We start from the raw sequence: 115343 nt of genomic DNA on the forward strand, positions 1-115343 counted from the left end.
AACACAGGCGTGGGGGGCTGGTGACCATGGTCACCAGCCCCCCACGCCTGTGTTTTGCTACCTTTGAAGGACCCGACGAGACGCGCCGTACCGGGACCCGCAAAGACGACGCACCCCCGATTCCCCTGGATCACGGAGGTGCCTCATGGCCTGGGTCCTGCTCGTCGTCGCCGGACTGCTGGAAGTCGGCTGGTCGGTCGGGATGAAGTACACCGACGGTTTCACCCGGCCCCTGCCCAGCGTCCTCACCGGCGCGGGCATCGTCGCCAGCATGCTGCTGCTCTCCCACGCCGCCAGGACGCTGCCCATCGGTACCGCGTACGGCGTGTGGGTGGGGATCGGCGCGGCCGGGGCGGCGGTGTTCGGCATGGTGTGGCTGGGGGAGCCGGCCACCGCCGCCCGGATCTTCTTCGTGTGTCTGCTGCTCGTGGCCGTGGTGGGCCTGAAGGCCACCTCCGGCCACTGAGCAGCCTCGGTCATCTCCGCCGCGGCCTCGGTCAGCCGAACGGCCCCACCGAGGTGTCGCCTCCCGTGGTCCCTCCGCCGTCCGTCGTACCGCCGTCGCTGGTGGCGCCCCCCGAGGAGGCCGCGCCTCCGTCGCTCGTGGCGCCGCCGCCCGTCGACGCGGCGCCGCCGTCCGTCGAGGTGCCGCCGGTGGACGTGGTACCTCCGTCCGTGGCCGTGCCGCCCGTCGACGTCGTACCGCCGTCCGTGGTGGGCGTGCCGCCGGTGGAGGTGTCGTCGCCGGTGTCGTCGTCGGTCGGTCCGCCGGTCTCCTCGTCGCCCGTGGCGCCGCCGGTCTCCTCGTCACCGGTGGCACCCGGCTCGTCGGCGGGGGTGCTGGGCGGGGTGTAGACGACATCGGCACCGACCTGGAGGTCGAGGTCGAAGTCCTTCACCTTCTTGCCCTTGAGCGCGGCCTTGGTGAACTGCGCCCAGATCTCCGTGGGCGCCCCGCCGCCGTTGACGCGCGGCAGGCCCATCGCGCCGTACAGCGGCTTGTGGGCGCCGGTCTTGGGGTCCTGGCCCATGACGGAGACGACGGTGGCGAGGTCGGGGGTGTAGCCGGCGAACCAGGCGGCCTTGTCCTCCTCGGCGGTACCGGTCTTGCCGGCGACCGGGTGGCCGGAGGCCTGCGCGGCGGTGGCGGTGCCGCTCTGGACCACGCTCCGCAGGACGGAGGTGGTGGTGTCGGCGGCCTTGCGGCTGACGGCCTGCGTGACCTCCGTGGACGGCAGGTCGACCGCCTGGCCGTCCTTGCTGATCTTCTCGATCATCGTGTACGTGCCGTGCTTGCCGTGGTTGGCGAGCGTGGCGTACGCCTCCGTCATGTCGAGGACGCTCGCGGTGGCGGTGCCCAGGGCGATGGACGGGTACGGGTTCATGTCCGGGGTGTTCTTGGGGACACCGAGGTCGATCGCGGTCTTCTCGACCTTCTCGGGGCCGATGTCGACGGCCATCTGCGCGTACACCGAGTTCACGGAATCCTCGGTGGCCTGGCGGACGGTGATGTTGCCGTAGTTGTGGTAGTCCTCGTTCTCGGGGGCGTACGCGGGGCCCGGCCAGCCGGTCACGGGGCGCTTGTTGGTGCCGTCGTAGACCGTGTTCGGGGTGATCGCCTGGCCGTTCTGGTTGTTGGAGGCGTTCTCCACGGCGGCGGTGAACACGATCGGCTTGAAGATGGAGCCGACCTGGAAGTCGCGGCGGGTCGCGTTGTTCACGTACTGCTTGGTGTAGTCGATGCCGCCGTACATCGCGATGACCTTGCCGGTCTTCGGGTCGATGGAGACGCCGCCGGCGCGGACGTAGTTGTCGACCTTGCGGTTCTTCTTGTCGAGCTTGTCCATCAGCTGGTCGTCGACGGCCTTGATGAAGGCGTCCTGCATCTTGGGCTGGATGGTGGTGGTGATGCGGTAGCCACCGCCGTTCTCCAGCGCCTTCTCATCGATGATCTTGTGCTCGATGAGGTACGACTTGATGGCCTCGACGAGGTAGCCGCGCTGTCCGGAGAAGGCCGAGGAGGTGGTGGCCTGCTTCGGCATCGGGAACTTCGCGCCGGTCCGCTCGGACTGCTTGAGCCAGCCTTCCTTGACCATGCCGTCGAGGACGTAGTTCCAGCGGGCGACCGCCGCGTCCTTGTTCTCGGGGTGGGCGACGACGTCGTACATGCTCGGCGCGTTGACCAGGGCGGCGAGGTACGCGCCCTGCTCGGCGGTGAGTTCGTCGGCGTCCACGCCGTAGTACGCCTGGGCGGCGGCCTGGATGCCGTAGGCGTTGCGGCCGAAGAAGCTGGTGTTGAGGTAGCCCTCCAGGATCTCGTCCTTGGTCACCTCACGGTCCAGCTTGATCGAGATGAAGAACTCCTTCGCCTTGCGGGTGACGGTCTGGTCCTGGGCCAGGTAGTAGTTCTTCACGTACTGCTGGGTGATCGTCGAGCCGGACTGCTTGCCCTTGCCGCTCGCGGTGTTCCAGGCGGCGCGGAGCATGGCCTTGAGGTCGATGGCCGGCTCGGAGTAGAAGTCGCGGTCCTCGGCGGCCAGTACGGCGCGCTGGGCGGCCTTGGAGACCTTCGACAGCGGGACGTTCTCGCGGTTGACCTCGCCGTCGCGGGCGATCTGGGAGCCGTCCGCGTAGAGGTAGACGTTGCTCTGCTTGGTCGCGAACGCGTTCGCCTTGGGGATGTGGACCATGTTGTAGCCCAGCACCAGGGCGCCGACGATCAGCATGAGGCCGATGACGAAGGTGCCGAACACCATGCGCCAGGTGGGGAACAGCCGTCTCCAGCCGGTGCGCTTGCGCCGCTTGGGCTTCTTGGCCTTGCCGCCCCCGGCCGTGGTGGCGGGCGAGGTCTCGGGCACGGCCGCGGGCGCGGGCGCCGGGGCGGCGGCCTTCGCGGCGGTGATGACGCCGAGGGCCTGGGTCGGTGTGTCGCCCCCGGTCCGCGCGGCGGCCGGGGCGGGCGTGGGCTTGCGGCCCGGTGTGATGGCCAGGGTGGTGGTGGGGGTGTCTTCCCCGGTCGGGCCGGACGCGGCGCCGGCGGCGTTGCCGCCCGCCTTCGCGCCGGCGGCCCTGGCGGCCCGAGCGGCTCGGGCCGCCCTGGCGTCCGGGACTCCGGCGGGGCTGCCGCCTCCGGCGCCGGGACCGGCGGAGTCACGGCCCTGGGCGCCGGCGGACCCGCCGTCACGGTGGCCGGTGGACGGCGCCGCCTTGCCCTCGGGGGCACGTCCGGCCCCGCCACCGGGCTTCCCGCCGGCCGCCGTACCGGTCTGTGCGCCGGGCACGGCACCGGACCGCGCACCGGGCTTCCCACCGGCCACGGCGCTCGACTCACCACCGGCCGTCTTACCGGCCTGTGTACCGGAAACGGCGCCGGACCGTACGCCGCCGGCTCGTGCGCCGGCCTGCCGACCGGATGCCGGTCCGGACTGCCCGCCGGTCTTCCGGTCGCTCACGGCGCCGGAGTCTCCGCCGGAGGCCGAGCCGGCCTTGCCGCCGTGCGCCGAGCCGGACTGCCCGCCGGGCGCGCCCGACTGCCTGTCGGACGGCCCCGACTGCCCGCCACTTGCCGCGCCGGACTGCCCGCCGAACGCCGAACCGGTCTGCCCGCCGGGCTTCCCGCCACTTGCCGCGCCGGACTGCCCGCCGGATGCCGAGCCGGGCCGCCCGTCGGACGAATCCGACCGCTTCCCGGCCCCCGCACCGGACCGCTCCCCGGCTACGCCTCCGGGCTGCCCGTCCTGCCTTCCGGCGGGAGGCGTGCCCGGGCGGTCGGCGGACGCCGTGTCAGGGCGTCGCGGGGCGGCCGTGGCGGGCGTCCCGCCCGGCGTCGGGTTCGGGCCGTGGCCCGGTGTCGGGCCGGATCGGCCGTCGGCGTTCCCCTTGGCGGCGGTGTCGCCGGACCCCGAAGTCGTGCCCGGAGTGCGTCGCTCCGGGTCTCGCGGTGTCCAGCCCGGGCCGTTCCGCTTCGGCTGCGGCTCGTCGCTCATCGTGCTGCCGTGCTCCTGTTTTCGCGTCGTACGTTCATTTCCGTACGGACTCGTACGCCTTGCGCCCGCTCCGGGCCGGTTGTGCGCCCTTGAGTAAGACTCTCGTTCCGTTCGATCCGTTCCCGGATCCCGGCACGTGCCCCGCACACCACACGAGCACCACCGTCCGCCCCCGAAAACGCGTGGCAGGCCCCTCCTGCCGCGGACTAGGCTTCTTCGCTTCGGCCCGAATCGGTCCAGGCCTCGGCCTTTCGCCTAACTCTTCGCAGCGGATGGGGGTTTCCTCGTGGGCACAGGGCGGTTGTACGCCGCCGTCGCCGCCGGTGGTTTCAGGCGGTACGCGACATATCGGGTGGCCACCGCCGCGGGGGTGTTCACCAACACCGTCTTCGGCTTCATCCTCGCATACACCTACCTGGCCCTCTGGCACGAGAAGCCCCACCTCGGCGGCTACGACCAGGCCCAGGCCCTCACCTATGTCTGGGTCGGCCAGGCCATGTTCGCGGTGATGGTACTGGGCAGCGTCGGCTTCGAGGAGGAGCTGATCGAGCGGATCCGGACCGGGGACATCGCGGTCGACCTGTACCGGCCCGTCGACCTCCAGCTGTGGTGGCTCGCCGCCGACCTGGGCCGGGCCCTGTTCCAGCTGCTCGGACGCGGTGTCGTCCCCATGCTGTGCGGCGCCCTCTTCTTCGACCTCGCCCTGCCCGACGGCCCGCTGCCCTGGCTCGCCTGTCTCGTGGCGGTCGCCCTGGGGGCCGTCGTCAGCTTCGCGATCCGGTACATCGTCGCGCTGTGGGCGTTCTGGCTCCTCGACGGCGCCGGAGCGATGCAGATCACCTGGCTCACCGGAGTCTTCTTCTCCGGGATGCTCCTCCCGCTCAACGTCTTCCCCGGCGCGCTCGGCGACCTGGCCCGCGCCCTGCCCTGGTCGGCCCTGCTCCAGGCCCCGGCGGACGTCCTGCTGGGCGAGGCCGACCCCTGGCGGACGTACGGCTTCCAGCTGGCCTGGGCCGTGGTCCTGCTCGCGGTCGGACGGCTGATCCAGTCGGCGGCGACCCGGAAGGTGGTGGTCCAGGGTGGCTGACGTGGACGAGCGCCCCGTCACCGGCGCCGGGCGGGAGAACCCGTTCGCCGAGTACGGCACGTACAGCCGTGTCCGCGACGGGCTGCGCGCCTACCGCATGATCGCCGCCATGTGGATCCGCTCCACGATGGCCTACCGCGCGTCCTTCGCGATGACGACGTTCGGGAACTTCGCGGCGACCTCCTTCGACTTCGTCGCGATCCTGCTGATGTTCTCGCAGGTCGACGAGCTGGGCGGGTTCACCCTGCCCGAGATCGCCCTGCTCTACGGCACCTCCGCCGTCGCCTTCGGCCTCGCGGATCTGATGATCGGCTCGATGGACCGGCTCGGCCGCCGGGTCCGTGACGGCACGCTGGACACCCTGCTCGTCCGCCCCGTGCCGGTGCTCGCCCAGGTCGCCGCCGACAAGTTCGCGCTGCGCCGCCTCGGCCGGGTCACCCAGGGCCTGTTCGTCCTCGGCTACGCCCTGGCCACGCTCGACATCGCCTGGACCCCGGCCAAGGTGCTGATGATCCCGCTGATGGTGGGCAGCGGCGGGATGATCTTCGCGGCGGTGTTCGTCGGGGGCGCGGCCTTCCAGTTCGTCGCCCAGGACGCCTCCGAGGTGCAGAACGCCTTCACGTACGGCGGCGCGACCCTGCTGCAGTACCCCCCGGCCCTCTTCGCCAAGGACCTGCTGCGCGGGGTGACCTTCGTCCTGCCGCTCGCCTTCGTCAACTGGGTGCCCGGACTGTACGTCCTGGGCCGCCCCTACCCGCTCGACCTGCCGTCCTGGTCGGCCTTCGCGCCCCCGCTGGTCGGCGTGGCCTGCTGCGCGCTGGCGGGACTCGCGTGGCGGGCGGGGCTGCGTTCGTATCGGAGTACGGGGAGTTAGGGAGTTCAGGCGTGGAGCCGGATGTGACAGACAGCGCGTTCATCGAACTGGACCGGGTGGAGAAGGTCTTCGACGTCCGGAAGAAGACCGGGTTCCTGCGGCGGGAGCGGCGTGAGGTGCGGGCGGTCGACTCGATCTCCTTCACGGTCGCGCGTGGGAGATGGTCGGCTACATCGGGCCGAACGGCGCGGGGAAGTCGACGACGATCAAGATGCTGACCGGCATCCTGACCCCGAGCGGGGGCCGGCTGCGCGTCGCCGGCATCGACCCGTCCCGCGAGCGGACGCGGCTGGCCCGGCGTATCGGCGTGGTGTTCGGGCAGCGGACGACCCTGTGGTGGGACCTTCCCCTCATCGACTCCTACCGGCTGATGCACCGTATGTACCGCATCCCGGACGCGCGGTACCGCGAGAACCTCGACCGCTGTGTCGAACTCCTCGAACTGGGCGACCTGCTGGACGTCCCCGTACGGCAGCTCTCGCTCGGCCAGCGCATGCGCGGGGACATCGCGGCGGCCCTGCTGCACGACCCCGAGGTGCTGTACCTGGACGAGCCGACCATCGGGCTCGACGTCATCAGCAAGGCCAAGGTCCGGGAGTTCCTGCGGGAACTCAACACCGAGCGCGGCACGACCGTGCTGCTGACCACGCACGACCTCCAGGACATCGAACAGTTGTGCCGCCGGGTGATGGTCATCGACCACGGCCGCCTGATGTACGACGGGCCGCTGACCGGGCTGCACGAGGTGGGCGAGAGCGAGCGCACCCTCGTCGTCGACCTGGAGCGCGAGCTGCCCCCGATCGAGGCCGGGCCCGCCCGGGTCGTCCGGGTGGAGGGGCCCCGGCAGTGGCTCGCCTTCCCGGCGTCGGAGTCGGCGGCCCCGCTGGTGGCGCGGATCGCCTCGGAGTATCCGCTGGTGGACCTGTCGGTGCGGGAGCCGGACATCGAGGCCGTGATCGCCCAGATGTACGCGCAGCAGGCGGAGCGGGTGGGGGAGTCGGGGCGGGCCGTGTCATAGCCCGGCGCGGGGGTTCCTCGTAGGCTGATCCGTATGACGGACGACCTGCCGGATGTTCCGGCCGCCGCGGACCTTCGTGCCTCCGACGCCGATCGTGAACGAGTCTCCGAGCAGTTGCGGGACGCCCTCGCGGAAGGGCGCCTCGACATGGAGGAGTTCGAGGAGCGGCTGGACGCCACCTACAAGGCGCGGACGTACGGCGAGTTGGCGCCGATCACCCGTGATCTGCCCGGCGCGGGCGCCGTGGCGCCGCCGGCGCTCGTGTCCCAGCCGTCCGTGTCCTTGGTCAAGGGGCCTGAGGGGGAGGCGAGTTGGCCCGAGCGGATCGTCGGCGGCGAAGGGACGTCCACGTGGGGTGTGGCGGTGCTGTCCGGGTTCGAGCGCAAGGGGCGGTGGACCGTGCCCGAGCGGTTCGACTGCTTCGCGTTCTGGGGCGGCGGTGAACTGGACCTGCGGGACGCGAACTTCGTGAGCCGCGAGGTCACCATCAACTGCGTGGCCATCATGGGCGGGATCAACGTGGTCGTGCCGCCCGGGGTCGAGGTCGTCGTCCGGGGCGTCGGGATCATGGGCGGCTTCGACCACGGCCAGGAGGGCGTGCCCGGGGAGCCGGGCGCGCCGCGAGTGATCATCACCGGGTTCGCGTTCTGGGGCGGGGTCGGGGTGGAGCGGAAGATCCCGAAGGCCGAGAGGCAGCGGCTGAAGGAGGCGCGGCGGCAGGAGCGGCTGGACCGCAGACGGGCACGCCGCGAACTGCACGCGTCACACCGCGACCACTCGCACGGGATGCACGAGGCGCACCGCGAGGCCATGGACGAGATCAGGGACGCGGTGCGCTCACGGCGCGAGGAGGAGCGGGAGCGGCGGCGGAGACGGGAGCGGTAGGCCGATGCCGGCCGCGGGTGCGCCGCGGCCGATCGCCCGCTCCCATCGTTCCCCGTGCGCCCGGCGCCGGCTCCCTCACCGGCCGGGGCCCGTCTACAGCTCGGCCGGTGCCGCGCCCTTCAGTTTCGCCAGGTCGAAGACGTCCGCCATCCGCTCGTAGCCCTCGTCGCTCGGGTGGAGGTGGTCGCCCGAGTCGTAGTCGGGGCGCAGGCGGCGAGGGGCGTAGGGGTCGCGCAGGGCCTTGTCGAAGTCGACGTAGGTGTCGAAGACGCTGCCGGAGCGGATCGTGGCGTTGATGGCCTGGCGGACGGATTCGCGTTGGTCGGAGTAGCCGCGGTGGCCCTGGAAGGGCATCAGGGTGGCACCGACGACCCGGAGGCCGCGGGCGTGGGCCCGGTCGACGAGCCGGCGGAGTCCGGCGGTGACGGCTTCGGGGTCGGCCTGGCCGGGGTTCTTGAGGATGTCGTTGATGCCGAGGTCGATGACGACGGCCTTGACGCCCGTCCGGCCGAGGACGTCGCGCTGGAAACGGGAGAGGCCGCTGGGGTTCTCGGCGGGGCGGCCGTAGCCGTCGGCGAGGACCTGGTTGCCGCTGATGCCCTCGTTGACGACGCTGTAGCGGGGCACGGCGGAGGAACCGGTGGCGGCGCGCAGGCGGCCGGCGAGGACATCGGTCCAGCGCCGGTTCTCGCCGACCGTGGAGGTGACACCGTCGGTGAGCGAGTCGCCGAGGACCACGACCGTGCCGTCGGACTCGTTGCTCAGCACGTCCAGGGCGGTGACGTAACGCCAGTACGGGGACTGCTCGGTGTACGGCTCCCCGGTGATGTCCTCGGTCAGGTCGCCCTCGGCGGTGTAGGAGATCTGCCGGGCGTGCGCGTGGTAGGTCGCGGGGCCGGACGGCGTGGGGGAGTAGGTGGTGATCAGTACGTCGCTGTCGTGCGGGATCGGTACCCGTACGGCGTCGCTCACCACCTGCCGGCCCGCCGGGACGACGACGGTCGGGTTGCCGCCGAAGGTGAGGCGGCGCATGGTGTCAGCCGCCGCGGCCGGGGTGTTCACCGCCGCGGCCACGGCGAGCGAGGCGTGGGTGATGGTCAGCGGCTGCTGGCCGTAGAGATTGGACAGGGTGACGCGGGCACTCGTCCCGGCGGCGGCCGTGTGCACCACGTTGCGCACCGAACGGCCGGCGAGGCCGTCCCGCTCGGTGCCCGGCTCCGAACCGCTCGGCGACGCGGCCCAGGCACCGACCCAGACGCCGGTGGAGGCGGGGGCGGCGCTGTTGTGAGGCGCGCGGGCGAAGGTCTCCTGTCGGGGGGTGCCGTCGTCGGTGCCGACGCCGATGTATATCGCGGCGGAGATCGCCACGACCAGGGCGGCGATGGCCGCCAGAACTGCATAACCGTAATGCCTGGTCATGCGGTGGGTTACTCCTCGGGCTATGGAGCCCCGAGGCTCCGATGTGATCACCCCATGATGCGGCATGGGATGGGGGTTGCATGCGAGAACCCCCATCGGTTCCCCCGCCCGGACAGACGCGGGGAACTCCTGTTCCGTTCCAGGAGTAGGTCTCGGTAGAGCTATGGAGTACGTCACCAAGAGTCGTAGCGCCGGGGAAGGCGTCGAAGAACGGACAATGTGTACGGGGGACAGGAACGGGTGGAGTGAATGGACCGTACGAAAGCGGAACAGGACGGACCGGAGCGGGAGCCGGCCGAGGAGGCCCGGAACGCGGCGGCCCCGGCGGCCGGCGCCCAGCCGCGTGTGTCGCACCGCACGATGACCACCTTCAGCGCCGCCGACGAGGAGAAACAGCGCGGCGTACGGCAGATGAAGCTCATCGCCGCCGGACTGCTGCTGTTCGTGGCCGTGGTGTACGTGCTGGCCAAGTGGGCCTCGCACGAGGGCGCGGGCGCCTGGGCCGGTTATGTCGCCGCGGCGGCCGAGGCGGGCATGGTGGGTGCGATGGCGGACTGGTTCGCCGTGACCGCGCTGTTCCGGCACCCGCTCGGGCTGCCCATCCCGCACACCGCGATCATCCCCACCAAGAAGGACCAACTGGGCGTCTCGCTCGGTGAGTTCGTCGGCGAGAACTTCCTCTCCCAGGATGTCGTACGGCAGCGGCTGCGGGCCGTCGGCATCGGCAGCCGGCTCGGCTCCTGGCTCGCCGAACCGCAGAACGCCGACCGGGTGACGGCCGAACTGGCGACCGCGCTGCGGGGTGCGCTGACCGTGCTGCGCGACTCGGACGTACAGGCCGTGGTCGGGGAGGCGATCACCCGGCGGGCGAACGCCCAGGAGATCGCGCCCGGTATCGGCAAGATGCTGGAGAAGATCGTCACGGACGGCGGCCACCGGCGGATCGTGGATCTGGTCTGTGCCCGCGCCCAGAACTGGCTGATACTGCACGACGAGCAGGTCATGGACGCGGTCGAGGGCGGCGCCCCCGGCTGGACCCCCCGGTTCGTCGACCGGCGCATCGGCGAGCGGGTCTACAAGGAGCTGCTGCGCTTCACGACCGAGATGCGCGACTCGCCCACCCACCCGGCGCGCGGCGCCCTGGACCGCTTCCTCACCGACTTCGCCACCGACCTCCAGTCCGACACCGAGACCCGTGCGCGGGTGGAGCGGCTGAAGGGCGAGGTGCTCGGCCGGGGCGAGGTCCAGGACCTCATCGCCTCCGCCTGGACGGCCGTACGGTCGATGATCGTGTCCGCGGCGGAGGACGAGCGCAGCGAACTGCGGCTGAGGGTCCGCGCGTCCCTGCTGTCGCTGGGCACCCGGATGGCCACCGAGCCGAGCGCGCAGGACAAACTCGACAAGTGGATCGAGGGGGCGGCGGTGCACGTCGTGACCACCTACCGCACGGAGATCACCTCCCTGATCACCGAGACCGTCGCGAGCTGGGACGCCGAGCACACCACGAAGAAGATCGAGGCCAACATCGGCCGCGACCTGCAGTTCATCCGGATCAACGGCACGGTCGTGGGGTCCCTGGTGGGTCTGCTCATCTATACGGTGTCGCGGGCGCTGGGGGCTTAGGGCGCGGGCGCCGGGGGCGTGGACCGGGAGTGATCCCTGCGCGCGCGGGCACCCGGTCCGGGTTCGCTCGAGGTGGAGGGAGCCCCAGCCCATGTCCGTCACTGACTCGAAGTCACCGGGTGCGCCAGGATCACCTGGCTCACCGGGTGTGATCACCACCGCCGTACCGGCGCGCCTGGACCGCCTTCCCTGGTCGCGCTGGCACTGGACGATCGTGATCGGTCTCGGCACCGTGTGGATCCTCGACGGTCTGGAAGTGACCGTCGTCGGCAACATCGCGGGGCGGCTCTCCGAGGAGGGCAGCGGGCTGCCGATCAGCTCCGCGCAGGTCACCGGAACCGCGGCCGCGCTGTATGTGGCGGGCGCCTGCCTGGGCGCCCTCTTCTTCGGCCGGATGACCGACAGGTTCGGCCGCAAGAAGCTGTTCATGGTGACCCTGATGGTCTATCTGGGGGCGACCGCGCTGACGGCCGTCTCCTTCTCCACCTGGTGGTTCTTCCTCTTCCGCTTCCTCACCGGCTTCGGCATCGGCGGCGAGTACGCGGCCATCAACTCCGCCATCGACGAACTGATCCCGTCCAAGTACCGGGGCCGCGTCGACATCGTCATCAACGGCAGCTTCTGGCTCGGCGCGATCGGCGGCTCACTGCTGTCGATCGTCGCCCTGAACACCGACATCTTCCCGGCCGACGTCGGCTGGCGGCTCACCTTCGCCCTCGGGGTGGTGCTCGGCCTGGTGATCCTGCTGGTCCGCCGGAACGTCCCCGAGAGCCCGCGCTGGCTGTTGATCCACGGCAGGGAACAGGAGGCCGAACGGCTGGTGCGGGACGCGGAGGTGCGGATCGAGGCCGAGAAAGGACGCCCGCTGGAGGCGGCCGAACGGGAGATGACCGTCCATCAGCGCGAGAGCATCGGCTTCGGCACGATCGCCCGTACGGTCTTCTCCCAGTACCGCCGCCGTGCCGTCCTCGGCTTCTCCCTCTTCATCGGCCAGGCGTTCCTCTACAACGCGATCACCTTCGGCTTCGGCGCGATCCTCACCACGTTCTACGACGTCCCGACCTCCGACACCGGCTACTACTTCGCCGTCATCGCCGCCGGCAACCTGCTCGGCCCCCTGCTGCTCGGCAAGCTGTTCGACACGGTCGGCCGCAAGGTCATGATCTCGTCGACGTATCTGCTCTCCGGCCTGCTGCTGTTCGGCACCGCCTGGCTGTTCGGCCGGGGTTCGCTCGACGAGGTGACCCTGACGGCCTGCTGGTGCGTGGTCCTCTTCTTCGCGTCGGCCGGAGCCTCCAGCGCCTACCTGACGGTCTCGGAGGTCTTCCCCATGGAGACCCGCGCGATGGCGATCGCCTTCTTCTACGCCCTCGGCACGGCCGCCGGCGGTATCAGCGGCCCGCTGATCTTCGCCGAGCTGACCGAGTCCGGCGTTGTCGGCGACACCGTCCTCGCCTTCCAGATCGGCGCGAGCCTGATGTGCGCGGCGGGCCTGGTGGCCGCCTTCCTCGCGGTGCGCGCGGAACGGCGCTCGCTGGAGGACATCGCGGAGCCGCTGTCGGCGCGGGGCTCCGCCTAGCGGAGTGGCGGCGGGGCCGGATCGGGGCCGCTGCTGGGTACGGGTGAGCAGGCCAGGCCGGATCGGGGCGGCTTCTGGGTACGGGTGAGCAGGCCGGTCTGAGTATCCGTACTCTGTCGGCCCGCCGCCCGCCCCGGAACCCTCGTACGCATGACCGAGAAGCTGCTCCGCCCCCTGCGCACGCGCCCCTGGCCGGAACGCTGGCTGACCCGCCTGCTCGGCGCCGCCCTCGCCGCGGCCGCGTACCGCCTCTGCCTTCCGTGGGACCTGCGCGACCGGCCCGAGCTGGAGGGCTCCCTGACGCGGACGAACCCCGTGACCGTCACGGGCCTCCTCGTCCTCGCCCTCGTCCTGCTGCTCCTCGCGGCCTACTTCGGCCACCGGGACGCCCTGGCCTGGCCGCTGCTCCTGGTCGCCGTCCCGCCGTCCGCCCTGATGTACGTGTCCTTCCACGCCCACACCGAGCCCCCGGACGCGGCCGTATGGCCCCTGTCCTGGGCCTTCTTCACGCTGGTGCTGGGCGCGTGGGTGCTGGTGGCGTCGTCGGTGGCGCGGCGGTTCCGGACGGAGCCGGTGGACGAGAGATGGCTGATCAGGGCCCAGCGGTGAGCGGTCGTGCGGGCGGGCGGCACGACCGCCGCGTCACCTGCCGTCGAGGTAGAGCCCGCCCTTCTTGAGCATGTGCGACGCGTACGCCCTGCCCACGAAACCCTTGCGCCGGCAGAGCCCCACGTACTGGCGTGCGCTGTCGACCACGACGGGCCGTGCCGTGATGCCCCACTCGTGGCGTGCCTGACCCTCCGCCCACTGCACGGCGGCCGGGTCCACCCGGTCGCTGACCAGCACGGGGAAAAGACATATCCCCGTCTGCAGGCCGGCCGGCAGCCCGCCCTTGACGCGCTTGGCGTACTCCATCGCCTGGAAGGTGAACGTGCCGATCGTCGGCATCGTGATCTCCGGGACGGCGACCACCACCGTGAACAGATGCATCTTCGCCATCCACCGCAGCCGGAAGTCGGCCCGCCGCCCCACGAGCACGGGTACCCCACCCCAGTCTTCCCACCAGGTCTGGCATTCGTCGGCGGCGAGGCGGGCGGCCACGGAGGTGACGTAGGCCTGGGTTGCCTGGGAGGGCGACTGCTGTGGATGCATGGCCGGATCATGCACCCACCGGCGCACCGCTGGGAAGGCGGGGTCGCGTCACGCTCCCGTGGTCGAACCGGGCCGCACGATCATCAGGACCGTGACCGCCGCCCACAGCAGGTTGAACACCCCTGTGAACATGGCGAGTCGGGCGGTGGCCCGGGCGTCGACGGTGATGGTCCCGGCGTCGAGGGTGGTGCCCCCGGTGCCCCCGGTGCCTCCGCTGTCGGTGGCGGTGCCCCCGATCCCTGCCAGGATCTCCTCCTGCCGGGGCAGCACCAGCGCCAGCAGGACCATCGCCGCGAGGGCGGTCAGCAGCATCGACACGATCAGCCAGGCGTCGTTCAGCACCCCCATGCTCATCGCGGTGGCGAACCCGAGCACAGGCACCGCGATGCCCACGCCGCCGTACACCCGGCAGATCCGGTGCAGCAGCCGTACGGCCGCCACCGCCCGTTCACTGCCGGGTTCGGCGAGCGCCTTGCGCGCGCTCGGCGGAAACATGCTGGCGGCGACGGTGACGGGCCCGACGGCGATGATCGCGGCGAGGACGTGGAGGGAGAGCAGGAACTTGGTCACGGGGGGACGGTAGGTCGCGTCGAGATCCGGTGGAAGTGGCGGGATTGCCAGGGGGCAACGGATTCTCGCCAGCCACGGAATCAGGGGTCACAGTGGACTGGGGATGAGGGGCGCGGGCTGAGCAGGCTTGGCGGAAAACCGGTGCAGACATACGCTCCCGCCATGCACACCGTGGCCGTACTGGCGCTCGACGACGTGATCCCCTTCGACATGTCGGTCCCCGTCGACACCTTCGGCTGGGCCCGGCTGCCGGACGGCCGGGAGGCGTACCGGGTGCGGGTCTGCTCGGTGGAGGAGGGCCGGGAGGTGACAGCGGGGCCGTTCGCCGTGCGGGCGCCGTACGGGCTTCAGGCGCTGGCCGAGGCCGACACGATCATCCTGCCGGGGACGGCGGACCCGACCGTACCGCTGCCGCCGGAAGTGACGCGGGCGCTCCACGCGGCGGCGGCGAGCGGCACGAGGATCGCCTCGATCTGCGTCGGTGCGTTCCTCTTCGCGGCGACGGGCCTGTTGGACGGGCTGCGCGCCACGACCCACTGGATCGCGGCCCCCGACCTGGCGGCCCGCCACCCGGACGTCACCGTCGACCCGAACGTCCTCTACGTCGACAACGGCCAGTTCCTCACCTCGGCGGGCGCCGCCGCGGCGATGGACATGTGCCTGCACATGATCCGCAGGGACCACGGCTCGGCGGTCGCCGCCTTCACCGCCCGCATGTGCGTCATGCCGCTCGAACGGGAGGGCGGCCAGGCCCAGTTCATCGTCCAGGACCAGCCCTCGGCCCCCGCCGGCGCGACGATGGAGCCCCTGCTGCGCTGGCTGGAGGAGAACGTGGAGCGGGATCTGACCCTGGACGACATCGCCCTGCACGCCGGCACCAGCGCCCGCACCCTGAACCGCCGTTTCCGCGAACAGACCGGTACGACGCCCCTGCAGTGGCTGCACCGGGCACGCGTCCGCCGCGCCCAGTACCTCCTGGAGTCCACCGACCACACGGTCGAACGCGTCGCGGCCCAGGCGGGCTTCGGCTCCCCGACGGCGTTCCGGGACCGCTTCAAGAGGGTCGTGGGGACGAGCCCGTACGCGTACCGGCGGGCGTTCCGGGGGGAGTGAAGCGGCCGGCCGTGCCCCGCCAGGGGCGCGGGGAACTGCGCGAGCGACCACTGACGACTCGCCACGCGCGGCCGCGACCCTCGTCCGGACGGAAGCCCTCACCCCTTCCGGCCGGTGACCACCCATTCCGCGGCCCGGGCGTAGAAGGAACCCCCTACCCCTTGCGGTCGGCCACCGCCCACGAGGCCAGCGCCATCACCCCGGCCACCCCGAACACCGCCGGCCAGGCACCCACCTTCTTCGCCAGCGGATGCGACCCGGCGAACGCGGCCACGTATCCCGCGGTCAGCGCCCCCGCCGCCCCGCCCCCGGCCGCCTGCTGCCACTGTCGGGCCGCCGCGGCCCCGGCGACGGCCAGGACCGCCCCGCCGAGCGGCCGCTTCTTCGTCCAGCGCGCCACCCCGTACCCGCCGATGAGCCCGCTCGCGGCCACCGCCGCCGTGGGGATCCTCGCCATCACCGTCTCCTGTCGCAAGTCGTTGCCGACCTCGCGCGCGATGCCGTCATCGCCGCCGTCGACCGGCGTGATCGAGGCTAGCTCCGGGGCGCCCTCGGCACGCGAACCTGAGTCGAGGGTTGTCAAGTTTCTTCCTCCGAGCTATATAAGAAGCCGTAGGAATTCAGAGGGCATCGCACCCAACGTCAGAAGAGAGGAGTGCCGTGATGCTCATGCGCACCGACCCCTTCCGCGAATTCGACCGACTCGCGCAGCAGGTGTTCGGTTCCGACAAGCGGCCCGCCGTCATGCCGATGGACGCCTACCGGTCCGGTGACGACTTCGTCGTCCACTTCGACCTCCCGGGCATCGACCCGGAGACCATCGACCTGGACATCGAGCGCAACGTCCTGAACGTCCACGCCGAGCGCCGCTCCCCGGCCCCCGAGAGCGCCGAGATGGTCGCCGCCGAGCGCCCGACGGGTGTCTTCAGCCGCCAGCTGTTCCTCGGCGACACCCTCGACGCCGACCGCGTCGACGCCTCGTACGACGCCGGCGTCCTGACGCTGCGCATCCCGGTCGCCGAGAAGGCCAAGCCGCGCAAGATCCAGGTCAGCGGCGGCGCCGACCGCCGCCAGCTCAACCGCTGACCCGGTACCACGCCCACGGTGGAGGGGCGGGAGGGTGAGACGCACAGGCACCTGTGCCTCTCACTCCTCCCGCCCCTCCCGCGCGTCCGCCCCCGGCTGCCCGTTCCCGGGGGCCGGACCCCGACCCACCCGCTCCCGCAACTCCCTTCCCCGGCCGCGCAGTTGAGCCCCGCCGAAATGTGATCCACGCCACTGCGAAGGTGTGGGGGAAGTGGTTCGCATCACCCTGGCGGCCTGGCATGCTCATGCTGGCTACTGGGAGGTAACCACCGCGTGCGCACGGTCATGAGGACCGCTGTGCCGCCCGGCCCACCCCTCACCGCCAGACGCCACCTCACGACTCGCGCCTGCTCTCCGGCCTGCCGTCATGGCGTCTACGCCATGCCGCTCAGCCGTCCCTCCTGCCCATCTGCCCATCTGCCCTTCCTGTCCCTCCTTCCCTCCTGTCCCTCCTTCCCTCCTGAAGCGCACCCCCCTGTCACCGCTCCCGAGGACTCACGCGTGCACAAGCTCAGAAGACATGCCCTGGTCACGGCACTGTCGGCGATCACCGTCGCGACCCTGCTGGCCACCGGCTGCGCCACCGAATCCCCCACCACCACCGGCCGGGCGGCCGCCACCACGGCCGAGACCCCCGGGCCCGGCGCCGCCGGGGAACAGCTCGCCGTCGTCTCCGCCCCGACCGACGGCGCCGCCCCCACCGCCGTGGCCGACGCCGACGCGGACGCCCGCGGCGAGGCCGAGAAGTCCGCGCTCAAGGTCGCCTCGTACGACCGCAAGAGCGGCCGGGCCGTCATCGCGGCACCCCCGTCCCGCCCGGACGCCGAGCCGTCGGCGACCCCGTCGCGGAGCGACACCCCGGGCACCTCCACTCCGGACGCCTCCGACACGCCCCCGGACTCGGGCACGGGCTCGGATTCGGACTCGGACGCCGTGAAGCCCGAGGCCGCCGTGGCCGTCGGCGACGTCATAGCCAGCGCTCCCGCCCCCGGCGCCCCCGACGGCGTACTGGCCGAGGTGACGGAGATCGTCGACACCGCGGCGGACGGCGGTACGACGGTCGAGACGGAGCCGGCCACGCTCGACGCGGTCCTCGGCGAGCGCGAGGCGAAGGGCACGGTCCCCGTCGACCCGTCCACCCTGGAGGTCGACCCGCTCGTCCAGGGCGTGAAGGTCTCCTGGGCCAAGACCGGCGACCTGACCTTCGGCCCCGAGGGCGCGAAACTCCCGCTGGGCAGCCTGCGCATCGACGTCGGCGCCGCCGTGGAGACCGCCCCGGGCGCCCCCGCCTCGGCCGCCGCGTCGGTCGAGGGCTTCGTCCAGCTCGCCCCCGAGGTCGCCTTCTCGTACGACGGCTCCGGCTCCGGCACGGGCTCCTCGCCCGGCGGCGCGTTCCTGGGCCTGACCGGCGACTGGGCCTCCCAGTGGTCGCTGAAGGGCCGCGCGGCCGGCTCGACCGACGGCAAGCCGATCCGTATCCCCTTCGCCGAACTGCACGCCGACCCCGTGATCCAGGCGGGCCCGGTCCCGATCGTCGTCAACCTCGACCTCGTCTGCTACTTCGAGGTGACCGCCGACGGCCGCGTCACGGTCGACGTCGAGCAGGACCTCAAGGGCGACTTCAAGGTCGGCGGCAACTTCACCTGGTCCAAGGGCTGGCAGGGCGTCAGTGAGTCCCACATGACCGGTGAGCCCCTGAAGACGACGGTCACCGCCGTCGGTGACGTCAAGGCCGCGATGGGCGCCGAGGCGACGGTCGGCCTCTACGGCACGGTGGGCGTCACCGCCGACGTGGCCCCCTACCTCCGCGCCGAGGCCGACGCGACCGCCGAGGGCTCGGCCGACGGCACGGGCTCCGCCTCCGGCTCTTGGGCCCTGTACGGCGGCATCGACCTCACCGGCACGCTCAACATCCAGCTCTCCATCTTCGGCACACCGATCTTCCAGACGAAGATCCCGCTGGGCGCGCTGCACGAGGAGTGGCTGCTGACGAAGGGCGAGGCGAAGACGTAGCAAGCCGCTCGGACTTGCGTGGCGCGGGCCCTGTCCCCCACGGGGGGCAGGGCCCGCAGGGCGGAGAACCCCGACCGAAGCGGGGGAGAGAGAATCGCGCCATGGGGACCCCGAAGCTCACCGCCCGCGCGCTCAACCGTGCCACGCTCGCCCGTCAACTCCTCCTCGCCCGGGAGCCGTTGACCGTGACGGAGGCGGTGCGGCGCATCGTGGCCGTCCAGGCCCAGCAGCCGGCCTCCCCGTACATCGCCCTGTGGAACCGCCTGTCGCCCTTCGACCCCACCACCCTGGACGCGGCACTCGCCGACCACCGCCTGGTCAGGGCGACCCTGATGCGGGTCACGGTCCACATGGTGCGCGCCGACGACTACACCCCGTTCCGCGAGGCCGTGGAACCCACCCTCCGGGGCTCCCGCCTGGGCGATCCCCGCTACCGGGCCTCCGGCCTGACGGCCTCCGACACCGACGCCTTCCTCCCGCCCCTCCTGACCTACGCCGACGCCTCCCCGCGCACGGCCGCCGAACTCAGAACCTGGCTGGACGACCACCTCGGCACCGCCGTGGCCCTGGACTCCAGCGCCCACCGCATGCTCCGCCACTACGCGCCCCTGTGGCACGCCCCGACAGGCGGCCCCTGGTCCTTCGACACCCGCCAGTCGTACGTGGCGGCCTCCCCGCGCCCCGCACTCACCGACCTCGAAGCGCCCCCTGCGGCCCTGCGCACCCTGATCCGCCGCTACCTCCAGGGCTTCGGCCCGGCATCGGTGGCGGACATGGCCCAGTTCGCCCTGGTCCAGCAGCACCGCATCAAGGAGGCGCTGTCCTCCATGCCGGACGAACTCGAAACACTCCAAGCCCCCGACACCAGGACAACCCTCTACGACATCCCGGGCGCCCCCCGCCCCCCGGAGGACACCCCCGCCCCACCCCGCCTGATGGCCATGTGGGACAGCACGCTCCTGGCCTACGCCGACCGGGGCCGCCTCCTGCCCGCCGAGTACCGCAGACACGTGACCCGCGTGAACGGCGACGTCCTGCCGACGCTGCTGGTGGACGGGTATGTGGCGGGGGTGTGGCGCCCGGTCGGCGAATCGATCGAGGCCACGGCTTTCCATCCGCTCCCGGACGGGGTCTGGGAGGCCCTGGCGACGGAGGCCGCCACCCTGCACGCCTTCCTCACCACTCGCGGAGACATGACCCCGTACGGCCGCTACGACCACTGGTGGGCCAAGCCGTTCCCGGAAGCGGCGGAGACTCGGCTGCTCTCTTTCGGGTGAGGGCGCCCCGGAGTGTGGTGCCCTCTCTAAGTTTCGAAGTACTTTCAAAGTCATGAGTGCCGGGAGAGCGGCCGTGAACTTCTCCGAGCTGGTGAACAAGAACAAGCAGACACTGGCCCGGCTCCAGGAATCGCCGAGACTGCTTCTGCACCGCAGGGACGGCGAGGACCTGGTGCTCACCACCGCGGCGCGAGCCGAGCAGGACCAGACCGTCGTGTCGGCGGCCACCCGGATGCTGGCCGCGATGGCCCGCCGCGAGCCCGGCAGCATGGAACTGCTCCTCGACATACTGCCGGACGCGTTCCCCTGGGTGCGCTTCCTCTCGGAGGCCGACGTCCACGCCTTCGCCGTCGAACTGGTCGACACCATGCGCGCCGCGGACTCCGTCGGCAACAGCGCGTCCGTCGCCCAACTCCTCATCGCCTGGCAGCACACGGCCGAGATCCACTCCGACCCCGGACTCCTGGCCGCACTGACCCGAGACCACTCCGAGGACTACGGCTCGGTCCCCGATCCTCGGGACGTCCCATGACGCCGGGCCGCGGAGACCCCACCGCACCACCGGCACCGGACGGCCACTGCGAGAAGTCCGCTTCGCGGACGCGGCCTCCGTCGGCCGGCCGCACGAGGCCTGGCGACGGGGTGCCGCCACCGTCCGACCCGGGCGGGCAGACGGCGAAGCGGTCGGCCCAACACGAGGAGAGCCTGCCCGCGTACCTCCTCGACGGCCCCGCGGCGCTCTCGAACGGCCCGGTCCGACGCGGCGTCCTCAGCGCGCATCCCCTTCCGTCGGGCCTCGGCCGCACCCTGACCCGTATGGGCAGGGCCCTGGACCGCGACTCCGACCTCGACACCGACTCCACCCCGGACTGGGGCGGGGGCTTCAGCTGCGGGGGCGGGGCGGGGATGGGGGTGGTGGCGACTGAGGCTCCGCTTATGGGGGTGTAAACGTCCGGATGCTCGTGCGGGATCACGCGAAGAGGAGCGTCGGCTCGGCGAGGATGTCCCGCCCCAGTTCGCTCTTGTAGATCAAGTCGATGCTGCCGAAGCGGGCGTGGGCGTAGTCCAAGCCCAGAGCCGTCACGGCATCCCGCACGGCCGCCCGGAAGAACTCTCGATCTCCAGGAAGGTGTCCAGCTCCGGCCAGGTGTCGAAGTCGTAAGTGACGCCGTCCAGTTGCCATTCTTCGCGGTAGTTCTGCTGGTAGCGGACCTGCCGCAGACCGAGCGCCGTGAGCAGCTCTGTGGTCTTGGCCAAGTCATCGACTTCGATTCCGCTCTCGGTGGTTCCGTTGATGTGAGTGGCGTCGGTGACCTGCTTCAAGGTGAGCGTGGTCCTGCCGCCCTCGTCCCGCAGGCGTAGCCACTGCCCCCTGCACCGCGTCGTTCTCGAAGATCAGACGGGTGAACATGGTCCTGGGGAAGACCTGTTCGGCCCCGGCGGCCCGCAGTGCGCCGACGGTGCTCTGTACGTCGATCTTCAGGAACTTCGCCTCGTACTCGTGTTGCGCCACAGCTCTCCTTCACAAGTGACAGCTACTGCGCGTCAGGTCGCGGAACTCCTGCTCGCGCACTTCAGTGATCTCGCTGCAGACAGCACTGTCCAGGAACTGGCCCAAGGGCAGACACAGGTCCATACGCTGAATACAGACACCTACGTGGAAGGTCCCCTTGGGGTCTCGGTAGAGACGGACCCCGTAGTAGCCCTCCTGGCAGTCGGTCGGGCTGTTGAAGCGGCATCTCGCACACGTCTCCGGCAGACGTACCTGACGAATGTGCTTGGCCTTGATCAACCTCCCACTGGGCAGCCGGTACGAGACGCGGAACCCTGACGCTCCGGCGATGAGGTGGATCTCCTCCGGCACGGCTCGTAGTTCGAGTAGTCGGTCGATGGCGTCCAAGGACACGTCGCCGTATGCGAGCGAGGACAGGACCCGTGACGAACCGCAGTCAATCGACGAAGAGTGTCTCGACCTTGTCTCGCTCCGGATGGCAAGGGCCTTCCTTTTACGAGTGTGCTGGCTTCCTGCGCTTCAGAGCGTCGATGAAGAGGCGCCAAGCATCGCTGCCAACGGCCACGACGTGGCCGTTCGGATTTTTGGAGTCACGTATGAGTGCGAGGTCGTCGGATATTGCGCACTCCACGCACTCGCCCCCCGCGCCGTTGCTGTACGAGGACGTGAACCACGTCGGACGGTCGTCGTCGCAGGTCCCTGCGATGTTCATCTGGCGCATTCCTTCAAGACGGACTTGATCAACTGGGCGGATCGCTGAGGGCTCAGAGCTGCTGCGCGCAGGCCGTCGAACGCCCTCGTGTACTCACGAACATGGTGCTCGCCTTCCAGGTAGACGGCATCGGTGATGCCGTCCCGGTAGACCAGATCCGGGTCTTCCGGGGCGGGGAAGCCGAGCATCGTGAACGAGCCTGTCGCCGGGCAGGTCCCCGAGTCGAAGGGGAGAACCTGCAAAGTGACGGACGGCAACTCGGCGGACTCCACGACGCGCCCCAATTGTTCCCGCATCAGCGCCCTGTCCCCGACGACGTTGCGCACGGCCCCCTCGTTCACGACGAACCAGGCATCGGGCGCGTCGGGACGAGCGAGCATGGCCTGGCGCTCCATGCGAACGCGTACGGCTCGGTCGATGTCCTGGACGGACATGTGCGCGCCCGTCGTGTGGAGTTCGCGGGCGTACCCCTCGGTCTGCATGAGGCCCGGCAACAACTCGCACTGATACTGACGGAGCACCGAGGCGTCCTGCTCCAACCCGATGTAGATGTTGAACCATTCGGGGACGCCCGCACCGTGCACCTGCCACCAGCCGCGGGTCTTGGCCTGCCGAGCCAGCGACTTGAGAAACTCGCGCAGCTCGTCGCTCGTGCCATGGAACCGGCACAGGGCATCGATGTCGGACGGTTGTACCCGTCCGCTGCCCGTCTCCATCCGGTTGACCTTGGAGCCGCTCCAGTCCAGCGCCGCTCCGACCTGGGCGCACGTGAGCCCGCTCTTCTCGCGAAGCTTCTTCAGCTCGATCGAGAGACGGCGACGTCGCGCCGTCGGTGAACCGGCCATTTCAACCCCTTCAACCATCTGTCGGATAGCGGGCGTTCAGTCTTGCGCCAAGGGGTGTGCCTGCCAATCACTCGGAAGTGGGAATCCCGCCGTGCACATTGCATAAAGAGATGGGCCGGCTGCATTCTTGCTGCGGGCACTACTCACTGTGAGTAGGCATGACACTCCGTCGAGCATGGGTCGTCGGGGTGGAGTCGGCATCCGACGAAAGAGGTTCGAGTGATCCAGAAACCGTGGGTGTCTCGGCAACCGTGGGACTTGACCTTCACAGCCGATCCCGAGGAGGTCGCCGCCCTGAGGCGCCTGCTGCGTCTTCACCTGGGACTCTGGGACCTGGGAGAGATCGTTGACGAGGCCCAACTCTGTGTCAGCGCACTCGTGTCGAACGTCATCACGCATGTCGGTCCCGGCACCCCGGCCACCCTCACGGTCTCGATGAGCGGCGCCCGCCTGCGCATCGAAGTGCATGATCCCGACACCCGGGCCCAGCCCACACTCATAGTCGCGGATGCCGATGCGGAGTGCGGACGCGGCATGGCCCTCGTCGATGCCGTCGCCGACCGCTGGGGTGTTCAGCTTCATGACGGCCGGAAGGTCACTTGGTGCGAGTTGGACACGGGGGGCCTGCCGCCGATCGGTCGCTTCGACGACCCTGGTGTGTCGAGAGCCGAGACGTTGCTCGGCGTGTACGCCACGACGAAGTCGCCGCCCGCTTCGAGCGTCGACAACAGGCTGAGCACGGTCATGGCCGAAGAGGCGGTGATCGGTGTGATCACCGACCTCCTGCACTGGCTCCGGGCAAGTGGCAAAGACCCGGACCAGGTTCTGGACCATGCTCAGACCAGGTTCGAGGCGCAGATCCACGCAACCGAGAAGACGCGGTGCTCAGGCCAGAACCGTCCTGTGAAGACGCGGAGTTGACGGGCGCGTGCGGAGCGTTGTGCCGCGGGGTCGGCAGCAGGCTCAGCCTTCTCCTTCTGCCGGCCCGCACGGTACCGACGTCACTGGTCCAACAGACTTACGAAGAAGCCCAGACGGGGATCCTCCGGCGTCCCGACGAGCAGTGCGCGATCGAGCAAGATGTTGTTCTGCTCGCAGCTCGTCTCGGGGAGCATCACGCACGCGTGGCACGCGGCGAGATTGGTGCCGCCCGCGCCGGACGCCTCGGACTCCACACAGAGCGGGTCGGAGGAGCACCACGCGGCACGGTGGACGGCCGAGCGGATCGCCTGGTCGAGACGCTTCGGCTCGCCCTGTGCGACGAGCCCGCCGAGGCTGCCCGCCGAGTCGCTCGTCGCGGTGTAGATGAGCACTCCCGCCATGTCGTCAGCGGTGTACAGGCGCTCGCGCAGGGAAGCGGCCGGATAGCCCGCGTCCAGGCTCCACTCGTTGATGAGGACGTGGGCCAGGGTGTGCAGCAGCACCATGCGAGGGGTGGCCGGGGAGGGAACGACGCTGCTCGGGTCGCCGGCCCGTTGCTCCAGGACCCGCTGGTGAGCGGTCCGCATCCGCTCGACCCGCGAGGCCACCGCCGTGGCCCTCTCCCAGGTGCCTAGCCGGTCCTCGTCCAGGCGGAGGAAGACCCCTTCGCCGCGCACCTCCATGGCCGGGAGCCAGCGCAAGGGAGAGCTGGAGAGCGGCATCTCCTTTGCCTCGGTCGTGGAGTCGGGATCGGCGAGTCGGGTGAACGCTTTCAGAGCGCGTACCTCGCGGAGCTTCTTCACCAGCATCGGCCCCGTGACGCCGAGCGGGCCGAGAATGCTCTGGTCGCCCAGCGGGCTCTCACAGACGAACTGCTCCTCGTGGGAGTCCTCACCCTCGTCGTTGCCCGAGCGGAGACGCTCGTACTCCTTGTTGCGGAGGGCGAGATAGCGATGGTCGAAAGTGGGGCCCGCCTCGCCGTCGGAGTCCTCCTCGCGCTCCGCGTCGAGCAACTCCATCACTTCGTCCAGCGGTACGGGGCAGTTGCCTTTGAAGACACCCTTCAGATAGATCTCGACGTGCTCGCGGCTGTCGTACACGCGGAGCGCGTCCCAGTGCTCGGCCAGCGGATCCGCGCGACCGTTGCTCCACGGAGGGATGGAGAGCGCCGACTTCAGCACCGGCTGCCACACCGTTGAGGAACCGCGCTGAAGTGTGCGCAGCGGGAGCCCGCACTCCTGGGCCGGAGCGCCTGTGCCGAGCCACGGGCGGGGTCCGAAGCACTTGAGGCCCAGATCTTTCAGAGCGTTCCTGCGGAAGGAGCCCTCCATCGAGACCTCGGGAGCCTTTCCGCAGGTGCAGGAGACGAGGATCGAACGCAGTGAGGACGTACGCCCGGACGTACGCAGCTTGAGCTTCCCCCCGCACTGCCCGGTCGTCGAGGCACCCCGGTCCTTGGAACGGTGCACCCACTGCCAGTACGGGAACTCCCCGAGGTGCCCGGCCTCGCACGCGACGACGAAACGGGAGGGGACGAGGTCGGCGCCGCACGTGCCGCAGACGCTACGACCGGCCGGCGGGTTGAAGTCACGGTGCCGCTGCAGGTCGTCGCACTCGGGGCAGGAGTGCATCAAGGGGAAGCGCCGGACCCTGAGACCGTCCTTGCTGCTGTCCCCGGACGCGGGCGGCAGCCGGAAGTAGTCGACGCTGAGCAGGCGGGCCAGTCGTCGTTCGTGGATCCGAGGCGATTCGTCGATGCTCCAGCTGTGATCGGCTTCGTCCAGGCCGGAGACGACGAAGGACTCGGCGTCGACGGCGATGAGCGATCCGATGCCGTACGTGGTGATCGCCTGGGCGCGGCGGACCGCACCGCGTCGCGGGAGATTGTGGGCGGGGACGGAGCCGTTCGCGCCGGTCCGACGGCGGCGGGCGGGGGGCGGGGTCATCGGGTTCCCTCCATGAACAGGGCGGACTCGGCGTCGACGTCGCGGAGGCTCCACAGCGTGGCCCAAGCCTCGGCGTCCTCGGACTCGTCGTCGTACGCCTTCAGGAGCGAGGGAGCACGGCTGCCCCGTTTCGGCTCGAACAGCAACTCACTGTGATTGCTCGCCTCCTTGCACCACCACTCGACGAATTCGTCGAAGGCATGGGACGTGGCTTCGACCTCCTCGGGGCTCACCGCTTCCACGCGCTTCAGGAGCACGGACTTGATGCGACCTCGGAGGATGGGTTCGTAGGACTCGACCTTGCCCGCGCCAGGGTTGGGGCGGGCGTCCTCGATCAGGATGCGGGCCAGGGCGACGATCACCGCGTGCAGGCCCCGGTCGCGGGCGCGCGCGGAGAACGGTGTCACCGAGGTGGACTCGACCTCACGGTAGAGCGCCGAGTGGAAGTGCTGGAAGCTCTCGTAGTGGGAACGGTCTCGGGACCGGGTCGAGTTGAGCATGACTGTCACCAGGCCGGGGTGCGCGCGGCCGACACGGCTGGTCGCCTGGATGTACTCGGCAGTCGTCTGCGGCTGGCCCATCACGGCCATGAGACCGAGGCGGTCCACGTCCACGCCCACCGCGATCATGTTGGTGGCCAGGAGGACGTCCACCGCGTCGTCGTCGGGGAACCTCTTCTCAATGCCTTTGAGACGGGTCGGAATCTCGCTGGCGTCGACTCGGCTGGTCAGCTCCGAATAGTTGGTGACCGGGCGGACCTCTACCCCCTCGCGCGCGCCGAGCAGTTCCAGATAGGCCACCACGTCGTCGTGGACCTGGAGCTCGGCCGCGGAGAGCAGCCTGAGGCTGTTGAAGTAGCCGACGAGACTCCAGTACGCGTCGCGAACCTCGTCGGTGGTCTCTGCGTTCTTGGCCCGGTGCAGCAGAGTGGCGTACGTGCGGATCAGCAGGGTGGACTGACTGGTGCCGGGCGCCAGGAGGCCGACATAGCGGCGGCTCGCCTTCTCCTCGCGGGGTGTCTCCACGGCGAACCACGAGTCGCGCGCGTCCAGGCCGGCGGGCGGGAACTGGCGCACGCCGCGTGCGAAGAGGTGGCGTCCTTGGTCGGCGGCGCGACGGATCGTCGCCGTGGAGGCGATCACCTTGGGACGGCCCGCCAGCGCGTCCACGGCGGTCTCGTACAGGCCGGTGAGGGTGCCCAACGGGCCCGAGATCAGGTGGAGTTCGTCCTGAATGATCAGTTCCGGGGGCGGAGTGTCACCGTTCAGGTCGTCGAGGTTGAAGAGTGCCGCTGTCTCCGGGCGCCACGGCATCGACGCGAACTTGTCGACGGTGGCGATCACCAGTGTCGGCCGTGCGTCGTACACCGCCTCGTCGATCAGGTGGACGGGGAGGCCGTGGGCGAACTCGCAGTCAGTGTTGGGACAGCGGACGTGCATCCGCTTGGCGTCCACGTCGGCCTCGTAGTTCCGGGCGTCCAGGCGGGTTCCGCACCAAGGGCAGGCGTGCAACTGGACGGGATTCTCGGTGGCGAGGCGCTTGTCGAGGTTCCTGCGCAGCTCGTCGAGCTTCTGGTCCGCCACGGCCAACTTGTTGGGGGTGGCCGAGCGACCCACCCACATGCCGATGGAGAACTCTTCATGCCCCAACCCGGGTGTGTGGCGCCGCATTTTCTCCATGGCGCAGAGAAGGATCGCCGCACGCTCGAACTGCTGGAGGGTGAGCAGCCGCAGCGTGTAGCGCATGAGGACGGTGACGCCACCGCCATCCGCTCCCTTGCGGATACGACGCAGGAACGACGTGAGGGCGATGAGACCGAGATAGGCCTCGGTCTTGCCACCGCCGGTGGGGAACCACAGCAGGTCGGATACGTCGCGGTCTCGGTGCCCGGGGTCGTGGATGCCTGCCAGGCAGAGCAGCACGAACGCGATCTGGAAGGGGCGCCAGCGACCGGCGGCCGGGTCGGGGGCTCCGACCCGGCCGCTTTTCACCCAGGCACTGCGGGCGCGCTGGTCGGCCATGGCTTTGTTGGCGAGCCGGAACGCCCTCATCAGGTCGGGCTCGGTCCGCAGCAGCTCGATGCCCTCGCGGATCCGGTCGAGCGCCTCACGACAGGCTTCCACCTGTTCCAGCGCGGGCTGCTCGTGGGCGTCGCCCGTCAACGCGTCCGCTTCCGCCGCCTTCCGGTCGATCCAGGCCTCATATCCGGTGGCGAGATCCTCCAGAGCGGTCAGGACGTCGCTCTCGGGCTTCTCGGCCAGCCCTAGCATGGACAGCGCCGAGCTGTCGATCTCCGGATTGGAGTCGGTGAGCAGTACTTCCACGGAAGGCACGAACTCGCTCCGCACCTCCGCGACCGCGGCCCTTCGGGTGTCGGTCATGCCGACCGGTGGTGGTGTCCAGTCCCATGCGGCGGCGCAGCCGTGGCCGACGGCGAAGGTCGGAGCGTGGCGGTGCAGCAGCCTGCTGGTGGCGACCTCCGGGTCATGGGCGAACGTTGGCGCGGGGCGCTCGACGAATGCTGTGGAGCCGTTGATCGCTCGGACGGTCAGGCCGCACTGGAACAGGGAGAACGCGTCCTGGAGTTCGCGTTCGCCGACCTGGTGGGTGTTGACGAGTGTGACGGTGACCGTGACCGTGCCGGTGATCGGGTGAGGGCGTCGGACGTTGACCCGCAATCGGACCCCCGCGCCGAGTTCGAACTTCCTGTCGGGGGCGGGAGCGGTCACGTCGACCTCGGTGTCCGGCAGCTCCAGCTCCCTGCGCCGCCACTGCTCCCGCTGGTCGGACGTGGTCCGAGCCTCGGCACGCCGAGCCTCGATCGACTTTCCCTCCGGATCGGTGGGTTCGTAGAGGGCGGCTCGCGCCGAGACGACGATCGCGTCGCTTATGGCCGGGTCGACCGCGAAGGTCAATCCCATCGACGACGGACGGCGGGAGCTCGCGGCGCCCACCTCCTGCGCGGTACCGGACTCCTCGACGTTGTCACCCGTGCGCAGCGGAGCGATGTCCAGGCCGTCCTGCTCGGCATCGTCCTCACGGATCCGCTGCTCCGAGGTCGGGTCGGCCGGTCGTGGGTAGAGGACCCCGGTCAGGTACCGATCGATCGGCGCGTCCTGGGTGAGGATCTCGTCTCGGTCCTCAGCCGTGGCGTCCACAGTGGGGCCGAGAAGCTCGCGGCGGAGCCCCACCAGCAGATCCTGGTCCCTGACCCGGTAGTGCTCGGAGTGTCGGCCTGCCACCTGCGTCATGTGCGCTGCTCCTCGTTCTCGTCAGCCCGTCGATACCTGCCGATGCCGGTGATCCGAGGGGCGATCCATGCCCCACGGTCACCGAGCCCGGCGTTGGCGCCGGCCGCGGCGCTGCCCGTCACCGTCTCCAGGGTGTCGATCCGGGTGCCGTGGATCTCGTCGGGCCACCAGGGTTCCCATGTCCGGTTCACCTTCTGCACCTGGAACAGTTCCTCGCGGAACCGCTCCGACGCCTCACCGATCTCCCGACCGTCGTGCAGCAAGGCGTACGGCGGGCTCTGGTACTCACCCATCGGTACATCGTGCCGCTTGCGCAGTACGACTTCCTGTCCGGGGCTCACCTGCGCCAGTAGGTACGCCTGGGTCGCGACCGCGTCGGTCTCGTGGCCGGGTGGGTTGTCCCGGCTGACGTCCCCCGCCTCGACCACGAGGCCGAACCTGTCGTACGACCGCCATCCGCCGACATAGCGTCGACCGTTCTTGCGCCCGCCGGCCCTTTTGAAGATCGGCAGCTCGGGTGCCCCTGCGTGATACAGGTCCTCGCGGGCGCGAGTCATCGCCACGTACAGGGCTCGGGCCTCGGCGGGGAGATCCAAGTCGTCCTTGTACTGCTTGCGCAGCTCGGCGATGGTCGGTGGGGTCAGAACGATCACCCGGTCGAATTCGAGCCCCTTGGCCCGATGCACGGTGGAGACGACGAGGCGCGCGGTCTCCGGGTCGGCAGCGTCGTCGGGGAACCTGCCGTCTGCAACTGCACGACGCAGCCGCTCCAGATCGAGCACACCGCGTCCGGCCGCGTGGGCGACCCGGCGCAGGACCGTCCACAGGACGGTCACGTCGGGCTCGTACGGAAAGGGGATCTCCGTGAGCACCGAGCGGAACCGGTCCTCGGTGAGGCCGGTCGCTTCGGTGCGGCGCAGCAGCTCGGCAACCCAGTAGGGCACTGGCCGCTCTTCGAGGGGGCGCCGCAACCGGTGCTCGACGCCGTTCTCGTGCAGCAGCTCGGAGATCACCAAGGCCTGCCGGTTGTCGCGGGTGAGGATCGCGCAGGTGTCGGGGAAGGTCCGCAACCCTTCCAAGGCGAAGGGGTCGGTGAGGTCGCCCAGGTCGTTTGCCGGATCAAGGAGTAGTTCGCGCAGTTCCTCGTACGCGGTCGCCGCCTCGTCCGCGTCGATGACCTGTTGGAGCCGGGGACCGTGCGTCAACGCGATCCGGGCCTCGGCGGTGACGGCGCGGAAGTTGCGTGTGAGGCGCATCTCCACGAGTTCGTCGGGGTACGAGCCGCGCAGCCAGTCGAAAAATCGACCGGTCTCGTCGGCACGCTCGGCCAAGTCCTCGATCTGGAAGCCGTACACGGACTGGGCGGCGTCGCCGACGACGGTGAAGCCGCAGCTGTCTTGGTACCGGTCGAGTAGGGTCTCCACCAGCTCTCGTCGCCCGCCCACCAGGTCCTGTACCTCGTCGATCACGACATGGGCGGGCGGGACGGCGTCGCCGGTCTCCAGCGCGCCCTCCTCGACCGCCTGAGTGGCGGCACCGATCCGCTCGTCGAAGCCGACCGCACCCCACTCGCCGTACGGCTGCCACTGAAGGAGCACCCCGTATGCCCAGGCGTCGAATGTCTGCGCCCGCACCCGCCCGGCCCGCTCCCCGTGCCGGGCGATGCGCTCGCGCAACTCGCGGGCGGCGGCCCGAGAGAAGGTGAGCACCAGGATCTCGGCGGCCTCCAACGCCTCTTCGGGGTCCTCATGACCGCACAGCGCGTCGAGCCGGCGCACCAGAGTGTGCGTCTTGCCTGCCCCGGCGCCCGCGGTGACGAGAACACGGGCGTCCCAGGGCTGCTCGACCACGGCCCGCTGCTCGTCGGTGAGCGGTGGGCTGTCGAGGTAGGCGTCGGTCACGTTCTGCTCCACAGGTGCTCGAACTCGGTGAAAGCGAGTCGGGTGTCGAAGTTCGCGATGTTGTCGCTGACGTTGAGGATCAGACAGGTGGGCTTACCGCCGTTGCGCGGACCACGCAGGCCGCGTCCGATCATCTGCTGATAGACGTTGGTGCTGTAGACGGGGCGGGCCACCACCACGGTACGGGTGGCCGGGGCATCGAATCCCTGGGCGAGCACGCCGTAGTTGGTGAGCACCTGGATGCGTCCCTCGCGGAACTGCTCGACGCGTGTGCGGCGGTCCTGGTCGCTGGTCGTCGCGTCCACGGCCGCGGACCGGATGCCCCGGTCGTTGAGCATGGCCGACAGGTACTTGGCATGGTCGACGGAGGTGGCGAAGATCAGCGTCGGCCCGTCGTCGACCACATCGACCACTGAGTCGACGATGCGCCTGCTGCGCGCGTGGTCGTCGGCGAGCCGCTGCTCGGCGGCACGGGACAGCATCGCCATCCGTTCGGCCTGAGCCTTTTCGTCACGGGTCAGTTCGATCCGACCACCTTCCAGCGTGCGGTGTTCCACCTGCGCGAGCATCCCCCACTCCTGGAGGTCCCGGTACGGATCACCGGACGGGAAGACACCTTCGTCGAGCCGACGGTTCCCGAAGCGACCGACCAGACGGCGCGTCTCCTCCTCGTTGGTGTTGCGGAAGGGCGTGGCCGTCAGACCGAGCAGGTGTCGACCGGTCTCGTACTGGGTGAGCCCCAACTGCCGCAGAATCGCGGTGTACCGCGGGGAGACGGCGGTGTGGGCCTCGTCCACGATCACCAGTGAGGCCTGACGCAGCCACGTGTACGGTTCGGTGTCCAGGCAGCGGTCCAGTTTGGCGTCGGTGGCGACCACCAGATGCGGGTGGTCGAGGACGTTCCCGACCTCGTTGCCGCCCCAGAGCCGGCTGATGGTGAGCGGACGCTCCGCACCAACCTTGCTCCAGACGAACTTCCAGCTCTGCACGGCCTGTTCGCACAGTTCATCGCTCTGCGCGATCCACAGCAGCGGTCCGCTCAGGTCGTTGACGCGCTTGACCCAGCGGATCACGGCCTCGGCGGTGACCCGGGTCTTGCCCGCGCCGGTCGGCAGCGACAGCATCCCGCGCTGGGGAGCGAGACGGTCGAGCATGGTGGTGATGTTGCGGACCAGATCCTCCTGGTACGCGTGGAGGCTCGGGAAGTCCCGAGGCCCCTCGATGATCTCGAACGCCGCTCGGGACGGGGTGCGGGAGCCCGCGAAGGACCCCGGAAGCTTCAGGTCCGACACGAAGGAGACGGCGGACGAGGAGCCGGTGTAGGCGACGGGGGCGTCGGGGAACCTTGCCTGGATGTCGCGGGCGTGCTGATGGAGGACACCGTCGCCGTGCGCGTTGAAAGCCATCTGCGCGATCCGCCGTCCCGAGGGTTGTACGCCGTCGGTCGCCTGCAGCTCCGCCTCCATCAACCCTTCGGGGAGCCCGATCCGGAGCGCCTCCGCCCCGACCAGCAGCTCGATCTTGGTGACCACGTCGTCGGTGTCACGCACGGCCTTCCGGGCCGCCTGCATCGCGCCGTCCCGGGCCATCCGGTCCTGATGTTCGAGCACGGCCCGGCAGCCGGACGCGCCCAGGCCCAGACCCAGTTCGCGGTCGATCAGCCGGAGCATCGGTTCGGGATCCAGCGGGACACGGACCTTGACGGTGCCGTCCTGGCGTACGGCGTCCAAAGGGGTGCCCTGGGTCCCGTTGGGCGTGCGGGTGACCTCTTCCAGCTCGATGCACCGCTGCACCAGACTGTTCCTGTTGGAGCTGTTGAGGTGCCTGCGCAGGCCGGGATACAGCTCGACCAAGGGGACCGGATCGCCCTCGACCACCTCACGGGTCTCCCGGCTGATCATGTCGGCGTAGCGGAGCATGCCCCACTTCTCGACCATCAGTTCGGCATCCCCGGCGGTCGGCACGAGCAGCGCGGGGAGCTGCTCGGCGCGGAGAACCCCGTACTCGGCAGGACCGACGGCGATCGTGATCTCGTCGTCGGGACGGGTTCCCCAGGTGTCCCCGATACGGCATCGGGTGAGGGCGTCCTCGGGGAAGTCCGCGCCGAACCGGGTCAGCATCACGTAGGTGGCGCCCACGAAGGAGTCGTCCTCGCTTCGGGACACCTCGTCGAGGAGCGTGGCCCAGCGATCTGCCGGAACTTCGTCGACCGTCGACGGAAGCCGCAACTTGCGGGCCTTTTCGGCAGACAGGTCGGCGACCGGCAACACATCACGGTAGGCAGCGAGTTGGGGGCCCACGGCCTCCTTCAGTGGCTTGACGCCCTGGGAAGTGGCGGCGGTGCCGTAGTTCCACAGCATCCAGCGGATCGGGGATTCCACGGCTTGCCGGGTGCTGCTCTGCGCACCGATCTGACGGGTCCAGTTGTCCACCACGGCGTCGTCGGGAAGCGCCTTGAGGAACGCGGCACGGGACTCTTCGGAGAGCAGGCGGAACAGGTGAAGCGGGCCGCCGATGGCGGCTCCCTCGACCTTCACGCGGCTGAGCGCGGGGCGCTGCGCGCGCTCGTCCAAAGTATGCAGATAGGCAGAGTGCATGGCTTCCCGATACTCCTCGAACCAGGCCTCGCCCTCCTTCGGGCGCACTCCTGTGGTGGGCCGGTCCCGTAGACCGACTTGGGCGAAGAAGGCCACGTCGTCGGAATGGAACGCCATGTCGACGGCGACGCTCGGGTCACGTCGCGCGTCGACCACCCTGCCCGGAAGCATGCAGTCCTGGATCGGCCGGAACCTTCCATCGGCGGTCCGCACACGCAGAGTGGAGGTGGGCGTTGCAACCCGCTCCAACACCTTGTGCGTCAACTGGCGGGTCCCGGCCTTGCGGAACAGCTCCCAGAATCGCTGCCACTCGGCGTCCCGGTATCCGTCGAAGCCCTGGTCGAGGACGCTGACGAAACGCCCTTCGATGTCTGCCTCGCGGATGCCGAGCACGTTGAGAGCGTGGGCCAGCGACGGGTCCTGGGCGAGTGCGTCGTCCACATAGACAAGGGATTCACGCAGCCCACCCTGGTCCGCGCGGCGGAACACCCGGCCCGGCACGGGGGAGACGAGTCCGTGCTCCTCGGTGAGCACGATGCGTGCCTTGCGGGCCTCGTCCGCGAAGGGGGAGCCGACCTCGATCATGTCTGCGAGGATCCGGACGGCCACGGCCGAAGCCTCGGCGGTACCGCTCCCGACCAAGGCCTCCAGCCAGGCGCGGACATCCGTTCGCTCGTGCCGGGCCGCGTCGAGGATGTGCTCGACCTTTCCGGAACGCAGGAAGTCGGTTTCGACGCTCGGGTGCAGCCAGTTCGAGGGGCGCCCGGGGCACTCGTGCCACATCCGCAGCCACCCGGCCAACCGCTTCAGATCCTTCTTGTCGAACCGGGGGTGGATGCGCAGTTCGGCGGGGGCGCGCAGCACACCGTCCTGGTCGGGCAGCGACGGACGGGTTGCGGCCCGGGCCCAGATCTCCCGAGTCAGGAACTCGTCCGCCCAGCTGATCGACTCCTTGACACGTCCGGGAAGCAAGGGGAGGTAGGCGGCTGGGTCCTCGGCGGGCGACAGCGCGGGAAGCGAGTCGACGACCAACGCCGCCGACACCCTGATCATCTCCTGGTTGAAAGGTGAGGAGTCGAGCAGGTTCTGCCGGTCCTCGTTGGTTTTCCACGCTCCGTTGAGGATGCCGCTCAAGGACATTTCGTACTTGGTGGGGAAGAAGGACCAGAAGCGGCCGCGGCCACGGATCCGCGAGTTGACGTACAGGCCGGAGGACGGGTCCTTCTCCAGGGCGGGAACGCCCCAGGAGAGGTCGAGGGAGACACGGTCATGGAGTTCGCCGGCGTCCGCGCGGGCCGCAGGGCCGGGCGTGTGCGAGGTGGTGAACACGCGCCAGCGGATGGTGGTTGCGGTCTTTCCGCTGCGCTCCTCGATCACGGTGTGCAGGTCCCCGGCCTGCTTCGTGGTCAGAACGCGGAGTGCCGCAGGCCGGGGACGACGGTCCTCCAGAACGACCTTGGCGACGTGCGGCGAGAAAAGCTGGAAGCCCACAGGGAACTCGTCGCGGGGCTCGCCGTGTTCCCTGGCTCGCCCACCGTGCATGTCCAGGCCCAGCCGGCGGTCCGCCTTCGGCAACAGGGGCAGGCGTACGACGGTGGTCGCCCAGGTCAGCAACTCGTCCAGGACGGGGTCGGTGGCGCGCTTCGCCTGCGCGTCGAGAGGGCGGGCCATCCGCAGCACGGGGGCGTCGAATTCCTGACCGTATCGAGTCGCCACGCCGGGCACGTTCTTGATTTGCTCGTACGACCAGGCGCGGTCGAATCCGAAACTTCCGGTGCTGCTGAAGAATTCCGGCGCATCGGTCACGACGAGGACCGATTTCACGCCCACACCGAACCTGCCGATCTGCCCTCCACGCTTCTTCGACATGCTCATTCGCAGGATGGTCTCGGCGCCCTCGGGGGTGACGGGATTACCCTCGTTCGCGCAGTACAGATGGGTCCCTGTGAGGACGACATGGACCCGTCCACCGGGCTGGTCGGCGATTTCGTCGGCCGCGTTCTGGACGAGTTCGAAAAGCTGACGGTCGCCGTAACCGCCCTGGGTGATACGACGCTCACCATTGGCGTGCTCGGCCACGAGACCGGGGTCTACGGCATAGGTTTTGAGGACACGGGAAGACTGCTCGATAACGGTTTCAATTACCGGAGAGAACGAAGACGACACTGGTCCTGCACTCCTGAGTCAGAGGGTTCGAGTGAGAGTGTGCGTGAGGGCCGACTGCGCAGCACGTTTGAGCTGGTGGAGGGGAAGTAAGGTAAGGAGTCTTCTCTGTGCGGGCCATGCAACCCGCAGTATGTGGTGGAAGAGGCGTCAGACGTCGTCCCTCAATTGAGGGCAATGGGACCAGAACTCGTCTTCACGCGGATGTCCCTTAAGCAGGTATGCCACCTCCTTGGGCGTGATGATTCCCCTGTGCATGTCCAGGAGAAGCAAATTCATGCCGCGTCCCGAATCGAGGTCGTAAGTGTCGTGTGCATGTCCAGGAGAAGCAAATTCATGCCGCGTCCCGAATCGAGGTCGTAAGTGTCGTGTGCATCCATTTCAGGTCCCCCTGTCAAAAACGGCCGCAGGGGTGCATAAAGACACGGTTGACCCCTCGTGGAAAACGGTATGAGAATTTCAGGTGAACGTTTCGCCTGAAAATCAGCCTAGCAGGTGACTCGGTCGTCTGACTAGTCGTTAGTTCGGAACGAAGAGTGCCGGTGTGGAATTGGTCTACACCGGCACCAGTGGGCCCTTGCTGGTGATTTTGGGCATGGAGGAAGAAGGCCGCCCGATTTCTGGTCTGCAAGCGGGGCGAAAGTTTCGCCACTCCTAATATTATCGGAGGTTGATCGAGTCGGTCAACCCAACTGCCCCCCGTCACAAGGGAATTGGGCCCTCCGCATGGGAAGACTTGTCCAAGTGGGGTCAAAATCGGGCAATCCACCCCATGGATCTCGACATCCCTGACCCCCTCGGTCGATCAACTTTTGGTTGACAGTGTTCATTGTGTCAAATTAGCCTCCTGGTAAACCTGCGGGCCGCAGGCGACGTCTAGCGAAGAGCAGGTGGCACGGTTGGACACAGGCGAAGAGTTCGGGCCTTGGCTGGCCCGTCAGCTCAAGCTCGCAGGGAAGACGCAGGCCGAACTGGCCCAGGAGCTCAGCCTGACCCGGGCAGCCATCTCCGCCTGGATCACGGGGAGGTCGACGCCCCGCCCGACCGTCATGGTGGAGATCGCCAAGGCGCTCGGCACGGACGTCGGCACCGTGCACACCCGTACCACCGACACCCAGGCCGGTCTGCCGGTCACCTGGTACCACCGCCCCGGATACCCCGACGGCGGTCGTGAGCTGGGTAACGCCGCGGCCTTCGCCTTCGACGCCGACGTGCAGGTGCTCGCCCGGGAGACCTGTCAGAACAGCCTCGACGAACGGCTCACCGAGAACGGCCGCCCTGTCAGGGTCCGCTACACCTTGCACGAGCTGACCGGTGAGACGCTCGACGCCTTCCGTGAGGCGATCCTCTGGAACGACCTCTTCCCGCACTACTCCGCGGTCTCGGAGGGCGCCGGAAGCCAGAAGGTCGGCCGGGTCGTGGACGCCGGAGTGCGCGACATGTACGAGAAGGGCCGCCTGGTCCTGCTGCGCGTCGACGACTACAACGCTTCGGGGCTCACCGGTGACGACTACGAGGACGGCAAGTTCGCCGCCGTGGTGCGACGGCAGCTGGAGAGTCTCAAGTCGGGTCACAGTGCGGGTGGTTCGTACGGCCTGGGCAAGGCGACCCTGTGGGCGACGAGCGCCTTGGGGCTCGTACTCATCAACTCCACGCTGTCCGAGGCCCATGAGGGGCGTACGGAACGACGGGTCATCGGGCGTCTCGAACTGCCCTGGCGCAAGGTGGACGGAGAGTCGTACGCGGGTCCCGCCTGGTTCGGGCGCCCCGATCCCGACTCTCCCGGTGCTCGGGTCGCCCGTTCCTGGTGGGCGGACGAGGAGACCGTCGCTCGTCTGCATCTCGCCCGGGAGAGCGACGAACCCGGCACGTCCTTCCTCATCGTGGGCGCGCACGACGTGGCCAGTCTGGAGGAGAACCATGCTGCCGACGACGAGGCCGTGGACGAGGAGAGCACCGACGACACGCGCGACATCCGCAGGATGCATCGACGCCTGGTCGAGGCGCTGGGCCGCGACTTCTGGGCCGCGATGACCGCGGGAGGCAACCGGCTCCCCCTCTTGGAGGTCTCCGTCCGAGCCCTTCGCAACGGCGAAGTGGTCGTCCCGGAGAAGCAGGTCGATCCGTCCGTCGAGCAGCCCGCCCGGACCCGTGCCCTGCGGGCGCACTACGAGGGCACCACCGTGGACCGGCTCGTCGAGGCCGGCCAGGTGGCGGCGCGAAACGTGCCGCTGAGGCTACCGCTGTCCGGAGGTGCCCGAGGCACTCTCGGGACACACCAAGCGGTGCTCCTGGTCACCGACCTGGCCAACGACGCCGAGAGCGAAGACGGAGCGAAGAACCAGGTGCATTCGCTACGAGGCAACCGCATGACCGTCAAGACGGCAGGGGTCCCCAACCTGCCGCTCGGCACAAACCCGTTCCAAGCCGTACTGCTCGTGGGCGAGGCCGCCGGCGAAGCCGCCCCCTTCGCGAAGGAGGCCGAGGAATTCCTGCGCGCTGCGGAACCGCCCGAGCACGACCGATGGGGGCAGACCGAGGAGTTGACCCTGCGTTGGTCGCCCTCCGCGTACCGACGGATCAACACACTGACCGCCGAGGCCAACAGCGCAGTGAGAGAACTCGTTGCGCGGCCGAAGCGCGGCTACCGTGACGGCGGTGAGGCCCTGCGCAAGGCGTTGACCGTGAAGCCCAAGCCCAAGGCCAAGGCACCCTCCGGGCCGGTGGTTCCGGTCCTGGACGGTCTTGAGGCGACGGTCGGTGAAAAGGGTGAGTGGCGAATCACCGCGGAGGTGAGTATCCCTCGCGGCGACGAGATCGTGCCGATGGCGCCGGTCGCCCAACTCGACGTGCGTTCGGGCGGACGTCCGAAGTTGGACTGGGCCGAGCTGATCGCTGTCGAGGGCTGTGAGGTGGAGGACGGGATGTTGCGCTTCACGCCCGGTACCCGTCGCGCGAAGTTCCGAGGATCCACCGACGTCACCAGTCACCCGGTCAGGACCACGCTCACCCGCCTGGTCCTCGAACTCCGTGCCGGCAAGGGGGAGTGAGCGTGAAGATCTACCCCTACAAGCGGCTCAACCGGCCGGTCGTTCTCAGAGTGATCTCGGTTTCGCTCAAACTCTCCGACGGCACCCGCGACCAACTGGAGACCACCGCCTACTCCACCCAGCAGCAGACCGTCGCGCTCGGCATCGCGGGCCACACCGACTGGGTGAGCGCCACGATCGGCCTCTCGGCGACGCTGCCACCCGGGGCCAACGCGCCGGACGCGGCATGGTCCGACCTGAAGGTCATCGCCGTTCTGACGGACGGTGAGACCAATGTCCGCACCTCTGTGCCTCTCGCACAGGACGCGGAGGACGGTCGTGACTGGTCGGGTTCCCTCGAAGTGTTCCGGGACGACCACATGGGTCGGGCCTCCCTCGCCGTGTACGCCGTCGGGACGGTGGACGAGGTGCCCGGTCGCTCGATTGCGGAGACCGACCGGAGCTGGATCATCGACACGGTCTCCGAAGAGCCGGTCCGCGGCCTCCAACTCGACGTCCAGAAAGCTCCGTTCAGGAAGAGTGCCCGGGAGTGGCTGCAGGCGTACGCGGACGCTCCCTGGATCGTGGACACCTCGACCAGAGTTCCCACCGTCTTCGTGAACACGGACGTCGAGGGAGTCATAGGGCTGCTGGACAGCAACGGCTCCGGAGTGGACAGCAAGGTGCGTGACCTCTTGGTCGCCCAGATGGCCACCGACGTCTGGACCGCCGTGTTCCACGGAGCCATCGGTGATCTGGAGGTGGAACCCGGTGGCGGTCCGGTCTTCCCGACCGACTGGCAGGGCGAGGTGTTGCGGGAGATGCTCCCGGACGTGATTCCCGGTGTGCACGTCGAGGAGGCCCTACGGCAGGTGCATCGACGACGCACCGGCGAATCGGGCTGGGTGGAGCTTCAGACCCGTATCCACTACGCGGCGGTGCGCCGTGCCGACGCCTCCAAGGCGCTCGCCTACGCCATCCGTAGTCTGGAACAGATGAACCGGGAGAGCGAGAAGTGATCACCGCACCGAGCCATGTACCGGAGCGCCTGGCGCTGCTCGCCACGTCGGCCGTCGACCCGTTCCTCACCGAGGAGCTGCTGACAGGCGAACAGGTGCACGGCGGCATCGATCTCGCCAAGGTCGTCGAGCCGCTCCCGGAGGACGACGCCAGGTGGTCGGTCGAGCCGATCCGAAGCCTGGTGGAGGACGCCATGTACGAGTTCCGGGCGGATCGCACCCGCGCTGACGCGTGGCTCGCGCCGCGCCTCCATGCCACCCTGCGTCTGACACGGCGGGAGGCGGCGGACAAGCGTCTCTGGAACCACCTCGCCTTGGCGGTTGCCCCCGATTACGTCGCATGGCGCCACCTGTCGGAGCCGACGACGAAGCGGCCGGAGAGGCGTATCGCCGCAGAGCGGTTCCGGGGCCCGGCCGACCGCCAGTGCTTCTCCCGGTTGTGGTGGGCGGCAGAACTCTTCCGGAACGGGCCGGACTACGAGCCGGTTGTAGCGGCCTGTGGGAACCAGGACCTCATCCACACGGTTCTCCGGATGGAGTTGATCGATCATCGCCCCACTGCCCAGGCTCTCGTCCGCCTTCTGAAAGGCGGGAAGATCACCACCGGGCGAGAGATCTTCGGCCTCAGTGTCGCGATCAATGCGGCCGGAGCGACGCTGGTGTATGACGTCCTCGCACGGGACGAGCCGAGGGACCCTGCTCGTCTGCGGGACTGGATCGCGGAGGCCGCATCGGCACCACCGGTTGATCGACGTCATCTCCCGGACGGACCCGACGAGGATCCTGTCCCGGCGAAGTCCGTGGCCTCACTCACCGAGTACTTCGCCGAGCTGTTCGAGACCGCGCCGGTCCGGGGCAGGAAGAGCGTGGACTGACCGGTCGTGGCAGCCGGCCCAGGAACTGGCGTACCCGCGAACGGTGTTGCTAGTTCTTCTTCCGGCGCGGCCGCTCGGATGAGGGTGCCGGCGCCTGGTCCTCCGGGCGCGGGCACCTGGCGGTGCAGTCGTCCGCCGTCCCGCAGCCGTGGCTCCGCAGCTTGGCCCGCTGCTCTTCCGTGGCCGCCGGCCACGGCTTGCTCAGCGCATCAGCGTCCGGTGCCGGGAGCCCGAGCGCGGCGCTCAGCAGGTGCGCCCCGAACAGGGGCGGTACGGCATTGCCCACTTGCTGCGCCTGTGCCTTCCCGGACCAGGGGTAGTCCGGTGGGAAGCTCTGCAGCATTCCCGCCTCGTTCATGCTGAACCGCGCACCCTCGTAGACGAAGTCTGCGTCGAGGTGCTGGAAGACCACGAAGCGGGAGATGCGACCGGTGACGGTGAACGCGGGTTGTCGATCGCTCCGAACTCCACGCCTTCCGGGGATTCCGGAGCTGCCGTAGTTCGAGCGGACCAGGAACGGAGTGTCGCGTCCCGGATGTGTGCCCACCGGCTCGGCAAGCACGTCACCCATCGACCTCCAGGGCTGCAGATCTTCGTCATCGGTTGCATCGTGTTCTTCCGCCAGGGCCGCCGAGTCCTCGTCGAAGGTCGGCTGATGAACCCGGCTGGCTGCGGCCTGGTCATCTTCGTTCCTACGGTTCCACGCCTTGGCCTCGTAGGAATGGTGGGTCGGCTTGGGAAGCGACGGCGTATCAAGTCCTTCACGACGAGCGATCAGCACCGCCCGTGATCGCTTCTGAGGGACGCCGTAGGTCTCGGTGTTGAGGAGGCCGACGACGGCCTTGTACTTGGTGCCGTCGGGAAGACCCGTTTCCTGCAGCACCTTGGCGTAGTGGTGCCAGAGTTCCTCGACCGCCGGGACCTGCTCCAGGACGATCACGTCGTACGGGCGCCTGCCGCGGTTCGGACTTCTGGTCGCCTGGAGGGCGTATCGGAGTGGTTCGAGGACCAGCGCGGTGCGCGGATCGCTGAGAGTCTTCAGGTCCTCGTCGATCGCCTCGTCGGATTCGCCTGCCGTCAGTCGCTCGATGTACTCCTTGACCTTGTTCAGGTTCTTACGGCCGGCGCCGTGCCCGGCAACGGAGTAGGTCTGGCAGGGAGGTCCACCGGCCAGCACATTGATCTCCGGGGGCAGCGACTCGAAGGAGTCTCTGCGGACCGCGCTCACATCGGCGTGCAGCGTCTCCAGCCCGGCCGCGTATCGAGTGAGACAGGCGTTCCTGTCCCACTCGATGCCGAGGCTGGGGATGTCGAGAGTGTGACCCGCGACATCCAGCCCTCCGGGTCCCGCGAAGAGATCCAGGACAAAAGGCTTGTCGAGGATGGACTGGTGTGGCGCCGTGCTGGTCATGTGGCGGAAGTCTAGCCGGCCGGGGAGGCTGCCGGATCCCGGTTCAACGCCTCGGCGACGGCTCGCCCCAGAGCCTCTCCGACGGGCGGCGGTGTCGCGTGTCCGACCTGGCGATATCGTGCGGTCTTGAGTCCGGCGATCTGCCATGATTCGGGAAAACCCTGCAACAGCGCGGCCTGCTCAGTCGTGATCTTCACCATGTTGTCCCTGCCGAGCTCGGGATCCCAGACAAAGTCCGGACCCGGAATTCGGTCACCCACCGTGTGTGCGTTGACCCCCATGGTCGCCCACTTCCGCTTGGCCCCGGTCGGTCCCAGATCCGCGCCTCCTCGGTTCTTCGAACCGCCGACCAGTGTCGGAGCCGGTTGATCGGCCTGGGCGGCCCAGCGTGCAGCATCCTGCCACCCGTGTGCGGCCATGGACGGCCCCAGAACGACGCCGACCGTAGCCGGTTCGCTCACGGTGGGCGCCGGCTGTCGGAACGCTTCGGCCAGCGATTGTTCGACTGCTACGAGGACTCCCTGCTTCCGGTTCTGCGGTACACCGAAGTCGACGGCATTGACGACGAACCAACTGAACTCGTATCCCAGATGGGCGAGTTCAGCCCGGGCGAAGTCACGAAAGGGCTGGTACCTGTCCGCATCGGCGAGCCCTGGGACGTTCTCGATGAGGATGGCCCGAGGCTTGATCGAATGGGCGAGCAGGACAGTCGCCCTCAGCAGTTCTTCCTCTTTGCCCGAATCCGCTCGCTCGATGGTCGCGCTCGACTTCACCCGTGGTAGGCCTGCCGCGAGGAGATCCACGTCGTAGCTCACGGGGTGCTCGGCCGGGTCGAAGTCCAGCAGATCGGCGCAGAGTACGTTCCACTGCGGCCGGTTGGCCTTCAAGGTCCTGACGGCCACCTCGTCCTCGTCCAGAAGCAAACGCGGTTCGAATCCCGCCCGCTCCAGGCCAAGGGCTAGGCCACCAGCTCCGGAGCACACATCCACGAAGGTCAGTCCCCCCACGCTTCACGTCCCTTCGTTCCCTCTGCCAGACGTCGTTCCACTGTTGCGCTCACCCGCACGGCCACTTCCTCAGGGGCTTCATGCTCCCAGAACCGCAGCACCGTCCACCCCGCCGCGGTCAAATGCTCCGTAGTCTCCCGATCGCGGGCCATGTTCCGGTCCAGCTTGGTGCGCCACCACTCTGCGTTCGACTTCGGCTGCGTAGCGTGCTCAGGGCAACCGTGCCAGAAGCACCCATCGATCAGCACCGCCACTTTGGCTCGGGTGAAGGCCACATCGATGCGGCGCCGGGCCATGCCCGGGACCGGGAACTCCACGCGGTAGCGCAACCCGGCAGCGTGGAGCAGGCGACGAACGGCCAGTTCGGCGGCCGTGTCTTTGCTGACCTGTCTGCTCATGCGTGCGGAGACGGCGGGCGACAACGGCTTCATCGTGCTCAAGGCGGCAGTGCCTCACGATCGCGGCTCGATCCGGTCGGTTGCAGTTCGATTCCACCACAGCCGAGGGGACAGCCGCTCCGGATCTTGGTGATCGAGATGGCGGTGCGAGTGGGGACGGTGTTGTCGAGGTGCCGTTGGGCCACTCGCTTCAGGGCAGTGTCGCGCCTCCGCCGCCCGCCTCAAGGGCGCTTCGCGTCGCCTGCTGCGATGGCCCTGCGGGCCACCCTTGACCCGGGCCGCTCCAGCGCGGGGGAGAAGCCAGCGAGCGGCCCGGAAGGGTGGGTGGTCCAGGTCGGGTGAGGTGAGGTCGGCTGGGTTGTGGGGCGGGGTGTCTGGCTCGTTCGCGTCTCGCAAGCACGCCGGGATTGCTCGGCGGCTTGCGGGGAGTGGGGGATCGGCGCCTTGGCTTGAGTCGGGTGGGCCTACGCTCCGTGGCAGCTCTCGTACGGCTGTTCCGAGCCGCACCAGCACGCGCTGCCCCTCTGCGGCGGCCACGAGACCGCCAGCCCCCGCGCCGCCAACGTCGTCGCGTACTGCGGCAGCAGCGTCACGTCGTCCGGGGACGAGCCCTCCGAGGCCGCGAACGCCTCGTACGACGGGACCGTGCCCGTCACGATGCCCAGGTTCGGGGTGCCGGAGGACGCCAGCTCCCGCAGCGAGGCTTCTATCGTCGCCAGGTGTTCCTCGTGGGACGGGTATTCCGCGGTCAGGCCCGGGTACGCCGAGACCAGCTCCGAGAGTTCGGCGGCCGGCCAGTGCAGGACCGCCACCGGGAACGGGCGGGACAGGGCCTCCCGGTAGGCGCCCAGCTCCGCGCGCAGGCGGGAGATCTCGGCCTGGAGTTCCGCCGGGTTGTCCGAGCCCAGGGACCAGACGCGCTTGGGGTCGTGGAGTTCGTCCAGGGAGATCGACGAGGAGTGGAGGGTGTCCGCCACGGCGTCCCAGTCGTCGTGCGTCGCGCCCAGCATGCGGCGGACCCGGTGGCGGCCGAACAGCAGCGCGCGGGTCGAGTAGGGGGGCTCTGCCACGTCCGTCAACAGCAGGGTCACGGCCGCCGTGAACGTGTCCTGGGCCGCCTCCAGCTCGTCGTGGGCCTCCAGGGCCTCGGCGACGATCACCCAGGGGGCCGGGTCGCGGGGGGCCGCCGCGCGGACGCCGTCGATGATCGCGCGGGCCTCCGCCTCGTGGCCGTACTCCCAGAGGTTGGACGCTTTCAGCGCTCGTACGAGGTGGGGGTTGTCCAGGGGCGTGGAGGAGGACAGGAGGCGGTCGTAGAGGGCTGTCGCCGTGGGGCGGTCGCCGGAGAGTTCGCGGTGGGCGGCGGCCTGGAGGAGGAGGTGCTCGGCGTCCTCGGGGTAGAGGTCGGCGGTCCGCTCCAGGCGTGCCGCTTCGGCGTTGTGGTCGACGTTCTCGGCAGGCGTGTCGGGGCGCATGGACGACACCGTACTGCCCGTGGGGGGTGTAGGGGGATGGAGGTGAGGCAGCGGCGGAGGCGGGAGCGAGCAGGCCACGGGCGCGCTCCCTCCCACCTGGGTTTTTCGCTCTCGTCCTGAGGTGTTCGGGAGGACTCCCGGAGGTGTCCGGGGGCGGGCCGGGGCGCGCGGGCCGGGGAGGGCCTCCGGTCCGCGCGCCGGTGCGTCAGATCGTGACGCCGTCGATCTGCAGCGTCTGCACCGCGCCCGCCGCGAACGGCACCGCCACCGTCTTGCCGCTCAGGCGGGTGTCCGAGTAGGCGCGGTAGCGGTCGGTGCCGCCCGAGGTGTGGGTGTTCCAGCGGGGGACCAGGCCGTTCGCGCCGCCCGTCACCGTCGTGAAGTTCGCGAGGTTGAAGGTGAAGGTCTGGGCGGAGGACGCGGTGTTGATCGCCACGATCACCAGGCGCCTCGCCGCCGCGTCGTAGGCCGCCGCCGTGTAGCTGGAGCCCGTGTCCAGGATCGTCATCCCCGGGCGGATGTGGCGGCTGAACTGGGCCATCACGTAGTACTTGGTCTGGACCGTCGTCGGCTGGAGGGTGTTCGCGTCGTAGGCGATCATCGCCCAGCCCGCCGTCGGGTCCATCACCTGCCAGTAGACCCAGGCGGTGGGGTGCAGCCAGCGGAAGTCGTAACAGAGGTTCCGCGCGAGGGTCCAGCCCGAGCCGTCGCTGTCGCCCGTCTCCGAGTTCCAGAGCTTCTTGCCGGCGGTGGTGACCACGTCCGTGTAGAGGAGGTCGCGGCGGCCGTTCGCGCCCTGGTAGCCGTGCACGTTCACCTGGCTGACCAGGGCCTTCGTGGCGGAGTTGAAGGAGTTCCAGGTCGAGCGGGCCGTGTCGTAGTTGGTCTCGTCGGAGGCCGAGATACGGACCGAGTTCAGGCCGCGCGCGTTCAACTCGCTGCGCATGTACGGGAGTACGGCGGCCTGGACCGCCGGGTCCATGTGGCAGCCCTCCTGGGTGCCGGTCGCCGTCCACCAGGAGGACGCCGGTTCGTTGAAGGGGTCGACCGTCGCGAAGTTCACGCCCCAGTTGTTCTTGGCGTACAGCGCCACCGCCGCGAGGTGGGAGGCGTGCTGGCGGTAGTTCCAGGTCTGGAGGTTGTTGCCGCCGCCCGAAGCGCCCGAGGGGTTGTGGTTCGAACACATCCACCACATGGGGGAGTTGGCGAAGAGTTCGGTCGTCGCCCCGCGTGCCACCGCCTTCGTCAGGGCCGCGCGCTGGTTCGGGTCCGCCGTCCACTTCCAGGCCGAGGAGGCCGGGTTCTCGTTGGTGTAGTCCTGCCAGAAGCCCTCGATCTGCTTGAAGGCCGGGATGTTGGGGGACTTCACCATCGACTCGCCGTTGATGGAGTTCGAACTGCACGCGCCGAGGTTGTAGCGGGCGATGTTCATGCCCAGGCCGGGCAGTGCCGTGCCGTTGTACGTCGTCGTCTTCGTGGTGAACCACAGGTCGGCGAAGTCGTCCCGGGCGCCGAAGACGTTGGCCCACCAGGCCAGGGAGGTGCCCCAGCCCTCCCAGGTCCCGTACTTGGTGCCCGGGTTGACGGTGATGGTCGCGTCCGCGTGGGCCGTGCCCGCGCCGAGGGCGGTGCCGACGACCGCGCCGCCGGCCGCGGCCAGGAGGGCTCTGCGGCCGAAGGCCGTCGCGGGCCGGTCGGTGGCGGGGGGCTCGGCGGCCGGACTCGCCTGGATGTCCTTGGGGTCGGGGGATGCAGTCATGTCAGCTCCGGGGGATGCGGGTGCCGAAGGGAGGGAAAGGTGGGGTTGGGGGAACCGGCCACCTTCCGAACTGCTGAGTGGGACATCGGAAGAGTCAGGGGTGAAAGGTGAGGTTGTCGAGAGGTGTGACAGCGCTTTCTCCTCTTTCTTTCAAGGGTTATGAGAAGGGGAGATGAAAGTCGCCCGCCCCGGCGCGCTCCAGGCAGCCGCCGAGAGCGCCGTCACTCTCGGACTCGTCCTCCTCCTCTTCCTCGCCCATCAGCTGTGGTGGACCAACCGCCAGGCCCAGGAGGGGGCGGCGCGTGAGGTGGCCGCGCTGGAGAGGGAGTGGGGGCGGCAGGGGGAGAGCAACGGAGGCAGTGAGGAGGAGAGCAACGGGGTCGGTGAGGAGGAGAGCTACGGGGTCGGTGAAGGGGTGGATGAGGGAGAGGCGGTCCGGGAGGGGCGAGGGACGCCTGAGCGTTCGGCCGAGGCCTACGCCATCCTCGACATTCCCCGCCTCCGCCTTCGCGCGCCCGTCGCCGAGGGGGTCGGCCGGGCGGACGTCCTCGACAAGGGATACGTCGGTCACTACCCGGGGACCGCGCGGCCGGGCCGGCCCGGGAACCTCGCGCTCGCCGGGCACCGCAACACCCACGGCGAGCCCTTCCGGCACCTCGACCGGCTCGTGCCCGGCGACGAGGTCCGCGTCGAGACCCGGGACGCCGTCCACACGTACGTCGTCGACCGGACGCTCCCGCAGACCACGCCCGGCGACGGCGGGGTCCTGCGGCCCGTCCCGCGCAGCGACGTGCGACCGTCGTACGGGTACGCCGAGAGCGGCCACTACCTCACGCTCACCACCTGCACGCCCGCGTACACCTCCACGTACCGCCTCGTAGTCTGGGGAAAGCTGCGCTCGGTGCGGCTCAGATGAGAGCATGTGTGCGACGGAGCTCGGTGCGGCGACCGAAGCACGGAGCAGGACACGGAACAGGGACACGGAGCAGGGAAGGGGTGCGCATGATCACGAGCTGGATCAACCCGCGTCACGCCACCGTGCTGCTGCTGTTCCTGTTCGAGGTCGCCCTCCTCGACTCCGGCACGCTCTCCGCGGCCGTCGCCTTCGCCGCGACCGCCGCCGCCGGCTCCGCGTTCGCCGCCTGCGCGGTGATCGCCTCGCGCTGCGCCCCCGTCGTGCCTCGTACGCGCGTACGGACAGCCATGCGGGACCGTGAGCGCCGTACGGCGTTCCTGTCCCAGCGCGATCCCGACGCCCGCGGCCGTACGCGGCCCCGGGCGCCCGGACACGCCCTCCTGACGGCCACCGCGTAGGGCACCTCCGCCTCTGTTCCCGGGCACGTGCTCCTCGCGCGGGCCGTCGCGCCAGTCCTTGATCACGGTCCCTCGCCGGACCGGTCCCTGGTACGACGAGACCCCTGGAGGGCTCACACCCATGTCCGTTTTCGCCGACCTTGTCGGGCACCTCGCCGATCTGCTCCAGCCGCTGTTCCACGCCTCCGCGACGGCCTTCGCGATCGTCCTCTTCACGGCGCTCGTACGGCTGCTCGTACACCCCCTGTCCCGGGCCGCGGCGCGGGGGCAGCGGGCGCGGGTCGCCCTGCAGCCGCAGATCGCGGAGCTGCGGAAGAAGCACGCGAAGAACCCGGAGAAGCTGCAGAAGGCCATGCTGGAGCTGCACGCCAAGGAGAAGGTGTCGCCGCTGTCCGGCTGCCTGCCCAGCCTCTGCCAGCTGCCCGCCTTCTTCCTCCTCTACCACCTCTTCTCCAACGCGACGATCGGCGGCGAGGCCAACGCCCTGCTCACCCACAAGCTTTTCGCGGCCCCGCTCGGCGACCGCTGGCACGACGCGCTCGGCGAGGGCGGCGCCTTCGGGCCGCAGGGGCTCGTCTACGGGGCACTCTTCGTGATCGTCGCGGGGGTCGCGACCTTCAACTTCCGTCGTACGAAGCGGATGATGGCGGCGGGTACGGCCGGGATGCCGGCCGTGTCGGACGAGCAGGTGCCCGGGATGGCGGCGAGCATGGGGGCCGTCAGCAAGTTCATGCCGTTCATGTCCTTCTTCACGCTGCTCAGCGTGGCGGTGGTGCCGCTGGCGGCCGCGCTGTACGTGGTGACCAGTACGACGTGGAGCGCGGTGGAGCGGGCGCTGCTCTACCCGCTGCCCTCGGCGGCCGGAGCCGCGACGGGTACGGGCGCCGGTGCCGGCAAGGGGAGTGCGGGCGCCTCGTCCGCCGCGGCGGCGCGGTAGGCGGCGGAAGGGGACACGGGGCGGGGTCTCGTGGGCGGTCCACTCCCTGAACCGGGTATTGCGGAGTGGACCCCGACCTTGGACGATCGACCAGTCCTCCGATGGCTGCACCCATCGGCCGGGCGGCGGACGACCGAGGGAGATGACCGTCATGAAGCTGCTGCGAGTCGGTACGGCGGGTGCGGAGCGGCCCGCGCTGCTCGACGCCGAGGGGGTCCTGCGGGACCTGTCGGGCGTCGTCCCGGACATCGACGGTGCGCTGCTCGCGGACGAGGAGGCGCTCGGCCGGGTCCGGGCCGCCGCCGAGAGCGGTGAGCTGCCCGTCCTGGACGCGGCGGGGCTGCGCGTCGGGCCGCCGGTCGCCCGGATCGGGAAGATCGTCTGCATCGGGCTCAACTACCACGACCACGCGCGCGAGACGGGGGCCGAGCCGCCCGCCGAGCCGGTGATCTTCTTCAAGGCGGCGGACACGGTGGTCGGGCCCCACGACTCGGTGCTGGTGCCTCGCGGCTCGGCCAAGACCGACTGGGAGGTCGAACTGGCGGTCGTGATCGGGCGTACGGCCCGGTACGTCGAGTCGCGCGAGGCGGCGCTCGCGCATGTCGCCGGGTACGCGGTGTCGCACGACGTGTCCGAGCGGGAGTTCCAGCTGGAGCGCGGGGGCACGTGGGACAAGGGCAAGAACTGCGAGACGTTCAATCCGCTGGGGCCGTGGCTGGTGACCGCGGACGAGGTGACCGATCCGCAGAAGCTGGGGCTACGGCTGTGGGTCAACGGGGAGCTGAAGCAGGACGGGACGACCGGGGAGCAGATCTTCGCGGTGAGCGAGGTCGTGCGGTACGTCAGTCAGTTCATGACGCTGTATCCCGGGGACGTCATCAACACGGGGACGCCGGCGGGGGTGGCGCTGGGGGAGCCCGATCCCAAGCCGTTCTTGCGGGCGGGGGACGTGGTCGAGCTGGAGATCGACGGGCTCGGGCGGCAGAGGCAGACGTTCCTGGATGCGTGAGGGGTGAGGCTGCGGTCGGGGCGCGCGTGAGGGCTGGTGGGCTGCGTTTCGTTGGCGGCCGCGGGTTCGTCGTGGCTGGTCGCGCAGTTCCCCGCGCCCCTAGAAGCCTGCGGGCCCCTGCGTTTGCGGGGAACCCTCCAGCTCCTCGCGCCCCTGAAAGCCCGCAGTTCTCGGGGTCCTGAGCGCGCCGGTGTCACGCACCCCCACTGCGCGGTTCCCCGCGCCCCTGGCGGGGCGCGGGGCTCGGTCGGTGGTCACAGGGTGCTCAGGAACCGTTCCAACGCCTTGACCACCATCTTGTGGTCCTCCAGTTGGGGGAGGCCGGAGACCGTGACCGTGCCGATCACCCCTGCTCCCTCCACCGACAGGGGGAAGGAGCCGCCGTGGGCGGCGTAGTGGTCGGGGTCCAGGCGGGACGAGGCTTCGAACGTGGTGCCCTGGGCCCGGAAGCGGGCTCCGACCAGGTACGAGGAGTGCGCGTAGCGCTCCACCACGCGGCGTTTGCGGTCGATCCAGGCGTCGTTGTCCGGGGTCGAGCCGGGCAGGGCGGCGTGAAAGAGCTGCTGGGGGCCGCGGCGGATGTCGACGGCGACGGGAGCGCCCTGCTCGCGGGCCAGGTCCACCAGCAGGGAGCCCAGCGCCCAGGCGTCGTCGTGCGTGAACCGGGGGAGCACCAGCCGGCGTTCCTGGGCTTCGAGTTTCTCGATGCTCGGGACGGCGGGGGTGGTGGTGTCGTCGGTCGTCACAGTCGCACCGCCACGCCCTCGCGCGCCGACCTGCGCGCCGCCTCCAGTACGTCCAGCGCGGCGGCCGCCTCGTGCGCCGTCACCGGGTTCTCGCCGGTGCCGTGCAGGGCGGCGGCCACGGCCGCGTAGTACGCGGGGTAGTCGCCGGGGAGGGTCGGGACGGGGCTGCCGCCGCCGGTCAGGGGGGAGTCGTCGGCGCCGACGCGGCCCCAGAGGTCCTCGGGCTCCCGGCCCCAGTCGGCGCCGGGGGTGGGACGCTCGCCCTCGCGGAGGGCCGCTTCCTGGGGGTCGAGGCCGTACTTGACGTAGCCCGCCTCGGAGCCCAGCACCCGGAAGCGCGGGCCGAGTTGGGGCGTGACGGCGGAGGCGTGGAAGTGGGAGCGGACGCCGTTCGCGTGGGTGACCGCGATGAACGTGTCGTCGTCCACCTCGGCGCCGGGGCGGCGGACATCGGACTCGGCGTACACGAGGGTGGCGGGGCCGAAGAGGGTGAGGGCCTGGTCGACGACGTGGCTGCCCAGGTCGTAGAGCAGACCTCCGATCTCTGCGGGGTCGCCGGACTCGCGCCAGCCGCCCTTGAGCTGGGGGCGCCAGCGCTCGAAGCGGGACTCGAAGCGGCGGACCTCGCCCAGTTCGCCGTCGGCGAGGAGCTTGCGCAGGGTCAGGAAGTCGTTGTCCCAGCGGCGGTTCTGGAAGACGGAGAGCAGCAGGCCGCGGGAGTCGGCGAGAGCGGCCAGCTCGCGTGCCTCCGCCGCCGTGCCGGCGACGGGCTTGTCGACGACGACCGCGAGGCCCGCCTCCAGGGCGGCGGTGGCCACGGGGACGTGCGTCTTGTTCGGGGAGGCGACGACGACCAGGTCCAGCTCGTCCGCCCGGTCCCAGAGCTCGTCGGCCGTGGCCGCGAAGCGGACGTCCGGGAACTCGGCGCGGGCCTGTGCCTGTCGCTCCGCGTTCGACGTGACGACCGTGTCGAGGACCAGGCCGTCCGTCGCGGCGATCAGCGGGGCGTGGAAGACGGAGCCTGCGAGGCCGTAGCCGACGAGCGCGACGCGAGGGGTTCTGCCTGTGCTGGTGCCTGTCATGGGGCCCACTTAAGCAACGCTGTTGCCAAAGTGCAAGCGCGAGGGACAATGGGAGGGTGAACGGCAACGGGACCGGCAAGGGGATCGGCAACGGCGTTGGTACGAACGGTGGCCTGGGAGGTGGGGGGCGCCCTCCGGGGGTGACCGGAGTGAACCTGCTCGCCCTGCGCAGCCACAACGGCGCGCTGGTGCTCGACCTGCTGCGCGGCGCCGGGACGGCCGGGATAAGCCGGCTGGAGCTGGCCGAACGGACGGGGCTCACCCCGCAGGCCGTCAGTAAGATCACCGCCCGGCTGCGGGCGGACGGGCTCCTGACGGAGGCGGGGTACCGGGCCTCCACCGGCGGCAAGCCGCGTACCGTGCTGCGGCTCGTGCCCGACGCCGGACACGCGGTCGGTCTCCATCTCGACCGGGACGAACTGACGGCCGTCCTCTGTGATCTGACCGGCTCGGTGGTCGCTCGGCGGCGGGCGCCGCTGGACCTCGGGGCCGGGGCCGACGCCGTGGTCGAGGGCGCGGCGGCCGAGGTGGAGGCGCTGCTGGCGGCGGCAGGCGAGGAGCGTTCCGTCGCACCGGCCGGCCCCGAGGACGATTCCCCCGGCTCCCCCCTCCTGCCCGTCCTCGGCGTCGGCGTCGCCCTGCCCGGCCCCCTCGACCATCTGCACGGCGTCCTGCACCGGGTCACCGGCTTCCCGGAGTGGGACGGGTTCCCGCTGCGGGCGGCGATGGTGCGACGGCTGGGGCTGCCGGTGGTGGTGGACAAGGACACCAACGCGGCGGCCCTGGGGCTCGCGGCCGACGCCGGGGCGCACGGATCCTTCGCCTACCTCCACCTCGGTACGGGGCTGGGGGCGGGGCTCGTGATCGACGGGACCGTGCACCGGGGGGCCCGCACCCGGGCCGGTGAGTTCGGGCACCAGGTCGTCCAGCTGGACGGGCCGCCGTGCGAGTGCGGGAACCGCGGGTGCATCGAGGCGCTGTGCCTCGCGGCGGTCGGGCGGGGAGACGTGGACGAGGCCGCTCGGGTGCTCGGCACGGGCGTCGCGAACCTGGTGGGGCTGCTCGATATCGAGCTGGTGCTGCTGGGCGGGCGCACGGTCGAGGCGTGGCCCGACGCGTTCGTGCGGGGCGTGGGGTTCGTGCTCGACGCGTGGGCGCGGCGGCAGGGGGAGGATCCGGCGGTGCCGGTCCGGGTGGTGGGGGGCGGGGCGGCCTCCGCGGTCGCCGAGGGGGCGGCCCAGTTGTTGCTGGCGCCGCTGTTCGGGCGTGAGGACGGGTGAGGGGTGAGGGGTGAGGGGTGAGAGGTGAGGGTGCGCCTCGCCGTGGGGGTGCGGTCGGCGGGTGGGTGCGGGGTGTGTGGGGTTCGCGCGGTTCCCCGCGCCCCTGAAAAGCAGGTGTGCGGCCGTGAGCGGTGTCCAGGGGGCGCCGCTCGTCCCTGCCGGCCGGCTTGCTCCAGACCCTCCTCGCTCCGCTGATCGAGCGGACTTCCCCCGGTGCCGCCGCCCCCTAGGGCGTGGCGGCCCACCCCCGCGCAGGTGGATGGCATGGTCATGTGTTCATGCGACCGTCTACCTGTCTGACCCTCGTCCTTGCCGGCGCGGCCACTGCCGCTGTCGCCCTCGTCGTCAGTGGTCCCGCGGTGGCGCTCGACAGTGCCCCCGTTCCCGGCGGGCCGCGCGCGGTGTGGGCCGACCAGCGGCCCACCTGCGCCGGAACCGAGAGGGGCGCCTTTCCCCTGCGGACCCGCATCCGCGGGGGGCCCGACACCTATGTCGCCGGCGGCGGGTTCCACACCTGGGCGCTGGAGCTGACCAACACCACCACCCGGACCTGCGGGAACATCCACCCGGTGGTCGTGCTGACCGACGGCGCGCGCACGCTGGAGCGGACGCAGCCGCAGCTGGAGTACTACGACGCCGATGTCGCGGACGCGGAGGGGACGACCCCCCGGCCGGTGACCTTCGAACGGACCGACTCCGACGAACTGGTCGGAGTCCTCGGCGGACACGGGCCAGGCTTCACCGTGCCCCCCGGCCGCACCCTCACGGTCAGGGTCCGCCTCTCCCTCACCTCGGACGCGACCGTGCCGAACGACGTCGTGGCGAACGCGGCCGTGGTCGAGCGGCGCGGCGACGACAGCGAGTGGGTGGGGGAGTCGAACGACTACCGCTTCCGGATCACCGACGGCGAGGAGGACGAGGAGCCCGGAGCGGGCAAGGAGGGCACCGGCCGGGACGGCGGCGGGCCCGCGAAGGAGGGCGGAGGCGCCGTACGGGGCGAGCCGCGGCCGTACCCCGAGGAGCGGCCCGGCGAGCTGGCCGCCTCGGGTATGCGCGAGGCACTGCCGTACGTGAGCGGCCTGCTGCTCCTGTCTGCCGGCGGGCTGCTGATCGCGACGGTCCGCAGACGAACCGGCTGACGTCCGGGTCCAGCGGAGTTCTCGGTCCGGGAGAAGTCTCGACGCCCGGCTGGCCTCCCGGCCCGGTTGACGTTCCGGTCCGGCAGGTGTCCCGGTCCGGCGGAGTTCGCGGTCCGGCAGGCGTTCCGGCGCCCGACTGGCATCCCGGCGCCCGACTGGCATCCCGGCGCCCGGCTGGCGTCCTGGCCCGGCTGACGTTCCGGTCCGCCAGGCGTCCCGCCGTCTATTGGCGTCCCGGCCCGGCGGACTTCTCGGGCCGGCAGGCTCCCGGCGTCCGGCTGACGTCCCGGCCTGGCGGACCTCCCGCCCCGGCCGACTTCCGGGGTCGGCCGATTTCAAGGCTGTCGGCGGGCCTTCCGGTCCAGCGGCGGTCCTGGGGCCCGGCCGGCCTCCCCGTGCCGGTCCGGTGCCCCGCCCCCACCGGCCACGCGCACCCCGCTGACCTGATGAGCGCGGTCTCAGCGGCCAAGATCGGCCTCCTCTTTTCAGCCAGGTCTCACTAGGGTTGGGGCGGGCCCGGACGTACGGACGTACGCACGCGGGAATCAGCACAGGTCGGCAGGAGATCGCACATGGCAGAGCGCAAGCCCATCGAGTCGTGGCTCACCGACATGGACGGTGTGCTCATCCACGAGGGCGTGCCGATCCCCGGCGCCGATGCCTTCATAAAGAAGCTCCGCGAGTCCGGGCGCCCCTTCCTGGTGCTCACCAACAACTCGATCTACACCCCGCGTGACCTGCACGCCCGTCTCTCCCGCATGGGCCTGGACGTGCCCGTGGAGAACATCTGGACCTCCGCCCTCGCGACCGCCCAGTTCCTCGACGACCAGCGGCCCGGCGGTACGGCGTACGTCATCGGCGAGGCGGGGCTGACGACCGCGCTGCACGACATCGGGTACGTCCTCACCGACCACGAGCCCGACTACGTGGTCCTCGGCGAAACCCGCACGTACTCCTTCGAGGCCATGACGAAGGCGGTGCGGCTGATCAACGACGGTGCCCGGTTCATCGCCACCAACCCCGACGAGACCGGTCCCTCCGCCGAGGGCGCGCTGCCCGCGACCGGAGCCGTGGCCGCACTGATCACCAAGGCGACCGGGAAGAACCCGTACTTCGCGGGCAAGCCCAACCCCCTGATGATGCGCACCGGCCTGAACACGATCGGCGCGCACTCCGAGACCAGCGCGATGATCGGCGACCGCATGGACACCGACGTCCTCGCGGGCATCGAGGCCGGGATGCAGACCTACCTGGTCCTCACCGGTCTGACGACCCCGGACCAGATCGAGAAGTTCCCGTACCGCCCGTCGAAGGTCGTGAACTCCATCGCGGACCTGGTCGACCGCATCTGAACCCACCGCCGCCGGGCCACGCGCCGGGTGACGCACCGGGCCACCGGGCGAACCCACCTGACAGGACCGCCGGACAAACCCACCGGATAAACCCCAGGACACCCGTACGGAGCAGCAGCTGCCCCTCCCCGGATGCGGCCCGCTGCCCGGCGGGGGAGTCTCAGGTGTCTGGAGGTTCACCATGGGCTCATCGCGAGTCACTCTTTGCGCCGGTGCGGTGGTCGCCGCCGCACTGACCGCGTCGGCGTCCCCCGCCCTCGCCGCCGACCCGGGACGCGTCTCGGTGGTGCCGGCCTCACCGCCGCCCGGCAGCGACATCCGGGTACGGGCCGCGGGGTGCGCGGGAAAGTCCGGAACGGCCGTCTCGGAGGCGTTCGTCGCGGACGCGCTGCTCACCCGGACCAGTGGCGGGAGCTTCGGCACCCTCACCGGGGACACCCGCGTACGGTCCTCCCTCGAACCCGGCACCTACCCGGTGCGCCTCACCTGCGCCGGTGCCGAGGACGGGATCAAGGGCACCATCAGGGTCGGAGACCGGAGGCCCGAAGCCGCCGGCCCCTCGGCCCCCAGGCCACCGGACGCCGAGTCCGGGCCCGCCCCGCGGACCGCACCCCCCGCCTCCCCGGTCGCCCCCGTACGCGCCGGCGGCGGAGGAGCGGCCACCCGGGACTCGGCCGACCCGGCCAGCTCCATGGACGACGCCCGGCACGCCGGCCCCGGCGCCCGCCACGCGGTGGTCGGCCTGGTCCTCGCCGGGGTAGCGGCGGCGGTCGTCGTGGCGCGGGGCGCGCGCCGGAGCCGCGGCCGCGGTACGGAGTGAGGTCGCCGTGTCGAAGCGGAACTACGACTACGCCGACAACGAGAGCACCATCGGGGCGGGCGCCGGGGGCAGGTCCGGCGGCGGAACCGGCCGGGTCGTCGCCGGTGTCGCCTGGGCCGTACTGCTGCTCGGTCTGTGGCTGTGGGGGAGTGAGATCACCGACGTCCGTGCGGGTGAGTCCGCGCCCATGACCGGTGACGTCGCGGCGGTCGGGCGCCCTGCGCAGACCGAACTCCCGCCGGCGGCCGCGCCGTTGAGGGACGCGCGGCCCCAGCGGTTGGACATCCCCGCGATGGGCGTGCAGGCGCCGGTCGTGGCGCGCGGCCTCGACCGCGACGGGGCGATCGAACCGCCCTCCTACGGTCAGCCGGGCGTCGTCGGCTGGTACGCGGGCGGTGTCCGGCCGGGGGCGCCGGGAGCCGCGCTGTTCGTGGGACACGTCGACACCGAGACCCGACCCGCCGTCTTCTACGAGCTGAGCGCGCTGGGCATCGGCGAGAAGATCCGGGTCACCCGCAGCGACGGCAGGATCGCCGAGTTCACCGTGGACGACGTCCAGGTCATCGGCCGCGACGACTTCGACGCCGAACGGGCCTACGGCGTACGGCAGTCGGGGCGGGCCGAACTCCGGCTCGTCACCTGCGGCGGCACCTTCGACAAGGCGACCCGCACCTACACGGCGAACGTCGTCGTCTCCGCGTACCTGAGCGGGACGGGTCCCTGAGCGGGACGGGTCCCTGAGCGGGACGGGTCCCTGAGCGGGACGGGTCCCTGAGCGGGACGGGTCCCTGAGCGGGACGGGGTCCCTGAGCGGGACCCGGGTTCCTGAGCGGGACGGTCCCTGGGCGGGGTCCGGTCCCGTGCTGCGCGTGACTACGCGTCAGGAACACGTCCGCGCATGCAAGTTGGGGCGTGGCCGTCCGACGCGCCGCCCCCGCTCCGACCGCCGTTCCAGCGGGCCGTACGAGCGGTTTCCGTCCCTGTCCGGACGTGTCGTCCCACCATCGTGATCAGGAGTCGACAGCACCTGGACAAGGCTGTGACGACCCCCTTGGCGAGGCGGTACTTATGTCAGGATTGGGGCTTACGACACGGTGCACCCAAGGGGGAGTTGGATGTACGGCAGTAGGGGGGCCGGGGTTCGGGCGTCCGTGGCGGTGGTGGCGGCGATAGCGCTCGCCGGCTGTACCGGGGGGGACGAACGCGACGGCGGGAAGAACCGCGCCTCGGGGCCGGGGATCACTCAACAGCCGCGCGGCACGGCCCCGTTCTGGGTCAACCCGCGGGGGAACGCGGCGGCGCAGGTCGCCGCCTACGAGAAGGCAGGCAAGGACCGGGACGCCGAACTGATCCGCACGATCGCCGAGCAGCCCACCGGCGAGTGGATCGGCCCGGAGAACCCGGAGCGGGAGGCGAAGGGCTTCACCGAAGCCGCGGAGGAGGCCGAACGGGACGCCGTCCTCGTCCTCTACAACATCCCGCACCGCGATTGCGGCCAGTACTCCGGCGGCGGCGCGGCCGACGGCGACGCGTACCGGGCGTGGATCGACGGGGTCGCCCGGGGCATCGGGGACCGGGCGGCCACGGTCGTCCTGGAGCCCGACGCGGTGCTCCACGTGGTGGACGGCTGCACCCCGGAGGAGTTCCACGGGGAGCGGTACGACCTGCTGAAGGGCGCGATCGAGAGGCTCGGCGCGCTGAAGAACACCAGGGTGTACCTGGACGCGGGCAACGCCGGCTGGGGCGACCCCGACGAGATCTACGAGCCCCTCAAGTGGGCCGGGATCGAGCAGGCGGACGGCTTCGCCGTCAACGTCTCGAACTTCTACACCACCAAGGACTCCATCGCGTACGGCAAGCGGCTCTCGTCCAGGATCGGCGACAAGCCGTTCGTGGTCGACACCAGCCGCAACGGCAACGGTCCCTGGACCGAGGGCGACGAGGACGAGCGCTGGTGCAACCCGCCGGGGCGGGCGCTGGGGGAGACCCCGACGACCAGGACCCCGGACGAGCTGGTGGACGCGTATCTGTGGGTGAAGCGTCCCGGTGAGTCCGACGGGGAGTGCAAGGGCGGACCGAAGGCGGGGGAGTGGTGGCCGGAGTACGCACTGGCCCTGGCGAAGGCGTCCGACTGAGGGCCGGGCTGTGCCCCTGAAGAAGCACGGGGCGCAGCCCGTGCTTCTTCAGGGGCGCGGGGGACTTCGCGAGAAGCCCCACCGGGCCCGAGGTCACAACGGCGCAGGCGGGCGCAGCGCTACGGGACCTTCACCCACCGCGCCTCGCTCGGCGTCCCCGCCTCGTCCATCACGAACAGCATGTACCACCCCGACTGCACCAGATTCCGGTTCTTCGGCACGGTCACGGTGATCCGGTCGCCCTTCGCCACGAAGTCCACCTCGATCGACTTCTGGTCCACGTCCGTCACATGCGTCGACGCACTCGGCCGGATCAACCGCGCCGACCTGACCGCCGAAGCGTCCCGCGCACCGAACGTCGCCGTCCCGCCGCGCACGACCGTCTTCGGCCCGCCCGTCAGCGTCGGCCGCGCGTCCCGGTAGAGGTACGGCGGCGTGTAGATCTCGATCCGCTGCTCGAACTCCCCCGGTTTGGTGTTGGCCTTGTCGGCGTAGAGGGAGTCCGAACCGAAGAAGACCACCCGTCCGTCCGGCAGCAGGATCGACCCGGAGTGGTAGTTCCGGCCGATCAGCGGGTCGGCCACCCGGCGCATCCCGCCCGTCCTGGCGTCGTACAGCCGCGCCTCCAGGATGTCGGAGTCGCCGCGCCCGCGGTAGTCCTCGGAGCCCCCGGAGATGAGCACCGTGTCGTCGGGCAGGATCGAGGCCTGCGGATACCGCGTGCCCTTCGCCAGCTGCGGCCCGTCCACGAACCTGGGCCTGTCGGCCAGCAGATCGATCACCCGGGTCTTCTTGCTCGACCGCTGCGACTCACCGACCCCGCCGCCCCCGATGACCATGTACTTCTCGTCCTGTGCCGGAGGCAGCAGCACGGTCCCGGCGGTCTCCAGGAGCTTGCCGTCGCTCATGCCGGGCAGCTTCGTGAACCTGTTGGTCCGCAGGTCCCAGACACCGGGGTCGCGCCCGATGTCGTCCGGCCCGTACCCCGCGTTCGCGCCCGAGTAGAACAGCTTGCCGTTCTGCATCAGGGAGATCGCCGGGTACGTCGGGAACTGCTGGACGTCCTTGGTGTACGTCCACTTCTCCGTCGCGGGGTCGTAGATCTCGTTCTTGCCCGGGACCAGCTGTCCGATCTCGTCGAGGCCGGACAGTGACAGGACGGTGCCGTCGGACAGCGTCGTGAGCGTCGGGTACCAGCGAGCCTCGTTCATCGGGTCGACCTTGATGTACTTCTCGGCGACCGGGTCGAACTCGTAGGCGTCCCTGATCCCCTGGAAGTCCTTCTTGTCGAGGGCGAGTTTCTGCGCGATGCCGTACGTGTTCCGCGCGTCCTCGCCCTTCAGGCCCACGATCCGGTAGTTGTCCTCCGTGCCCGTCTCGTACTTCCTGCCGCGCCGCTCGGCCTCGACGTAGGCGCGCGCGATGCCCGGCTTGTTGCCGGTGAACTTCCCGGTGTCCGGGTCGAAGGTCTTGACGGCCTTCTTGATGTCGACGGTGTCCTTGAGGACGAACGTCCTGCCGTTCTCCCTGCCGACGAACCTGGTCCCCGCCCTGATCGTCATCCGCTTGTCCGGGTTCTCGTTGTGGATGATCATCAGGCCGCCGGCCTTGGTGACATCGCCCTTCAGCTTCTCGTAGCGCTTGGTGCCGCCAGCGATCAGCAGATTGCCGTTGCCCAGCTGGGTGTGCCCCGTGCAGAACAGGTCGGCCGGGGTCGGCACCCGCTCGATCGTCTGCTCGACCGGGTCCCAGAGGCGGGTGTCGAACTTCTTCTTGTCGAAGTTGTCGGCGTCGTTACCGGAGCCCGCGATCAGCAAAATCTTGCCGGTGTGCAGCAGCGCGGCGTGGATGGTGTTCTGCCGGTACTGCTCCGGGAACTCCACGATCTGCCAGTGCCCGTTGGCGGCCTTGTACTCCGGCCTGTTGATCTTGTACTCGTGGTACTTCTCCGTACTGAAGCGGTACACCCAGGGCCCGTTCGTCCCGGCGAGCGCGAGGACCACCGCCCCGCCGATCGCGAGGCGACGGGCGCGGCGGCGGCCTGCACGGTCCTTCATTCCTTACGTCCCCCAAGTCCGCCCAGGGCGATCTGCATGGTCTGCTCGCTACTCCCGTTGCCCGGCCCGGACGCGGCCCAGCTCGGCTTGTGCCGGGGAGCGTGAGGTGCGGGCGGGGCGTGTGGTGCGGACTGTGGCGTGAAGGGCGCGGGTGCCGCCTCGGGGGGTGCCACCATCGAACCCTGGAGTTCGGCGGCCGCGGCGGCCTTCTTCCGGTCCTGCCGCAGCATGTAACGCCAGGCGACGATCGGCAGAGCGGTGATCATCATGGCGAACACGGCCCAGACGATCATCGCGGGATGCGCGTGGCCGAGGACGAGGCCGGCGGCGATCGATGCCCCGAAGATGACGATGAAGTACCAGTGGTACCGGAAGGTGCCGAACCACCGGTCGGGGCTCGCCGAGTCGCCCTTGGGCGTGACCACGAACTTGCTCTTGCGGCGCAGGGCCGAGTCGATCAGCGCCTTCGCGTAGAGCGGCGCGGACAGCGCCGACATCACCATGCCGGCCACCCCGCCGGAACCCTCCGGCTCGTGCGGGGAGACGTTGTGCCGGCGGTTCCAGACGTACAGGCCTATCTGGAGCGCCGAGGCGTTGCCGTAGAGCATCAGCCACACGGTCGGATCGATGTTCACACCCGAGGCGCCCAGGCCCAGGAACAGAGCGCAACTCAGCGCCGCAAGGATCCAGTTGAGGGCGGACATCGGGTAGAAGATGATCATCATGGTGTAGTTGAACAGCTTGCTCGGCGGCAGCGAGTACCAGCCCTTCCAGTACTGCTTGAGGATCGTCTCGTAGGTGCCCCGCGACCAGCGCATCTGCTGGGTGAAGAAGTCCGTCCAGGCGCTGGGCCCCTCGCCGACCGCGAGCACGTCCGGCGTGTACACCGAGCGCCACTTCTTGCCCGTCACCGGGTTCTTGTGGCGGTGGATCTCGAAACCGGTCGCCATGTCCTCGGTGATGGAGTCGTACAGCCCGCCGATCTGCTTGAGCGCCCTGATCCGTACGGCGTTGGAGGTGCCGACGAACATGGGGGCGCCGTAGCGGTTGCCGGCGCGCTGGATCAGCGCGTGGAACAGGAACTGCTGGGACTCCGCGGCCTTGGTGACGAAGTTGTCGTAGTTGCCGTACACCTGGGGGCCGATCACGAAGCCGATGTTCGGGTCGCGGAAGAAGCCGAGCATCCGCTCCAGGTAGTTGGGCAGCGGGATGTGGTCGGTGTCGACCGAGGCGAAGAAGTCGTAGTCGTCGCCGTGGGCGTCCAGCCAGGCGTTGTAGTTGCCGTGCTTGGTCTTGGCGCGGTGCGGGCCCTTCGGCTGGTTCCACTTCGCGATCCCCTTGCGGGAGAAGTGGTGCACGCCCAGGCGCGCGCAGACCGCCTTCACGGCGGGGTCGTCGCCCTCGTCGAGCAGCCACACGTGCAGCAGCCCGCGGTGGCGCAGTCGCACCGCGGCCTCCAGGGTCTTGGTCACCATCTCCAGCGGTTCCTTGCCCGGCACGAAGGAGGTGAGGAAGGCGACTCTGGTGCCGGTCTCGGGCACCACCGGGATCGGGTCGCGGGCGACCAGGGTGGCGTGCGCGTTCGACAGGACGTTCATGCAGCGGAAGAACTCGATCAGGCCGATCGAGATCAGCATGACCATGTCGAGTGCGGGCAGGAAGTCGTACTCGACGTAGTCGCGCCTGGTCCAGTGCTCCTGCTGCAGCAGCCAGCCGAGCAGGACCAGGGAGAGGAGCGGCGCGGCGGCCAGCATCAGGGCCACCCGCAGACGGTGCGGCTCCTGGGAGATCAGCGAGCGGTACTGCACCGTGTAGGGCTTGGTCGGATCGGGCTGGGTGAGTGGTCCGGCGAGGCGGCTGTAGTGCTCGTAGTCGTATCGCGGGAGGTTCTTCCGCAGCTTGCGGAATGCACCGGTCCGGGGCGACGGTACTTTGAGCCGGGTTGTTTCGGATGGATCGTGATTGTGCCGGGCGCCCGTCGGCGTCGACGTCATGAGTCATTCCCCCCGCACACACATCGAGTGCGTGTTCGTCGGTCTTTCGTCCGAATCGGTCCCCCTCGACCGTTACGGACACATCAGTGCGTCATCGTCACCATGTGATCTACACCATGGAGACACGGGGCGGCGGCCATCCGGTTGCATTGATGCCCGCTCGGCATCTTTTGTTCCTGAGCGCATATGTCGTGTACCTCGGTGAGAGTTTGGGGTCCGTATTTCGGCGCTAATTCGCCCATGGCACGGGTGTGCGAAAGGGGCGGGGAGCCGGGGGCGCGCGCGGGGAGGCCCCAGGGGGCGCTTACGCGACGCCGGGCGTGTGCGGGAGACGCGGGCATGCGGAAGCCCGGCGGTGCGGAGGCGCGGAGGTGCGAAGCCTTGGAGGTGCGAAGACGTGGCCGTGCGAGGAGGCGGGCATACGAAGAGGCCCCTCGCGCCGCATGCTCGCGAGGGGCCTCTTCGGGTGGTGCGCCGCCAGGGACTCGAACCCCGGACCCGCTGATTAAGAGTCAGCTGCTCTAACCAACTGAGCTAGCGGCGCGCGAGGAAAAGTCTAGCGGAGGCACCGGGGTGCTCCTGACCGCGTGGCCCCCGTCGGATCGCAGGGAAACGGCCGGTCGCCCGGCTCCCGGCGGGGGGAGACGGGCGACCGGGGCCGGCGTGCTCAGCTCTTGACGTAGAACTGGCTGATGGTGCGGTTCTTGGCCTCGAACACGTTGTCCGCGCGCAGCATGCTGTTGCAGACGTCGTCCCCGTGCTTGGAGTTCAGCACGTCCTGGGAGTACCACTCGCAGGTCACGTTCTGCAGTCGCTGCCGAGAGCCCACCGTCGTTGAGGTGTACGGTCCAGGTGAAGTTGGTGCTGATCTCGGTGGTCTTCTGGTACCCGCCGACCAGGGAGAGCACGGTATTGCACCACTTCTTGAGGGCGAGGTGGCGTTACCGAGGTCCACGCCGCCCCCGATGGCCCAGCCGGTGGACGTCGTCTTCGACTTCGTCCACGCGTAGTCGCAGGTCCGGCCGCGGGGGCGCTGAATTCGAGTAATTACCGGACCGCCCGGTGACTATTGAATTGCCGAAACGTTTCCTTTCTCTGGTTTTCCCCCGCAGCGGCGGCATCCGACGATCGCCCGATCCCCGCCGTCCCGACCGCCGTCCCGACCGCCCGGCCACACGACCGCCGCCCCGGCCGTCGGCAGCCGGCCGATCCGACGGGGGGGTGGGCGCGCACCGGACGCGGCCCGGCAGCGGCGGCGTACATCATTTGGACCGTCAGCATGCGACACCGGGTGACAGTTGAGAAACTGACGGGCGTGCAGATGCGTGGAATTCTTCGGTCGGTTCGCGAGGGGAATCGTATGGAGACTCCGGTATTCGAGGAGATCGATCCGGGGACCGATTGCGAATGCCCCGGCTGTGTCCACCGGCGGCGGGTCCTGCCGTATGCGGCCCGATACGGCCAGACGAGTCACCCGGCGGCCAGATCCGTCCGGAACGCCCTCGTGGTGGCCACCGCCGCCGGTGCCGCACTGGGCGCGGGGCATGTCGTACCGGCGGTCGCGGCGGCCCACGGACCGGCTCGTCCCGGTGCCGTTCCCGCAGGTGAGGGGCCTGACACTCCCCAGGGGAAGAAGGGTGCGCTGCACGGCCCCCGGGGTCGTCCGGCGGACGGGGAGAAGCCGCCGAAAGAAGTGACGCTGCCGCCCACCACCCGTGCCGACATCATCAGGAGGGCCAGGACCTGGATCGAGGCCGAGGTTCCGTACAGCATGCGCGAGTACTGGTCCGACGGTTATCGGCAGGACTGCTCGGGGTTCGTCTCGATGGCCTGGAACCTCCCCGGGAACGAATGGACGGGCAGCCTCGGGAAGTTCGCCCAGCGCATTTCGAAGGACCGGCTGGAGCCGGGCGACATGCTGCTCTTCCATAATCCGAAGGACCCGCAAAAGGGATCGCACGTCGTCATTTTCGGCGGCTGGACGGACTACGCGGAGACCCACTACATCGCCTACGAGTCCGCCCGCCCGTACGCCCGCAGGCAGGCCACCCCGTACGGGTACTGGGACAACGCCGCCCGCTACGTGCCGTACCGCTACAAGGGGCTGATCGCCGACGACGAGGACCTGCCGGACGACGGGACGGACTCCGCAGGCGGCGCCGGCACGCCCGCCGCGCCGCCGAGGACACCGGAGACGCCGGGCGCGAAGGGAGCCGCCGGGCCGTCCATGAGGGATCGCTTCCCGGGCCCCGAGGCCTTCGGGCCCGGCGCGCGCAACAAGTACGTCGCCCGGCTGGGGCAGATGCTGGTGGAGCGCGGCGGGGCCCGCTTCTACACCGGCGGGCCGGGACCGGTCTGGTCGGACGCCGACCGCAGGGCCACCCGGGCCTTCCAGCGGGCGCAGGGCTGGTCGGGCCACTTCGCCGACGGCATTCCGGGACCGCTGACCTGGTCGTATCTGGTCGCCGGGCGGGGCCGGGACATTCCGCCGGCCGGGAATGCGGGCCCCAAGGGGAAGCCGGCGGCGCCCGAACCGCCGGCGGTGCACCGGCCGCCGGGCAAGCCCGGAGGGCCCGGCACTCCCGGCGCCCCCGCCCCGTCCGGCACCCCCGGCGCCTCCCGCCCACCGGGAGCGCCGTCGGTGAAGCCCACCCCGCCCGGCCTGCCGCGAGAGCCGGCGAAGCCCGCCCGGCCGGGGGGTTCCGGGACCTCGGTGGTTCCCGGCGGGCTCCGTCCGTCCGCCTCGCACGGCGTTCCCGGTTATCCGGGGCGCGGCATGTTCCGGCCGGGCGCGGACAACGCGTATGTCACCCGGCTGGGGAAGCAGCTGGTCGAGAAGGGGTTCGGCAAGTACTACACCTCGGGTCCGGGGCCGCGCTGGGGCGAGTCCGACCGGCGGAACGTGGAGGCGTTCCAGCGGGCCCAGGGATGGCGCGGCGGCGCGGCGGACGGCTACCCGGGCCCCGAGACCTGGCGCCGGCTGTTCTCCTGACGGAGGCGGACGGCTTCCGCCGCCCCGCTTCTTTCTTCCCCGGCCCGACCCCCGGCCAGATCCCCGGCCAGATCCGCTGCCGGACCCCCGGCCCTTGGCCCCATCCCGGCCCGATGTCCCCCCGGACGTCCCACCCGAACCGGTGGGACCCTCACCACGGTTCTTCCTGCGCGGAGGCATGGAGGCACATATGAGCACGACCACCCCACCCACACCGGAGCCCGAAGGGCCCGCGCGGCCCGCCCGGCTCATCCAGAACGAGACCACCACCGAGATCCCCGTCCATCTGCTGTTCCGGGACGACCCCGTCCCGGTGGCCGTCCCGGTCACCCCCGCCGTCGTGGGCCGGCGGCGCGGTACCGGCGAGCAGCCGCGGGTGCGGCAGGGGCCCGCGTCCGCCGAACCCCGCCCCGCCGTCGAGGTCGACCCCGAGCTGGTCGAACGGCCGGCGCGGGTGGTCCCCGGCGCGCTGGGAGTGCTGGGCGGGGCCTGCGGGGTGGCCGGATGCGTCCTCACCTCCTGGTGGGCCGGGGTCCTGCCGGGGCTCGCGGCGAGGGCGCTCGGACTGCCGGCCGCGTACGCGGGTGCCGGACTCGGACCGGCGCAGTGGGCCGCGTACACCGGCGCCGGGGCTCTGGCGATGTTCGGGTTCGGAGGGCTCGCGCGAGGGCGGACCGGAGGGGCCTGGGTGCTCGGGCTGTTCGGGCGCTACCGGGGGACCGTCCGCCGTACCGGCCTGCTCTGGGTGAACCCGCTGGTGCTGCGTCGCCGGGTCGACGTACGGCTGCGGCACTGGCGCAGCGAGCCGATGGCGGCGGTCGACGCGAACGGGGTCGCGATGCGGGTCGTCGTCCTGGTGGCGTGGCGGGTCAGGGACACCGCGCGGGCGGTGCTCGGGATCGAGGACCACGAGCGGTACCTGCGCGAGTGCGTGGAGGCGGCGGTCTCCCGGGTGCTGGCGCGGCTGCCCGCGGACGTGGCGCCGGGCGCGCTGGTCAGGGACGGGACGCTGCGGAACACGGAGGCGGTGGGTGAGGCGCTGACGCGGCTGGTGGTGGCGGACGCGGCGCCGGTCGGGATGGAGGTCTTCTCGGTCCAGCCGACCCGGATCGAGTACGCGCCCGAGGTGGCCGCCGTGATGCAGCGCCGCCGGATCGCCGCGCTCGACGCCCAGCACCGCGACACCGTCCTCACCTCCGTCGTCGACTCGGTCGAGGACACCGTGACCCGGCTGACGCTGCGCGGCCTGGTCGAACTCGACGACTACGAGCGCAAGGCGCTGGTGAAGGACCTGACGGTGGCGTTCTACACGGGGCGGCGCGAGGTGTCGCCCTGAACCGCCGGCGCCGCCCGGCTCCGGGGAATCGGTACGGCCGTGCTTTTGATATGGACACGGCCAACGGTCGCCCATAATCTGGGACTTGGTCTAGACCTGGAAAGTTCCCCACGTACTCCAGGGAGCGGCAGCATGCGCCTTCACGCGCGGAACAGGACCAAGTGGTACGCGGCCGCGGTCGGCCTGGCCACCACAGGAGCGCTCGTGCTCTCCGGTGGTGGCGCCTCCGGCCACGGCTACACCGACCTCCCCGTCAGCCGGCAGAAGCTCTGTCAGAACGGCACCGTGACCAACTGCGGCGACATCCAGTGGGAGCCGCAGAGCGTCGAGGGACCGAAGGGCTTCCCGGGCTCAGGGCCGGCTGACGGGCGGTTGTGCTCCGGTGGCAACACCAGGTTCAGCCGGCTCGACGCGTCCACCAGGCCGGGCGGCGGCGCCTGGCCCACCACCAGGGTGACGGGCGGTCAGAACTACACCTTCCGGTGGCAGTTCACCGCCATGCACGCCACCACCGACTTCAAGTACTACGTCACCAGGGCGGGCTGGAACCAGAACCACGCCCTGGCCCGCTCCGACCTCAACCTGACCCCGTTCTTCACCGTCCCCTACAACGGTCAGCGCCCCCCGTCCACGCTCTCCCACACCGGCCGTCTGCCGTCCGGGCTGAGCGGCCACCACGTGATCCTCGCGGTCTGGACGATCGCGGACACCACCAACGCGTTCTACGCCTGCTCGGACGTCACCTTCTGAGCCCAGGCACCCCGGCCCCGCGAGTTCTGAGCATCGCTTGAGCTGCGCGGGGCCCCCACCCGGGTACGTTCCCCACACGCCGCCGACCAGGGCGGCCGCCGAACTCGGGGGGAACCGCCATGGACGTCTTCTTCTACCTCATTCCCGTGGTCATGATGACCTTCATCGGCTTCATGGCGTACCGCGTCCTGAGTCGTTGGCTGCGCGTCAGAAGCGCCTGGAACAGCGGGCTGACGGCCGAGGCGCGCTGCCTGAAGACCTTCACCACGGTCCACCGGAGCACGGGCGAGCACAGCAGCGTGCGCACGACGATCCACCACGTGTACGAGTTCACGGCCCGGGACGGCCGCGCCGTCCGCTTCGAGGAGGAGGACGGGCCGATGACCACGGTCGAGGGCGACTTCGTGACCGTGTACTACACCGACGGCCCGAAGGTGGTCGCCACCGCCCACGCGCCCGGCGAGCGGGTCAAGCAGGCCGCGGCCGGACTCGGCCTCCTGGCGTTCCTCGGGGTGGCCTTCGCGTTCTGCGTGTTCTTCATGGTCACCTACCACCAGTTCTCCACGGACCCCTCGTTCCCGACGCCGTGACCCTCCTCAACTGACGGTGCGTCAACTACCGTGCGCCGACATGGAGTCCATCAGGCGCACGGTCGCACAGCTCGTCGCCGACCGGTGGGACGACCACCGGCCCGGGCTGTGGTTCGAGGAACAGGTCCTGACCCATCACGAGGTCGCCGCCGGGGCCGCCGCCCGCGCGGCACTGCTCGCCGACCACCTGCCACCCACCGCCGAGCCGCACGTCGGCGTCCTCCTCGACAACACCCCCGAATTCCCGCTCTGGCTGAGCGCGGCGGCCCTCGCGGGCGCCGCCGTCGCCGGTGTCAACCCCACCCGCCGGGGCCCCGAACTGGCCCGCGACATCCTGCACACCGAGTGCCGCCTGCTCATCACCGAACAGGCCCACCTGCCCCTGCTGGACCGTCTCGAACTCGACGGCGTACGGATACTGGTGACGGACACTCAGCCGTACGCCGAACTGCTCGCCCCCTACGCCGACGCCCGGCCCGACCCCACCCGCGCCGGCCCCGCCGACCGTCTCCTCCTCTACTTCACCTCCGGCTCCACCGGCGCCCCCAAGGCGGCCCTCTGCTCCCAGGGGCGGCTCGCGGCGGCCGGGCGGGCGCTGGTGGACCGCTTCGGGGTACGGCGGGACGACGTGCACTACGTCTGCATGCCGATGTTCCACGGCAACGCGGTCATCGCCGACTGGGCCCCCGCCCTGGTCGCCGGAGCCGGGATCGCGCTACGGCGCCGGTTCTCCGCCTCCCGGTTCCTGGACGACGTACGGGCGTACGGGGCCACGTACTTCACCTACGTCGGACGGGCCGTGCAGTACGTCCTCGCCACCGAACCCCGCCCCGACGACCGCGACAACCCGCTGCGCATGGGCTTCGGCACCGAGGCCGGGGCGGTGGACGCGGCGGCGTTCGAGGAGCGGTTCGGGGTACGGCTCGTGGAGGGGTACGGGTCCTCCGAGGGCGGGGCGGCGATCCAGCGGACGCCCGGGACACCGCCGGGGGCCATCGGCCGGGCGGCCCCCGGCGACGATCTCGCGGTGGTCGACCCGCAGACCCGGAAGGAGTGCCCGCCCGCCCTCCTCGCCGACGACGGCCGGCTGCTCAACGGCACCGAGGCGATAGGGGAGTTGGTCAACCGTGGCCCCAACCCCTTCGAGGGCTACTGGCGCAACCCGGAGGCGGACGCCGCCCGCCGCCACGACGGCTGGTACTGGACCGGAGACCTCTTCTACCGCGACCCCGACGGCTTCCTCTACTTCGCCGGCCGCACCGACGACCGCCTCCGCGTCGACAGCGAGAACCTCGCCGCCGCCGTCATCGAGAACATCCTCGCCCGCTACGAGGGCGCCGAGGCCGTCGCCGTCTACGCCGTGCCCGACCCCGTCGCCGGGGACCAGGTCATGGCGACCGTCGCGGGCGCCTTCGACCCGGACGGCTTTGCCGAGTTCCTCGTCTCGCAGCCCGACCTCGGGACCAAGATGACCCCCCGCTTCGTCCGGGTCGTCCCGTCCATGCCCGTCACCGCCACCAACAAGATCCAGCGGGCGACCCTCCGCCGCGAGGGCTTCCGCTGCCCCGACCCGGTCTGGTGGCGGCCGCCGGGGAAGTGGGCCTACCGCAGGTTCTCGGCGGTCGACCTGGCACGGCTGGTCGCGGAGTACCGGGCGCGTGGGCGGGAGGAGTTGCTGACGAGGTAGGGCTGGGCCCACCCCCGGACACCACCTGGGCCCATGGCCACCGCCCGCCGCCCCCGCCTACCGTGATCCCATGATCAGAACGGTCCTGCGGGAGCTGCCGCGCGCGGTGGCCTACCTGCTGAGCGGTGTCCTCGTCGGCGTCCCGCTGCTGGTGGTGCTGCTGGTCCTCGGGGTCCTCGGCCTCGCCCTGACCCCGGTCCTGGTGGGGCTGCCGCTGCTCGCCGTGGCCGTCCTGTCGGGCATCCCGGTCGGCGCCCTGGAACGGCGCCGGCTGGCCCTCACCCGCACCCCGCCGCCGCCCGGCCCGCACGCCGTCCCGGCCGAGCCCGGTCTCGCCGCCTGGACCCGGCTGCGGCTGACCGAACGGGCCACCTGGCGGGAGCTGGCGTACACCGCCCTGCTCGCGTTCGTGCTGTGGCCGCTGGACGTGGTCGCGCTGTTCGTCGCGCTGGTCGTGCCGGGCGCGATGATCGGAGCGCCCGCGCAGCTGGCGACGACCAGCAGCGCCAGCGGTGACGCGCGGATCGCCAAGCTCTGGCTGATCGACTCCTACGGGCAGGCCCTGCTGTGCACGGCCGTCGGCACCGTCCTCCTCCTCGCGCTGCTGTGGCCCCTCGTCCGGTACGCCCAGGTGCGTGCCGCGCTCGCCCGGCTGCTGCTCGCCCCGAGCGAGGCGGAGGCGGAACGGCGACTGGGCGAGGTGACCCGGTCACGGGCCCGGCTGGTGGCGGCCTTCGAGGCGGAGCGGCGCCGGATCGAGCGCGATCTGCACGACGGGGCCCAGCAACGCCTGGTCTCCCTGAGCATGACCCTGGGCCTGGCCCGCCTCGACGCCCCGCCGGAACTGGCCGGCCGGCTGGCCGCCGCCCATGAGGAGGCCGATCAGGTCCTGGGCGAGCTGCGCGAGCTGATCCACGGCATCCATCCGCAGGTGCTTGCCGACTACGGCCTGCCGGACGCCCTCGCGGACGCCGCCGACCGCTCCGTCGTACCCGTGGAACTGGACGTGGACCTGCCCCGGTTCGCCGAGTCCGTGGAATCGGCGGCCTACTTCGCGGTCCGCGAGGCCCTCGCCAACGTCGGCCGGCACAGCGGGGCGCGGCGGGCCCGGATCGGCGGACGGTACGCGGACGGGGTGCTGTCCGTGGAGGTGTGGGACGACGGGACCGGCGGCGCCGACCCCGCGCGCGGCACGGGCCTCACCGGCCTCTCCGACCGGCTCGCCGTGCTCGATGGGACACTGTCCGTCCACAGCCCGGCCGGCGGCCCGACCGTCCTGTCCCTGGAGATCCCGTGCCCCCAGCGCTGAAGATCGTGCTCGCCGAGGACAGCGTGCTGCTGCGGGAAGGGCTCGTCGGCGTGCTGACCCGGTTCGGGCACGAGGTCGTCGCGGCGGTCGGGGACGCGGAGTCGCTGACGGAGGCGGTGACGTCGTACGCCCCCGACCTCGTCGTCACCGACGTACGGATGCCGCCCGGCCTCTCCGACGAAGGGCTGCGCGCCGCCCTCGCCCTGCGTGCCGCGAACCCCGCCCTGCCCGTCCTGGTCCTCAGCCAGTACGTCCAACGGGCCTACGCGGCCGAGTTGCTGGACACCGGCGACGGCAGTGGCGTCGGCTATCTGCTCAAGGACCGCATCGGCCAGGTCGAACAGTTCGCGGAAGCCGTGGAGCGGGTGGCGGCCGGGGGCACGGTCGTCGACCCCGAGGTCGTCCGGCAGTTGCTGCGCCGCCGGCGCGACCCGCTGGCGGCGCTCACCCCGCGTGAGCGGGAGGTGCTCGCGCTGGTCGCCGAGGGACGGTCGAACGGGGCCGTCGCCCGGGAGCTGGTCGTCACCGAGGCGGCCGTCGGCAAGCACATCGGCAACATCCTCGGAAAGCTGGACCTGCCGCCGGCGGAGGACACCCACCGCCGGGTGCTGGCGGTGCTGGCGTTCCTGAGGAGCTGAGGGCGGCGCGTACGCGGAAGGCCCCCCGCCGGAGCGAGGGGCCTTCTCGATGTGCGCCGCCAGGGACTCGAACCCCGGACCCGCTGATTAAGAGTCAGCTGCTCTAACCAACTGAGCTAGCGGCGCAGACTCTGTCGCTTTCCCGCCTTCGCGGCTGGCGACAGAGAAAATACTACCTGGTCCGTGGGGGTGCCTTCGACCAGTTAAACGTGAGCTGGATCTCCGCGTGTCCCCGGTGTCTAGATCGCCAGCGACAGCAGCACCGGGGCCGCTCCCCGGTTCAGTGTGTGCGCCGCCGCCCGCAGCCGGTGCGCGTGTTCCAGCGGGAGCGACAGCGCGAGGCAGCCGACGGCGGAGCCCGCGGTGAGGGGGACGGCCGCGCAGACCGTGCCCGGCGCGTACTCCTGGAGGTCGAGGACCGGGACCGTGGGTGTCTGGGCGTCCAGCTTGCTCAGCAGCACCTTCTCGTTGGTGATCGTGCGGGCGGTGAGCCGCGCCGGGCGGTGGCGCGAGAGGTGGTCGCGCCGGCCGTTGAGGTCGAGCTGGCCCAGCAGGCCCTTGCCGAACGCGGTGGCATGGGCGGAGGAGCGGAAGTCGACCCATTCGTGGACCGCGGGCGTGGCCGCGCTGTCGGCCCAGCCGGTGACCTGGATCTCACCGTCCAGGTAACGGGTGATGTAGACGGCGGCGCCGACGGAGTCGCGCAGCCGGTCGAGGGTGTGCTGGAGCTGCTCGCGCAGGGCCTGGTCGTGACCCTCCGCGGAGCCCAGCCGGGCGAGTGCGGCACCGGTGACGTAGGCGCCGTCGGTGGTCTGCTCCACGTATCCCTCGCGACGCAGCATCCGCAGGAGCGCGGTCAACCGCTCACTGTCGACGCCGGTACGACGGGCGATCTCGGCGTCGGTGACGCCACCTGCGTGCCGCGCCACCGTCTCCAGGACGCGCAGGGCGTCCTGGGCCGAGTGGTACGGCGCGGTCGGCTCGTGCTTGAGCGCCACGGTTTCCCCCTGCGCTTCTCGGGCCGTTTTTCGGACAGCTTGCCGTTTCCCACGATACGGCCCAAGGGCCGTACGCGGAGGGGTTGTTCACGAGAAATTCCTCAGGCCCCCGCCCCTCCCAACTGCCGGACCAGCACTCTGGCATATGCCAAAGGCATGGCCCGGCGGATGGACCTCGGATGTTCCCACGCGTTCACCCCTTCACTCGGTGTAGTCAGATGACCGCGCCAAGGAATTCGCGCGTTCGTTCGTGTGACGGGTCGCCGAAGATCTTCTCGGGGCTGCCTGATTCGATCACCTGGCCGGAATCGAACATCAGAACTTGATCCGAGATGTCCCGAGCGAAGTTCATCTCGTGGGTCACACAGAGCATCGTGATGTCGGTGGTGCGGGCGATGTCCCTGAGCAGGTCGAGCACGCCCGCGACCAGCTCGGGGTCGAGCGCGGACGTCACCTCGTCGAGGAGCAGCACCTGCGGGCGCATCGCCAGCGCCCGGGCGATGGCCACCCGCTGCTGCTGCCCGCCGGAGAGCTGGGTCGGATAGGCGTCGCACTTGTCGGCGAGCCCGACCATGTCGAGCAGTTCACGGGCCCGCGCCTCGGCCTCGTCCTTGGAGAGGCCGAGGACGTTGACGGGCGCCTCGGTGATGTTCCGCAGCACCTTCATGTTGGGGAAGAGGTTGAACTGCTGGAACACCATCCCGATGTTCTTGCGGACCTCACGGCACTGCTTCTCGCTCGCCGGGTACAGCTGCCGTCCGCCGACGGTGATCCTCCCCTCGTCCGGCTTGGCCAGGGTCATCAGCAGCCGCAGGATCGTCGTCTTGCCGGAGCCGGACGGGCCGATCAGCGTGACGTGCTTGCCCGCGTCGACCGAGAAGTCCAGCCCGTCGAGGACGGTGTTGCTGCCGAATCGTTTGGTCACGTTCTCGAAGCGGATCAGTTCGTTCGTGTCCGCCACACGCCGGCCGGCGGACCCGGGTTCGTTCGTCAGCGGGGTGTCGGTCGGAGTGTCAAGCGGGGTGTCAGCGGACAAGACGACGCTCCAGGGCTCGCAGGAGGAGGGAGGCGGGATAGGCGATGAGGATGAAGGCGATGCCGACGGTCACGATGGCCTCGTTCATCTGGAAGGTCCGGGAGCCGAACTGGCGGGCCTCGCCGAGCATCTCCAGCACACCGATGGTCATCAGCATCGGCGAGTCCTTCAGCATCGCGATGACGTAGTTGCCGAGAGCGGGCACGACCCGGCGCAGCGCCTGCGGCAGGATCACCGCGGTCCAGGTGCGCGAGCGCGACAGGCTCAGCGCCGTCGCCGCCTCCCACTGGCCGGCGGGCACCCCGTCGATTCCGGCGCGGTACACCTCGGCGGTGTACGTCGAGTAGTGCAGGCCGAGGCCCAGTACACCGGTGGCCAGCGCGGACAGGGTCAGGCCCCACTCGGGCAGCACGTAGAACAGGAAGAACAGCTGCACCAGCAGCGGGGTGTTGCGGATGAACTCCGTGACCGCCTTGACCGGCCAGCGCACCGCCTTCAGCGTCGAGCGCTGGGCGAGGGCCCAGACCAGGCCGAGGGAGAAGGCGAGCAGCGAACCCCAGAGCAGGGCCTGCAGGGTGACCAGGACGCCGTCCCAGAAAGCCGGCATGAAGTCGTCCAGCGTGGACCAGTTCCACTTCACGAGGCACCTCCGGGGGCCGATGTCTTCGTGGCACCCGTGCCACTTGCGCCGCCACTCGTACCGGCAGCCGCTCCGGCCAGGTCCTGCGGGCGCCCGGCGACGGCCTGACGCGGCCCGGGGACGTCCGCGCGGGGGGCCCGGCCGACACCGGCCTTGGCCCGCCGCTCGACCTGCCGCATCACCCGGGTGATGGCGAAGGCGAGGACGAAGTACATGACGAGGACCACCGTGTAGACCGGGGCGCTCTGCCCGGTGGCGTTGCGCACCAGCTGGGCGGCGAAGGTCGTGTCGGCGACGCCCAGCACGGACACCAGCGCGGTGCCCTTCAACAGCTCGATGAGCAGGTTGCAGAAGGGCGGCACCATCTCCGGCCATGCCTGCGGCAGCACGATCTTCCGCATCCGCTGGGCGGGCGTGAAGCTCAGCGCCACCCCCGCCTCGCGCTGCGCGACCGGCACCGCCGCCACCGCGCCGCGCACGATCTCCGAGCCGTACGCGCCGTAGGTGCAGCCCAGGGTGAGCACGGCGGCCCACATCGGGACGAGCTGCCAGCCGAACGTCAGCGGCACCACGAAGAACACCCAGATCATCAGCACCAGGGCGGAGGTGCCGCGGAAGATCTCGAAGTACGCGCCCGCCACGAACCGCACGATCCACAGCCGGTGCTGCCGGGCCAGGCCCACGGCGAAGGCGACGGCGGCGCCGAGGGCCGCGCCGTACACGGTCAGCTGGACGGTGATCCACACACCGCGCAGCAGCAGCTCCCACAGACCCGAGCCGAAGGCGAAGTCGTCGAGGGGGCCGGCGACGGTCACCCCGTTCACGGCACGCACGGGTGCCGTCTCGTCCGAGGCACTCATGCGCGGCACTTCTCCTCTGCCCTGATGTCGGTCATCTGGTCCTTCGTGAACCCGAAGGGCCGCATGACCTCCAGCAGCTCCCCGCTCCGCTTCATCCTGTGCAGCTCGCGGTTGAAGGCGTCCCGCAGATTCCGCTCGGGCATGCGGAACGCGAAGCCGCCGACGTCGATGACGGGTTTGCCGTCCACGACCGGGGTGACCTCGTCGGTGGCCTCCGCCTTCGTGCTCCCGGTCTGCTCGACCACGTTCCGCACGGTGACGGCGGTGCCCGCGAACACGTCGACGCGCCCCTGTTCGACGGCGAGGAGACCGGCCAGCTGGTCCGGCAGGGTGTCGATGTGCTTCACCCCGGCCTCTTTGGCGTAGTCGATCTCCGCGTAGCCGATGCCGGTCGCCATACGGGCGCCGGTGCGGGCGATGTCGGCGTAGGTGCGCAGCTTCTTCGGGTTCCCCCGGGGCACGATGAAGGCGTCCTTCATCTGGTACTCGGGGTCCGCGAAGAGCACCTGCTCGCAGCGCTCCGGGTTGATGTACATGCCGGCGGCGACCACGTCGAACTGCAGCGAGTTCAGCCCGAAGATCAGCGAACCGAACTCGGTGGGGAACGGCTCGACGTGCTCGACACCGAGCCGGCGGAAGATCCGCCGCGCGATGGCCGGCGCGGAGCCGGTGACCTCACCGTCCTTGCCTATGTAGCCGTACGGCTGCTCACCCGCGATGCCGAGCCGTACGGTGCCCTTCGCCCGCAGCTGCTGCAACAGCTGGCCGCCGTCGCCGGTGTCCGCGGTCGCCACCCTGCTGCATCCGCTGCTCGCCCCCACCACCGCGCCGGTGCCGACCAGGGCGGCGGTACCGGTGAGCAGGGTGCGGCGGGGGATGCCGGGTCTGCTGGGACGCCGGCCGTTCCTGTCGTGTGCGTGCAATCGAGCCATGGCCGCGCGGCTACCCGAAGCGGCAACGGGTATGCCGGGTCTTTTCCGGTCCTTCACGCACGGGTTGAAGTCGGGGAAACCGGGCAGGCGCGGGGCGGGTGTGTCGACGCGAGGAGGCAGCGGTGGCGGAACCGGCGGACCGGCACATCGAGATCGCGCTGGAGCGGCGCGGGGTCCGCTGCACGGCCCGGTTGCTCGACGACCGCGCGCCGGTCACCTGCGCGGCGGTGTGGGACGCGCTGCCCCTGTCGGGCGACGTGTACCACGCCAAGTACGCCCGCAACGAGATCTACGCCCTCTTCCCGCCCTTCGCCGACCGCGAGCCGCCCCTGGAGAACCCCACGGTCACACCCATCCCGGGCGACCTGTGCTACTTCTCCTTCGCCGGGACGGAGTTGGCCACCGGCGCGTACGGCTACGACCGTGACGTCCGCCCCGACGCGACCCTCGTCGACCTGGCCCTCTTCTACGAACGCAACAACCTGCTGCTGAACGGGGACGTGGGGTGGGTGCCCGGCATCGTCTGGGGCCAGGTGGTGTCGGGCCTGGAGGAGATGGCGCGGGCGTGCAACGACCTGTGGCGGACAGGGGCGGCGGGGGAGACCCTGTCGTTCAGGCGCGCTTCCTAGCTCGGGGGTGCGGGTCTCGGCGGGTGCGGGTGCGTGGGGCTCCTCGCGCAGTTCCCCGCGCCCCTGAAAAGCAGGGGCTACGCCCCATACTTTTCAGGCCCGCAGACCGTTGGCCGTTCAGGCCCGCAGGGCCTGTGTCTTTAGGGGCGCGGGGAACTGCGCGAGAAGCCCCACCGGGCCCGCACCCGACAACGCACCCCTCAGAGCCGCGGCGCAGCCACCCCCGCGATCCCCGCCTCGTACAACGCGTGCCCCACCCGCAACACCAGATCGTCCCGGTGCCGAGCCGCCACCACCTGCAGCCCCACCGGCAGCCCACCCCCCTCCACTCCCAGCGGCACACTCGCCGCCGGCTGCTGCGTCAGGTTGAACGGGTACGTGAACGGCGTCCAAGCGGTCCACCGCCGTCCCCCGGAACCCCGCGGCACCTCCACCCCCGCCTCGAACGCGGTCACCGGCAACGTCGGCGTGACCAGCACGTCGTACCGTTCGTGGAACGCCCCCATCCGCCGCCCGAGATCCATCCGCACGTCCACCGCGGCCAGATACTCCAGCGCGGACACCCGAGCCCCCACGTCCCGGATCTCGCGCAACCCGGGATCCAGCAACGCCCGCTGCTCCGCCCCCATCCGCTGCGTCACCCGCGCCGCCCCGCTGAACCACAGCGTGTGGAACGCCCCGACCGGATCGGAGAAGTCGGGATCGGCCTCGCTGACGTACGCCCCGAGCCCGGCGAGCCCCTCCACGGCCCGCCGCACCGCGCGGGCGACGGAGGGCTGTACGGCGACCTGCCCGCCCAGCGAGGCCGAGTACGCGACCCGCAGCCCCCGCACCCCGCCGGCGAGCGCGTCCACGAAGGAGCCGGTCGGCGGTCCGAGCCCCGACCAGTCCCGCGCGTCGGGCCGGGCGACGACGTCCAGCAGCAGCGCGGCGTCGGCCGCGTCCCGGGTCAGCGGCCCCACGTGCGACAGCGTGCCGAACGCGCTCGCGGGATACAGCGGCACCCGCCCGTACGTCGGCTTCAGTCCGAAAACTCCGCAGAACGCGGCCGGGATGCGCACGCTGCCACCCCCGTCCGTGCCCAGCGCCAGCGGCCCGGCCCCGAGCGCGACGGCCGCGGCGGCGCCCCCGCTGGAGCCCCCGGCCGTACGCGAGAGGTCGTACGGATTGCGCGTCACCCCGCTCAGCGGCGAGTCGGTGACGCCTTTCCAGCCGAACTCGGGCGTCGTGGTCTTCCCCAGGAAGACGGCACCCTGCTCCCGCAGCCGGGCCACGGAAGGCGCGTCCTCGTCCCAACTCCCCTGCGCGGACACCGTTCTGGAGCCCCGCAGGGTCGGTCCGCCCCGCATCAGCAGGATGTCCTTGACCGTGACCGGCACCCCGTCGACCGCCCCGGCCGGCTCCCCGCGCCGCCAGCGCTCCTCCGACTCCCGTGCCCGCGCGAGGGCCGGTTCGGTGTCGATCCGGACGAAGGCGTTCACGGCCGGCTGCACACGCTCGGCCCGTTCCAGCGTCGCCCGGGTCACCTCCACGGGACTGAACTCGCCCTTGCGGTACCCCTCGACCAGTCGTACGGCGGACAGTTCCGTCAGCTTCGACATCCGGCCCCTCCCAGGGGGTTCACTGCCCGGGCACGTACCCGAGCTGCTTGTCGACCACGTGGGGCAGCGGCTTGCCCGCCTCCCACAGCTCGAACAACTCCACGAACTGGGCGCCGAGTTCGTCCCGCCAGCCCACCGTGTCCCCGCTCATGTGGGGAGAGACGATCAGCCCGGGAACCTCCCACAACGGGTCGTCCGGGCCCAACGGTTCGCGCGCGAAGACGTCCAGCGCGGCCCCCGCGATCCACCGCTTGCGCAGCGCCTCCACGAGCGCGTCCTCCACCACGAGCTGCCCGCGCCCCACGTTCACGAAGCGCGCGGACGGCTGCATGACCCCGAACCGCCGGGCGTCGAACATGCCGTGCGTCGCATCCGTCAGCGGTGCGGCCGCGATCACCCAGTCGGCACGGGCCAGCAGCCGGTCGAGGTCCTCCGGACCGTGCACTCCGGGCCGTGCGGTCCGGCCGACCAGCGCCGTGTGCAGGCCGAGGGCCTTGAGGAGACGCGCGATCGCCCGCCCGATCGGCCCGGACCCCACCACGCACGCCCGGCCGCCCGCCACCCGCAGCGTCTCCCGGTGCCGCCACTCCCGCCGCCCCTGCAGCTCCCCACTGCGCGGCAGATCCTTGGCCATGGCGAGGACGAGCGCGGCGACGTACTCGGCGATCGGCGCCTCGAAGACCCCGCGCGCGTTCGTCACCACCACCTCCTCGTCGGCGATCAGTTCGGGGCAGAGCAGATGGTCCACGCCCGCGCTCGCCGTGTGCACCCAGCGCGGCCGGGGCCCGCCGTCCGGCCAGGCGTCCCGCACCGCGGGGGAGGTGAAGTCCCACACCAGCAGCACATCGGCGTAGGGCAGCCGCTCGGCCAGCGTCGCGGCGTCGGCGTACTCGACCGTCGCCCGCCCGGTGAGCCGGCCGAGCCGGGGGCGCGGCTCGGTGTCGAGGACGAGGAGGTGCGGACGCCGTGACGAGGCCACGGGAGAGGAAGGGACGAGAGAGGACACCGGCCACCCCACGAGATGCGTGTGACATGCACTGATTGACCACGCTCGCACCCGAACCTACCTTCGTCAACACGGACTTGCGCACGTTCTGTCGTCCGCACATCTCTCTCCGTGAGGCCGGTGACCGTCATGAACGTCTCCTTCCTCGGTGGACCCCGACCGCAGCGCGGCATCGGCGTCATCGCCCCCTTCGACTTCGCCCTCGACCGCGAACTGTGGCGGTGGGTACCGGACGACGTCTCCCTCCATCTCACCCGGACCCCGTACGTGCCGGTCGAGGTGAGCCTCCACCTGGCCCGCCTGGTCTCCGAGCACGAGACGCTCCACGAGGCGGTCCGGGCCCTGAACGAGGTCGCGCCCGAGACCGTCGCCTATGCCTGCACCAGCGGCAGCTTCGTCGCGGGGGTCGCGGGGGAGCGCGCGATGGGTGAGGCCATGATCCGTGCGGGCGCCGCGCACGCGGTCACCACCTCCGGCGCGCTGCTCGCCGCCCTGGCCGAGCTGGACGCGCGCCGGGTCGCCCTGGTCACCCCGTACACCGTGTCGGTCACCCGTTCCCTGGAGGCATTCCTCGCGCAGGCGGGCATCCTGGTCACCGGCCGGGCCTCGCTGGGGCTGGTCCGGCACATCTGGAAGGTCCCCTACCGCGATGTGGTCGCCATGGCACACCGGGCGGTCCGCGCCGCGACCCCGGACGTCCTCTTCATCGCCTGCACCAATCTCCCCACGTACGACGTCATCCCCCAGCTCGAAGCGGAACTGCGGATGCCGGTCATCTCGGCCAACCAGGTGACGATGTGGGCGGCACTGCGTCATCTGGGTACCCGGGCGGTGGGTCCGTACCAGGCTCTGCTCGACGAGTCGGCCAGGCAGCCGTTCGGTGCGGGGCCTGTTCCGCCACCGCCGGTACTGCCGGAAGAACAGGAAGGTTGGGCATGACCGCACTCGGTTTCCTCTATCCGGGCCACTCCGCCGAGGACGACTATCCGCGGATGGAGCAACTGCTCGGCAGCGACATCCGGGTGGACGTGGTGCACACCGACATCGGCGAGGACGCCCACCGGGTGGACGCCCTGCGTGAGATGGGCGCCCCCGAACGGCTGGCCGCCGGCTGCGAGGCCCTGCGCCTGTCCGGTGCGGAGGCCGTCGTCTGGGCCTGCACCAGCGGCAGTTTCGTTCACGGTTACGAGGGCGCCCACGAGCAGATCCGCGCCCTCGCCCGGGCGGCGGGCCTGCCGGCCTCCTCCACGTCCTTCGCCTTCGCCCACGCGGCCCGGGAGATCGGCGCGACCCGGGTCGCCGTGGCGGCGACCTACCCGGACGACGTGGCCCGTCTCTTCGCCGGCTTCCTCGCGGCGGCCGGCATCGAGGTCCTCTCCGTCCGGGGCGCCGGCATCGTCACGGCGGCGGAGGTGGGCACCTGGGGCCTCGACGAGACCCTCGCCCTCGCCCGCGCGGGCGACCACCCGGACGCGGAGGCCCTGCTCCTCCCGGACACGGCCCTCCACACCGCCTCCCACCTCCCCACCCTGGAGAAGGAGCTCGGCAAACCGGTCCTCACCGCCAACCAGGTCACACTCTGGGAGGCCCTGAGGCTGGCCGACAGGAGGATCAACGCACCACAACTGGGCCAGCTGTTCACCAGGGAACCCATCGTGCAGGCATGACCACCCGCGCCCCTGGACGAACGGGCCGCAGGCCGTTCGTCCAGGGGCGCGGGGAACCGCGCGACCAGCCCTCACCAAGCGGCAGATCAGGGTCAAAGGGGCGCAACCCCTTGATGGGGGCACCTCCCGCTCGAACGAGGCCGAGAGCGGGGGAGGTGGGAGGGACGGGTAGGGGCGGCGGGGGCGAGGGAATAACCGGAGCCACCCTCCTGTTAACCGGAAATCGCACCCCCGCACCACCCACCCGCCCCAGGAGGCCCCACCGTGACCACAGACGAGATACGAGGCGAAACCAAGGGCACGGCCCCGTTCCCCCTCTCCGTCCTCGACCTGGTCACCGTCGGCGCCGGCCGCACCGCCACGGACGCCCTCCGCACCAGCGTCACCCTCGCCCGCCAAGCGGAGCGGAGGGGCTTCCACCGCTACTGGGTCGCCGAGCACCACTCCATGCCGGGCGTGGCCTCGTCCTCCCCGGCCGTGATCCTCGCCCACCTCGCCGCCCACACCACCCGCATCCGCCTCGGCTCGGGCGGCGTGATGCTCCCCAACCACGCCCCTCTGGTGATCGCGGAGCAGTTCGGCACGCTCGAAGCGATGGCCCCCGGCCGTATCGACCTCGGCCTCGGCCGCGCCCCCGGCACGGACGGCGCCACCGCCGCCGCCCTGCGCCGCTCGGCCCGCCTCGACGAAGGCGCCGACGACTTCCCCGAGCAGCTCGCCGAGCTCACCCGCTTCCTGGACGACGACTTCCCCGACGGCCACCCCTACCGCCGTGTCCACGCGGTCCCGGGCCCGGTCCAGAGCACCTCGCCCGGCGGCGTGCAGTCCCCGCACCGGCCCCCGATCTGGCTGCTCGGCTCCTCCGGCTTCAGCGCCCGCCTGGCCGGCTCCCTCGGCCTCCCCTTCGCCTTCGCCCACCACTTCTCCGCGCGCAACACCATCCCGGCGCTCGACCTGTACCGCGAGTCGTTCCGCCCCTCATCGGTCCTCGACGCCCCGTACGCGCTGATCGGTGTCTCCGCCCTCGCCGCCGACGAGGAGAAGGAGGCCCGCCGTCAGGTCAGGGCCGCCGCGCTCAACATGGTCCGGCTGCGCACCGGCCGCCCCGGCCTCGTCCCGACGCCTGAGGAGGCGGAGGCGCACCAATTCAGTGCGGTCGAACAGGACTTCATCGACTCCTGGAACGCGGACGTCGTGCACGGCACCGTCGACGAGGTCCGCACGCGCCTCGACGACCTCCACAAGCGCACCGGCGCCGACGAGCTGATGCTCACCACCCACGCCCACAGCGCCGACCTGCGCCTGCGCTCCTACGAGCTGATCGCGGACGCCTACGACATGCCGCGCACCGGGGGTCAGGCCTGAGGGCAGGCCGCGGCCCCCAGCAGTTCCGCGATCCGTTCCGGTGACACCGCGCGGGAGTACAGCCACCCCTGCCCGGTGTCGCAGCCGAGCCGGCGCAGCCGTGACGCCTGCGCGTCGGTCTCCACGCCCTCCGCCGTGACCGACAGCCCGAGCCGGTGGGCGAGCTGGACGAGCGCCTCCACGATGATCTCGTCGGCGGGGCTGGGCTGCCCGGCGTCCGCGACGTCACCCGCCGCGGGTCCGGCCCCGCCGGGCCCCGCTCCCTCCTCCCCGCCCTCGTACTGGAACCCCCGGACGAACGCCCCGTCCAGCTTCAGCACCGAGACCGGCAGCCGGCTCAGGTAGGCGAGGTTGGAGTACCCGGTGCCGAAGTCGTCGATGGCGATCCGTACGCCCATGTCGCTGAGAGCCCTGAGCGCCTGGAGGGGGCGGCCGGCGGAGCCCATGAGCGCGGACTCGGTCAGCTCCAGCTGCAACAGGTGGGGGGCGAGGCCGGTCTCCGCGAGGATCTCGGCGACATCGGCGACCAGGTCGGAGTCCCAGACCTGACGGACGGCCACGTTCACGCTGACGAAGATCGGCGCCCGGTCGGGGTGGTCGGTCTGCCAGCGGCGGGCCTGCCGGCAGGCGGTGGCGAGGATCCACCGCCCGAGCTGGACGATCGAGCCGTCCTCCTCGGCCAGTGAGATGAACCGATTCGGCGTCAACAGGCCGAACTGCGGGTGATGCCAGCGCACCAGCGCCTCGACCCCGCGCACCTCACCCTCCGCCATGCCCACCAGCGGCTGGTACTCCAGGACGAACTCGCCCCGCCCGACGGCCGCCCGCAGTGTGGACGACAGGGCCTGACGGGTCATCCGGTGGGCGTTGCGCTCCGGGTCGAACAGGGTCCAGCGGGCCTTGCCGTCGGCCTTCGCCCAGTACAGCGTGGTGTCGGCGGCCTGCATGAGGCCGGTCGCCGTCGTGCTCGTCGACTGCCGCTCGACGACTCCGATCGACGCGGAGACGGACAGTCGCTGACCGGCCAGGTCGAAGGGCGCCTGCAACGCCTTGAGGACCGAGTCGGCGAGGTCGGCGAGCTGTTCCGTGCCGGTGGAGTCCTCCACCAGCAGCGCGAACTCGTCGCCACCGAGTCTGGCCACCAGCGGCGCCCCGGCGGGCGTACCGGCCTTGCGCAGCAGGGCGGCCTCGTCGGCGCACCGGGTGAGCCGCTCCGCGACGGCCGCGAGGAGCCGGTCGCCGACCCGGTGGCCGAGGGTGTCGTTGACCGCCTTGAACCCGTCCAGGTCCAGATAGACCAGGCCGATCCGGCCGGTGCCGACCTCGTCGTACGCCTCCCGTTCGAGGGCGGCGGAGAGCTGTTCGAAGAAGAGGGTGCGGTTGGGGAGGCGGGTCACCGGGTCGTGCATCTGCAGGTGGCGGAGCCTGGCCTGAAGCTGACGGTTGGCGCTGATGTCGGCGACCGACAGCAGCACCGCCCGCTCCTCCTCGGGCAGTGGCGCCACCGCCACCTGCACCCACAGCCAGGTCCCGTCCGGCTGTTTGAGTCGGCGCGTGCAGCGCAACCGGGCCTGCCGGCCGCGCAGCACCTCGCGGTACGCGTGCCAGGTGCGGGTGTCCGAGGCGAGGTCCACCAGATCTGCGGCGACCCGTCCGGCCAGCGGCTCCGTGCCCGTTCCGAGCAGTGTCCCCATCGCCCCGTTGGCGGTGACGACCAGTCCGTCCCGGTCGACGACGGCCATGGCCAGCGGCGCGACGGAGAAGGCGGCGGGGGTCGTGGGACTCTCCTCCGACGACCGGGACGACTGAACTGACGCATTGGCGTGACGCTCTGTGATCGCCGGCCGGACGAGGTCTGCCGCGGGCGCCGGCCCTTGGGACGTTCCGCTCACCGTTCGCTCCCGCAGTGCACTCGTTTTCGTACGGATCTCATGTGTCTCGTCGGAGCGGCCGAACCGGTACGTAGGGGCGCTCAAGCCGTGTCCGTGCAGGAAAGTGTGCCGATCATAGAGGCTGCCCCGAAGGCCTTCCAGCCACTCTCCAGTCTCCCTGAACAACGACCTGATCTGGCAGATCGTTTCTGCCCCGAGCTGAACGGCTTCCCCGTTCCGTCGACCGCTTGTGACGTTCCGTGAGTGTCCGGGGTGTCGGCCATCAGAGGTCATCCGGCTCCTTCTCGCCTGTCCCTCACCCTTCTGGTGCAGACAAACAGGGCAAAGTACTACTAATTCAGAAAATCTGGACGCGGTGTCCACAAGATCCGCATCCGGAGGTCTCCGTGCAGCGTCCGCTCCCCTGGAAGGAACTCCTAGGCGACCGGGCGCCCGTGTTGCGCAGCACTGCGGCCATGCTCACCTCCCTCACCGCGCTCGCCGCGACCTCCCTGATCGCGGCTCCCTCCGCCGTACCGCTGTCGGAGCCCTGCACGCTGCGGCGCACCCAGGCGCACCACTCGGAGGGGCTCGACACCTGGAACTCCGCGTATCCGCGCCCCACCCGCGACCTCGACGCCGTACTCGTATTCTTGTCATTCCCGGACGCGGCCCCTCTCACCACACCGGCCGAGCTGACCGCGGATCACTTTCCGGCCACCAGTGAGTTCTTCGAACGCGCGTCGTACGGCAAGTTCGCGCTCCGCCCCCATCCGCGTCGTGAGTGGCTGGAGATGCCCCGGCCGTCGACGGCGTACGCCATACGGCGTGACTGGAACGCGACCCACCGGGCCGCTTATCTCAGGGACGCACTCGCCACGGCCGACCCGCACGTCGACTTCTCCCGCTACGACATCGTGTACTTCGTCGCCGACCCGCACGCGCCCGGTGTCGACTCGGACGCGACGAAGGTGGTCAACCTCGAGACACCGCTGGACATCGACGGCACGGGCCTGCGTCGGGTCGTCACCGTGTTCGAGCGGCACCCGCCGGACCGTCTCGTCCTCGCCCATGAGACCGGCCATGTCTTCGACCTCCCCGACCTCTATCACCGCCCCGCCGACGGCAAGGGCGACTGGGACACCCACGTCGGCGACTGGGACCTCATGGGCAGCCAGTTCGCGCTGGCCCCGGACCTGTTCGCCTGGCACAAGTGGAAACTGGGCTGGCTGGAACCGGGCCAGGTGACGTGCGTACGGGGAGCGGGGAGCACCCGGCTGACGCTGGAGGCGGTGGGGGCGGGGCCGGGAGGGGCGTACGAGGGGGAGACCGAGGCGGGTGGGACGGGACGGGCCGTGGACGGCCAGGTCGTCGGACGGGCGGGCGGCGGCGCCGCGGGTGCGGTCGGAACGGGCGCGGGCGGGGTGACTCCTTCGGTCGGGGGGCCGGCCGGGGTGCCGGCCTTCGGCGCCGGACAGGGAACGAAGCTGGCGGTCGTCCGGACCGGTCCCGACAGCGTGCTGGCGATCGAGGCGCGGGGGGCGGTCGGCAACGACGCCGCCGTCTGCACCCAGGGCGTCCTCGTCTACCGCATCCGCGGCGGCGCCGAGTCGGGCAGCGGCCCCATCGAGGTCCTCGACGCCCATCCGCGCACCGAGGCCTGCTGGGAGGAGTCCGTGTACCCGCCGCTGGCGGACGCGCCGGTGCGGGTGGGGGAGAGCTTCTCGGTGCCCGGGGAGGGCGTACGGGTGGCCGTGGAAGGGCGTACGGCCTCGGGGGCGTGGACGGTGCGGATCACGACGGAGTGGTAGGGGCGCGGGCGCCGGGGCGAGGCGTTGCCGGGACAACGAGAGAAGCCCCTCGCTTGCGCGAGGGGCTTCTCTCGTGTCGTGCGCCGCCAGGGACTCGAACCCCGGACCCGCTGATTAAGAGTCAGCTGCTCTAACCAACTGAGCTAGCGGCGCCTGCTGACGTCGTAGACCTTAGCACCCTGATCGACGAGAGGAAAAATCGATACGCGCACGGTCGCGGAGGCGCTCGCGCGGGCCGCCCGGACGGCCGCCCAGAGCAGTACCTCGGGCCCCGGTAGCCAGGGCCGGCGGGTGTCCGGGGCGACGAGCCAGCGCGATCCGAGGCGGCTCGTTCCGGGCACGTCCGGTGTGCTGCCGCGGCCCTCGTCGGTGCCGGCTCCGCCGTCCTCGGGCTCGGTGCCGAGCACGGCGGGGACGGTCACCGCGTCACCGGTGCCGTGACAGAGGAGCGGAGGGACGGCGCCGGTGCGGCCGGGGGAACCCCACTCCTCCCACGCCAGCAGGGTGGGGAGCCGGTGGGCGGTGCCGGGGGAGGCGAACAACAGCGTGCGCCCCCGGTAGACGGCGACCGGGCCGGAGCCGGGGCCCTCGTCCCACAGCCGGTCGAGCATGCGTCGCCCGAAGATCGCCGGCACGCTGACGACGTCGAAGACGGTCCCGCACGGCAGTACCACCGGCGCGGAGGGTCGCTCCTCCCACAGCGCCAGGCTGCTGCGCGGATACGTTCCTGCCGAGGCCAGCCAAGCCGCCCCGTCCGCCGTGACCCCCGCGACGTCGTCCCCGTCCTGCGGGTACCTGCCCGTCCCCACTCCAGCGCTCATACCTCTAGATCTACCGCCTGTGAGCACCCGACCCCGGGCGGTTGCCGGAAACTGGGACGTGAGGTGGGCAAGTGGGGTATCTTGCCCACCCGGCATATGCCAGACGCTGTTTCGTACGAGCTGGCCCCGGCCGCGGGGGCGCCCGCGCCTCTCTGGCGCCGGGGCGCGCCCCCCCCGCGGGCGAGCGCCCGGGCGGGGGGGTGCCTGGGGGGGGGGGGGCGGGCGCGGGCGGGGCCCCTGGGGGGGGGGTGGGGGGGGCCGGGCCGGTGCCGGTGCCCCGGGCGACCGGTGTGGGGGACAGCCCGCGCCGCCGTGTGCCGTCCAGCGTCGGTCAGGTGCAGCTCTGGGCTGCTGGGCACTGATTGTCGTGACTCCCCGTGACTCCCCGGCTGCTGGGCGCCAGTGCGGCTCATCCCCCGGCTGTGCTCAGCCCCGGCCCAGGGCCGTGGTCACCTGTCGCACCGGCCGTCCGGCCCCGCCCCGCGACCCCCTCTCCCGGAGGGACACGGCTCAGAGGGACTCCGGGCCGCTCACGTCCCGCCCCCGCTGCAGTTCCCGCCCGTACTCCACCATCTTCTTGGCGTAGTCCTCGGTCCACTCCGCCCGTTCCGCGATGTCCGCCGGGGTCAGCCGGTCGAACCGCCGGGGGTCCGCCAGTTGCGCCGCCGCGATCGCCTGGAACTCCACGGCCCGGTCCGCCGCCGCCCGGAACGCCTGCGCCAACTCCGTCGCCCGCGACAGCAGCGCCCGCGGATCGTCGATCGACTCCAGGTCGAAGAAGTGCTCGGGATCGCCGGCCGCTTCCGCCGGCTCGAAGAGCAGGGGCGCGGGGCGTAGCCGCGGTTCGTTCCGACGCGGCGTGGGCTCCGCCATGTCTTCTCCTCCTCGTACGACGGTTCGGTGGGCCGGTCCCCGGGGGCGTCCCGGGTGGAGGGCCACCGTCCATTCTCCCGTGACCGCGCAAGTAGGCACCGACCCTGCCGAGGCTTTCCATCCGCGGCCCCCCGCACACCTGCGTCCGGGAGGCGCCGCCCCGCTCGCGTCCGCCGGGCCCGCCCCGCGCCACGCGCCCCCGAGCCGGGCACCGGAAGCCGCCGGAACGGTCAGGGGCGCCCGGTCACCCGGTGCTCGGACCAGTGGTCCCACGTCGACATCATCGCCTCCCAGCCGTCCGGGAACTTCACGGTCACCCCCAGCTGCACCGGCTCGGTCGACGGATGGTCGTCGAGCAGATCGCCGACGCCCGCCCGGCACACCACGACGCACGCGTGCCGGTGCCGGGAGGCGAGGACGCACAGCCGTCCCGTCTCCAGGTGGAACGCCGTCGCGTCGGGGCGCCCGGACAGCGGGTGCAGGACCACCGTGACGTCGTACTCCCGGCCCTGCAGCCGGTTCGCCGTGTCCACGACCACGTCGGTGACGCCCAGCCCGGCCAGCGCCGCGCGCACCGCGGCGGCCTGGTCGCGGTGGGCCGTGCCGACGGCGATCCGGTCGGCGGTCAGCGGCACGGGCTCCTCGGACCGCTCGGAGGTCGCCGCCCCGCCCCGGTCGAGCAGCCGCCGTACGACCAGGGCGACGGCGTGCACCGCCTCCGGGTCGGTGCGTGGCGTGTGCCGGGCCGGCAGCTCCAGCAGCCCCCACCCCGACGCGGCCGCCTCGTCGATCACCCGGTCCGCACCGGAACCGTCCGACGGCACCGCGAACCCCAGCCGCCGGTCCCCGTGGTCGGTGCCGCTGCGGAACGGCGTGAACGGATAGAACGCGTCGGAGACCAGCGGCGCCGCCGACGCCGGGAGCCGCCAGGACACCGGCAGCCGGTGCTGGGGCAGGTCGGGGTTGTGGGCCAGCAGCGTCGACACCGCCGAGGCCGACGGGTCGTAGGACAGGCCCGCCCACTGCTCGCTGCCCACGATCGCGAACGGGTCCAGCTGCCCGGGGTCGCCCACGAACAGCGCCCGCTCGAACAGCCCCGCCACGGCCAGCAGCGCGTCCGACCGCATCTGGTACGCCTCGTCGACGATCGCGTGCCGCCACGGCTCGACGCCCTTGACGTGCGCCCACTTCGCCGCCGTGGAGATCACCACGTCCAGCCCGGTCAGTTCGGTCGCCTTCGCCGACTTCCGCACGTTCGCCAGCGCGTCCAGCGCCTTGTCGTACGGGTCGCTGTCGCTGCTGTGCAGCCGGCCGACCGGGAGGTCCGGGTTCTTCTCCGCGAGCCGGATCACCAGGTCGTCGACCTGCGCGTTCGTCTGCGCGATGACCATCAGCGGGCGCCCGGCGGAGGCCAGTTCGAGTGCCGCGCGGACGACGAGCGTCGACTTCCCGGCGCCGGGCGGCGAGTCGACGACGACACCGCGCGCGTCGCCGTGCAGCGTGTCGCGCAGGATGGCGTCGGTGGCCCGGCCCGCCGCGGCCCCGGGGTCGAGCACGGCCTCGGTGGGGGTCACAGCACGTCCTCCTCGGTCACCGGGTCCGGCAGCGGCACGGTGTCGGGCTCACCCGGCGGCCCGCCGTGCGTCCACGGGGTGTCCTCCGGGTCCGGCAGCTTCGCCCCGCCCCGCTGGTCGTGCTCGAACAGGGTGAAACAGAGCGCGTCCCCCTTCTCGGGGACCGAGCCCGCCTCCGGCTCCTTGCCCCGCCCCATCCTGTCCATGATCCGCAGCACCAGGAGGCCGCCGTCCGGGCCCTCGCCCTCAGTGCCCGCCTCGGACCCCTCGTACCCCACGAACTCGGCCGTCTGCGGCTTCCCGCCCAGCGAGCGGTACACCTTCGCGCGCTCCCCGAGATGTGGCCGGTCCTGGGTCCGTACGGTGACCAGCGGCCGCGGGCTCGGCCGCTTGCTCTCGCTGTACGCCATCACCACATCCGTGACCTCACCGGCGAACGCCTCCCCGGCCAGCCGCCGCCCGGCCATGACGAGCGGGTCGTCCAGGGCCTCCTGGGCGTCGAGCCGGGCCTGTTCCCGCTCGCGCGCGGCCAGTTTGTTCGCGGCGGTGACCGCGTCGTCGATCCGTGGCTGCGGCGGCTCCCCGGCGACGATCCGGTCCCGGTGGCCGGTGAAGGACCAGCGGTCGCGGGTCCACCGGTCGGCCGCGTGGGCGCCCTCCGGCAGGGTGCGCAGCAGGTCCAGGCCGTGCCAGACCGCGTCCCAGGTGGGCCGGGTGCGGCTCTCGACCAGGGCCCGGATCTCCCGCTCGGCGGCGGTCAGCGCGCCCAGCCGGTCGTCGGCCTCCAGACCGTCCTCGGCGGCGGCCAGCGCGAGGCGCGCCCCGTCGTACCGCTCGACGGCCGGGGCCAGCAGCTTGTTGTCGAAGGCCGGGTCGGTCGCGGGCCCGGCGGGCGGGCACAGCAGCTGGCCCTCGGCGTCCCGCGCCAGCTCGGCCCGGCGCGCCGCCGCCTCGCCCGACTCCCCCTCCGGGGGGTCGATCCAGGCCAGCAGCGACCCCAGATGCTGGTCCTCCACCCCGGACTGCCCGGTCGCCCAGTGCCGCGACAGCAGGTCGGTGAGCGCGAGCAGCAGAGAGGAGCCCGGCACCCGCGCGCGCTCCCCGAAGTGCGTGAGCCACCGGCCGAGCAGCGGCACGCGCGGCGGCGCCGGATACGGCGCCTCGGGGTCCTGCTCGGCGGTGCGCCGGAACCGGGTGGAGCGCCCGAGAAGCCGCACGAGGTCGAGGCCCGTCCGGCTCGGCAGGATCAACTGCGGTGCGTCCGCGCACAGTTCGACCTCGACCTTGACGCGCTTGCCGGTCTCCGGGTCGGTCTCGGCGCGTTCGGCCGTCTCCACCACGTCGGCGAAGGAGTCCACGTACGGCAGCACGATGTCCGCCAGCTCGGTCAGGAACGCGAACCGCAGGTCACGGTCCCGGGGCTGGGGCACCACCAGCAGCCGGGGCGCGTCCCGGTCGGTGCCGACGAGCGCGCCGAGCGGGGCCCCGGCCTCACCGGCGGTGGTGAGCGGCACGAGGACGAGCGGGCGGTCCGAGAGGTGCCGGTGCAGGACGGTGGCCGCGGGCTGGGCGCGGCCGGAGCTGACGGCTTCGAGGCGGGCGAGGGTGGCGATCAGCGACACGCGGCGCCCTCCCGGGCGGCGCCCGCGGTGGCGAGCGCCTCCGCCCGCAGCTCCGCCGCCCGGCGCAGCGCGGCCACGGCGGGGTCGTCCGGGTCACCGGCCCGGCCGTGGGCCGCCGCCAGGACCTCGTCGACCGTGGTGAGGCCGCCCAGCTCGGCGCGCGCGGCCCGGCCGAGCGAGGTCACCGCGCCGTCCGTGCGGGAGCGGGCCCGGCAGTGGAAGGCCAGCTCGCAGGCGGCGAGGCACTCGGGGGCGTAGCTGGCGGACAGTGCCTCGACGGCGCTCGTCAGCCGCTCCCGGGGCAGGTCCGTGGCGAAGCAGGTGCCCTCGGGGAGGGTGTCCGCGATCTCCTCGATCCGGGTCAGCCGGTTCAGCTGGCGGCGGGTGACCGCCCGCTGCTTGCGGACGTCGACCGCGGCGGCCGTCGGGAGGTTGGTGAAGTCCTTGGGGCAGACCAGCAGCACCCGGTGGCGGACCTCGGGCGCGGGGGCGCCCTCGCGCGGCTCGCCGCCGAGCCGGGCGGCGACCTCCTCCAGCGCCAGCACGTACACCGCGGACTGGCGGGCCGCCGCGCCCACCTTCGCTGCGTCCGCCGAGCCGTCGAGCATCGGGAAGGACTTGATCTCGACGACCGACCAGGTGCCGTCCGGGTGGACCACCACCGCGTCCGGCTCCAGGAACGCGGGCGTGCCCGCGACGTCGAGCGCGAGCATCGGGTGGTCGAGCAGGGTCCAGCCGCCGGTCTCCGTGGCCTCGCGCAGCGCCAGCGCCGTCCGGGCGGTGCGGCCCTCGGGGCCCACGGCCGTGAGGTCGGGGACCGAGGCCGACACCGGGGGCTCGGCGCCGGGGTCCAGTCTCTCGTGCACCAGCCGCAGCAGCTCCGCGCCGCCGTCCGCCTTGACGCGGGCCTCGAACGCGTTGCCCCGCATGAAGGCGAACTGGGACTGGCCGAAGGCGGAGGGCGAGCCGAGCGCGCCGGCCAGCTCCGCCTTGTTCACCCCCGCGCCGTCCAGCAGCGCGCGGCGCTCACAGCCCGGGTTGGCCGCGAGCGCGGCGAGGGCGCGCGCGTCCAGCGCCTTGGGGGGTACCTCGGGTCCGCGCAGCTCAGCGAGCCGGTGCCGCAGCCCCGTCCTCCGCCTCCGCGGGGACGGCACCCGGCTCGGGCTCGATGATCCGCTGCCGTGGAATTCGCTCACCCGGGGAAGTCTGGCACTCCCCACTGACAATGGGGGAACCCGCGCCCCGCGAGGCCGTGGTGGCGGGAGTGACGGGCACCTCCGCGCGCCGCCCGCCGACGCCGCCGGACCGGTCCCCGGCCGCCGTGCCGGCCGCCGCGAGACCGAGCGCCGCCCGGCACCGGTCGGCGATCCGCAGCACCAGCGGGGTCAGCAGCAGACCGACGCCCATCACGGCGGCGCCCGCGGCCGCGTCGAGGAAGTAGTGGTTCGCGGTGCCCATCACCACGATCGTGGTGATCAGCGGGTACGCCACGGCGGCCGTCCGCACGAGGCGCGAGCCGCTCCCGAGGCGCCAGAGGATCACCCCGCACCACAGGGCCCAGCCGACGTGCAGGCTCGGCATCGCCGCGTACTGGTTGGTCATGCCGCCCAGGCCCCGGGGAGCGCTGGCCTCACCGCCCCACCAGCCCCAGGAGCTGTACTGGGCCATCGTGTCGACGAAGCCGTGGGCCGGGTCGAGCAGCCGGGGCGGGCAGGTGGGGAGCAGGGTGAAGCCGATGAGGCCGATGAAGGTGGAGGTCAGCAGCCAGGTGCGGGCCGCGCGGTAGCGCACGGCGCGGGACCGGAACAGCCACACGAGGATCGCGGGCGTGACCAGGTAGTGCAGCGACGCGTACCAGAAGTCGGCGGGTATCCCGATCCAGGGCTCCCGGGTGAACAGCCGGTTCAGCGGATGCTCGGCGTTCAGCCACAGGGCCTTCTCGAACCGCAGGATCGCCAGGCCGTGGTCGACGGCGTGGGCGGTGTCGCCGCGCGCCAGGAGCCGGCCGGCCGAGTACGCCCCGTACACCAGCAGGATCAGCGGCAGCTCGGTCCACCACCGGGCCCGCGCGGTCGGAGCCTCCTCGGTAACCGGTGCGCCGGTCCTTCTGTCTACCGGTGCCTCGGTCGCCTCGGTCTGCGGCATCCGACGTCCTCCCCCATCTGTGTGCCTCGGTGTTCACCTGTGTGCGGTGCTCATCCGTACCTGGTGGTACGCGGTGTTCATCTGTAGGTGGTGCTGTGGTGGCCCTTGTGCAAGACGATGTCCAAGACGCAGAGATCGCCTCTCGGGTTGCCCCCGGACAGGGTGCGCGATGATGGAAGCATCCGCCTCCCAATTCTCCCTTCTCGCAGAAGGCCCCCGAAAGGTCGCTCATGGCACCGCGCATCCTGCTGGCCCGGCACGGACAGACGGAATGGTCCCTGCTCGGGAAGCACACCGGCAGGACGGACATCCCGCTCCTCGAAGAGGGCCGGCGCGGTGCCAAGCTCCTCGGCGAGCGTCTGCACCGGGCACCCCTGGACGGGCTGCCCGGTGCCGACATCCGGACGAGTCCCCTCTCCCGCGCGCGTGAGACCTGCGAACTGGCCGGCTTCGGCGACCGCGCCACCGAGTGGGACACGCTCATGGAGGTGGACTACGGGGCGTACGAGGGGCTGACCCCCGCCGAGATCCAGGCCTTCCGGCCCGGCTGGCTCATGTGGCGGGACGGCGTCCCCGAGGGGGAGACCCTGGAACAGCTCTCCGCGCGCGCGGACGAGGTCGTGGCGTGGGCGCGTTCCGCCGAGCGCGACGTCCTCGTCTTCGCCCACGGGCACGTCCTGCGCTCCATAGCCGCCCGCTGGCTGGGCCTCGGCCTCGCCTTCGCCGGCCGTGTCCGCCTCAGCCCCACGTCCCTGTCGGTCCTCGGCTGGGCCTACGGCGACCCGGCGATCGAGTCCTGGAACGACACGGGGCACCTGACGGGCCACTGACGGGACCTGGCGGGCCGTCGACAGCCCCCTAGCGGCCTGCGCAGGCCCTAGGCCGTCCGCGCGACCCCCGCGTGCCGTTCCAGGAACGCCGACACCCCCGCGGCCCGGCGGTGGGGCAGCAGCACCCGGGCCGTGCCCGCCAGCATCTGCTGCACACGCGAGGACTGGACCTCGTCGAGGAGGTCGAGGACCCGCAGGCCGGCCGCCGCGGCCTCGTCGGGCCGACCCCCGCGCGCGAGGTCGTCGGCCAGCTCGGCGGTGTAGAGCGCGATGTTCCGCGTGAAGTGCGGGTTCTGCAGACCGGCGGCCCGGCGCGCGTGCCGGGCCGCCCGGGACCAGTCGCCCAGCGTGGACCAGCACTGCGCCTCCAGGCCCTCCAGCTCGGCCTCCCCGTAGAAGCTCATCCACTCCGGGTCGGCCTCGGCGGCCCCCCGCCCGTACAGGGCGTGCGCCCGGGCCAGCGCCTGCTCGCAGCCGGTACGGTCGGCGAGCCCCGCCCAGCCGCCCGCCTCCCGCAGCGCCAGCAGGGACATCAGCCGGGGCGACCCGAGGGGCCGGGCGACCCGCTGCGCGGCCTGCGCCGCCCGTACCGCCTCACGCGGCCGGCCGGCGTCGCGCGCGAGGAACGCCGTGTTGCAGAACGCGTGCGCCTCCAGTCCCGCGTCCCCCGACATCCGGGCCGTCGCGAGCGCCTCCGCGTAGTGCGAGCGGGCGTCGTCGAAGCGCCCCGAGTCATGGGCCAGCCAGCCCACGGAGATGGCCAGTTCCCCCGCCCCCGCGTACAGCCGGTCGGCGGTGGCCTGCCGGGTGGTGCCCGCGTCGAGCAGCGCGTACGCCGCCCGCAGCGGTGCCGAGGCCCTGCGGTACAGCCCGTCCGCCCCGTGCCGGTCGTCCAGCAGCCGGATCTTGCGTACGGCGGCTTCGAGCGCGCCCGCCTCCCCCGTGCCCGCCCGGTGGACGGGACGGCCGGCGGCCGAGGCCGCGCCCCCCAGGGGGAGGGGGCCGAGCGAGGCGGCCGCCACCGCGGCGGTACCCCCGGTCATGAATGCGCGACGTTGCACGTCGCTCTCCTCGTGGTTCCGGTACGTGTGCTGCGGGCCCCGCCGGCCGCGCACATAGCCCGTGTCGCCCCGCGGGTCCTGCATGTCGTACATCTCTTGCGTGTCATACGGCTCGTACGTCCCTTCCGTCTCACCCCTCACGTCGGGTGAGGGGTGAGAGCGGCTCTCGTAGCGAGGGGAGGGCGCCTCCTCGGCGGGGCGCGCCCCCCGACCGCGTACCTCCGCGCGGGGCGCGAACCCCAGGTCGGTCAGTGTCCGGCCGGGGAACATGTGCAGGAACACCCGTTCGTAGGCGTAGTTGGGGCAGCGGATCTCGCCCGACTCGACCCGCCCGACGTACCGCGCGTCACAGCTCACCCGCTCGCCGATCTCCAGCGCGGCCCGCCGTACCGCCGAGGCGAACTCGCCCGGCGAACGCTGCCCGCGCAGCCGTCTGAAGGCGAGGTTCGGCCGCTGCGGCCGGGGGAACTGGGACGAGGTCACCGATGACGACGCCATGGCCGGGCCCTCTCTCGCGAACCGTCGAACCATGCCGGATTCAGTAGGACTTGTGTGCGTGCTGCACGGTTGGTTCCGCTGTGTCCGGCGGGGCAAGAACGTACCCGCCCGATCGAGGCCCCCACGCGAGGTTTGGCTACAAACCGGATATCTCATCCGGGATATGCCATGAACTGCCATCCTTTGCGGCGCAGTTTCGCCGTAGCCGTTGACGGGGCGGCGCGTTGTGCAGGGGGCTGGTAGGCGTGGGAGGCCCGGATGAAGAACCACGAACCCCGTTCCGAGTGCGACCTGGTGACCGTGCCCGCGCGGCAGGGCCTGGAGGCGGTCGACATCCTCCGCCGGGGCGCCCTCGACGTGATGGGGCCCGTCATGACGGTCGGGCCCGTTCTGCACGACGACACCTGCGACACCCTCGGGTTCCTGGTGCCGCCCGGCACGGCCGACGCGTGGGACGTGCCCGGGAGCACCTGTACGCAGAGCGACGGGCGCGGGGCGGTGCTGGCTCCTCCGGAGGGGGCGGGCTGGTTGTTGCCCCCGGGTGAGGTGGACCTCGCGACCGATCCGGCGGTGTTGCGGGCCGCGCTGGACGAGGCGGCGCGGTTGATCGAGGCCGCGGACAATTGTCAGTGAGGTGCGCCCGGTCGCCGTAGGGGTTCTGTGCGGCGGCGGGTGCCGGTACGTCGTGGCTTGTCGCGCAGTTCCCCGCCCCTGAAGGGGCGCCCCCGGCGCCCGGCGCGCACCGGGTGCCCCGCGTCCGATAATGAGTTCATGGGCAGGTCGAAGAAGGGGCAGGGGCGGCGCGGGCAGGACGTGGGCGCCGTGGTCGAGGAGGTCGACGGGGGGCTCGCCGAGCTGCTGCCGGACCGGGACCGGCCGCGGGCGTGGACGTTGCTGGTCGACGGGGCGCCGCAGTCGCACGTCGATCTCGACGACCCGGCGTACCTGTCGTTCGAGTACCAGCGCCGGCTCGGGCACGTCATCGACCTCGTCGCCCCGGCAGGGCGGCCCGTGCACGCCGTGCACCTCGGCGGGGGAGCCTTCACCCTCGCCCGGTACGTCGCCGCCACTCGCCCCCGCTCCACCCAGCAGGTCGTCGAGCGGGACGCCGCCCTCGTCCAACTCGTCAGACGAGAGCTTCCGTTGGACCCGAACGCCCGGATACGGGTGCGCTCGACGGACGCGCGCGAGGGACTCGCGAAGGTGCCCGACGGCTGGGCGGACCTGGTCATAGCGGATGTGTTCAGCGGCGCGCGCACCCCGGCGCACCTGACGTCGACGGAGTTCCTCACGGATGTACGGCGGGTGGTGAGGCCCGGCGGGTACTACGCCGCGAACGTCGCCGACGGCCCGCCGCTGGCGCATCTGCGCGGCCAGATCGCCACCGCCACCGCGGTCTTCCCGGAACTGGCGCTGATCGCCGACCCCACCGTGCTGCGGGGCAGACGTTTCGGCAACGCGGTCCTCGTCGCCTCCGGTGTGCCGCTCCCCGTCGCCGAACTGACCCGTCGCGCCGCCTCCGACCCGCACCCCGGCCGGGTCGAGCACGGAAGGGCGCTCACCGACTTCACGGGCGGCGCTCCGGTGGTGTCGGACGCGGGCGCGGTGGCCTCTCCCGCACCGCCGTCGTCGGTGTTCCGCTGACGTCCCCGATTTCCAGAAGTAACGGCTCGCGGGGCCCGCGTGCGTGGCCGCGCCGGCCCGTGGAGGGCGGCACCGCTCCTCCTCAGAAGTTCTGGACGTCCACCCGGGGCGCGCTGTCGTGCCAGGTGCAGAACACCGACACCCGGTCCGCGCCGGCGGCGAAGTCGACCCGGATCCAGGACTCCGTCTTCCACACCTGCATCGACCAGCCCGGGCCGGGCGTCGCCGACACGAGGGTCGCGTAGTCCTCGCCGAGCGAGAGGACCACCCGGCCGCCCTCGGTGTCGTACGCCCTGACCTTGCCCGCGTCGGCCGGGGCGCCGGTGCTCGGACCGGGACTCGGCTTCGTGGACCCCGGCGGCTTCGAGGGGGCGGGGGACGGCTCGTCCGCCCCGCGCGCCGGTGCCCCGGAGCTCTCCGACGGCTGCGGACGGGCCGTCGCGGTGACGGGCGGCGCCGTCGCATCAGGGTCCCGCGCGTCGGCGGCCGTGATGGGCAGGGCGCGTGGCGGGTCGTAGGCCGTGCCGGCCATGACCGTGTGGACGCCCCACCACGTCACCGTGACCGCCGCGCCCGTGGCGAGCAGCCAGGCCAGTACGTGAAGGAGTCCTCTGCGCATCGCGGCCATCCTGCCCCACGGGCCCCGGTGGTGTCGTGGCCGAGCCGGCGTCGCGTGAGTTATCCACAGGCCCCGACCGGCCCGGCCCGTTTGGCGTACGGTGCGGCGCATGGCAAGTGTGCTCGTGGTCGAGGACGACCAGTTCGTACGCTCGGCGCTGATCAGGCATCTGACGGACGCCGCACACACCGTGCGCAGCGTCGGTACGGCCCTGGAGGCGCTGCGCGAGGTGGCGCACGTCCGGTTCGACGTGGTCGTCCTCGACCTCGGGCTGCCCGACCTCGACGGCTCGGAGGCGCTGAAGATGCTGCGCGGCATCACGGACGTCCCGGTGATCATCGCGACCGCGCGGGACGACGAGGCGGAGATCGTCCGCCTGCTGAACGCGGGCGCGGACGACTACCTGACCAAGCCGTTCTCGGTCGAGCACCTGTCCGCCCGGATGGCGGCCGTACTGCGCCGCTCCCGCGCCTTCGCCGGTGAGGCGGCCCCCTCCCCGGTCATCCGGGTCGGCGGCCTCGCGATCGACCCGCTGCGCCGCCGGGCCGCACTGGACGGCGTGCCGCTCGACCTGACCCGGCGGGAGTTCGACCTGCTCGCGTTCCTGGCGGGACGGCCCGGTGTGGTTGTCGCGCGCCGGGAGCTGCTGGCCGAGGTGTGGCAGCAGTCGTACGGGGACGACCAGACCATCGACGTGCATCTGTCCTGGCTGCGGCGGAAGTTGGGGGAGACGGCGGCGAAGCCGCGCTATCTGTACACGCTGCGGGGGGTCGGTGTGAAGCTGGAACCGCCGGGGGCGGGAGCCGGGCCATGAGGTGGGCCCTGGTCAAGGTGTGTCTGGCGGTGACGGTGATGGTCGTGGTGGCCTTCGCGGTGCCGCTCGGGCTGGTCGTCAGGGAGATGGCACGGGACCGGGCCTTCTCCGGCGCCGAGCGGGAGGCGGCCGCGATCGCCCCGGCGCTCTCCATCACCACCGACCGGGAGCAGTTGGAGCGGGTGGTCGCCTCGGTCGGGTCCGACGGCGGGGTGGCGGTGCACCTGCCGGCGGACGGCACCGGGGCCGCCGCGCTCGACCTGGGGCGGCAGCGGGCGTCCGACCGGGACATCGCGACCGTGCGGAAGCTGGGCCGGGCCTCCACCACGGAGGTGCCCGGCGGATCCACACTGCTGCAGCCCACCGCGATCGGCTCCGGCGCGATAGCCGTCGTGGAGGTGTACGTGCCCGAGGCGGAGGTGAGCCGGGGGCTCGCCACGGCCTGGGCGGTGCTCGCCGGAGTGGGTGCCCTGCTGATCGTCGGCTCGGTGGCGGTGGCCGACCGGCTCGGGGTGCGCATGGTCCGGCCCGCGCGGCGGCTGGTGGAGAGCGCGCGGCAGCTGGGGGAGGGGCAGCTGGGCGCGCGGGTGCCGGAGGAGGGGCCCAAGGAGCTGCGGCTGGCGGCGACGGCGTTCAACGCGATGGCCGACCAGGTGGTGCAACTGCTGGCGAACGAGCGGGAGCTGGCGGCCGATCTGTCGCACCGGCTGCGCACCCCGCTGACCGTGCTGCGGCTCAACGCGGCCTCGCTCGGCGACGGGCCGGCCGCCGAGCAGACGCGGGCGGCGGTCGAGCAGCTGGAGCGGGAGGTCGACACGATCATCCGCACGGCACGGGAGGCGAAGCCGCGGACGGCGCCGGCGGGGCCCGGCGCCGGGTGCGACGCGGCCGAGGTGGTCCGGGAGCGGATGGCGTTCTGGTCGGCGCTCGCGGAGGACGAGGGCCGCACCTGGCGGGTGGCCGGGGTCGAGCGCCCGGTCCGCACACCCGTCGCCCGCGCCGACCTGGCCGCCGCGCTGGACGCTCTCCTCGGCAACGTCTTCCGGCACACGGAGCAGGGCACGGCCTTCGCGGTGGACGTCCACGACGCCGAGGACGCGGTGATCGTCCTGGTCTCCGACGCGGGGCCCGGCATCGCCGATCCCGAGGCCGCCATGGCCCGGGGGCGCGGCTCCGGCAGCGACGGCTCGACGGGGCTCGGCCTGGACATCGTGCGCAGGCTCGCCGAGTCGACCGGTGGTGACGTCCGGCTCGGGTCGTCGGTGCTGGGCGGCACCGAGGTACGGATCTGGCTCCAGCTCGACGGAGGCGGGGTCGCCGGGGGCGGCAGGCCGCCGGCCCGGCGGGGGCGCCGGGCGGTGGCGATACACCGGCGCAAACACTTCGAGGCGGCCCCCGCGAGGGCCGGGGACGGTGGCGGCTGACCCGTGGTGGGCGATCTTGCGCGGTCACGGTGGCCTTCGCGGGCGACCCTTCGGTGTGTGACACGGCTCACGCATGTGTCGGTCACGTTTCGACATCCAGGGATTACGTTTCAACAAAGGGGGACAAGAAGTCTTGACGCATGACATGACATAGAGCTGTTATGGCGGCCACCGATGTTCGGTCGAGTTGGTTTCTGATTGTTTTCGATCAGTCACCGGCGAGGGCCATTGAGACCGAACGACCTGTCCCCAGGGAGCCGTACATGCACCTCACACCTTCCGGTCTCTCCGTCCCCGGCCCGAGCCGCCGCACTGTGCTGCGCGGCGTCGGCGGGGCGGTGGCGCTCGGCGCCGGCGTCCCCCTGCTCAGCGCCTGTGGCGGCAGTGACAGCTCGGCCGGTGACTCGAAGACCGTCACGCTCGGCTCCAACGCGTCGGACGCGGTGCCGAAGAAGGCGTTCGCCGAGATCTACGCGGCGTTCAAGAAGAAGTCCGGGATCACGGTCGACGTGAACACCAAGGACCACAACACGTTCCAGGAGCAGATCAACTCCTACCTGCAGGGCACGCCGGACGACGTGTTCCACTGGTTCGCGGGCTACCGCATGCAGTTCTTCGCCGCCAAGGGCCTCGCCAGCCCGATCGACGACGTGTGGGACAAGATCTCGGGCAACTTCCCCGAGGCGATGCAGAAGCTCAGCAAGGGCGCGGACGGCAAGTTCTACTTCGTGCCGCTGTACACGTACCCCTGGGCGCTCTTCTACCGCAAGAGCGTCTTCCAGGAGAAGGGCTACGAGGTTCCCACCACGTGGGACCAGCTGATCGCCCTGTGCAAGCAGATGCAGAAGGACAAGCTCGTCCCGATCGCCTTCGGCGACAAGGACGCGTGGCCGGCGATGGGCACCTTCGACCAGCTCAACTTCCGCACCAACGGCTACGACTTCCACGTCGAGCTGATGGCGGGCAAGGCGTCCTGGACCGACGCCAAGGTCCGCAAGGTCTTCGACAACTGGACCGAGCTGCTCCCCTACCACCAGGAGGGCGCCGTCGGCCGTACCTGGCAGGACGCCGCGCAGACCCTGGTGTCGAAGAAGGCGGGCATGTACCTGCTGGGCACCTTCGTGGGCCAGCAGTTCACGAACAAGGCCGACCTGGACGACCTGGACTTCTTCGCCTTCCCGGAGATCGACCCGGCGTACGGCCAGGACACCGTCGAGGCCCCGACCGACGGCTACATGATGAGCAAGGCCCCGAAGAACAAGGCCGGCGCGGTCAAGCTGATGGAGTTCCTCGGCACCCCCGAGGCCGAGCAGATCTACCTGAAGGCCGACCCGAACGTGGTCGCCGCCTCCACCAAGGCCGACACCTCCTCGTACTCCCCGCTGCAGAAGAAGGCGTACGAGATGATCTCCGGCGCCAAGAGCCTCACCCAGTTCATGGACCGCGACAGCCGCCCCGACTTCACCTCCACGGTGATGCAGCCGGCGCTGCAGAAGTTCATCCGCGACCCCAAGGGCGTCGACAGCCTGCTCTCGTCCATCGAGCGCCAGAAGAAGACGATCTTCGCGTCCTGACGACCGTCCTGACGACCGACCGTCCTCACGACTGGATGACCTCCTGACATGACGACCACCCCCACCGAGAGCCCGGAGGCGGCCACGCCGCCTCCGGGCTCCGGCCCTGCCGCAACAACCGCAAAGACCGGGAAGGCCGCCAAGGTGCCCCACGGGCACCGGCGGCTCCTCACCCGCCGAGACAGGCTCACGCTGGGCCTGATGGCGGGTCTGCCGACGTTCCTGCACGTCGCCCTCGTCTGGGTGACGGCCTTCGCGTCGATCCTGCTGGCCTTCACCACCTGGGACGGCATCGGCTTCGACGCCATCAAGTGGGTCGGGCTGCACAACTTCCAGGAACTGTTCACCAACAACCCGCAGTTCTGGCCCGCCGTCGAGCACAACGTCATCTGGTTCGTCGCGCTGATCCTGATCCCCACGCCGCTCGGCCTGTTCCTGGCCGTGCAGCTGGACAAGAACATCCGGTTCAGCCGCGTCTACCAGACGGCGTTCTTCCTGCCCGTCGTGATGTCCCTGGCGGTCATCGGCTTCGTCTGGCAGCTGATCTACAACCCCGACACGGGTCTGATCAACAGCCTCATCGGCGCCAACGAACCCGGCCACTACATCGACTGGATCGGCGACCCGGACCTCAACCTCTGGGCCATCCTCATCGCCGCGTCCTGGCGCCACACCGGCTACATGATGATCCTGTACCTGGCCGGCCTGAAGGGTGTCGACCCGTCCCTGCGCGAGGCCTCCGCGCTGGACGGCGCCAACGAGTGGCAGACGTTCAAGAACGTCATCTTCCCCACCCTGCGCCCGACCAACACCGTCGTCCTGGTCGTCACCATCATCGAGGCCCTGCGCGCCTTCGACCTCGTCTTCGTCTTCAACAAGGGCGCCGAGGGCACCGAGCTGCTCTCCATCCTCGTCACCAACAACATCATCGGAGAGTCCAGCCGTATCGGCTACGGATCGGCCATCGCCGTCGTCCTGCTGGTGATCTCCCTCGCCGTGATCATCCCGTATCTGATCGCGACCTTCCGGAAGGAGCGGCGCGCATGAGCACCACCGTCGACACCACCGCCGCGGCCGCCGTTCCCAAGGAGCGCACCCCCCTGCGCCCCGCCCGGATCGTCCTGCACGCCTTCCTCGTCTGCATGGCACTGGCGTGGCTGGGACCCCTGCTGTGGGCGCTGTACGCGGCCCTGCGGCCCTACGGCGAGACCAGCGAGAAGGGCTACGTCTCGTGGCCCGACAAGCTGAACTTCGAGAACTTCACGAACGCGTTCACCCAGTCGGACATGACGCACTACTTCGTGAACACCCTGATCATCGCCGTCCCGGCGGTGCTGCTGACGCTGTTCCTGTCGTCGATGGTCGCCTTCTACGTCAGCCGCTTCGACTTCCGCGTCAACCTCTTCCTGCTGCTCGTCTTCACCGCGGGCAACCTGCTCCCGCAGCAGGTCATCATCACCCCGCTGTACCGCCTGTACCTGCTCATCGACCTGCCCGGCATCACGATGAGCGGCAAGCTGTACGACTCCGCGCTCGGCCTGGTCCTCATCCACGTGGCCTTCCAGTCCGGGTTCTGCGCCTTCGTGCTGAGCAACTACATGCGCTCCCTGCCGCACGAGCTGACCGAGGCCGCTCTCGTCGACGGCGCCTCCGTCTGGCGCCTGTACTGGCAGATCGTCCTGCCGCTGTGCAAGCCCGCCATGGCCGCCCTCGCCACGTTGCTGTCCATCTGGATCTACAACGACTTCTTCTGGGCGCTCGTACTGATCTCCACCGGCGAGAACATGCCGATCACCTCGGCGCTGAACAACCTCTCCGGCCAGTACTTCACCGACCCCAACCTGGTCGCCGCCGGCGCCCTGCTCACCGCGATCCCGACGCTGATCGTGTACTTCGCACTCCAGCGCCAGTTCGTCAGCGGCCTCACCCTGGGCGCCAACAAGGGCTGACCGCCCCCGCGGCCCGCCCACTCCGTGAAAGAGAAGCTTTCGTGCACCACCCCTTCACCCACGTGGTCTCCGTGCCCGTGGACACCGGTACGGCACGGGTCCACGAGGAGGGCTGGCAGTCCTGGAGCCCCAGCGGTTCCTACGCCCTCGACGCGACCCCGTACCGTCCGACCGGCGACAACTGGGCGACGGTCTGCTACCGCCCCGGTGTCACCGTCCCGGCCGGCACCTTCCAGGGAGAGGGTCTGCTGGCCCTCGACCCGGGCGACGGCACACCCGTCCGCCTCTGGGCCGCACCCGACCCCGTACGCGAGGTCCCGTCCATCCGCCTGGTGGTACGGGACGGGGTCGCCGAGGTCGGCGCCGACGGTCCGGTGAAGGAGTGGACCGGCACGGACGTCCAGACGGTGCTGGGCGAGTGGGCGGCGGGCCTCGGCCTCGCGGCCCCCCGCCCGGCCCCCACCGTCTGGTGCTCCTGGTACGAGTACTTCACCTCGGTCACCGAGGACGACATCCACGAGAACCTCCGTGCGATGGACACCCTCGACCTCCCGATCGACGTCGTGCAGATCGACGACGGCTACCAGAAGGCCCTCGGCGACTGGCTCACCCTCTCCGGCCGCTTCCGCTCCCGCGCGGGCATCGCCGACACCATCCGGGCCCGGGGCCGCCGCGCCGGTATCTGGACGGCGCCCTTCCTCGTCGACCCGTCGAGCACCCTGGCCGCCGAGCACCCCGAATGGCTGGTGCGCGACGAGGACGGCGGCCCCACGCACGCCGGCCACAACTGGGGCCACGCCCTGTACGTCCTCGACACCACGCACCCCGGAGCCGCGGCGTACCTCACCGAGGTCTTCACCACCCTCAGCTCGGAGGGCTACGACTACTTCAAGGTCGACTTCCTCTACGCGGGCGCGCTGGACGGCGTACGCCACGCCGACATGGACGCCCTCACGGCATACCGCCGGGGCATCGAACTGATCCGCGACGCGATCGGTCCCGACGCCTACCTCCTGGGCTGCGGGGCGCCGATCCTCCCGTCCCTGGGCCTCTTCGACGCCATGCGGGTCAGCCCCGACACCGCTCCGCACCGCCGCCCCGAGGCGGACGACCACAGCCAGCCCGGCCAGGACGCCGCCGAGTTCACCGGCGCGGCCCGCCAGTGGCAGCACGGCCGCCTCTGGATCAACGACCCCGACTGTCTGATGGCCCGTCCCGCCGTCGAGACACGCGAGCGCTGGGCGGCGCACGTCGAGGCGACCGGGGGCCTGATGGCCTCCAGCGACCGCCTGCTCTCACTGGACACCTGGGGCGTGGACACCACACGCCGACTGCTGACGAAGGGCGCGGAGGCCTCCGAATGAAGCGCGAACTGAAGGTCCCCGGCATCGCCTACGGCGGCGACTACAACCCCGAGCAGTGGCCCGAGGAGGTCTGGGCCGAGGACGTACGCCTCATGCGTGAGGCGGGCGTCAACATGGTCAGCGTCAACATCTTCTCGTGGGCGCTGCTTGAGCCGCGCGAGGGCGAGTACGACTTCACCCGCCTCGACAGGATCCTCGCCCTGCTCCACGAGAACGGCATCGCCGCCGACCTGGCCACCCCGACGGCGGCCCCGCCGGCCTGGTTCTTCGTCAAGCACCCGCAGGCGTTGCCGGTCGACAAGGACGGCCGCACCCTCTCGTACGGCAGCCGGCAGACCTTCTGCCCGTCCAGCCCCGCCTACCGCGAGGCCGCCCTGCGGATCGCCCGCGTACTGGGCGAGCGGTACGCCGACCACCCGGCCGTCGTCATGTGGCACATCCACAACGAGTACGGCTGCCACAACGGCGAGTGCCACTGCGACACGAGCGCGGCGGCCTTCCGGGTCTGGCTGCGCGAGAAGTACGAGGACGACCTCGCGGCGCTCAACCACGCCTGGGGCACGACGTTCTGGAGCCAGTGGTACTACGACTGGGACGAGGTCATCCCGCCCCGGCCGACGGGCGCGGTCCCGAACCCGACCCACCAGCTGGACTGGCGCCGCTTCTGCAGCGATGCCCTGCTGTCGCTGTACAAGGCCGAGCGCGAGGTGCTCCTGGAGGCGGCTCCCGCGACCCCGGCCACCACCAACTTCATGGTGATGTTCAACTTCGACAAGCTCGACTACTGGCGCTGGGCGCCGGAGCTGGACATCGTCTCCAACGACCACTACCTCCAGTCGACGGACCCCGAGTCCGAGATCGACATCGCGCTCAGCGGCGACCTGGTGCGCTCCCTGGGCGGCGGGAGCCCGTGGCTGCTGATGGAGCACTCCACCGGCGCGGTCAACTGGCAGCCCGTCAACCGGGCCAAGACGGCCGGAGAGCTGCGCCGCAACGCCCTGTCCCATGTGGCCCGGGGCGCCGACGGCATCGCCTACTTCCAGTGGCGGGCCGCCAAGGCGGGCGCCGAGCAGTGGCACTCGGCGATGCTCCCGCACGCGGGCACGGACAGCCAGATCTGGCGGGACGTGGTCCGACTGGGCGCGGATCTGGGGGCGCTGGCGGAGGTGCGGGGCAGCGCGGGCGTCGCCGAGGTCGCGATCGTCTGGGACTGGAGCGCCTGGTGGGCGGTGGAACTCCCCTCCCAGCCGAGCGGCGAACTCCGCTTCCAGGACCTGGTCCGCGCCTGGTACGAGCCGCTGTGGCGGGCCGGCGTGGCGGTGGACTTCGTCCGCCCGGACGCGGACCTGTCCGCGTACAAGCTGGTGCTGGCGCCGAGCCTGTACCTGGTGGACGACGCGGGCGCCGCCAACCTGACCGGCTTCGCGGAGGCCGGCGGCACGCTGGCCGTCGGCTTCCACAGCGGCGCGGTCGACGAGAACTGCCATGTCCGGCTGGGCGGTTACCCGGGCGCGTTCCGCGAGGCGCTCGGCGTGCGCACGGACGAACTGTTCCCGCTGCTCCCGGGGGAGTCGGTGGGGCTGAGCGACGGCGGTACGGCCGCGCTGTGGACGGAGCGGGTCGCCCTGGCAGGCGCCGAGGCGGTGACCTCGTACACCTCCGGCCCCCTGACCGGAGTCCCGGCGGTCACCCGCCACGCCCACGGCACGGGCGCCGCCTGGTACGTCGCCACCCGTCCGGACCCGACGACCCTCGCCTCCCTCCTGGCCCGCATCGGCGAGGACGCGGGCGTGGCATCGGTGCGCCCGACCCCCGAGGGAGTCGAGGCGGCACTGCGCCGGGGCGCGGACGCGGACTACCTCTTCCTGATCAACCACGCCGACGCCGACGCCGAGGTCACGGTCTCGGCGGACGCGTCCGAACTGCTGACGGGCAAGGGGATCGCCACGAGCGACGGCTCGACGACCGTGCTGGTGGCGGCCGGGGACGTGGCGGTCGTCCGCGAACCACGCTGACCGACACCGATCACGACGGCACAGGGCCGCGGCTCCTCAGGGAGGCGCGGCCCTACCTGTTCATCAGCCTGACAGGACGAGCCTCCGGCGGGTCGGCAGCGGGACACGAGGAGATTCCTGCTCGTGTGATTTTCGACGAGGTGTTCGCCGAGGAGGGGCAGTGGCCCGCCGCAAGCTGAGTCACGAGGGCACCCTCGTCCTGGACTGCGAGGGCGTGTCCAAGCTGGTCGGTGATGACGAACCTGTCGTCGCGCTGGTCGCCGAGGCCCGCAGAAGGGGCATGGAGGTGGCCATCAGTGCTCTGACGATCATCGAGGCGGTTCACCGGCGGACGGACCGGGCGCGGCTCGCGTGGGTGCTGCCCGGCATGCGGATCGTGCCCATCGGGGACGAGCGGTGACACGGGCATGGGAGGTGCAAAGAGACCTCACGGACCGAGGGAAACACCGGTCCGCGGGTGCTGTCGACCTGCTGATCGCCGCGACCGCGGAACTCCAGGGACTGACCGTGCTCCACTACGACGACGACTTCGAGACCATTGCCTCGGTCACAGGCCAGCAGACCCAGCGGCTGGCATCCCCAGGCACTCTCTGACCCACGCCCGGGGCGCGGCGCTTCCCCTATGTGCGCCGCGCCCCGGACCCCCGCTCCCCCCAGGGGGCTCCCCCACCCCCGGCCTGTGGTCCGTTACGCCGGGGCCGGCGCCAGCGGCGGGAGGGCGCCCGTCTTCGCCGCCTGCCCGTACCAGTACGCGCTCGACTTCGGCGTACGGGCGAGCGTCGCGTAGTCGACGTACACCGCGCCGAAGCGCTTGCCGTACCCGTACGCCCACTCGAAGTTGTCCATCAGGGACCACAGGTAGTACCCGCGCACGTCCGCCCCCTCGGCGATCGCGCGCCGGACCGCCCGCAGGTGGCCGTGCAGGTAGGCGATGCGCTCGGGGTCGTGGACGCGGCCGTCCGAGTCCATCTTGTCGTCGTACGCGGCCCCGTTCTCCGTCACGTACATCGGCAGGCCCGGCGCCTCTCGCGAGTAGCGCATGATCAGCTCGTGCAGCCCCGTCGGGTCGATGGTCCAGCCCATCTCCGTGCGCTCGCCCGGGGTCTGGTGGAACAGGACGTCGTCCGCGCCCGGCCACGGCGAGTGGTTGCTCGCCCCGTGGCCGTCCGCGCGGGGCCCCTTCAGGTCGGCGTCCGCCGCGCCGACCAGCGTCGGCGTGTAGTAGTTCAGCCCCAGCGCGTCCAGCGGCTGATGGGCCGTGGCCACGTCACCGTCCCGCACGAACGACCAGTCCGTCAGTGACGAGGTCGTGGCGAACAGGGTCTCCGGGTACGCCCCGTGCAGCATCGGTCCGTGGAAGACGCCGTTCGCGAGGTCCTCGATCTTCCGGGCCGCGGCCCGGTCCTCGGGGGAGCTGGTGATCGGCCGGACCACCGACGAGTTGAGGCTCACCGCGATCGAGTTGCGGGCGGGCATCGCCGCCCGCAGCGCCGAGACACCGAGGCCGTGCGCCACGTTCAGGTGGTGGGCCGCGCGCAGCGACGCCACCGGGTCCGTACGGCCCGGCGCGTGCACCCCGGAGCCGTAGCCCAGGAACGCGGTGCACCACGGCTCGTTGAGGGTGATCCACTGCTCGACACGGTCACCGAGTGCCTCGCCCACGATCCGCGCGTACTCGGCGAACCGGTGCACGATGTCCCGCTCGGGCCAGCCGCCGGCGTCCTCCAGCTCCTGCGGGAGGTCCCAGTGGTAGAGGGTGACGGCCGGCTTGATGCCCTTGTCCAGCAGCTCGTCGACCAGCCGCCGGTAGAAGTCCAGGCCCTTCTGGACGGCCGGGCCCCGCCCCGTCGGCTGCACCCGCGACCAGGAGATGGAGAAGCGGTACGCGTTGAGGCCCAGGTCCGCCATCATCGCCACGTCGTCGCGGTAGCGGTGGTAGTGGTCGACAGCGATGTCACCGGTCTCGCCGCCGGCCGTCTTGCCCGGCGTGTGACTGAAGGTGTCCCAGATGGAGGGCGTACGGCCGTCCTCCCGCACCGCCCCCTCGATCTGGTACGAGGAGGTGGCCGCGCCCCAGAGGAAGGCGGGAGGAAAGGTCACCGGGGTGGCCGGGTTCACGGGTTCAGGCATGGAAGCGCTCCCATAGTGGTCGTGGAGACCGACAGTGGTGGGTGGGGGGAGGAGAGAAGAGGGGGCCGGGACAACGGTGGCCCAGCCCCCGGAGGGGTTTCCGCTGTGGAGCGGTCGGCGCGAGCCGGGTCACCCCTTGATCGCGCCCTGCATGATGCCGCCCACGATCTGCTTGCCGAACAGGAGGAAGGCGATCAGCAGCGGCAGCGTGCCGAGCAGCGCACCCGCCATGATCACCGACTGGTCGGGGATGTAGCCGGTGCCGAGGGCGTTGAGGGCCACCTGGACCGTCGGGTTCTGCTGGTTCAGCGCGAGGATCGGCCACAGGAAGTCGTTCCAGGCCATCACGAACGTCAGCAGGCCGAGCACCGCCATCGCCGGCCGCGCGGCCGGGAACACGACGTGCCACACGATCCGCAGACTGCTCGCGCCGTCGACGCGCGCCGCCTCGATCAGCTCGCTGGGCAGCGCCTGGACCAGGTACTGCCGCATGAAGAACGTGCCGAACGCGCTGACCAGCGTGGGCAGGATGACCGCCTGCAGCTGGTTGGACCAGTTCAGGTCGCTCATCCACAGGTACAGCGGGACCACCGCCAGCTGCGGCGGGATCATCATCGTGCCGATGGTCAGGATCAGCAGGGCGCTGGAGAACCGGAACCGCAGCTTGGCGAAGGCGAAGCCGGCGAGCGTGGAGAACAGCACCGTACCGACGGTGATCGACCCGGCCACGAGCGTCGTGTTGAGCATCGCGGTGCCGAGCGAGGCCTGTTCCCAGGCGGTCTCCAGGTTCTTGAACAGGTTCCCGCCGAACCACAGCGGCGGCGGAGCCTCGGCGAGCCGCTGGTTGGTGCGCGAGGCAGCGATCGCCGTCCACACCAGCGGTGCGAGCGAGCCCAGGGCGAAGAGGGTCAGAACGACGTAGGTGAGCGGCCCCGCGTGCATCTGCCTGCCCGCGCCCATCACCCGGCGGCGCGTGGCCTTCGTCTCCGGGGCCCGCTCCGGTGCCCGGGGGCGGGTCAGTTCGCTCGTGGTCATGGGGACTTCCTCAGCCGTCGGGTGATCAGCAGGTTGATCGCGGCCACGATCAGCAGGATCAGGAACATCGACCAGGCGATGGCGGACGCCTTGCCGAGGTTTCCGATCATGAACCCCTGGTCGTACATGTACAGACCGAGCGTCTGGAACTGGTGCTCGGAGCCGCCCTTGGCGCCGTCGGCCCCGCCGAACAGCAGCGCCTCACCGAACAGCTGGGTCGCGCCGATCGTGGAGACGACCACCGTGAACAGGATCGTCGGCCGCAGCTGCGGGACCGTCACGTGGATGAACTGCTGCCAGCGGTTCGCCCCGTCGATGGACGCCGACTCGTACAGGTCGGAGGGGATCGCCTGCATCGCCGCGAGGTAGATCAGCGCGTTGTAGCCGGTCCACCGCCAGATCACGATCGTGGAGACCGCGACCTTCGAACCCCAGTTGGACTCCCGCCAGTTGACGGGGTCGATCCCGATGAAGTCGAGCAGCCAGTTGACCATGCCGCCGTCCCAGGAGAACAGCAGCACGAACACGAGCGTGGCCGCGGCCACCGACGTGGCGTACGGGGTGAGCATGATGACCCGCCACACGGTCGAGCCGCGCAGCCGGTAGTTGAGCAGGTGCGCGATACCGATCGCCATCATCAGCTGGGGCACGGTCGCGATCACGCCGATGGCGAAGGTGACCCACAGGGAGTTCCAGAAGAAGTCCGAGGACAGCAGGTTCTGGTAGTTGTCCAGGCCCACCCAGGTCTGGTTGTCCAGGTCGGCCAGCTGCACGTTGTGCAGCGAGTACCAGCCGGTGTAGAGCAGCGGGACGAGCGAGAACGCCCCGAAGATCAGGAAGAAGGGGGAGATGAAGACGTACGGGGAGGCCTTCATGTCCCAGCGGTACAGCCGGCTGCGCCACGATTCGTTGGCCGCCGGCGTACCGAGAACCTGAGCGCCCCGGACCGCGCCCGGCTCATCGCCGGGCGCGGTCTCGGCGCTCGCCGCGGAATCCGCGAGTGCCTCTTTGGAGCTGGTCACTGGCCGAGCACGTCCTTGATCTCCTTGCTGGCGGCCTCCCAGCCCTCCTCAGGGCTCTTGCCCTTCTGCTCGACCTGCACGATGCCGATGTCGGCGATCGCGGTGCCGATCGGCTGGTCCTTGGTGCCGAGGTACTGCGCGGGGATCGTCTTCGCCGAGTCGGAGAAGATCTGCGTCAGCGGCGCGTCGGAGAAGTACGCGGTGGTCTCGGGGCTCGCCTCGAGCGTCGCGTACGCCGCCGGTGCCGACGGGAAGCTGGCCTGCTTGGCGAAGACCTTGGCCTGCTGCTCGGGAGCGGTCAGCCACTTCGCCAGCTCGATGGCCTCCTTCTGGTGCTTGCTCGCCGTCGGCACACCGATGAACGCGCCGCCCCAGTTGGCCGCGGTCGGCGCCGCCGCCACGTCCCACTTGCCCTTGGCCGCGTCACCGGACTTCTCCTGGATGTAGCCGATCATCCACGCCGGGCAGGCCACCGTGGCGAAGGAGCCCTTGGCGTACCCCTGGTCCCAGGGCGCCTCGAACTGCTTCAGCTTCGCCGACATGTCGCTGGTCGCCACGGACATGGCGGCGTCCCAGGCGTCCTTGACACCCTTGGACTTGTCCCAGACGGGGTTGCCGTCCTTGTCGTAGTAGCGCTCGGTGGCGCCGCCGAGGGCCGCGTTGTAGACGGAGGAGGCCGAGTCCACGTACTTGGTGCCCGAGGGCGCCTTCTTCATGTACTCCTCGCCGAGGTCGACGTACTTGCCCCAGTCGCCCTTCCACTGCTCGGCGAGCTTGGTGCGGTCCGTCTCCAGGCCGGCCTTCTCGAACAGGTCCTTGCGGTAGCAGATCGCCATCGGGCCGATGTCGGTGCCGAGACCGATGAGCTTGCCGTCCTTGGTCGTGGCCTGCTGGTTCTTCCAGTCCAGCCACTGCGACTTGTCGACCTCCTTGCCGAGGTCGACGAACTTGTCGCCCTGCGTCTGCACGGCCTCGGTGACGTTGCCGATCTCGATCGCCTGGATGTCGTCGGTGCCGGAGCCCGCCTGCAGCCGGGTGAGCGTCTTGGGCCAGTAGACCGAGGTCTTGGTGGTGACGTTCTCCTTGATGACGATGTCCGGGTGCGCCTTCATGTACTCGTCGTACAGGCCGGCCTGCTTGTAGCCGAAGACACCGAAGGTGCCGACCGTCAGCGTGGTCTTGCCTCCGCTGCTGCCGCCGCCCTCGTTCGACGTGCCGTCGTCCGGGTCCTCGGAACAGCCGGCCAGCAGCCCGGCGCCCAGGGCGGCGACGGCTGCCAGGACCACCGTGTTGCGGGCGGTTCGGGTACGTGCTCGCATTGCGTCCTCCTGATGCCCTGACGTGCCGACCCCCCGGCCAACGGTGTTGCTGGGCCCGTTAGTTCATGCTGCGGCTCGGGCGGGGAACGTGCGGGTTGTGTAAGTGCCAGGTACTGTGGGAGCGCTCCCACGAGTGATGTGTTGAAGAGTCGTCGGTTCGTGCGGGGGTGTCAAGGGAGCGAACGCGGAGAGACGTCTTCGGTTATCGGGCTGTTAACTAACCCGGCGTCGGCGGTCGGTCATGTCCGAAATCGGTCGGGTCGGTCCGTGCGGGGCCCCGAAGATCGGCGGGAAAGGTCCGGGCGCGGGGTGTTCGGGCAGGTACGGACGGCGGGGCGGGCGGCGACTGGTCACCCCGGGCTCCGCGCCGGTTCCTTACCGGACCGCTGGATTCCGGGGCGGCGGCACTGTTGGACTCGTGTAACCAGCCATCGGCCTCCGACCGATGTCCGGTCGGCGAGGGAGCCGGCGGGGAGCCGGGGCGCGAGCCGGGTGGGCGTCACCGGCGGTGGCGTGACCCGGCCGGGCACTTCCCGTACGCCGTACGAGGATCAGGACTGTTAGATTCCACGCCAGCGCGGTATTGACGGGAGGCGACCATGGTGGCAGGCCACGGGGCACGGGGCCGGAGCGGTGGGCGACCGACGTTGGAGGAGGTCGCCGCCCGGGCCGGAGTGGGCCGGGGGACGGTCTCCCGGGTGATCAACGGCTCGCCCCGGGTGAGCGACGCGACGCGCGCGGCGGTCGAGGCGGCCGTCGCGGAACTCGGCTACGTCCCGAACACGGCGGCCCGCGCGCTCGCGGCGAACCGCACCGACGCGATCGCGATGGTCGTGCCCGAGCCCGAGACCCGCTTCTTCTCGGAGCCGTACTTCTCCGACATCCTCAAGGGGGTCGGAGCGCAACTGTCCGACACCGAGATGCAGCTCCTGCTGATCTTCGCGGGCAACGACCGGGAGCGCCGGCGCCTCGCCCAGTACCTGGCCGCGCACCGCGTCGACGGTGTCCTCCTGGTCTCCGTCCACGCGGACGACCCGCTCCCCGATCTGCTGTCGCAACTGGAAATCCCGGCGGTCATCAGCGGCCCCCGCTCGGAGCACGAGACGCTCCCCTCGGTCGACTCCGACAACTACGGCGGCGGCCGCTCGGCGGTGGAGCACCTCATCGCACGGGGGTGCACCCGGATCGCCACGATCACCGGCCGACTGGACGTCTACGGCGCCCAGCGGCGCATCGAGGGCTACCGCGACGCCCTGGAGGACGCGGGCCGCGAGGTCGACGAGCGCCTGATCGCCCCCGGTGACTTCACGGAGGAGGGCGGCCGCCGGGCGATGCGGGAACTGCTGGCCCGCTGCCCCGACCTCGACGCGGTCTTCGCCGAGTCCGACGTCATGGCCGCCGGTGCCCGTCAGGTCCTCCGCGAGGAGGGCCGCCGCATACCCGACGACGTGGCGTTGGTCGGCTACGACGACTCGGCGATCGCCCGCCACATGGACCCGCCCCTCACCAGCGTCCGCCAGCCGATAGAGGAGATGGGCCGCGCGATGATCGACCTCCTCCTGGACGAGATCGCGGACCGCCGGCCGGCGGTGTCGAGGGGCTTGGAACGACGCCAGGTGGTGCTGCCGACGGAGCTGGTGGATCGGGATTCTTCCTGAGGGGCGCCCGCATTGTGGGCTGCTCGCTCGGGGTGCCGGTGACGACGTACGTCAACCGGCGGTTTCGGCATCGCCGGCTGACTCGCCGACCGCGCGCTCGATGACGAACGAGCCCTTGCCGACGACCGTCCGCACATAACCCATCTCGGCCAGCAGTACCAAGGTCTTGCGGGCCGTTCCCCGGGCGATCCCGAACTCCTGCATCAGCCGGTCGACGCCGGGTACCGCGCGGCCCAGTGCGTAGGTGCCGTTGCCGATCCGGGAGATCAGTACCGCCGCGAGCTGCAGGTACAGCGGGTCGGCCGCTTCCGGATCCAGTTCGGCGTCCGGGCCGTAGCCCTTCGGGATGTCCACCATGGCTAGACCGTATGTGCCCATGGGGAGCACGGTTCTTCTGTGTCATGCCATGGCAGGGCATGACCAGGTTGCGCTAATGTCGGATGTGACACGACGTGACCCCCGCGACGCGCCAACGTCCGGGGGCATGGCCACCAGCTTCGAAGGAGCTGACGACAGTGCGCATTATCCACGCGTTCCTGCGGTGGGCGCTGGGCGTATTCGCCCCCGGCACCGGGAGGCGCCGCCGGACCGCCTCCCGCCCCGCCCCTCCGCACCGCGAGATCCCCCTGCCCCTGCCCCGGACGCTGCCGCAGGCGCTCCCGGCCCTGCGATCCCCGTACGGCCTCCACGGGCCGCTCGACGGCACCGCCACCGTCATGGTCCGGCCGTACGTCGTCCAGTCCGAGCGGGAGGAGGCCCGACAGGCCCGTCGCAGGCTCGCCCTGGTGCTCGCGGCGGACTTCGGTATCGACCTCGACGAGCATGTGATCGGCGCGGCGACGAAGGCGGTGGCGTGATGAGCGTCTGCGAACCTCCCCGCCGCCCTGACCCGTTGGGGGTGGGCCTTGGTGACACCGTCCGGGACGCGGGAAGCGGGCGGATCGGCAGGGTGATGGGGTTCGTCGGTCCGTACGTCCAACTGCGGCCGGTCGGCGGCGGCCGGGAATGGGAGGCCCTGCTGGAGGGGCTCGGGCCGGTGACCCGGCCCGAGGCGCTGAGGGAGAGCGTCGCCCGGAGCAACGCGCGGTCGAGAGGGGAGCGGTTGTAGCGGCGGCCTCGCGCGCCCGGCCGTGCGTCCGGCAGCCTGGCCTTCATGGAGCAGCTTGGCAGTAGGGAAAGCACCGGCGGTCACCCGCTGTTGGACGTCGACCGGGTCGAGGAGCCCTTGGCGGCGTACCTGGCCCGGATCGGCGACGTCTTCCGGG

General features: G+C 70.9%; 95 protein-coding genes, 3 tRNA genes, 3 pseudogenes and 1 riboswitch (1 of these 102 running past the window's edge). Of the genes and pseudogenes, 55 read left to right on the forward strand and 46 right to left on the reverse strand.

Annotated features, from left to right (window positions below):
* Positions 1-55: 55 nt before the first annotated feature.
* Positions 56-115, forward strand: a riboswitch (guanidine-III (ykkC-III) riboswitch).
* A gap of 30 nt (positions 116-145) precedes the next feature.
* On the forward strand, positions 146-466 hold the full coding sequence (locus ACFU5F_RS10970) for a multidrug efflux SMR transporter (RefSeq protein ID WP_013003274.1): 321 nt from the start codon (positions 146-148) through the stop codon (positions 464-466).
* Positions 467-497: 31 nt separating this feature from the next.
* Here ACFU5F_RS10970 and ACFU5F_RS10975 read toward each other — a convergent pair whose 3' ends face one another.
* Positions 498-2756 carry a transglycosylase domain-containing protein gene (locus ACFU5F_RS10975; RefSeq protein WP_383885307.1) on the reverse strand — a complete coding sequence of 753 codons (2259 nt, stop codon included), beginning with the start codon at positions 2754-2756 and terminating at the stop codon, positions 498-500.
* A 1516-nt stretch (positions 2757-4272) separates the two neighbouring features.
* On the opposite strand from ACFU5F_RS10975, the gene ACFU5F_RS10980 reads away from it, so the two are divergent.
* From ACFU5F_RS10980 to ACFU5F_RS10995, 4 genes and pseudogenes are all read left to right on the forward strand, one after another.
* Entirely contained in the window at positions 4273-5073 is an 801-nt protein-coding gene (locus ACFU5F_RS10980; RefSeq protein ID WP_383885051.1) for an ABC transporter permease, read from the forward strand.
* Positions 5066-5947, forward strand: coding sequence for an ABC transporter permease (locus ACFU5F_RS10985; protein WP_383885053.1), 882 nt, complete (start codon positions 5066-5068; stop codon positions 5945-5947). Before ACFU5F_RS10980 ends, ACFU5F_RS10985 begins: the two co-directional genes overlap by 8 nt.
* Positions 5948-5970: 23 nt before the next feature.
* Positions 5971-6965, forward strand: a pseudogene (locus tag ACFU5F_RS10990) (ATP-binding cassette domain-containing protein).
* A gap of 33 nt (positions 6966-6998) precedes the next feature.
* A complete protein-coding gene (locus ACFU5F_RS10995; protein WP_383885056.1) occupies positions 6999-7850 on the forward strand; it encodes a DUF1707 domain-containing protein in 852 nt (283 codons plus the stop codon).
* Between the two features lie 93 nt (positions 7851-7943).
* Here the strand turns inward: ACFU5F_RS10995 and ACFU5F_RS11000 are convergent, their stop codons facing one another.
* Positions 7944-9269 (reverse strand): SGNH/GDSL hydrolase family protein, encoded by a 1326-nt coding sequence (locus ACFU5F_RS11000; protein WP_383885059.1) that lies wholly within the window; start codon positions 9267-9269, stop codon positions 7944-7946.
* 249 nt (positions 9270-9518) lie between these two features.
* On the opposite strand from ACFU5F_RS11000, the gene ACFU5F_RS11005 reads away from it, so the two are divergent.
* The 3 genes from ACFU5F_RS11005 to ACFU5F_RS11015 all read left to right on the forward strand — a co-directional run bounded on the left by ACFU5F_RS11005 (position 9519) and on the right by ACFU5F_RS11015 (position 13080).
* Positions 9519-10892, forward strand: a complete 1374-nt coding sequence (locus ACFU5F_RS11005; RefSeq protein ID WP_383885062.1) for a DUF445 domain-containing protein — start codon at positions 9519-9521, stop codon at positions 10890-10892.
* 91 nt (positions 10893-10983) lie between these two features.
* The gene (locus ACFU5F_RS11010; RefSeq protein ID WP_383885065.1) at positions 10984-12471 is read left to right on the forward strand and encodes an MFS transporter; all 1488 of its coding nucleotides are present in this window, start codon (positions 10984-10986) and stop codon (positions 12469-12471) included.
* Positions 12472-12621: 150 nt separating this feature from the next.
* Positions 12622-13080 carry a hypothetical protein gene (locus ACFU5F_RS11015; protein ID WP_383885069.1) on the forward strand — a complete coding sequence of 153 codons (459 nt, stop codon included), beginning with the start codon at positions 12622-12624 and terminating at the stop codon, positions 13078-13080.
* A 33-nt stretch (positions 13081-13113) separates the two neighbouring features.
* On the opposite strand, the gene ACFU5F_RS11020 is transcribed toward ACFU5F_RS11015, so the two are convergent.
* Entirely contained in the window at positions 13114-13623 is a 510-nt protein-coding gene (locus ACFU5F_RS11020; protein WP_383885072.1) for a levansucrase, read from the reverse strand.
* Positions 13624-13671: 48 nt separating this feature from the next.
* Positions 13672-14193: a protease gene (locus ACFU5F_RS11025; protein WP_383885075.1), complete on the reverse strand. Its 522-nt coding sequence runs from the start codon at positions 14191-14193 to the stop codon at positions 13672-13674.
* Positions 14194-14355: 162 nt separating this feature from the next.
* On the opposite strand from ACFU5F_RS11025, the gene ACFU5F_RS11030 reads away from it, so the two are divergent.
* Positions 14356-15306 (forward strand): GlxA family transcriptional regulator, encoded by a 951-nt coding sequence (locus ACFU5F_RS11030; protein ID WP_383885078.1) that lies wholly within the window; start codon positions 14356-14358, stop codon positions 15304-15306.
* A 154-nt stretch (positions 15307-15460) separates the two neighbouring features.
* Here ACFU5F_RS11030 and ACFU5F_RS11035 read toward each other — a convergent pair whose 3' ends face one another.
* Positions 15461-15763 (reverse strand): hypothetical protein, encoded by a 303-nt coding sequence (locus ACFU5F_RS11035; RefSeq protein WP_383885310.1) that lies wholly within the window; start codon positions 15761-15763, stop codon positions 15461-15463.
* A 206-nt stretch (positions 15764-15969) separates the two neighbouring features.
* Between ACFU5F_RS11035 and ACFU5F_RS11040 the strand changes: the two genes are divergently transcribed.
* From ACFU5F_RS11040 to ACFU5F_RS11060, 5 genes are all read left to right on the forward strand, one after another.
* Positions 15970-16392 (forward strand): Hsp20/alpha crystallin family protein, encoded by a 423-nt coding sequence (locus ACFU5F_RS11040; protein ID WP_383885081.1) that lies wholly within the window; start codon positions 15970-15972, stop codon positions 16390-16392.
* Positions 16393-16893: 501 nt separating this feature from the next.
* Positions 16894-18405 (forward strand): hypothetical protein, encoded by a 1512-nt coding sequence (locus ACFU5F_RS11045; RefSeq protein ID WP_383885084.1) that lies wholly within the window; start codon positions 16894-16896, stop codon positions 18403-18405.
* Positions 18406-18506: 101 nt separating this feature from the next.
* Positions 18507-19682 (forward strand): winged helix DNA-binding domain-containing protein, encoded by a 1176-nt coding sequence (locus ACFU5F_RS11050; protein WP_383885087.1) that lies wholly within the window; start codon positions 18507-18509, stop codon positions 19680-19682.
* A gap of 52 nt (positions 19683-19734) precedes the next feature.
* Positions 19735-20214 carry a hypothetical protein gene (locus tag ACFU5F_RS11055; RefSeq protein ID WP_383885090.1) on the forward strand — a complete coding sequence of 160 codons (480 nt, stop codon included), beginning with the start codon at positions 19735-19737 and terminating at the stop codon, positions 20212-20214.
* 110 nt (positions 20215-20324) lie between these two features.
* A complete protein-coding gene (locus tag ACFU5F_RS11060; protein WP_383885093.1) occupies positions 20325-20630 on the forward strand; it encodes a hypothetical protein in 306 nt (101 codons plus the stop codon).
* Positions 20631-20652: 22 nt separating this feature from the next.
* Here ACFU5F_RS11060 and ACFU5F_RS11065 read toward each other — a convergent pair.
* From ACFU5F_RS11065 to ACFU5F_RS11075, 3 genes and pseudogenes are all read right to left on the reverse strand, one after another.
* Positions 20653-21195 (reverse strand): annotated as a pseudogene (locus tag ACFU5F_RS11065) (CYTH domain-containing protein).
* A 493-nt stretch (positions 21196-21688) separates the two neighbouring features.
* On the reverse strand, positions 21689-21916 hold the full coding sequence (locus ACFU5F_RS11070) for a DUF397 domain-containing protein (RefSeq protein WP_383885096.1): 228 nt from the start codon (positions 21914-21916) through the stop codon (positions 21689-21691).
* Positions 21904-22752, reverse strand: a complete 849-nt coding sequence (locus tag ACFU5F_RS11075; protein ID WP_383885099.1) for a helix-turn-helix domain-containing protein — start codon at positions 22750-22752, stop codon at positions 21904-21906. The genes ACFU5F_RS11070 and ACFU5F_RS11075 overlap by 13 nt, the downstream gene beginning before the upstream one ends.
* Positions 22753-22971: 219 nt before the next feature.
* Between ACFU5F_RS11075 and ACFU5F_RS11080 the strand changes: the two genes are divergently transcribed.
* A complete protein-coding gene (locus ACFU5F_RS11080) occupies positions 22972-23673 on the forward strand; it encodes an ATP-binding protein (protein ID WP_383885102.1) in 702 nt (233 codons plus the stop codon).
* 80 nt (positions 23674-23753) lie between these two features.
* Here the strand turns inward: ACFU5F_RS11080 and drmB are convergent, their stop codons facing one another.
* From drmB to ACFU5F_RS11100, 4 genes are read right to left on the reverse strand one after another with little or no spacing between them, the layout of a single operon-like run.
* On the reverse strand, positions 23754-25619 hold the full coding sequence (gene drmB / locus ACFU5F_RS11085; protein WP_383885105.1) for a DrmB family protein: 1866 nt from the start codon (positions 25617-25619) through the stop codon (positions 23754-23756).
* A complete protein-coding gene (locus ACFU5F_RS11090; RefSeq protein ID WP_383885108.1) occupies positions 25616-28870 on the reverse strand; it encodes a helicase-related protein in 3255 nt (1084 codons plus the stop codon). The genes drmB and ACFU5F_RS11090 overlap by 4 nt, the downstream gene beginning before the upstream one ends.
* Positions 28867-30771, reverse strand: coding sequence for a UvrD-helicase domain-containing protein (locus ACFU5F_RS11095; RefSeq protein WP_383885111.1), 1905 nt, complete (start codon positions 30769-30771; stop codon positions 28867-28869). Before ACFU5F_RS11095 ends, ACFU5F_RS11090 begins: the two co-directional genes overlap by 4 nt.
* Entirely contained in the window at positions 30768-35534 is a 4767-nt protein-coding gene (locus tag ACFU5F_RS11100; protein ID WP_383885114.1) for a DEAD/DEAH box helicase, read from the reverse strand. The genes ACFU5F_RS11095 and ACFU5F_RS11100 overlap by 4 nt, the downstream gene beginning before the upstream one ends.
* Positions 35535-36430: 896 nt before the next feature.
* Between ACFU5F_RS11100 and ACFU5F_RS11105 the strand changes: the two genes are divergently transcribed.
* From ACFU5F_RS11105 to ACFU5F_RS11115, 3 genes are read left to right on the forward strand one after another with little or no spacing between them, the layout of a single operon-like run.
* A complete protein-coding gene (locus ACFU5F_RS11105; protein WP_383885116.1) occupies positions 36431-38581 on the forward strand; it encodes a helix-turn-helix domain-containing protein in 2151 nt (716 codons plus the stop codon).
* Between the two features lie 2 nt (positions 38582-38583).
* Positions 38584-39579 carry a hypothetical protein gene (locus ACFU5F_RS11110; RefSeq protein WP_383885119.1) on the forward strand — a complete coding sequence of 332 codons (996 nt, stop codon included), beginning with the start codon at positions 38584-38586 and terminating at the stop codon, positions 39577-39579.
* Positions 39576-40454, forward strand: a complete 879-nt coding sequence (locus ACFU5F_RS11115) for a DUF6339 family protein (RefSeq protein ID WP_383885121.1) — start codon at positions 39576-39578, stop codon at positions 40452-40454. Before ACFU5F_RS11110 ends, ACFU5F_RS11115 begins: the two co-directional genes overlap by 4 nt.
* A 49-nt stretch (positions 40455-40503) precedes the next feature.
* Here the strand turns inward: ACFU5F_RS11115 and ACFU5F_RS11120 are convergent, their stop codons facing one another.
* The 5 genes from ACFU5F_RS11120 to ACFU5F_RS11140 all read right to left on the reverse strand — a co-directional run bounded on the left by ACFU5F_RS11120 (position 40504) and on the right by ACFU5F_RS11140 (position 46504).
* Positions 40504-41865 (reverse strand): DNA cytosine methyltransferase, encoded by a 1362-nt coding sequence (locus ACFU5F_RS11120; protein WP_383885124.1) that lies wholly within the window; start codon positions 41863-41865, stop codon positions 40504-40506.
* An 11-nt stretch (positions 41866-41876) separates the two neighbouring features.
* Positions 41877-42872, reverse strand: coding sequence for a DNA cytosine methyltransferase (locus ACFU5F_RS11125; protein WP_383885127.1), 996 nt, complete (start codon positions 42870-42872; stop codon positions 41877-41879).
* Positions 42860-43270: a very short patch repair endonuclease gene (locus ACFU5F_RS11130; RefSeq protein WP_383885313.1), complete on the reverse strand. Its 411-nt coding sequence runs from the start codon at positions 43268-43270 to the stop codon at positions 42860-42862. The genes ACFU5F_RS11125 and ACFU5F_RS11130 overlap by 13 nt, the downstream gene beginning before the upstream one ends.
* 464 nt (positions 43271-43734) lie before the next feature.
* Positions 43735-44745 (reverse strand): hypothetical protein, encoded by a 1011-nt coding sequence (locus tag ACFU5F_RS11135; RefSeq protein ID WP_383885130.1) that lies wholly within the window; start codon positions 44743-44745, stop codon positions 43735-43737.
* A 205-nt stretch (positions 44746-44950) separates the two neighbouring features.
* On the reverse strand, positions 44951-46504 hold the full coding sequence (locus ACFU5F_RS11140; RefSeq protein ID WP_383885132.1) for a beta-1,6-galactanase: 1554 nt from the start codon (positions 46502-46504) through the stop codon (positions 44951-44953).
* A gap of 172 nt (positions 46505-46676) precedes the next feature.
* Here ACFU5F_RS11140 and ACFU5F_RS11145 point away from each other — a divergent pair, with 172 nt between their 5' ends.
* The 4 genes from ACFU5F_RS11145 to ACFU5F_RS11160 all read left to right on the forward strand — a co-directional run bounded on the left by ACFU5F_RS11145 (position 46677) and on the right by ACFU5F_RS11160 (position 49764).
* On the forward strand, positions 46677-47420 hold the full coding sequence (locus tag ACFU5F_RS11145; RefSeq protein ID WP_383885135.1) for a class E sortase: 744 nt from the start codon (positions 46677-46679) through the stop codon (positions 47418-47420).
* 86 nt (positions 47421-47506) lie between these two features.
* The gene (locus ACFU5F_RS11150; protein WP_383885138.1) at positions 47507-47818 is read left to right on the forward strand and encodes a DUF6412 domain-containing protein; all 312 of its coding nucleotides are present in this window, start codon (positions 47507-47509) and stop codon (positions 47816-47818) included.
* A 121-nt stretch (positions 47819-47939) separates the two neighbouring features.
* Entirely contained in the window at positions 47940-48755 is an 816-nt protein-coding gene (locus tag ACFU5F_RS11155) for a YidC/Oxa1 family membrane protein insertase (protein WP_383885140.1), read from the forward strand.
* 151 nt (positions 48756-48906) lie between these two features.
* A complete protein-coding gene (locus tag ACFU5F_RS11160) occupies positions 48907-49764 on the forward strand; it encodes a fumarylacetoacetate hydrolase family protein (protein WP_383885143.1) in 858 nt (285 codons plus the stop codon).
* Positions 49765-50018: 254 nt separating this feature from the next.
* Here ACFU5F_RS11160 and ACFU5F_RS11165 read toward each other — a convergent pair whose 3' ends face one another.
* Positions 50019-50510: a heme-degrading domain-containing protein gene (locus ACFU5F_RS11165; RefSeq protein ID WP_383885146.1), complete on the reverse strand. Its 492-nt coding sequence runs from the start codon at positions 50508-50510 to the stop codon at positions 50019-50021.
* Positions 50507-51592, reverse strand: a complete 1086-nt coding sequence (locus tag ACFU5F_RS11170; protein ID WP_383885148.1) for a Gfo/Idh/MocA family oxidoreductase — start codon at positions 51590-51592, stop codon at positions 50507-50509. The genes ACFU5F_RS11165 and ACFU5F_RS11170 overlap by 4 nt, the downstream gene beginning before the upstream one ends.
* Before the next feature lie 56 nt (positions 51593-51648).
* Between ACFU5F_RS11170 and ACFU5F_RS11175 the strand changes: the two genes are divergently transcribed.
* The 6 genes from ACFU5F_RS11175 (at position 51649) to ACFU5F_RS11200 (ending at position 58318) form a co-directional block, all read left to right on the forward strand.
* Complete coding sequence (locus ACFU5F_RS11175; RefSeq protein WP_383885151.1) at positions 51649-52872, forward strand: ROK family protein; 1224 nt, start codon at positions 51649-51651, stop codon at positions 52870-52872.
* 278 nt (positions 52873-53150) lie between these two features.
* On the forward strand, positions 53151-54011 hold the full coding sequence (locus ACFU5F_RS11180) for a cell wall protein (RefSeq protein ID WP_383885154.1): 861 nt from the start codon (positions 53151-53153) through the stop codon (positions 54009-54011).
* Positions 54012-54583: 572 nt separating this feature from the next.
* Entirely contained in the window at positions 54584-55363 is a 780-nt protein-coding gene (locus ACFU5F_RS11185) for an HAD-IIA family hydrolase (RefSeq protein WP_013003320.1), read from the forward strand.
* A 181-nt stretch (positions 55364-55544) separates the two neighbouring features.
* A complete protein-coding gene (locus tag ACFU5F_RS11190) occupies positions 55545-56183 on the forward strand; it encodes a hypothetical protein (RefSeq protein ID WP_383885157.1) in 639 nt (212 codons plus the stop codon).
* A gap of 7 nt (positions 56184-56190) precedes the next feature.
* Positions 56191-56907 (forward strand): class F sortase, encoded by a 717-nt coding sequence (locus ACFU5F_RS11195; RefSeq protein ID WP_383885160.1) that lies wholly within the window; start codon positions 56191-56193, stop codon positions 56905-56907.
* A 391-nt stretch (positions 56908-57298) separates the two neighbouring features.
* Positions 57299-58318, forward strand: a complete 1020-nt coding sequence (locus tag ACFU5F_RS11200; protein WP_383885163.1) for a glycoside hydrolase family 6 protein — start codon at positions 57299-57301, stop codon at positions 58316-58318.
* A gap of 119 nt (positions 58319-58437) precedes the next feature.
* Here the strand turns inward: ACFU5F_RS11200 and ACFU5F_RS11205 are convergent, their stop codons facing one another.
* The 4 genes from ACFU5F_RS11205 to ACFU5F_RS11220 all read right to left on the reverse strand — a co-directional run bounded on the left by ACFU5F_RS11205 (position 58438) and on the right by ACFU5F_RS11220 (position 63198).
* Positions 58438-60375 (reverse strand): galactose oxidase-like domain-containing protein, encoded by a 1938-nt coding sequence (locus ACFU5F_RS11205; RefSeq protein ID WP_383885166.1) that lies wholly within the window; start codon positions 60373-60375, stop codon positions 58438-58440.
* Positions 60372-62369 (reverse strand): glycosyltransferase family 2 protein, encoded by a 1998-nt coding sequence (locus ACFU5F_RS11210; RefSeq protein WP_383885168.1) that lies wholly within the window; start codon positions 62367-62369, stop codon positions 60372-60374. Before ACFU5F_RS11210 ends, ACFU5F_RS11205 begins: the two co-directional genes overlap by 4 nt.
* Positions 62370-62836: 467 nt before the next feature.
* Positions 62837-62913 (reverse strand) — tRNA-Lys (locus ACFU5F_RS11215).
* Positions 62914-63036: 123 nt separating this feature from the next.
* Positions 63037-63198, reverse strand: coding sequence for a hypothetical protein (locus ACFU5F_RS11220; protein ID WP_383885171.1), 162 nt, complete (start codon positions 63196-63198; stop codon positions 63037-63039).
* Positions 63199-63729: 531 nt separating this feature from the next.
* Between ACFU5F_RS11220 and ACFU5F_RS11225 the strand changes: the two genes are divergently transcribed.
* The 7 genes from ACFU5F_RS11225 (at position 63730) to ACFU5F_RS11255 (ending at position 71671) form a co-directional block, all read left to right on the forward strand.
* Positions 63730-65361, forward strand: a complete 1632-nt coding sequence (locus ACFU5F_RS11225; RefSeq protein ID WP_383885174.1) for a peptidoglycan-binding protein — start codon at positions 63730-63732, stop codon at positions 65359-65361.
* Between the two features lie 190 nt (positions 65362-65551).
* Positions 65552-66697, forward strand: a complete 1146-nt coding sequence (locus ACFU5F_RS11230; RefSeq protein WP_383885176.1) for an SPFH domain-containing protein — start codon at positions 65552-65554, stop codon at positions 66695-66697.
* A gap of 132 nt (positions 66698-66829) precedes the next feature.
* Entirely contained in the window at positions 66830-67447 is a 618-nt protein-coding gene (locus ACFU5F_RS11235; RefSeq protein ID WP_383885178.1) for a lytic polysaccharide monooxygenase, read from the forward strand.
* A 119-nt stretch (positions 67448-67566) separates the two neighbouring features.
* Positions 67567-68037, forward strand: coding sequence for a DUF3592 domain-containing protein (locus ACFU5F_RS11240; protein WP_383885180.1), 471 nt, complete (start codon positions 67567-67569; stop codon positions 68035-68037).
* Positions 68038-68077: 40 nt separating this feature from the next.
* Complete coding sequence (locus ACFU5F_RS11245; protein WP_383885182.1) at positions 68078-69724, forward strand: long-chain-fatty-acid--CoA ligase; 1647 nt, start codon at positions 68078-68080, stop codon at positions 69722-69724.
* A gap of 70 nt (positions 69725-69794) precedes the next feature.
* Positions 69795-71033, forward strand: a complete 1239-nt coding sequence (locus ACFU5F_RS11250) for a sensor histidine kinase (RefSeq protein WP_383885185.1) — start codon at positions 69795-69797, stop codon at positions 71031-71033.
* On the forward strand, positions 71018-71671 hold the full coding sequence (locus tag ACFU5F_RS11255; RefSeq protein WP_383885186.1) for a response regulator transcription factor: 654 nt from the start codon (positions 71018-71020) through the stop codon (positions 71669-71671). Before ACFU5F_RS11250 ends, ACFU5F_RS11255 begins: the two co-directional genes overlap by 16 nt.
* Before the next feature lie 52 nt (positions 71672-71723).
* On the opposite strand, the gene ACFU5F_RS11260 is transcribed toward ACFU5F_RS11255, so the two are convergent.
* The 6 genes from ACFU5F_RS11260 to ehuB form a co-directional block, all read right to left on the reverse strand.
* Positions 71724-71797: transfer RNA gene (locus tag ACFU5F_RS11260), tRNA-Lys, on the reverse strand.
* Positions 71798-71910: 113 nt separating this feature from the next.
* On the reverse strand, positions 71911-72669 hold the full coding sequence (locus tag ACFU5F_RS11265) for an IclR family transcriptional regulator (RefSeq protein ID WP_383885189.1): 759 nt from the start codon (positions 72667-72669) through the stop codon (positions 71911-71913).
* 214 nt (positions 72670-72883) lie between these two features.
* Positions 72884-73663 (reverse strand): ectoine/hydroxyectoine ABC transporter ATP-binding protein EhuA, encoded by a 780-nt coding sequence (gene ehuA / locus ACFU5F_RS11270; RefSeq protein WP_383885316.1) that lies wholly within the window; start codon positions 73661-73663, stop codon positions 72884-72886.
* 31 nt (positions 73664-73694) lie between these two features.
* A complete protein-coding gene (gene ehuD / locus ACFU5F_RS11275) occupies positions 73695-74345 on the reverse strand; it encodes an ectoine/hydroxyectoine ABC transporter permease subunit EhuD (protein WP_383885191.1) in 651 nt (216 codons plus the stop codon).
* Positions 74342-75205 (reverse strand): ectoine/hydroxyectoine ABC transporter permease subunit EhuC, encoded by an 864-nt coding sequence (gene ehuC / locus ACFU5F_RS11280; RefSeq protein WP_383885194.1) that lies wholly within the window; start codon positions 75203-75205, stop codon positions 74342-74344. The genes ehuD and ehuC overlap by 4 nt, the downstream gene beginning before the upstream one ends.
* The gene (ehuB, locus tag ACFU5F_RS11285) at positions 75202-76137 is read right to left on the reverse strand and encodes an ectoine/hydroxyectoine ABC transporter substrate-binding protein EhuB (RefSeq protein ID WP_383885197.1); all 936 of its coding nucleotides are present in this window, start codon (positions 76135-76137) and stop codon (positions 75202-75204) included. Before ehuB ends, ehuC begins: the two co-directional genes overlap by 4 nt.
* A gap of 122 nt (positions 76138-76259) precedes the next feature.
* On the opposite strand from ehuB, the gene ACFU5F_RS11290 reads away from it, so the two are divergent.
* Positions 76260-76766 (forward strand): DUF3830 family protein, encoded by a 507-nt coding sequence (locus tag ACFU5F_RS11290; protein ID WP_383885200.1) that lies wholly within the window; start codon positions 76260-76262, stop codon positions 76764-76766.
* A 200-nt stretch (positions 76767-76966) separates the two neighbouring features.
* Here the strand turns inward: ACFU5F_RS11290 and ACFU5F_RS11295 are convergent, their stop codons facing one another.
* Together ACFU5F_RS11295 and ACFU5F_RS11300 are read right to left on the reverse strand one after the other, a co-directional pair.
* Positions 76967-78367, reverse strand: a complete 1401-nt coding sequence (locus tag ACFU5F_RS11295) for an amidase (RefSeq protein WP_383885202.1) — start codon at positions 78365-78367, stop codon at positions 76967-76969.
* A gap of 19 nt (positions 78368-78386) precedes the next feature.
* The gene (locus ACFU5F_RS11300) at positions 78387-79346 is read right to left on the reverse strand and encodes a D-2-hydroxyacid dehydrogenase (RefSeq protein WP_383885205.1); all 960 of its coding nucleotides are present in this window, start codon (positions 79344-79346) and stop codon (positions 78387-78389) included.
* 156 nt (positions 79347-79502) lie between these two features.
* On the opposite strand from ACFU5F_RS11300, the gene ACFU5F_RS11305 reads away from it, so the two are divergent.
* The 3 genes from ACFU5F_RS11305 (at position 79503) to ACFU5F_RS11315 (ending at position 82405) form a co-directional block, all read left to right on the forward strand.
* Positions 79503-80312 (forward strand): decarboxylase, encoded by an 810-nt coding sequence (locus ACFU5F_RS11305; protein WP_383885208.1) that lies wholly within the window; start codon positions 79503-79505, stop codon positions 80310-80312.
* A complete protein-coding gene (locus ACFU5F_RS11310; RefSeq protein WP_383885211.1) occupies positions 80309-81040 on the forward strand; it encodes a decarboxylase in 732 nt (243 codons plus the stop codon). The genes ACFU5F_RS11305 and ACFU5F_RS11310 overlap by 4 nt, the downstream gene beginning before the upstream one ends.
* A 264-nt stretch (positions 81041-81304) precedes the next feature.
* Positions 81305-82405 carry an LLM class flavin-dependent oxidoreductase gene (locus ACFU5F_RS11315; protein WP_383885214.1) on the forward strand — a complete coding sequence of 367 codons (1101 nt, stop codon included), beginning with the start codon at positions 81305-81307 and terminating at the stop codon, positions 82403-82405.
* Here the strand turns inward: ACFU5F_RS11315 and ACFU5F_RS11320 are convergent.
* The gene (locus ACFU5F_RS11320; RefSeq protein ID WP_383885217.1) at positions 82396-84297 is read right to left on the reverse strand and encodes a putative bifunctional diguanylate cyclase/phosphodiesterase; all 1902 of its coding nucleotides are present in this window, start codon (positions 84295-84297) and stop codon (positions 82396-82398) included. The genes ACFU5F_RS11315 and ACFU5F_RS11320 overlap by 10 nt on opposite strands.
* Before the next feature lie 386 nt (positions 84298-84683).
* Between ACFU5F_RS11320 and ACFU5F_RS11325 the strand changes: the two genes are divergently transcribed.
* Positions 84684-86087 carry a M6 family metalloprotease domain-containing protein gene (locus tag ACFU5F_RS11325; protein ID WP_383885220.1) on the forward strand — a complete coding sequence of 468 codons (1404 nt, stop codon included), beginning with the start codon at positions 84684-84686 and terminating at the stop codon, positions 86085-86087.
* A gap of 79 nt (positions 86088-86166) precedes the next feature.
* On the opposite strand, the gene ACFU5F_RS11330 is transcribed toward ACFU5F_RS11325, so the two are convergent.
* The 7 genes from ACFU5F_RS11330 to ACFU5F_RS11360 all read right to left on the reverse strand — a co-directional run bounded on the left by ACFU5F_RS11330 (position 86167) and on the right by ACFU5F_RS11360 (position 93122).
* Positions 86167-86240: transfer RNA gene (locus tag ACFU5F_RS11330), tRNA-Lys, on the reverse strand.
* Complete coding sequence (locus ACFU5F_RS11335) at positions 86231-86908, reverse strand: bifunctional DNA primase/polymerase (RefSeq protein WP_383885222.1); 678 nt, start codon at positions 86906-86908, stop codon at positions 86231-86233. Before ACFU5F_RS11335 ends, ACFU5F_RS11330 begins: the two co-directional genes overlap by 10 nt.
* 510 nt (positions 86909-87418) lie before the next feature.
* Positions 87419-87781, reverse strand: coding sequence for a hypothetical protein (locus ACFU5F_RS11340; RefSeq protein ID WP_275458218.1), 363 nt, complete (start codon positions 87779-87781; stop codon positions 87419-87421).
* Between the two features lie 230 nt (positions 87782-88011).
* Positions 88012-89355 (reverse strand): AAA family ATPase, encoded by a 1344-nt coding sequence (locus ACFU5F_RS11345; RefSeq protein ID WP_383885225.1) that lies wholly within the window; start codon positions 89353-89355, stop codon positions 88012-88014.
* Positions 89352-90977 carry a hypothetical protein gene (locus ACFU5F_RS11350; RefSeq protein ID WP_383885228.1) on the reverse strand — a complete coding sequence of 542 codons (1626 nt, stop codon included), beginning with the start codon at positions 90975-90977 and terminating at the stop codon, positions 89352-89354. Before ACFU5F_RS11350 ends, ACFU5F_RS11345 begins: the two co-directional genes overlap by 4 nt.
* On the reverse strand, positions 90968-92131 hold the full coding sequence (locus ACFU5F_RS11355; protein ID WP_383885319.1) for a hypothetical protein: 1164 nt from the start codon (positions 92129-92131) through the stop codon (positions 90968-90970). The genes ACFU5F_RS11350 and ACFU5F_RS11355 overlap by 10 nt, the downstream gene beginning before the upstream one ends.
* On the reverse strand, positions 92082-93122 hold the full coding sequence (locus ACFU5F_RS11360) for a phosphatase PAP2 family protein (protein ID WP_383885231.1): 1041 nt from the start codon (positions 93120-93122) through the stop codon (positions 92082-92084). Before ACFU5F_RS11360 ends, ACFU5F_RS11355 begins: the two co-directional genes overlap by 50 nt.
* 230 nt (positions 93123-93352) lie before the next feature.
* Here ACFU5F_RS11360 and ACFU5F_RS11365 point away from each other — a divergent pair, with 230 nt between their 5' ends.
* Entirely contained in the window at positions 93353-93952 is a 600-nt protein-coding gene (locus ACFU5F_RS11365; protein WP_383885234.1) for a histidine phosphatase family protein, read from the forward strand.
* 47 nt (positions 93953-93999) lie between these two features.
* Here ACFU5F_RS11365 and ACFU5F_RS11370 read toward each other — a convergent pair whose 3' ends face one another.
* The gene (locus ACFU5F_RS11370) at positions 94000-95511 is read right to left on the reverse strand and encodes a hypothetical protein (RefSeq protein ID WP_383885236.1); all 1512 of its coding nucleotides are present in this window, start codon (positions 95509-95511) and stop codon (positions 94000-94002) included.
* Between the two features lie 258 nt (positions 95512-95769).
* On the opposite strand from ACFU5F_RS11370, the gene ACFU5F_RS11375 reads away from it, so the two are divergent.
* Positions 95770-96144 carry a hypothetical protein gene (locus ACFU5F_RS11375; RefSeq protein WP_383885238.1) on the forward strand — a complete coding sequence of 125 codons (375 nt, stop codon included), beginning with the start codon at positions 95770-95772 and terminating at the stop codon, positions 96142-96144.
* A gap of 138 nt (positions 96145-96282) precedes the next feature.
* Positions 96283-97155, forward strand: a complete 873-nt coding sequence (locus ACFU5F_RS11380; RefSeq protein WP_383885241.1) for a spermidine synthase — start codon at positions 96283-96285, stop codon at positions 97153-97155.
* Positions 97156-97237: 82 nt separating this feature from the next.
* On the opposite strand, the gene ACFU5F_RS11385 is transcribed toward ACFU5F_RS11380, so the two are convergent.
* Positions 97238-97783, reverse strand: a complete 546-nt coding sequence (locus ACFU5F_RS11385; protein WP_383885244.1) for a hypothetical protein — start codon at positions 97781-97783, stop codon at positions 97238-97240.
* 100 nt (positions 97784-97883) lie between these two features.
* On the opposite strand from ACFU5F_RS11385, the gene ACFU5F_RS11390 reads away from it, so the two are divergent.
* The 8 genes and pseudogenes from ACFU5F_RS11390 to ACFU5F_RS11425 all read left to right on the forward strand — a co-directional run bounded on the left by ACFU5F_RS11390 (position 97884) and on the right by ACFU5F_RS11425 (position 107508).
* Complete coding sequence (locus tag ACFU5F_RS11390; protein WP_383885247.1) at positions 97884-98588, forward strand: response regulator transcription factor; 705 nt, start codon at positions 97884-97886, stop codon at positions 98586-98588.
* Positions 98585-100012: a sensor histidine kinase gene (locus ACFU5F_RS11395; RefSeq protein ID WP_383885250.1), complete on the forward strand. Its 1428-nt coding sequence runs from the start codon at positions 98585-98587 to the stop codon at positions 100010-100012. The genes ACFU5F_RS11390 and ACFU5F_RS11395 overlap by 4 nt, the downstream gene beginning before the upstream one ends.
* 263 nt (positions 100013-100275) lie before the next feature.
* Positions 100276-101586 carry an ABC transporter substrate-binding protein gene (locus ACFU5F_RS11400; protein ID WP_383885253.1) on the forward strand — a complete coding sequence of 437 codons (1311 nt, stop codon included), beginning with the start codon at positions 100276-100278 and terminating at the stop codon, positions 101584-101586.
* A 48-nt stretch (positions 101587-101634) separates the two neighbouring features.
* Entirely contained in the window at positions 101635-102633 is a 999-nt protein-coding gene (locus ACFU5F_RS11405; protein ID WP_383885255.1) for a carbohydrate ABC transporter permease, read from the forward strand.
* A complete protein-coding gene (locus tag ACFU5F_RS11410) occupies positions 102630-103535 on the forward strand; it encodes a carbohydrate ABC transporter permease (protein ID WP_383885257.1) in 906 nt (301 codons plus the stop codon). Before ACFU5F_RS11405 ends, ACFU5F_RS11410 begins: the two co-directional genes overlap by 4 nt.
* A 41-nt stretch (positions 103536-103576) precedes the next feature.
* The gene (locus tag ACFU5F_RS11415) at positions 103577-104899 is read left to right on the forward strand and encodes a glycoside hydrolase family 36 protein (protein WP_383885260.1); all 1323 of its coding nucleotides are present in this window, start codon (positions 103577-103579) and stop codon (positions 104897-104899) included.
* Positions 104896-106914: a beta-galactosidase gene (locus ACFU5F_RS11420; RefSeq protein ID WP_383885263.1), complete on the forward strand. Its 2019-nt coding sequence runs from the start codon at positions 104896-104898 to the stop codon at positions 106912-106914. Before ACFU5F_RS11415 ends, ACFU5F_RS11420 begins: the two co-directional genes overlap by 4 nt.
* 160 nt (positions 106915-107074) lie before the next feature.
* A pseudogene (locus ACFU5F_RS11425) lies at positions 107075-107508 on the forward strand (PIN domain-containing protein).
* A 93-nt stretch (positions 107509-107601) separates the two neighbouring features.
* Here ACFU5F_RS11425 and ACFU5F_RS11430 read toward each other — a convergent pair.
* The 4 genes from ACFU5F_RS11430 to ACFU5F_RS11445 form a co-directional block, all read right to left on the reverse strand.
* Positions 107602-109044, reverse strand: a complete 1443-nt coding sequence (locus ACFU5F_RS11430; RefSeq protein ID WP_383885265.1) for a GH1 family beta-glucosidase — start codon at positions 109042-109044, stop codon at positions 107602-107604.
* A 129-nt stretch (positions 109045-109173) separates the two neighbouring features.
* The gene (locus ACFU5F_RS11435; protein WP_383885268.1) at positions 109174-110079 is read right to left on the reverse strand and encodes a carbohydrate ABC transporter permease; all 906 of its coding nucleotides are present in this window, start codon (positions 110077-110079) and stop codon (positions 109174-109176) included.
* Positions 110076-111101: a carbohydrate ABC transporter permease gene (locus ACFU5F_RS11440; protein WP_383885271.1), complete on the reverse strand. Its 1026-nt coding sequence runs from the start codon at positions 111099-111101 to the stop codon at positions 110076-110078. The genes ACFU5F_RS11435 and ACFU5F_RS11440 overlap by 4 nt, the downstream gene beginning before the upstream one ends.
* The gene (locus tag ACFU5F_RS11445) at positions 111098-112420 is read right to left on the reverse strand and encodes an ABC transporter substrate-binding protein (protein WP_383885273.1); all 1323 of its coding nucleotides are present in this window, start codon (positions 112418-112420) and stop codon (positions 111098-111100) included. Before ACFU5F_RS11445 ends, ACFU5F_RS11440 begins: the two co-directional genes overlap by 4 nt.
* 602 nt (positions 112421-113022) lie before the next feature.
* Here ACFU5F_RS11445 and ACFU5F_RS11450 point away from each other — a divergent pair.
* Entirely contained in the window at positions 113023-114078 is a 1056-nt protein-coding gene (locus ACFU5F_RS11450) for a LacI family DNA-binding transcriptional regulator (protein WP_383885321.1), read from the forward strand.
* A 51-nt stretch (positions 114079-114129) separates the two neighbouring features.
* Here ACFU5F_RS11450 and ACFU5F_RS11455 read toward each other — a convergent pair whose 3' ends face one another.
* Positions 114130-114435, reverse strand: coding sequence for a GntR family transcriptional regulator (locus tag ACFU5F_RS11455; RefSeq protein WP_383885276.1), 306 nt, complete (start codon positions 114433-114435; stop codon positions 114130-114132).
* 158 nt (positions 114436-114593) lie between these two features.
* Between ACFU5F_RS11455 and ACFU5F_RS11460 the strand changes: the two genes are divergently transcribed.
* The 3 genes in view from ACFU5F_RS11460 to ACFU5F_RS11470 are tightly spaced (at most 45 nt apart) and all read left to right on the forward strand, a layout consistent with a single transcriptional unit that may run on beyond the window.
* On the forward strand, positions 114594-114935 hold the full coding sequence (locus ACFU5F_RS11460) for a hypothetical protein (RefSeq protein WP_383885278.1): 342 nt from the start codon (positions 114594-114596) through the stop codon (positions 114933-114935).
* Positions 114935-115186, forward strand: coding sequence for a hypothetical protein (locus ACFU5F_RS11465; RefSeq protein WP_383885280.1), 252 nt, complete (start codon positions 114935-114937; stop codon positions 115184-115186). The genes ACFU5F_RS11460 and ACFU5F_RS11465 overlap by 1 nt, the downstream gene beginning before the upstream one ends.
* Positions 115187-115231: 45 nt before the next feature.
* Positions 115232-115343 carry the start of a serine/threonine protein kinase gene (locus ACFU5F_RS11470; protein WP_383885282.1) on the forward strand. Its footprint extends 737 nt past the window's final position, so only the first 112 of its 849 coding nucleotides appear in the window; its start codon is at positions 115232-115234; its stop codon lies off the right edge, out of view.

This window comes from Streptomyces sp. NPDC057438 (assembly GCF_042802995.1).
GTDB lineage: Bacteria > Actinomycetota > Actinomycetes > Streptomycetales > Streptomycetaceae > Streptomyces.

Coding starts and splice junctions, on each gene's coding strand:
- ACFU5F_RS10970 (WP_013003274.1), top strand. CDS start 146: ATGGCCTGGGTCCTGCTCGTCGTCGCCGGACTGCTGGAAGTCGGCTGG.
- ACFU5F_RS10975 (WP_383885307.1), bottom strand. CDS start 2,756: ATGGTGTTCGGCACCTTCGTCATCGGCCTCATGCTGATCGTCGGCGCC.
- ACFU5F_RS10995 (WP_383885056.1), top strand. CDS start 6,999: ATGACGGACGACCTGCCGGATGTTCCGGCCGCCGCGGACCTTCGTGCC.
- ACFU5F_RS11000 (WP_383885059.1), bottom strand. CDS start 9,269: ATGACCAGGCATTACGGTTATGCAGTTCTGGCGGCCATCGCCGCCCTG.
- ACFU5F_RS11005 (WP_383885062.1), top strand. CDS start 9,519: ATGGACCGTACGAAAGCGGAACAGGACGGACCGGAGCGGGAGCCGGCC.
- ACFU5F_RS11010 (WP_383885065.1), top strand. CDS start 10,984: ATGTCCGTCACTGACTCGAAGTCACCGGGTGCGCCAGGATCACCTGGC.
- ACFU5F_RS11015 (WP_383885069.1), top strand. CDS start 12,622: ATGACCGAGAAGCTGCTCCGCCCCCTGCGCACGCGCCCCTGGCCGGAA.
- ACFU5F_RS11020 (WP_383885072.1), bottom strand. CDS start 13,623: ATGCATCCACAGCAGTCGCCCTCCCAGGCAACCCAGGCCTACGTCACC.
- ACFU5F_RS11030 (WP_383885078.1), top strand. CDS start 14,356: ATGCACACCGTGGCCGTACTGGCGCTCGACGACGTGATCCCCTTCGAC.
- ACFU5F_RS11035 (WP_383885310.1), bottom strand. CDS start 15,763: ATGGCGAGGATCCCCACGGCGGCGGTGGCCGCGAGCGGGCTCATCGGC.
- ACFU5F_RS11040 (WP_383885081.1), top strand. CDS start 15,970: ATGCTCATGCGCACCGACCCCTTCCGCGAATTCGACCGACTCGCGCAG.
- ACFU5F_RS11050 (WP_383885087.1), top strand. CDS start 18,507: ATGGGGACCCCGAAGCTCACCGCCCGCGCGCTCAACCGTGCCACGCTC.
- ACFU5F_RS11055 (WP_383885090.1), top strand. CDS start 19,735: ATGAGTGCCGGGAGAGCGGCCGTGAACTTCTCCGAGCTGGTGAACAAG.
- ACFU5F_RS11070 (WP_383885096.1), bottom strand. CDS start 21,916: ATGCGCCAGATGAACATCGCAGGGACCTGCGACGACGACCGTCCGACG.
- ACFU5F_RS11075 (WP_383885099.1), bottom strand. CDS start 22,752: ATGGCCGGTTCACCGACGGCGCGACGTCGCCGTCTCTCGATCGAGCTG.
- drmB (WP_383885105.1), bottom strand. CDS start 25,619: ATGACCCCGCCCCCCGCCCGCCGCCGTCGGACCGGCGCGAACGGCTCC.
- ACFU5F_RS11090 (WP_383885108.1), bottom strand. CDS start 28,870: ATGACGCAGGTGGCAGGCCGACACTCCGAGCACTACCGGGTCAGGGAC.
- ACFU5F_RS11120 (WP_383885124.1), bottom strand. CDS start 41,865: ATGACCAGCACGGCGCCACACCAGTCCATCCTCGACAAGCCTTTTGTC.
- ACFU5F_RS11130 (WP_383885313.1), bottom strand. CDS start 43,270: ATGAGCAGACAGGTCAGCAAAGACACGGCCGCCGAACTGGCCGTTCGT.
- ACFU5F_RS11135 (WP_383885130.1), bottom strand. CDS start 44,745: ATGCGCCCCGACACGCCTGCCGAGAACGTCGACCACAACGCCGAAGCG.
- ACFU5F_RS11140 (WP_383885132.1), bottom strand. CDS start 46,504: ATGACTGCATCCCCCGACCCCAAGGACATCCAGGCGAGTCCGGCCGCC.
- ACFU5F_RS11145 (WP_383885135.1), top strand. CDS start 46,677: ATGAAAGTCGCCCGCCCCGGCGCGCTCCAGGCAGCCGCCGAGAGCGCC.
- ACFU5F_RS11150 (WP_383885138.1), top strand. CDS start 47,507: ATGATCACGAGCTGGATCAACCCGCGTCACGCCACCGTGCTGCTGCTG.
- ACFU5F_RS11155 (WP_383885140.1), top strand. CDS start 47,940: ATGTCCGTTTTCGCCGACCTTGTCGGGCACCTCGCCGATCTGCTCCAG.
- ACFU5F_RS11160 (WP_383885143.1), top strand. CDS start 48,907: ATGAAGCTGCTGCGAGTCGGTACGGCGGGTGCGGAGCGGCCCGCGCTG.
- ACFU5F_RS11170 (WP_383885148.1), bottom strand. CDS start 51,592: ATGACAGGCACCAGCACAGGCAGAACCCCTCGCGTCGCGCTCGTCGGC.
- ACFU5F_RS11180 (WP_383885154.1), top strand. CDS start 53,151: ATGCGACCGTCTACCTGTCTGACCCTCGTCCTTGCCGGCGCGGCCACT.
- ACFU5F_RS11185 (WP_013003320.1), top strand. CDS start 54,584: ATGGCAGAGCGCAAGCCCATCGAGTCGTGGCTCACCGACATGGACGGT.
- ACFU5F_RS11190 (WP_383885157.1), top strand. CDS start 55,545: ATGGGCTCATCGCGAGTCACTCTTTGCGCCGGTGCGGTGGTCGCCGCC.
- ACFU5F_RS11200 (WP_383885163.1), top strand. CDS start 57,299: ATGTACGGCAGTAGGGGGGCCGGGGTTCGGGCGTCCGTGGCGGTGGTG.
- ACFU5F_RS11205 (WP_383885166.1), bottom strand. CDS start 60,375: ATGAAGGACCGTGCAGGCCGCCGCCGCGCCCGTCGCCTCGCGATCGGC.
- ACFU5F_RS11210 (WP_383885168.1), bottom strand. CDS start 62,369: ATGACGTCGACGCCGACGGGCGCCCGGCACAATCACGATCCATCCGAA.
- ACFU5F_RS11225 (WP_383885174.1), top strand. CDS start 63,730: ATGGAGACTCCGGTATTCGAGGAGATCGATCCGGGGACCGATTGCGAA.
- ACFU5F_RS11230 (WP_383885176.1), top strand. CDS start 65,552: ATGAGCACGACCACCCCACCCACACCGGAGCCCGAAGGGCCCGCGCGG.
- ACFU5F_RS11235 (WP_383885178.1), top strand. CDS start 66,830: ATGCGCCTTCACGCGCGGAACAGGACCAAGTGGTACGCGGCCGCGGTC.
- ACFU5F_RS11240 (WP_383885180.1), top strand. CDS start 67,567: ATGGACGTCTTCTTCTACCTCATTCCCGTGGTCATGATGACCTTCATC.
- ACFU5F_RS11245 (WP_383885182.1), top strand. CDS start 68,078: ATGGAGTCCATCAGGCGCACGGTCGCACAGCTCGTCGCCGACCGGTGG.
- ACFU5F_RS11250 (WP_383885185.1), top strand. CDS start 69,795: ATGATCAGAACGGTCCTGCGGGAGCTGCCGCGCGCGGTGGCCTACCTG.
- ehuC (WP_383885194.1), bottom strand. CDS start 75,205: ATGAGTGCCTCGGACGAGACGGCACCCGTGCGTGCCGTGAACGGGGTG.
- ehuB (WP_383885197.1), bottom strand. CDS start 76,137: ATGGCTCGATTGCACGCACACGACAGGAACGGCCGGCGTCCCAGCAGA.
- ACFU5F_RS11295 (WP_383885202.1), bottom strand. CDS start 78,367: ATGTCGAAGCTGACGGAACTGTCCGCCGTACGACTGGTCGAGGGGTAC.
- ACFU5F_RS11305 (WP_383885208.1), top strand. CDS start 79,503: ATGAACGTCTCCTTCCTCGGTGGACCCCGACCGCAGCGCGGCATCGGC.
- ACFU5F_RS11310 (WP_383885211.1), top strand. CDS start 80,309: ATGACCGCACTCGGTTTCCTCTATCCGGGCCACTCCGCCGAGGACGAC.
- ACFU5F_RS11335 (WP_383885222.1), bottom strand. CDS start 86,908: ATGAGCGCTGGAGTGGGGACGGGCAGGTACCCGCAGGACGGGGACGAC.
- ACFU5F_RS11340 (WP_275458218.1), bottom strand. CDS start 87,781: ATGGCGGAGCCCACGCCGCGTCGGAACGAACCGCGGCTACGCCCCGCG.
- ACFU5F_RS11360 (WP_383885231.1), bottom strand. CDS start 93,122: ATGCCGCAGACCGAGGCGACCGAGGCACCGGTAGACAGAAGGACCGGC.
- ACFU5F_RS11365 (WP_383885234.1), top strand. CDS start 93,353: ATGGCACCGCGCATCCTGCTGGCCCGGCACGGACAGACGGAATGGTCC.
- ACFU5F_RS11370 (WP_383885236.1), bottom strand. CDS start 95,511: ATGGCGTCGTCATCGGTGACCTCGTCCCAGTTCCCCCGGCCGCAGCGG.
- ACFU5F_RS11375 (WP_383885238.1), top strand. CDS start 95,770: ATGAAGAACCACGAACCCCGTTCCGAGTGCGACCTGGTGACCGTGCCC.
- ACFU5F_RS11380 (WP_383885241.1), top strand. CDS start 96,283: ATGGGCAGGTCGAAGAAGGGGCAGGGGCGGCGCGGGCAGGACGTGGGC.
- ACFU5F_RS11385 (WP_383885244.1), bottom strand. CDS start 97,783: ATGGCCGCGATGCGCAGAGGACTCCTTCACGTACTGGCCTGGCTGCTC.
- ACFU5F_RS11390 (WP_383885247.1), top strand. CDS start 97,884: ATGGCAAGTGTGCTCGTGGTCGAGGACGACCAGTTCGTACGCTCGGCG.
- ACFU5F_RS11395 (WP_383885250.1), top strand. CDS start 98,585: ATGAGGTGGGCCCTGGTCAAGGTGTGTCTGGCGGTGACGGTGATGGTC.
- ACFU5F_RS11400 (WP_383885253.1), top strand. CDS start 100,276: ATGCACCTCACACCTTCCGGTCTCTCCGTCCCCGGCCCGAGCCGCCGC.
- ACFU5F_RS11405 (WP_383885255.1), top strand. CDS start 101,635: ATGACGACCACCCCCACCGAGAGCCCGGAGGCGGCCACGCCGCCTCCG.
- ACFU5F_RS11410 (WP_383885257.1), top strand. CDS start 102,630: ATGAGCACCACCGTCGACACCACCGCCGCGGCCGCCGTTCCCAAGGAG.
- ACFU5F_RS11420 (WP_383885263.1), top strand. CDS start 104,896: ATGAAGCGCGAACTGAAGGTCCCCGGCATCGCCTACGGCGGCGACTAC.
- ACFU5F_RS11430 (WP_383885265.1), bottom strand. CDS start 109,044: ATGCCTGAACCCGTGAACCCGGCCACCCCGGTGACCTTTCCTCCCGCC.
- ACFU5F_RS11435 (WP_383885268.1), bottom strand. CDS start 110,079: ATGACCACGAGCGAACTGACCCGCCCCCGGGCACCGGAGCGGGCCCCG.
- ACFU5F_RS11445 (WP_383885273.1), bottom strand. CDS start 112,420: ATGCGAGCACGTACCCGAACCGCCCGCAACACGGTGGTCCTGGCAGCC.
- ACFU5F_RS11455 (WP_383885276.1), bottom strand. CDS start 114,435: ATGGTGGACATCCCGAAGGGCTACGGCCCGGACGCCGAACTGGATCCG.
- ACFU5F_RS11465 (WP_383885280.1), top strand. CDS start 114,935: ATGAGCGTCTGCGAACCTCCCCGCCGCCCTGACCCGTTGGGGGTGGGC.